This is a genomic window from Streptacidiphilus pinicola, from assembly GCF_003258295.1.
GTDB lineage: Bacteria > Actinomycetota > Actinomycetes > Streptomycetales > Streptomycetaceae > Streptacidiphilus > Streptacidiphilus pinicola.
This window is the reverse complement of the sequence record NZ_QKYN01000020.1, coordinates 704-89098: the sequence shown is the minus strand read 5'-3', so window position 1 is coordinate 89098 and position 88395 is coordinate 704. Positions and strand designations below refer to the sequence as shown.

The 88395-nt window shown below is 73.1% G+C and carries 86 protein-coding genes, 3 pseudogenes and 1 riboswitch; of the genes and pseudogenes, 41 read left to right on the top strand and 48 right to left on the bottom strand.

What is annotated here, in order from left to right; translation table 11 throughout:
• Positions 1 to 51: 51 nt before the first annotated feature.
• The 3 genes from DN069_RS04785 to DN069_RS04775 form a co-directional block, all read right to left on the bottom strand.
• Entirely contained in the window at positions 52 to 846 is a 795-nt protein-coding gene (locus tag DN069_RS04785; protein WP_111499540.1) for a hypothetical protein, read from the bottom strand.
• A gap of 61 nt (positions 847 to 907) precedes the next feature.
• Positions 908 to 1705: a family 1 encapsulin nanocompartment shell protein gene (locus DN069_RS04780; RefSeq protein ID WP_111499555.1), complete on the bottom strand. Its 798-nt coding sequence runs from the start codon at positions 1703 to 1705 to the stop codon at positions 908 to 910.
• A 20-nt stretch (positions 1706 to 1725) separates the two neighbouring features.
• Positions 1726 to 2706 carry a Dyp-type peroxidase gene (locus tag DN069_RS04775; RefSeq protein WP_111499539.1) on the bottom strand — a complete coding sequence of 327 codons (981 nt, stop codon included), beginning with the start codon at positions 2704 to 2706 and terminating at the stop codon, positions 1726 to 1728.
• A 58-nt stretch (positions 2707 to 2764) separates the two neighbouring features.
• Between DN069_RS04775 and DN069_RS04770 the strand changes: the two genes are divergently transcribed.
• The gene (locus DN069_RS04770) at positions 2765 to 2986 is read left to right on the top strand and encodes a DUF1918 domain-containing protein (protein ID WP_111499538.1); all 222 of its coding nucleotides are present in this window, start codon (positions 2765 to 2767) and stop codon (positions 2984 to 2986) included.
• Between the two features lie 328 nt (positions 2987 to 3314).
• On the opposite strand, the gene DN069_RS41305 is transcribed toward DN069_RS04770, so the two are convergent.
• Entirely contained in the window at positions 3315 to 3524 is a 210-nt protein-coding gene (locus DN069_RS41305) for a DUF1918 domain-containing protein (protein ID WP_111499537.1), read from the bottom strand.
• A 102-nt stretch (positions 3525 to 3626) separates the two neighbouring features.
• A complete protein-coding gene (locus tag DN069_RS04760; protein WP_111499536.1) occupies positions 3627 to 3923 on the bottom strand; it encodes a hypothetical protein in 297 nt (98 codons plus the stop codon).
• 96 nt (positions 3924 to 4019) lie between these two features.
• Here DN069_RS04760 and DN069_RS04755 point away from each other — a divergent pair, with 96 nt between their 5' ends.
• Positions 4020 to 4367 carry a thioesterase family protein gene (locus tag DN069_RS04755; RefSeq protein WP_111499535.1) on the top strand — a complete coding sequence of 116 codons (348 nt, stop codon included), beginning with the start codon at positions 4020 to 4022 and terminating at the stop codon, positions 4365 to 4367.
• A gap of 182 nt (positions 4368 to 4549) precedes the next feature.
• A complete protein-coding gene (locus DN069_RS04745) occupies positions 4550 to 6955 on the top strand; it encodes an ATP-binding cassette domain-containing protein (RefSeq protein WP_111499534.1) in 2406 nt (801 codons plus the stop codon).
• Positions 6956 to 6984: 29 nt separating this feature from the next.
• Here DN069_RS04745 and DN069_RS04740 read toward each other — a convergent pair whose 3' ends face one another.
• Both DN069_RS04740 and DN069_RS04735 read right to left on the bottom strand, forming a co-directional pair.
• Entirely contained in the window at positions 6985 to 7839 is an 855-nt protein-coding gene (locus tag DN069_RS04740; RefSeq protein WP_111499533.1) for a methyltransferase domain-containing protein, read from the bottom strand.
• 56 nt (positions 7840 to 7895) lie between these two features.
• Positions 7896 to 7981: riboswitch (ZMP/ZTP riboswitch) on the bottom strand.
• Positions 7981 to 9186 carry an MFS transporter gene (locus tag DN069_RS04735; RefSeq protein WP_243638912.1) on the bottom strand — a complete coding sequence of 402 codons (1206 nt, stop codon included), beginning with the start codon at positions 9184 to 9186 and terminating at the stop codon, positions 7981 to 7983. (Overlaps the previous riboswitch by 1 nt.)
• A gap of 47 nt (positions 9187 to 9233) precedes the next feature.
• Between DN069_RS04735 and pdxR the strand changes: the two genes are divergently transcribed.
• Positions 9234 to 10652, top strand: coding sequence for a MocR-like pyridoxine biosynthesis transcription factor PdxR (gene pdxR, locus DN069_RS04730; RefSeq protein WP_111499532.1), 1419 nt, complete (start codon positions 9234 to 9236; stop codon positions 10650 to 10652).
• Between the two features lie 116 nt (positions 10653 to 10768).
• Entirely contained in the window at positions 10769 to 11668 is a 900-nt protein-coding gene (locus DN069_RS04725) for an SDR family oxidoreductase (RefSeq protein WP_111499531.1), read from the top strand.
• A gap of 45 nt (positions 11669 to 11713) precedes the next feature.
• Here DN069_RS04725 and DN069_RS04720 read toward each other — a convergent pair whose 3' ends face one another.
• Positions 11714 to 12664: an EamA family transporter gene (locus DN069_RS04720; RefSeq protein WP_243638911.1), complete on the bottom strand. Its 951-nt coding sequence runs from the start codon at positions 12662 to 12664 to the stop codon at positions 11714 to 11716.
• An 83-nt stretch (positions 12665 to 12747) separates the two neighbouring features.
• Between DN069_RS04720 and DN069_RS04715 the strand changes: the two genes are divergently transcribed.
• Positions 12748 to 13701, top strand: coding sequence for a LysR family transcriptional regulator (locus DN069_RS04715; RefSeq protein WP_111499530.1), 954 nt, complete (start codon positions 12748 to 12750; stop codon positions 13699 to 13701).
• A 9-nt stretch (positions 13702 to 13710) separates the two neighbouring features.
• On the top strand, positions 13711 to 14703 hold the full coding sequence (locus DN069_RS04710) for a magnesium transporter CorA family protein (protein WP_243638910.1): 993 nt from the start codon (positions 13711 to 13713) through the stop codon (positions 14701 to 14703).
• A gap of 15 nt (positions 14704 to 14718) precedes the next feature.
• Here DN069_RS04710 and DN069_RS04705 read toward each other — a convergent pair whose 3' ends face one another.
• Entirely contained in the window at positions 14719 to 15771 is a 1053-nt protein-coding gene (locus tag DN069_RS04705) for an aldo/keto reductase (RefSeq protein ID WP_111499529.1), read from the bottom strand.
• Complete coding sequence (locus tag DN069_RS04700; RefSeq protein WP_111499528.1) at positions 15771 to 16238, bottom strand: MerR family transcriptional regulator; 468 nt, start codon at positions 16236 to 16238, stop codon at positions 15771 to 15773. The genes DN069_RS04705 and DN069_RS04700 overlap by 1 nt, the downstream gene beginning before the upstream one ends.
• 212 nt (positions 16239 to 16450) lie before the next feature.
• Here DN069_RS04700 and DN069_RS04695 point away from each other — a divergent pair, with 212 nt between their 5' ends.
• Positions 16451 to 17896, top strand: a complete 1446-nt coding sequence (locus tag DN069_RS04695) for an FAD-dependent oxidoreductase (RefSeq protein ID WP_111499527.1) — start codon at positions 16451 to 16453, stop codon at positions 17894 to 17896.
• A 220-nt stretch (positions 17897 to 18116) separates the two neighbouring features.
• Here DN069_RS04695 and DN069_RS04690 read toward each other — a convergent pair whose 3' ends face one another.
• Positions 18117 to 20276 carry an MMPL family transporter gene (locus DN069_RS04690; protein WP_111499526.1) on the bottom strand — a complete coding sequence of 720 codons (2160 nt, stop codon included), beginning with the start codon at positions 20274 to 20276 and terminating at the stop codon, positions 18117 to 18119.
• Positions 20277 to 20621: 345 nt separating this feature from the next.
• On the opposite strand from DN069_RS04690, the gene DN069_RS04685 reads away from it, so the two are divergent.
• The gene (locus DN069_RS04685) at positions 20622 to 20903 is read left to right on the top strand and encodes a hypothetical protein (RefSeq protein WP_111499525.1); all 282 of its coding nucleotides are present in this window, start codon (positions 20622 to 20624) and stop codon (positions 20901 to 20903) included.
• Between the two features lie 46 nt (positions 20904 to 20949).
• Here DN069_RS04685 and DN069_RS42325 read toward each other — a convergent pair whose 3' ends face one another.
• From DN069_RS42325 to DN069_RS04665, 5 genes are read right to left on the bottom strand one after another with little or no spacing between them, the layout of a single operon-like run.
• Entirely contained in the window at positions 20950 to 21084 is a 135-nt protein-coding gene (locus DN069_RS42325; RefSeq protein WP_279387870.1) for a hypothetical protein, read from the bottom strand.
• Positions 21085 to 21141: 57 nt separating this feature from the next.
• Positions 21142 to 22710, bottom strand: coding sequence for an FAD-dependent monooxygenase (locus DN069_RS04680; protein WP_243638909.1), 1569 nt, complete (start codon positions 22708 to 22710; stop codon positions 21142 to 21144).
• A complete protein-coding gene (locus DN069_RS04675; protein WP_111499524.1) occupies positions 22707 to 23291 on the bottom strand; it encodes a hypothetical protein in 585 nt (194 codons plus the stop codon). Before DN069_RS04675 ends, DN069_RS04680 begins: the two co-directional genes overlap by 4 nt.
• Positions 23288 to 23755, bottom strand: a complete 468-nt coding sequence (locus tag DN069_RS04670; protein ID WP_111499523.1) for a CBS domain-containing protein — start codon at positions 23753 to 23755, stop codon at positions 23288 to 23290. Before DN069_RS04670 ends, DN069_RS04675 begins: the two co-directional genes overlap by 4 nt.
• A 7-nt stretch (positions 23756 to 23762) precedes the next feature.
• Positions 23763 to 24428 (bottom strand): CBS domain-containing protein, encoded by a 666-nt coding sequence (locus DN069_RS04665; RefSeq protein WP_111499550.1) that lies wholly within the window; start codon positions 24426 to 24428, stop codon positions 23763 to 23765.
• Positions 24429 to 25073: 645 nt separating this feature from the next.
• Between DN069_RS04665 and DN069_RS04655 the strand changes: the two genes are divergently transcribed.
• The gene (locus DN069_RS04655) at positions 25074 to 25595 is read left to right on the top strand and encodes a hypothetical protein (protein ID WP_207892044.1); all 522 of its coding nucleotides are present in this window, start codon (positions 25074 to 25076) and stop codon (positions 25593 to 25595) included.
• Between the two features lie 88 nt (positions 25596 to 25683).
• On the opposite strand, the gene DN069_RS42785 is transcribed toward DN069_RS04655, so the two are convergent.
• The 3 genes from DN069_RS42785 to DN069_RS04640 form a co-directional block, all read right to left on the bottom strand.
• Positions 25684 to 25893 (bottom strand): universal stress protein, encoded by a 210-nt coding sequence (locus DN069_RS42785; protein WP_424556250.1) that lies wholly within the window; start codon positions 25891 to 25893, stop codon positions 25684 to 25686.
• 10 nt (positions 25894 to 25903) lie between these two features.
• Entirely contained in the window at positions 25904 to 26785 is an 882-nt protein-coding gene (locus tag DN069_RS04645; RefSeq protein WP_111499520.1) for a universal stress protein, read from the bottom strand.
• A 302-nt stretch (positions 26786 to 27087) separates the two neighbouring features.
• Positions 27088 to 28119: a zinc-dependent alcohol dehydrogenase family protein gene (locus DN069_RS04640; RefSeq protein WP_424556249.1), complete on the bottom strand. Its 1032-nt coding sequence runs from the start codon at positions 28117 to 28119 to the stop codon at positions 27088 to 27090.
• Positions 28120 to 28258: 139 nt separating this feature from the next.
• Between DN069_RS04640 and DN069_RS04635 the strand changes: the two genes are divergently transcribed.
• Entirely contained in the window at positions 28259 to 30736 is a 2478-nt protein-coding gene (locus DN069_RS04635) for a glycoside hydrolase family 65 protein (RefSeq protein ID WP_111499518.1), read from the top strand.
• A gap of 7 nt (positions 30737 to 30743) precedes the next feature.
• On the opposite strand, the gene DN069_RS04630 is transcribed toward DN069_RS04635, so the two are convergent.
• From DN069_RS04630 to DN069_RS39325, 9 genes and pseudogenes are all read right to left on the bottom strand, one after another.
• The gene (locus tag DN069_RS04630) at positions 30744 to 31571 is read right to left on the bottom strand and encodes a universal stress protein (protein ID WP_111499517.1); all 828 of its coding nucleotides are present in this window, start codon (positions 31569 to 31571) and stop codon (positions 30744 to 30746) included.
• A 49-nt stretch (positions 31572 to 31620) separates the two neighbouring features.
• The gene (locus tag DN069_RS04625) at positions 31621 to 32655 is read right to left on the bottom strand and encodes an Acg family FMN-binding oxidoreductase (protein WP_111499516.1); all 1035 of its coding nucleotides are present in this window, start codon (positions 32653 to 32655) and stop codon (positions 31621 to 31623) included.
• A 39-nt stretch (positions 32656 to 32694) separates the two neighbouring features.
• Positions 32695 to 33360 (bottom strand): CBS domain-containing protein, encoded by a 666-nt coding sequence (locus DN069_RS04620; RefSeq protein WP_243638908.1) that lies wholly within the window; start codon positions 33358 to 33360, stop codon positions 32695 to 32697.
• Positions 33361 to 33388: 28 nt separating this feature from the next.
• Positions 33389 to 33574, bottom strand: a pseudogene (locus DN069_RS04615) (DUF1918 domain-containing protein); the annotation flags it as partial.
• Between the two features lie 12 nt (positions 33575 to 33586).
• Complete coding sequence (locus tag DN069_RS04610) at positions 33587 to 34291, bottom strand: helix-turn-helix domain-containing protein (protein ID WP_111499515.1); 705 nt, start codon at positions 34289 to 34291, stop codon at positions 33587 to 33589.
• A gap of 22 nt (positions 34292 to 34313) precedes the next feature.
• Positions 34314 to 35168, bottom strand: coding sequence for a universal stress protein (locus DN069_RS04605; RefSeq protein WP_111499514.1), 855 nt, complete (start codon positions 35166 to 35168; stop codon positions 34314 to 34316).
• A 510-nt stretch (positions 35169 to 35678) separates the two neighbouring features.
• Complete coding sequence (locus tag DN069_RS04600; RefSeq protein WP_111499513.1) at positions 35679 to 35969, bottom strand: dsRBD fold-containing protein; 291 nt, start codon at positions 35967 to 35969, stop codon at positions 35679 to 35681.
• A gap of 38 nt (positions 35970 to 36007) precedes the next feature.
• A complete protein-coding gene (locus tag DN069_RS04595) occupies positions 36008 to 36904 on the bottom strand; it encodes a universal stress protein (protein WP_111499512.1) in 897 nt (298 codons plus the stop codon).
• Positions 36905 to 36992: 88 nt separating this feature from the next.
• On the bottom strand, positions 36993 to 37199 hold the full coding sequence (locus DN069_RS39325) for a hypothetical protein (RefSeq protein ID WP_133259827.1): 207 nt from the start codon (positions 37197 to 37199) through the stop codon (positions 36993 to 36995).
• Between the two features lie 282 nt (positions 37200 to 37481).
• Here DN069_RS39325 and DN069_RS04590 point away from each other — a divergent pair, with 282 nt between their 5' ends.
• From DN069_RS04590 to DN069_RS04565, 6 genes are read left to right on the top strand one after another with little or no spacing between them, the layout of a single operon-like run.
• The gene (locus DN069_RS04590) at positions 37482 to 38195 is read left to right on the top strand and encodes a CBS domain-containing protein (RefSeq protein ID WP_111499511.1); all 714 of its coding nucleotides are present in this window, start codon (positions 37482 to 37484) and stop codon (positions 38193 to 38195) included.
• A gap of 26 nt (positions 38196 to 38221) precedes the next feature.
• Positions 38222 to 39421: a 4Fe-4S dicluster domain-containing protein gene (locus tag DN069_RS04585; RefSeq protein ID WP_111499510.1), complete on the top strand. Its 1200-nt coding sequence runs from the start codon at positions 38222 to 38224 to the stop codon at positions 39419 to 39421.
• Positions 39418 to 40308, top strand: a complete 891-nt coding sequence (locus DN069_RS04580) for an FAD/NAD(P)-binding protein (RefSeq protein WP_111499509.1) — start codon at positions 39418 to 39420, stop codon at positions 40306 to 40308. Before DN069_RS04585 ends, DN069_RS04580 begins: the two co-directional genes overlap by 4 nt.
• A gap of 16 nt (positions 40309 to 40324) precedes the next feature.
• Positions 40325 to 41101 carry an NADH-quinone oxidoreductase subunit B family protein gene (locus DN069_RS04575; RefSeq protein ID WP_111499508.1) on the top strand — a complete coding sequence of 259 codons (777 nt, stop codon included), beginning with the start codon at positions 40325 to 40327 and terminating at the stop codon, positions 41099 to 41101.
• Positions 41098 to 42417, top strand: a complete 1320-nt coding sequence (locus DN069_RS04570; RefSeq protein ID WP_111499507.1) for a Ni/Fe hydrogenase subunit alpha — start codon at positions 41098 to 41100, stop codon at positions 42415 to 42417. The genes DN069_RS04575 and DN069_RS04570 overlap by 4 nt, the downstream gene beginning before the upstream one ends.
• A gap of 7 nt (positions 42418 to 42424) precedes the next feature.
• Complete coding sequence (locus DN069_RS04565) at positions 42425 to 43045, top strand: hydrogenase maturation protease (protein WP_111499506.1); 621 nt, start codon at positions 42425 to 42427, stop codon at positions 43043 to 43045.
• A gap of 306 nt (positions 43046 to 43351) precedes the next feature.
• Here the strand turns inward: DN069_RS04565 and DN069_RS04560 are convergent, their stop codons facing one another.
• The gene (locus DN069_RS04560; protein ID WP_279387869.1) at positions 43352 to 44530 is read right to left on the bottom strand and encodes a carboxylesterase/lipase family protein; all 1179 of its coding nucleotides are present in this window, start codon (positions 44528 to 44530) and stop codon (positions 43352 to 43354) included.
• Here DN069_RS04560 and DN069_RS41300 point away from each other — a divergent pair.
• Both DN069_RS41300 and DN069_RS04555 read left to right on the top strand, forming a co-directional pair.
• On the top strand, positions 44411 to 44767 hold the full coding sequence (locus tag DN069_RS41300) for a PHB depolymerase family esterase (RefSeq protein WP_243638905.1): 357 nt from the start codon (positions 44411 to 44413) through the stop codon (positions 44765 to 44767). The two genes, DN069_RS04560 and DN069_RS41300, sit on opposite strands and share 120 nt — an antisense overlap.
• A gap of 483 nt (positions 44768 to 45250) precedes the next feature.
• On the top strand, positions 45251 to 46252 hold the full coding sequence (locus tag DN069_RS04555) for a rod shape-determining protein (RefSeq protein WP_165845367.1): 1002 nt from the start codon (positions 45251 to 45253) through the stop codon (positions 46250 to 46252).
• A 372-nt stretch (positions 46253 to 46624) separates the two neighbouring features.
• Here the strand turns inward: DN069_RS04555 and DN069_RS39820 are convergent, their stop codons facing one another.
• From DN069_RS39820 to DN069_RS04545, 3 genes and pseudogenes are all read right to left on the bottom strand, one after another.
• Positions 46625 to 47620 carry a 6-phosphofructokinase gene (locus DN069_RS39820; RefSeq protein ID WP_243638904.1) on the bottom strand — a complete coding sequence of 332 codons (996 nt, stop codon included), beginning with the start codon at positions 47618 to 47620 and terminating at the stop codon, positions 46625 to 46627.
• Positions 47598 to 47654 (bottom strand): annotated as a pseudogene (locus DN069_RS41290) (PEP-utilizing enzyme); the annotation flags it as partial. The pseudogene DN069_RS41290 and the gene DN069_RS39820, both read right to left, overlap by 23 nt.
• A 323-nt stretch (positions 47655 to 47977) precedes the next feature.
• Complete coding sequence (locus tag DN069_RS04545) at positions 47978 to 48850, bottom strand: universal stress protein (RefSeq protein WP_111499503.1); 873 nt, start codon at positions 48848 to 48850, stop codon at positions 47978 to 47980.
• A 416-nt stretch (positions 48851 to 49266) separates the two neighbouring features.
• Here DN069_RS04545 and DN069_RS04540 point away from each other — a divergent pair, with 416 nt between their 5' ends.
• The 4 genes from DN069_RS04540 to DN069_RS04525 all read left to right on the top strand — a co-directional run bounded on the left by DN069_RS04540 (position 49267) and on the right by DN069_RS04525 (position 52682).
• Entirely contained in the window at positions 49267 to 49626 is a 360-nt protein-coding gene (locus tag DN069_RS04540) for a dsRBD fold-containing protein (RefSeq protein ID WP_111499502.1), read from the top strand.
• Positions 49627 to 49770: 144 nt separating this feature from the next.
• On the top strand, positions 49771 to 50004 hold the full coding sequence (locus DN069_RS04535) for a hypothetical protein (protein WP_111499501.1): 234 nt from the start codon (positions 49771 to 49773) through the stop codon (positions 50002 to 50004).
• A gap of 252 nt (positions 50005 to 50256) precedes the next feature.
• On the top strand, positions 50257 to 51354 hold the full coding sequence (locus tag DN069_RS04530) for a baeRF2 domain-containing protein (protein ID WP_111499500.1): 1098 nt from the start codon (positions 50257 to 50259) through the stop codon (positions 51352 to 51354).
• Positions 51355 to 51809: 455 nt separating this feature from the next.
• Positions 51810 to 52682, top strand: coding sequence for a universal stress protein (locus tag DN069_RS04525; RefSeq protein ID WP_111499499.1), 873 nt, complete (start codon positions 51810 to 51812; stop codon positions 52680 to 52682).
• 210 nt (positions 52683 to 52892) lie between these two features.
• On the opposite strand, the gene DN069_RS04520 is transcribed toward DN069_RS04525, so the two are convergent.
• Positions 52893 to 53507, bottom strand: coding sequence for a CBS domain-containing protein (locus DN069_RS04520; protein WP_207892043.1), 615 nt, complete (start codon positions 53505 to 53507; stop codon positions 52893 to 52895).
• 267 nt (positions 53508 to 53774) lie between these two features.
• Here DN069_RS04520 and DN069_RS04515 point away from each other — a divergent pair, with 267 nt between their 5' ends.
• Together DN069_RS04515 and DN069_RS04510 are read left to right on the top strand one after the other, a co-directional pair.
• Complete coding sequence (locus tag DN069_RS04515) at positions 53775 to 54515, top strand: response regulator (RefSeq protein WP_111499498.1); 741 nt, start codon at positions 53775 to 53777, stop codon at positions 54513 to 54515.
• Positions 54516 to 54603: 88 nt separating this feature from the next.
• A complete protein-coding gene (locus DN069_RS04510) occupies positions 54604 to 54978 on the top strand; it encodes a pyridoxamine 5'-phosphate oxidase family protein (protein ID WP_165845366.1) in 375 nt (124 codons plus the stop codon).
• Between the two features lie 12 nt (positions 54979 to 54990).
• Here DN069_RS04510 and DN069_RS04505 read toward each other — a convergent pair whose 3' ends face one another.
• From DN069_RS04505 to DN069_RS04485, 5 genes are all read right to left on the bottom strand, one after another.
• On the bottom strand, positions 54991 to 56295 hold the full coding sequence (locus tag DN069_RS04505) for a cation:proton antiporter (protein WP_243638903.1): 1305 nt from the start codon (positions 56293 to 56295) through the stop codon (positions 54991 to 54993).
• 198 nt (positions 56296 to 56493) lie between these two features.
• Positions 56494 to 56934 (bottom strand): chromate transporter, encoded by a 441-nt coding sequence (locus DN069_RS04500; RefSeq protein ID WP_165845365.1) that lies wholly within the window; start codon positions 56932 to 56934, stop codon positions 56494 to 56496.
• 50 nt (positions 56935 to 56984) lie between these two features.
• On the bottom strand, positions 56985 to 57554 hold the full coding sequence (locus DN069_RS04495) for a flavodoxin domain-containing protein (protein WP_243638902.1): 570 nt from the start codon (positions 57552 to 57554) through the stop codon (positions 56985 to 56987).
• A gap of 20 nt (positions 57555 to 57574) precedes the next feature.
• Positions 57575 to 58312: a CBS domain-containing protein gene (locus DN069_RS04490; RefSeq protein WP_111499495.1), complete on the bottom strand. Its 738-nt coding sequence runs from the start codon at positions 58310 to 58312 to the stop codon at positions 57575 to 57577.
• Positions 58313 to 58557: 245 nt separating this feature from the next.
• The gene (locus tag DN069_RS04485) at positions 58558 to 59163 is read right to left on the bottom strand and encodes an Rv1733c family protein (RefSeq protein WP_111499494.1); all 606 of its coding nucleotides are present in this window, start codon (positions 59161 to 59163) and stop codon (positions 58558 to 58560) included.
• A gap of 315 nt (positions 59164 to 59478) precedes the next feature.
• Here DN069_RS04485 and DN069_RS04480 point away from each other — a divergent pair, with 315 nt between their 5' ends.
• The 5 genes from DN069_RS04480 (at position 59479) to DN069_RS04455 (ending at position 67978) form a co-directional block, all read left to right on the top strand.
• Positions 59479 to 61857, top strand: a complete 2379-nt coding sequence (locus tag DN069_RS04480; protein ID WP_111499493.1) for a phosphoketolase family protein — start codon at positions 59479 to 59481, stop codon at positions 61855 to 61857.
• Positions 61858 to 62111: 254 nt separating this feature from the next.
• Entirely contained in the window at positions 62112 to 63092 is a 981-nt protein-coding gene (locus DN069_RS04475) for an Acg family FMN-binding oxidoreductase (protein ID WP_111499492.1), read from the top strand.
• A gap of 127 nt (positions 63093 to 63219) precedes the next feature.
• Positions 63220 to 65970, top strand: a complete 2751-nt coding sequence (locus DN069_RS04470; protein WP_111499491.1) for a bifunctional acetate--CoA ligase family protein/GNAT family N-acetyltransferase — start codon at positions 63220 to 63222, stop codon at positions 65968 to 65970.
• A gap of 33 nt (positions 65971 to 66003) precedes the next feature.
• Positions 66004 to 66858, top strand: a complete 855-nt coding sequence (locus tag DN069_RS04465) for a universal stress protein (protein ID WP_111499490.1) — start codon at positions 66004 to 66006, stop codon at positions 66856 to 66858.
• An 829-nt stretch (positions 66859 to 67687) separates the two neighbouring features.
• Positions 67688 to 67978 carry a hypothetical protein gene (locus DN069_RS04455; protein ID WP_111499489.1) on the top strand — a complete coding sequence of 97 codons (291 nt, stop codon included), beginning with the start codon at positions 67688 to 67690 and terminating at the stop codon, positions 67976 to 67978.
• Here DN069_RS04455 and DN069_RS04450 read toward each other — a convergent pair.
• Complete coding sequence (locus tag DN069_RS04450) at positions 67900 to 70335, bottom strand: S53 family peptidase (protein WP_111499488.1); 2436 nt, start codon at positions 70333 to 70335, stop codon at positions 67900 to 67902. The two genes, DN069_RS04455 and DN069_RS04450, sit on opposite strands and share 79 nt — an antisense overlap.
• Positions 70336 to 70552: 217 nt before the next feature.
• Here DN069_RS04450 and DN069_RS04445 point away from each other — a divergent pair, with 217 nt between their 5' ends.
• Together DN069_RS04445 and ykgO are read left to right on the top strand one after the other, a co-directional pair.
• A complete protein-coding gene (locus DN069_RS04445) occupies positions 70553 to 71605 on the top strand; it encodes a lactonase family protein (protein ID WP_165845364.1) in 1053 nt (350 codons plus the stop codon).
• Between the two features lie 89 nt (positions 71606 to 71694).
• The gene (ykgO, locus tag DN069_RS04440; protein ID WP_111499486.1) at positions 71695 to 71817 is read left to right on the top strand and encodes a type B 50S ribosomal protein L36; all 123 of its coding nucleotides are present in this window, start codon (positions 71695 to 71697) and stop codon (positions 71815 to 71817) included.
• A gap of 39 nt (positions 71818 to 71856) precedes the next feature.
• Here the strand turns inward: ykgO and DN069_RS04435 are convergent, their stop codons facing one another.
• A complete protein-coding gene (locus tag DN069_RS04435) occupies positions 71857 to 72957 on the bottom strand; it encodes a serine hydrolase domain-containing protein (RefSeq protein WP_207892045.1) in 1101 nt (366 codons plus the stop codon).
• 156 nt (positions 72958 to 73113) lie between these two features.
• Positions 73114 to 73989, bottom strand: a complete 876-nt coding sequence (locus DN069_RS04430) for an NmrA family NAD(P)-binding protein (protein ID WP_111499484.1) — start codon at positions 73987 to 73989, stop codon at positions 73114 to 73116.
• A gap of 117 nt (positions 73990 to 74106) precedes the next feature.
• On the opposite strand from DN069_RS04430, the gene DN069_RS04425 reads away from it, so the two are divergent.
• Together DN069_RS04425 and DN069_RS04420 are read left to right on the top strand one after the other, a co-directional pair.
• Complete coding sequence (locus DN069_RS04425) at positions 74107 to 74715, top strand: TetR family transcriptional regulator (RefSeq protein ID WP_111499483.1); 609 nt, start codon at positions 74107 to 74109, stop codon at positions 74713 to 74715.
• 1 nt (position 74716) lies between these two features.
• Entirely contained in the window at positions 74717 to 75658 is a 942-nt protein-coding gene (locus tag DN069_RS04420; protein ID WP_111499482.1) for a hypothetical protein, read from the top strand.
• Positions 75659 to 75663: 5 nt separating this feature from the next.
• On the opposite strand, the gene DN069_RS04415 is transcribed toward DN069_RS04420, so the two are convergent.
• Genes DN069_RS04415 through DN069_RS04395 form a run of 5 tightly spaced genes read right to left on the bottom strand, consistent with a single transcriptional unit; the run spans position 75664 to position 80525 of the window.
• Positions 75664 to 76173, bottom strand: a complete 510-nt coding sequence (locus DN069_RS04415) for a hypothetical protein (RefSeq protein ID WP_111499481.1) — start codon at positions 76171 to 76173, stop codon at positions 75664 to 75666.
• 15 nt (positions 76174 to 76188) lie between these two features.
• Positions 76189 to 78390, bottom strand: coding sequence for a hypothetical protein (locus tag DN069_RS04410; RefSeq protein ID WP_111499480.1), 2202 nt, complete (start codon positions 78388 to 78390; stop codon positions 76189 to 76191).
• Complete coding sequence (locus DN069_RS04405) at positions 78383 to 78727, bottom strand: hypothetical protein (protein WP_111499479.1); 345 nt, start codon at positions 78725 to 78727, stop codon at positions 78383 to 78385. The genes DN069_RS04410 and DN069_RS04405 overlap by 8 nt, the downstream gene beginning before the upstream one ends.
• On the bottom strand, positions 78724 to 80157 hold the full coding sequence (locus DN069_RS04400; RefSeq protein ID WP_111499478.1) for a PrsW family glutamic-type intramembrane protease: 1434 nt from the start codon (positions 80155 to 80157) through the stop codon (positions 78724 to 78726). The genes DN069_RS04405 and DN069_RS04400 overlap by 4 nt, the downstream gene beginning before the upstream one ends.
• 41 nt (positions 80158 to 80198) lie before the next feature.
• Positions 80199 to 80525, bottom strand: a complete 327-nt coding sequence (locus DN069_RS04395) for a hypothetical protein (protein WP_243638901.1) — start codon at positions 80523 to 80525, stop codon at positions 80199 to 80201.
• 285 nt (positions 80526 to 80810) lie between these two features.
• Between DN069_RS04395 and DN069_RS04390 the strand changes: the two genes are divergently transcribed.
• The 6 genes from DN069_RS04390 to DN069_RS04365 all read left to right on the top strand — a co-directional run bounded on the left by DN069_RS04390 (position 80811) and on the right by DN069_RS04365 (position 85527).
• Positions 80811 to 81113, top strand: a complete 303-nt coding sequence (locus DN069_RS04390) for an urease subunit gamma (protein WP_111499542.1) — start codon at positions 80811 to 80813, stop codon at positions 81111 to 81113.
• Between the two features lie 13 nt (positions 81114 to 81126).
• Positions 81127 to 81438 carry an urease subunit beta gene (locus DN069_RS04385; RefSeq protein WP_111499477.1) on the top strand — a complete coding sequence of 104 codons (312 nt, stop codon included), beginning with the start codon at positions 81127 to 81129 and terminating at the stop codon, positions 81436 to 81438.
• The gene (locus DN069_RS04380; RefSeq protein WP_111499476.1) at positions 81435 to 83195 is read left to right on the top strand and encodes an urease subunit alpha; all 1761 of its coding nucleotides are present in this window, start codon (positions 81435 to 81437) and stop codon (positions 83193 to 83195) included. The genes DN069_RS04385 and DN069_RS04380 overlap by 4 nt, the downstream gene beginning before the upstream one ends.
• 9 nt (positions 83196 to 83204) lie before the next feature.
• Positions 83205 to 83882, top strand: coding sequence for an urease accessory protein UreF (locus DN069_RS04375; protein ID WP_111499475.1), 678 nt, complete (start codon positions 83205 to 83207; stop codon positions 83880 to 83882).
• Between the two features lie 143 nt (positions 83883 to 84025).
• Positions 84026 to 84712 (top strand): urease accessory protein UreG, encoded by a 687-nt coding sequence (ureG, locus tag DN069_RS04370; RefSeq protein WP_111499474.1) that lies wholly within the window; start codon positions 84026 to 84028, stop codon positions 84710 to 84712.
• A complete protein-coding gene (locus DN069_RS04365) occupies positions 84709 to 85527 on the top strand; it encodes an urease accessory protein UreD (RefSeq protein WP_111499541.1) in 819 nt (272 codons plus the stop codon). The genes ureG and DN069_RS04365 overlap by 4 nt, the downstream gene beginning before the upstream one ends.
• Here the strand turns inward: DN069_RS04365 and DN069_RS04360 are convergent.
• Both DN069_RS04360 and DN069_RS04355 read right to left on the bottom strand, forming a co-directional pair.
• Positions 85436 to 87121: a tetratricopeptide repeat protein gene (locus DN069_RS04360; protein ID WP_111499473.1), complete on the bottom strand. Its 1686-nt coding sequence runs from the start codon at positions 87119 to 87121 to the stop codon at positions 85436 to 85438. The genes DN069_RS04365 and DN069_RS04360 overlap by 92 nt on opposite strands.
• Positions 87122 to 88294, bottom strand: coding sequence for an RNA-guided endonuclease InsQ/TnpB family protein (locus DN069_RS04355; RefSeq protein ID WP_111499472.1), 1173 nt, complete (start codon positions 88292 to 88294; stop codon positions 87122 to 87124).
• An 8-nt stretch (positions 88295 to 88302) separates the two neighbouring features.
• On the opposite strand from DN069_RS04355, the pseudogene DN069_RS42780 reads away from it, so the two are divergent.
• A pseudogene (locus tag DN069_RS42780) lies at positions 88303 to 88395 on the top strand (IS200/IS605 family transposase); the annotation flags it as partial.

Below are 88395 nucleotides of genomic sequence, written 5' to 3'. Positions count from 1 at the left end.
CCCCCGGGCCCGCTCGGGCGACGGGCGGAGTCGCCGCGCGGGGGCCGGTCGTCACCCCTCCAGGGCCGGGTCTGAGCCGTAGAGGTTGCCGGCCGCGAGGGCCTGGGCGGGGGTGCAGGACGTCTGATCGTCCACCGGCGCCGGCCAGAGAGGCACCCAAGAACTGATGGTGGTCGAGGTGCCCAGCCTGACGAAGTCGCAGATGCCGTGGACGCGGACCGCCGCCACCAGGACGGGGGTGCCGGTCGGGGCGGTGGTCGCGGCCGTGGCGAAGGGGACCGTCGCCGCTTGGGAGCCGAGCTCGGCGAGCAGCAGGGTGCGGACACCCGCGACGGTGGGGGGGTAGGCGGCGGGGGCGGCCGACTGCTGGCGGCCGGTCGTCGGTTGGGCGAGGAGGGTGCGGGCGAGCTGGGTGGCCGTGCCGCCCGGGCAGGGCGAGGGCTGTTGCTGCGTCGAGTCGTGGGTGAGGGTGAACGAGTAGGTGGAGCAGGTCGGCGCGGACCCGACGCCCAGCATCACGGTGAGCGAACTCTGCGTCAGACCGCGCATCGAGAGGACCACGCCGCCGTGGGACTCGACCTGGTCGACGACGGTGCCCTGGGTGAAGGGGCCTCCGTACGTCTGGCCCGGGGAGAGAAAGCCGCTGTTGAGGTCGCCGTTCAGGTCGGCGGTGATGGCAGCAGCGGCACCGGACGGTGTCGCGGAAGTGCCCGGTCGCCCGCCCACGGGCGTGCTCGCCCGCGAGTGCAGGCCCCAGGCCATCAGCCCGTAGAACACGAGGATGAGCGCCACGACCGCGACCACGACGTTCCTGATCACGCGCTCGACCCGGCTGTGGTCCGTCATCGCGCCATGATCACTGATGAGCCGCCGCCCTGTCCATGGCCCGCAGGTGCCACCGGGCCGGTCAGGGCCGCAGCGCGACCACTGCTTCGTCGGTGAAGGTGAGGAACGTCAGCGTCTGTTGGAAGTAGAGCTCGACGTTGTCCGCGTCGTGGGCGGTGTAGCCGATCGACAGGTCCTGGCCCAGCCGCAGTTCGAAGTCGCCGCCGCGGGTGGACAGCACGTACCCGCCGCTCAGGGCCGGGGCCCAGATCAGCTCGCTGTCGACCATCCGCTCCAGGTGCTTGGCCACCGGATAGCCGTGGTCGGAGGTCTCGCTCACCGCGCTGTACTGGTCCGCACCGAGCAGCACCGCGTAGGGGCCGTCGACTCCGGCCAGGCGCAGCGCGGTCAGCGCGCTGCTGACGACGTCGGGGTAGTCGCCGGGCTCCGCCGGCAGCGTGAGCGGCGGGTTGGAGCTGCGGGCGCGCAGGCCCTCGATTCCGGCGGCCGGGTAGCCGTCGAAGACGGCGTGGTCCTCGGCGAAGGCCATGACCCGGGCGGCGTCCTTGACGGGCTGCCAGTCGGAGTCCTGCGCACCGCGTTCCACGTCGTCGACGGCGGTCCGGGAGACCGTGAACGGGACCCGCAGTTCCACCAGCCGCCGTGCCTCGCGCAGCCGCGCCGTCACCCGCTCCGCGGGCGGCTCGATGTCGGCGAGGTGTCCGGTGCCGACGGCGGCGAGCTCGGGGCCGCTCGGCCCGGTGACGTCCACGACGCGCCGGCCGGCCACGTGGCGCCGGAAGGACCGGCGGGCCTCCTCCTCGATCTGCGCCCAGGCGGCGGGCGTGATCGGGGCGAGGTCGCGGTGCAGGTTGTTCATGCCGCTGGTGGTGGCCGCCATCAGGACGCTCCTTTGAGACTGCCGATACCGAGGGAACCGCCGCCCGTCGTCCCCGAGTCGGGCGTCGCGTCGTCGAGGAAGTCCTGGCTCGGGACGAAGAACAGGCATCCGGTGACGGGCCTGGAGAAGTCGAGGATCCGGTCGGTGGTGCCCGGCGGGTCGCCGAGGAACATGTTGCGCAGCATCCGCTCGGTCACCGACGGGGTGCGCGCGTAGCCGATGAAGTAGGTGCCGAACTCTGCGCCGCCCACCGCGCCGAACGGCATGTTCTCGCGCAGGATCTGATGCTGCACCCCGTTCGCGTCGACGATGGTGTTCAGTGCGACGTGCGAGTTCGCGGGCTTGACGTCGTCGGGGAACTCCACGTTGGACGCCTTGCTGCGGCCGATCGCCCGCTCCTGGTCCTCGGTGCTCAACTCGCCCCAGGCGGTCAGGTCGTGGAGGTACTTCTGCACGACGACGTAGCTGCCGGCGCGGAACCGGGGGTCCTCGTCGGCGATGTGGACCGCCGCGTCCGCGGCCCCGCCCTCGGGGTTCTCGCTGCCGTCGACGAAGCCGAGCAGGTCGCGTTCGTCGAAGTACTTGAAGCCGTGCACCTCGTCGACGACGGTGACCGCCGGGCCGAGGCGGTCGGTGATCTGACGGGCGAGCTCGAAGCAGAGGTCCATGCGCTGCGCGCGGATGTGGAAGAGCAGGTCCCCCGGCGTCGCCGGGGCGTGGTGGACGGGCCCGTCCAGCGCCGGGAAAGGGTGCAGCTCACGTGGCTTGGGCCCGTCGAAGAGCCGGTCCCAGCCGTCGGAGCCGATCCCCGCGACGCAGGCGAGGCCGTCGGCCGGGGCCCGGAACGCCACCGAACGCACGATGCTCGCCAGGTCCTGCAGCACGTCACGCACCGTCGGTTCGCCGTCCTCGGCGACGGTGCCCACGAGGAAGACGGCGGCGCGCGTCGGCGGCCGGACGATGCTCTGCGGTGTCGCCATGGGGCTCCTAGACTGGTGGGGCTCGATTCGACCTCGGCCCGGAAGGGAGGCGGTCCGGATGCAAGCCGCCCGGGGCGACTGGCTGGTGATGCAGGGCCGTGCGGCCGCGTACGGCAAGGTCGCGAAGGTCACCGAGGTGCTGGGGGACGCGGGCGCGCCGCCCTACCGGGTGCAGTACCCGGACGGCCGAACGGCCGTGGTGGGCCCGGGCCCGGGGTCACAGATCAGGTCCACGAAGCAGCGGGTGGAGACCATCCACCCCGACGCCGCGTACCTCTGATCCGCGGGCTCGCTGGGCGGGCTGCGCTTGCTGGCCATCGCCGCTCCTAGTCGCCGCGCTCCGGTCTCCCCTCCACCCTCGGAACGGACGCGGGGGCGAGCCACCGCGGGTGCTCCATTCGTGCGACGACCCGCCGGGACGGCTACCCGCCGGTCCCGGTGCGCCAACCGCGCGCGCGGTCGCGGCGCCGGTCCTCGTCAGGTCCGCGGCGGGGTTTCCGGATGTCCGGGTGTTCGGTGTCCGGTCGCCGGTCGTGGACGTCGAGCAGCCCGCGCCCGACCAGGGCGATCGGGTGCGGCCACAGCGGACCGCAGCGGACCGCGCGGCGTCAGTGCGCGGCGGCCTGGCCCTGGCCCTTGGCGTGCGCCAGCTCGCAGTCCGAGCCTGGATAGACCTCGGCCTGGTGTCCGTCGTCGAACTCCACGAGGTACGGCGGATCGCCGTCGGGACCGATGACCTTCACGACCCGCCCGTAGTGGTCCGGTGTGCCCACCTGATGTCCGAGGAACCGCAGCCGGTCCCCTGTCTTCGCCTTCATCTGCCCCTCACCGTCTTCCCTTCCGCGCCCCCGACCGCGCTCGCCGCCCGTCGACTCATCCCCTCCAGCTCACCACCCCGGCGGCCCCCCAGCAACCGTGCGCTACCCCCGCGCCTTCTGCTCGGCGCGCTCCAGGATCTTCAGCAGCCGCTTCCGCGTGGGCACCCCACCGCCCTCCAGCTCCGCCCGTACCTTCCGCAGCGCCGCCTCAGCGGCCTTCGCCCGCCGCCCGAGCCGGAACTCGCGGCGCTTGGCCTGGTCGAGCGCGTCCGACACGACGGCGGTGGCCTCCGTGTCCGGCATGGGCACGTGCAGCTCGGGATGCGCGCAGCAGACGTCGAATCCGCCCTCGGTCGTGTGCTCGACCTCCCGCACGGTCGGGCAGTAGTAGAGGCTCACCGGTCGTCCCTTCGTTCCCGTCGCGTCGTTCCCTCGTGGCGATCTTCGCGACTGCGGCCGGGCGTGGCCATCCCAAGATCGGGATAGCGTGCTGCCATGCGACATGACGTGAGCGAGGACGACACCGCGATCGCGCTCGGGAGCGGGGACGTGCCCGTGCTGGGAACGCCGCGTTTGGTGGCGTGGATGGAGGCGGCGACGGTCGCGGTCGCCGGGGCGTTCGTGGAGGAGGGGCAGACCAGCGTGGGGACGGCGGTGCGGGTCGAGCATCTGCGGGCCACGGCCGTGGGCGGGTGGGTGGAGGTGACCGCCACGGTCGCCGCGGTCACCGGGCGGCGGCTGACCTTCGTGGTGCGGGCCGTCGACGGCGCCGGCGAGGTGGTGGGGTCGGGCGAGATCGACCGCGTGGTCGTCGACCGCGCCCGGTTCCTGGGTGGGGCATGAGCCGCGCCGCGGTGCTGTTCGACGTGGACGGCGTCCTGCTGGACTCGACCGCGGCGCACCGGCGCGTCTGGGACGCCTGGGCGGGACTGCTCGACCCGGCTTCCGGGACGCGCTGAGCCGGGGCGCGGGCGCGGTTACGATCGGCTGAGCCTGGGTGGCGAGCGAGAGCCTGAGGGAGACCGATGAGCAAGGCGAAGCAGGGCACGAAGGCGTCCGCGGTCGGGGGCGGCGCGGACACGCATGACGTGATCCGGGTGCACGGGGCGCGGGAGAACAACCTGAAGGACGTCGCCGTCGAGATCCCCAAGCGGCGGCTGACGGTGTTCACCGGGGTGTCCGGGTCGGGCAAGAGCTCGCTGGTGTTCGACACGATCGCCGCCGAGTCGCAGCGGCTGATCAACGAGACGTACAGCGCGTTCGTGCAGGGCTTCATGCCGACGCTGGCGCGGCCCGACGTGGACGTGCTGGAGGGGCTGACCACGGCGATCCTCGTGGACCAGCAGCGGATGGGCGGCGACCCGCGGTCCACCGTGGGGACGGCGACGGACGCGAACGCGATGCTGCGGATCCTGTTCAGTCGGCTCGGGCGGCCGCACATCGGCTCGCCGAAGGCGTTCTCGTTCAACGTGCCGTCGATCAGCGGGGCGGGCGCGGTGACGGTCGAGCGGGCCGGCCAGCAGGTCAAGGAGCGGCGCAGCTTCAGCATCACCGGCGGGATGTGTCCGCGCTGCGAGGGCCGCGGCTCGGTCTCCGACATCGATCTGACGCAGCTGTTCGACGACACCAAGTCGCTCGCCGAGGGCGCGCTGACGATTCCCGGCTACACCGCCGGTGGCTGGAACTACCGCCTGTACGCGAGCTCCGGCTTCGTCGACCCGGACAAGCCGATCCGCAAGTACACCAAGAAGGAGTTCAACGACTTCCTGTACCACGAGCCGGTGCGGATGAAGATCGAGGGCATCAACATGACCTACGAAGGTCTGGTGCTGCGCATCCAGAAGTCGATGCTCTCCAAGGACCAGGAGTCGGTCCAGCCGCACATCCGGGCGTTCGTTGAGCGCGCGGTCACCTTCGCCGTGTGCCCGGAGTGCGGGGGTTCCCGGCTGAGCGAGGCCGCCCGGTCCTCCAAGATCGACGGAAAGAACATCGGCGACGTCTGCGCGATGCAGATCAGCGACCTGGCGGAGTGGGTGCGCGCGCTGGACGAGCCGTCGGTCGCACCGCTGCTGGAGTCGCTGCGGGAGCTGCTGGACTCGTTCGTGGAGATCGGGCTCGGCTACCTCTCGCTGGACCGGCCGTCCGGGACACTCTCGGGCGGGGAGGCGCAGCGGGTCAAGATGATCCGTCATCTGGGCTCCTCGCTGACCGACGTCACCTACGTCTTCGACGAACCGACCATCGGCCTGCACCCGCACGACATCCAGCGGATGAACGAGCTGCTGCTGCGCCTGCGCGACAAGGGCAACACCGTGCTGGTGGTGGAGCACAAGCCGGAGGCGATCGCGATCGCCGACCACGTCGTCGACCTCGGGCCCGGCGCGGGATCGGCCGGCGGCACGGTCTGCTTCGAGGGCACGGTCGACGCGCTGCGCAGGAGCGGGACCACCACCGGGCGTCACCTCGACGACCGCGCGGCCGTCAAGGAGTCGGTGCGCAAACCGACCGGGACGCTGCCGATCCGCGGCGCGTCGGCGAACAACCTGCGCGACGTGGACGTGGACATCCCGCTGGGGGTGCTGGTCGTGGTGACGGGCGTGGCGGGCTCCGGCAAGAGTTCGCTGCTGCACGGCTCGCTGCCGAAGCAGTCCGACGCCCTCGCCTCCGGAGTGGTCTCGATCGACCAGGCGCCGATCCGCGGCTCGCGGCGCAGCAACCCGGCGACGTACTCGGGGCTGCTGGAGCCGATCCGCAAGGCGTTCGCCAAGGCGAACGGCGTCAAGCCGGCGCTGTTCAGCTCCAACTCCGAGGGCGCCTGCCCGAACTGCAACGGCGCGGGCGTCATCTACACCGACCTGGGGATGATGGCGACGGTCTCCAGCGTCTGCGAGGAGTGCGACGGCAAGCGCTTCGACGCCTCGGTGCTGGACTACCACCTCGGCGGCCGGGACATCAGCGAGGTGCTGGCGATGTCGGTCACCGAGGCGGAGGAGTTCCTCGGCTCCGGCGAGGCGAAGACGCCCGCCGCCCACGCGATCCTGGCCCGCCTCGCGGACGTCGGCCTCGGCTACCTGACGCTCGGTCAGCCGCTGACGACGCTCTCCGGCGGCGAGCGCCAGCGGCTGAAGCTGGCGACCCAGATGGCGGAGAAGGGCGGCGTCTACATCCTGGACGAGCCGACCACCGGGCTCCATCTCGCCGATGTGGAGCAGCTGTTGGGTCTGCTGGACCGGATCGTGGACTCCGGCAAGTCGGTCGTCGTGATCGAGCACCACCAGGCGGTGATGGCCCACGCCGACTGGATCGTCGACCTGGGTCCGGGCGCCGGCCACGACGGCGGCCGGGTCGTCTTCGAGGGGACCCCGGCCGATCTCGTCGCCGCGCGCTCGACCTTGACCGGCGAGCACCTGGCCGCCTACGTGGGGGGCTGAGCCCCCGCGCAGGCGGCCGGGCCTCCGGGTCAGGCTCCGGAGCGGCGGGCCCAGGCGAGCACGGAGCGGTTCAGGGAGGCGTGGAACGCGCCCGCGTCGGACAGGAGTTGTTGTTCCGTCAGGAACGCCTCCGCGCGGGCGCGGTCGAGCGTGCCGTCGGCGACCGCGCGGGACGCGGCGCGGCGCAGGTCGACGACGTTGGCCAGCTCCTCGAGCCAGCCGTAGGCGACGAGTTCGACCTCGACCCGGACCTCGGTGAGGCCCGCGTCGACCAGCAGGCGGCGCAGGTGGCGGCCGACGTCGCGGTGGGCGATGTCCGCGCCGACCGCGTCGGCCACGGCGCGTGCGGTGTCGCGGTCCGTGGCGGCGATCGCGAAGGACGCCCAGTCCGGCTCCAGCACCGCGACGGCGCCGCCCGGTCGCAGGACGCGCCGGACCTCGCGCAGCACCGCGGCGGGATCGGGGACGTGCTGCAGGACGCGCTCGATCCGGCAGCCGTCGAACGAGGCGTCGGCGAACGGCAGTCGGCCCCCGTCGGCGACCGCCAGCCGGACCGGGTGCCCGTCGGCGTGCAGCCGTTCGCGGCCGGCGCGCAGCAGCTCGGCGCTGAGGTCCACGCCGACGGCGTGGAAACCGTCGGCCTGGAGCTGCGCCAGTTCGTGGCCGGTGCCGCAGCCGAGGTCCAGGACGCGGCCTCCCGGCCTGACCCCGAGTCCGGCGCGCAGCGTCCCCTTCGGGGCGTGCAGGCCGCGATGGGCGTGGTCGAGGTAGCGGCCGAGTTCGGCGGCGCGGCCGCTGGCGTCGACGTCGGAGAACGCGTTCAGGGTGCCGGTGTTGGCAGGGCGCGGGTGCAGGTCGTGCGGGATCGCGTGGTGCGGGTTCACAGCGGGGTCTCCTCAGCAGGTCGTCTCAGCGAGTCGTCGTCTCAGCGGGTCGCTGATGGACGCGCCCAGGCGGTCGACGCTCGCATCAGTGCCGTGGCCGCTCCCCGGTGGTGGCCCACCTTCGCCAGTCGCGGCAGTCGATCACTGTGGTCCAGCCTCCTTCGGTGTCGTCGCCCGGCGCCGGTCGGCGAGGGCGGGGGCGAGGGCCGCGAGCATCACCGCGGCGGTCAGGGCGAAGGCCGAGGGGTAGCCGGTGGCGGCGGCCACCGCGCCGAAGGCGAGGGCGCCGACGCCCATGCCGGCGTCGTAGGCGAAGTTCCACAGCGCGCTGACGGTGCCGTACCCGGCCTCGGGGACGCGGCCGTACATCAGCATCAGCGTGGAGTTCTGCGCGAAGCCGAAGCCGGTGCCGAACACGGCCATCGCGACCACGACCAGGACGGGGCTGCTCGTGGCCGCCGCCGTCAGCAGCGTGCCCAGCGCGGCCAGCAGCAGGCCGGGCACGACCAGCCCCGCCGGGCCGCGGCGGTCGCCGCGGCGGCCCGCGACCCAGCGGGCGATCGTGGCAGCGCCGGGCTGGACCAGCAGGGCGACGGTGACCGCCCAGCCCGCCGAGCCCGGGACGACCAGCGGCAGGAAGGTGACGACGATGCCGGCCGCGACCGCGGTGGTGCCGAACACCACGGCGGGGCGCAGCAGTTCGCCGCTGCGCAAGGCCTCGCCCAGGCCGACGTGGCGGCCCGAGGCGCGGATCCGGTCGGGAAGGGCGGGCACGGAGAGCACCGCCAGCAGCGCCGCCGCGGCGCCGATGGTGAAGACCGCGCCGTAGCCCTCGTGCGCCGCGAGCCAGACCCCGAGCGGCAGCGCCACCAGCGAGGGCACGCCGCTGACGATGCCCACCAACGCCAGGCCCTCGCCGCGCCGTTCGGCCGGGATCAGGGAGGCGGTGAGCGCGCCGCCGGCGACGACGGTGCAGGCGAAGCCGACGCCGCGCAGCACGCACACCGCGACGATGACCCAGAGCGCGGCGGAGGCCGTGAGCGCCAGCGCCGGTGCGCCCATCAGGGCCAACCCGGCGGCCAGCACCACGCGGTAGCCGAGGCGCCGGACCAGCGCGGGCGTGGCGAGCTCGCCGCCGACGGTGGCGAGCATGAGCACGCCGGTGGCCAGCCCGGCCGTTCCTCCGCCGCCGCCGTGGGCCACGGCGAAGCCGGGGACGACCGAGAGCAGCAGGTAGAAGCTGGTGGAGCCGCCGAGCAGGGACACGAACCGCAGCAGCAACGGCCGTGTCAGCAACGGTGGTCGAGGCCCGGCGGCGCGCGGGGACGAGGCGAGGGTCTTGGTCACACCTGGACGCTAAGCCGCCGACCGGATCGCCGGTAAGCTCCGGTTCCATGCCTCCGGAGTGGTCCAGTTCGTCGCCCGAGCTGCTGCTGGCCGTCGACCGGTCGAGCGGCCGGCCACTGCGCGCCCAGCTGGAGGACGCGCTGCGCGAGGCGATCCGGACCGGGCGGCTCCAGGTGGGCGAGAAGCTGCCGTCCTCGCGCGAGCTGGCCCGGACGGCCGGGGTCTCGCGCGGCCTGGTGCAGGAGTGCTACGCCCAACTGCAGGCCGAGGGTTACCTGGTGCCCCGTCCCGGATCGGCGACCCGGGTGGCGGCGGGCGCGGCCGTCCCCCCGGTCGCCGCGCCGTCCGGCCCCGGCGGCGAGAAGCTGCTGGCCGACTTCCGCTGGGGCGTTCCCGACCTGCGCTCGTTCCCGCTGCAGGACTGGCTGTGGGCGACGCGCGAGGCGGCCCGCGGGATGCCGACGGCCGCGTTCGGCTACGGGGACGCGCGCGGCAATGTGCAGTTGCGCGAGGTGCTGGCCGGATACCTGCGACGGGTGCGGGCCGCGGCGGCGGATCCGGAGCGGATCGTGGTGTGCAACGGGTACGCCCAGGGCCTCGGCCTGGTCCTGCGGGTGCTCGCCCGGGGCGGGGTGCGGGCCCTGGCCTTCGAGGATCCGGGCTCGCCGGTGTCGCTCGGCGCGGCGGCCGCGGCGGCGGGCCTGCGGGCGGTGCCGGTGCCGGTGGACGAGCAGGGCCTCGACGTGGCGGCGCTGGCCCGCACGGACGCGCGGGCGGTCGCGGTCACCCCGGCGCACCAGTGGCCGACCGGGGTCGCGCTGGCGCCGGAGCGGCGCCTGGCGCTGCTCGCCTGGGCCCGTGCCTGCGACGGCTACGTCATCGAGGACGACTACGACGCCGAGCACCGCTACGACCGCGAACCGGTGGGCGCGCTGCAGGGCCTGGCACCGGACCGGGTGGTCTCGCTGGGCACGGTCAGCAAGTCGCTGGCCCCGGCGCTGCGGATCGGCTGGGCGCTGTGCCCGCCGCAGCTGGCCGACGCCGTCGCGGAGCAGAAGCATCTCAGCGACCGCGGCACGCCCACGCTCGACCAGCTCGCCCTGGCGCGTCTGATCGAGTCGGGCCGGTTCGACCGCCATCTGCGCAGGATGCGCGCGACCTACGCCGCGCGTCGCGACACGCTGCTGGCCGCGCTGGCCGAGCACGCGCCCGGGGTGCGGGTGACGGGTCTTGCGGCCGGCTTCCACGCCGTGGCCCATCTGCCGGCGGACGCCGACGAGCACCGCGTGGTCGAGGCGGCGCGCGGGCGCGCCGTCGGCCTGCACGGGATGAGCGCCTGCCGCGCCTCCCACGCCGTGCGGCCGCCGCAGCTGGTCCTCGGCTTCGGCGACGTCGGCGTCCGAGCGATCACGGCGGGCATCGCCGCCGTCGGCGACCTGCTGGCCGATCCGCCGCGCTCCCGCTGAACCTTTGATGGCAGTGACTGACATCGAGTGTTACCGTTGTTGATGTCAGCCACTGACATCCCTTGGGATCGGGCTGGCGCCCAAGTCATTCGCTCAGCAGAGGAAGGACGCCCGTCATGCGCGTCTTCATCACCGGCGCCTCCGGCTGGATCGGCTCCGCCGTCACCGACGAACTGCTCGCCCACGGCCACGAGGTCGTGGGGCTCGCCCGCTCCGACGAGTCCGCCGCCGCCCTGGAGGCCAAGGGCGCCACCGCCCACCGGGGCAGCCTCGACGACCCGGAGGGCCTCGCCAAGGCGGCCGGGGCCGCCGAGGGCGTGATCCACCTGGCGTTCAAGCACGACTTCAGCGACTACGACGGCGCGGGGCGCACCGAGAACGCCGCCGTCCAGCAGATGCTCGACGCCCTGGAGGGCAGCGACCGGCCGTTCCTGCTCGCCTCCGGGCTGGCCTCCGGCGTCACCGGTCGCCCGCTCACCGAGGAGGACGCCTCGCCGTTCCACGGCGTCGCGTCCATGCGCGGGGGCAGCGAGAACCTGGCCCTCTCCTACGCGGAGCGGGGCGTCCGCTCCGTGGCGCTGCGCTTCTCCCCCACCGTGCACGGTTTCCGCGACCACGGCTTCACCGCGCGGCTCGCGGCTCTCGCCAAGGAGCACGGCGCCGCCGGCTACATCGGCGACGGCACCACGCGCTGGTCGGCCGTGCACCGCTCCGACGCCGCGCGGATGACCCGGCTCGCCCTGGAGCAGGCCCCCGCGGGCTCGCGGATGCACGCGGTGGCCGAGACCGGCGTCCCGTCCCGGGACATCGCCGCCGCGCTCGGGGCCTACCTGGGCCTGCCGACCGTCTCCGTCCCGGTGGAGCAGGCCGAAGCGCACTTCGGCTGGCTCGGCCGCTTCTTCGGCATGGACGTCCACGCCACCAGCGACCGCACCCGCGCGCTGCTGGGCTGGACGCCGACCGGCCCGACCCTGCTGCAGGACATCGCCGCGGGAGCGTACGCGCTGCCGGAGTGACGCCCCGTCGCCTCAGCGATGCAAGCGTCCGCATCGGCGCCGAGGTCAGCGGCCCGCGCCCACCAGGGCGGGCCGCTCCTCGGCACCGGCCACCGGCACGGCCATGACGGCGGGCGCAGGCGCGTGCTCCGGCTCCGGGCGCGCGCCGCTGCTGGTTGCCCCGACCCCGGCGACGACCACCAGGGCGACGCCGAGCGCCGGGCCCGTGCCGGGGATCTGGTGCAGCACCACGATGCCGATGCCCAGCGCGATCGCCGGCTCCAGGCTCATCAGCGTGCCGAACGACGAGGCCGTCAGCCGCCGCAGTGCCTGGAACTCGAGCGCGTACGGGACCAGCGGGCTGAGCACCGCCAGGCCGAGCATGATCAGCACGGGCTCCCAGGACAGCCGCCCGCCCAAGGTCGGTCCGGCCACCAGCATCGAGACCACGGCGGCGACGGGCATGGAGACGGCCAGACCGCTCAGGCCGGTGACGCGGTCGCCGACGTGCTGGGTCAGCAGGATGTAGGAAGCCCAGCACGCGGCGGCGGCGAGCGCGAAAGCGAGGCCGAGGGGGTCGACGCCGCCGTGCCAGGGCTCAGTCAGCAGTACCACGCCGAGTCCGGCCGCTCCGGTCCACACGCGGCGGCCGTGGCCCGGCCCGAACAGGGACACCGCGAGCGGGCCGAGGAACTCCAGGGCGCTGGCCGTCCCGAACGGGAGCCGGGCGATCGCCAGGGCGAAGAAGACCATCAGCCCGGCGGTCACCACCCCGAGCCCCGCGCAGGCCGCGAGGTCGCGCCCCGCGAAGTCGCGGCGGCGCGGCCGGACGAGCACCAGCAGCACGATCCCCGCCCAGGCCAGCCGGACGCCGGCCGTGCCGAGCACGCCCAGCTTGGCGAACATCGGGATGGCGAGGGCGGAGCCGAACTGGACGGTGACCATGGAGGCCACGCCCATCATCGTTCCGGTGCGGGCGGCCTGGCGGCCGGTGACGGGGTGCGTGGTGCTGCTCATGAGAGCAGTAGAACGCCGAGCAACCGTTCACGTCCACGTGCGGATCATGGACATACCGTTCAGGATTCGCGAATGATGGACGGATGGAGACGCGTCGCCTGCAGTACCTGGTGGAGTTGGCCCGGCTCGGTTCGATGCGGGCCGTGGCCGACACCCTGCGCACCACCACGTCCACGGTCTCGCAGCAGATCGCGGCGTTGTCCAAGGAGACGGGCGCGGCCCTGGTCGAGCCGCAGGGGCGGCTGGTGCGCCTCACCCCCGCCGGGCGGAGGCTGGTCGAGCACGCCACGGTCATCCTCGCCGCCGTCGAAGCGGCGCAGCGCGACCTCGCGCCCGGCGCGGAGCCCAGCGGCACGGTGCGCGTCGCGGGCTTCGCGACCGCGCTGCGCGCCCACGTGCTGCCGATGGTCGCCGAGCTCGCCGGCGAGCACCCGCTGCTGCACGTGCTCGTGCGCGAGCACGAGCCCGCGGAGGCGCTGGCCCTGCTGGCGGCGGACGAGATCGACCTGGCGCTCACCTACGAGTACAACCTCGCCCCCGCCGCCCTTGACCCCGCCCTGGTCAGCGTTCCGCTGTGGACCGCGTCCTGGGGCCTCGGCGTCCCGGCCGCGGCCGCCGAGGAGCTCGGGACGGTGGACTCCGTCACCTCCACCGAGCTCTTCGCCCTCTTCCGCTCGGCGGACTGGATCGGCAACTCCCGCAACACGGCCGACGAGACGGCGATCCGCACGCTCGCCTCGATGGCCGGGTTCAGCGCCCGCGTCACCCATCGATCGGACAGCCTGGACCTGGTCGAGGACATGATCACCGCCGGGCTGGGCGTCGGCCTGCTCCCGGTCGGCCGCCCCACCGTCCCCGGCGTCCGCCTGCTGCCGCTGAACGGGCCCGAGGTGCTGCTCCGCGCCTCCGCGGTCACCCGCCGGGGCCGCTCCGACTGGCCACCGCTGGCCCTGCTCGCCGATCTGATCCGGCAGCGGGCGCGGCTGAGCTGGCCGGCCGGGGTCACCCCGGGCGGGGCCGGGTTGACGGACCGGTAGGGTGTGCCGATGGCCGAAAACGATCGCATCGCCCGGACGCGTCTCTACCGGGACGGGAAGCTCGAACTGGAGGGCTTCCCGCTCCCCGAGATATCCGACCACCTCGCCGAGCCCGGCACGGTGGTGTGGCTGGACCTGTGCGCGCCCACGGCCGCCGACTTCGCGACGATCACCGAGGAGTTCGGCCTCCATGAGCTCGCGGTGGAGGACGCGCGCCACGAGCACCAGCGCCCCAAGCTGGACCGCTACGGCGACCACTGCTTCCTCAGCATGTACGCGGTCTGCGCGGGCCGCGGAGGCGAGGAGCTGAACGTCAGCGAGCTGTCCGTCTTCGTCACCGCGAACGCGCTGATCACCGTCCGGCCGGACGATCGCTTCGACATGGACGACGTCGTCGTCCGCTGGGACAACGCGCCGACGCTCACCCAGCACGGGGTCGGCTTCCTGCTGCACGGCCTGCTGGACCAGGTCGTCGACGGCCACTTCCGGGCCGTGCAGGAGATGGACGACCGCATCGAGGAGATCGAGGAAGGCCTCTTCGACGCCGACATGGGCGCCTCCCAGGACGTCCAGCGGGCGGCGTTCGCGCTGCGCAAGAACCTCGTCCGGCTGCGCCGGATCGTGCTGCCCATGCGCGAGATGGTCAACACGCTGATGCGCCGTGACCTGCACTTCGTCTCCGAGCAGATGGTCCCGTACTACCAGGACGTCTACGACCACGTGCTGCGCGTCTCGGAGTGGACGGAGTCGCTGCGCGACATGGTGGGCTCGATCATGGAGACCAACCTCACCATCCAGGGCAACCGGATGAACATGATCATGAAGAAGGTCACCAGCTGGGCCTCGATCGTCGCCGTCCCCACCGCCGTCACCGGCTTCTACGGCCAGAACGTCCCCTACCCGGGCTTCGGCACCCAATGGGGCTTCTACGCCTCCACCGGCGTCACGATCGCCATCTCGGTCGCCCTCTACTTCGGCTTCAAGCGCCGCGACTGGATCTGACCCGACCCTTTTCGGTCACCCCCGCCCGGTCGGACGCCGGCGACGGAGGGCCGGATCGGTGAGGGAGGGGCGCTTGTAGTCGTTGTCCGCCGGGTTGAGGTCGGTGCCCGGGGTGACGACGGTGTCGATCAGGTCGAGGGTGGTGTCGTCGAGTTCGAGGTCGGCGGCGGCGAGTTGGTCGCTGAGGTGGTCGAGGGTGCGCGGGCCGAGGATCACCGAGGTGACGGCCGGGTGGGTGGCGGCGAAGGCCAGGGCCAGGTGGGTGAGCGAGACGCCGCGCTCGTCCGCGAGCGCGGCCAGGCGCTCGACCGCGTCGAGCTTCCGCTGGTTGCCCGGCAGCGAGAGGTCGAACTTGTAGGAGACCGCGCGGCGGAACTCCGTCATCTCGATCTGCTCGCCGCGCCGGAACCGCCCCGTCAGCCAGCCGCTGTTCAGCGGGCTCCAGGTGAGCACGCCCAGGCCGTACTTCTGGGCCGTCGGGAAGACGTCGGCCTCCTTGCCGCGCATGAAGAGCGAGTACGGCGGCTGCTCGGTGTGGAAGGGGACGTGGTGGCGGCGCTCGGCCACCCACTGGGCCTCGACGAGCTGCTCGGCCGGGAAGTCGGAGGTGCCGATGGCCATGATCTTGCCCGCGCGGACCAGGTCGGACAGGACCGACAGCGTCTCGTCGATGTCCGTGGTCGGGTCCGGGCGGTGCACCTGGTAGAGGTCGATCCGGTCGGTGCCGAGCCGGCGCAGGCTGTCCTCGACCGCGCGGGTGAGCCAGCGCCGGGAGTTGCCACGGCGGTTGGGGTCGCCGTCACGGCGCAGGTCGATCGGGAAGTGGCCCTTGGTCGCCAGCACCACCTCGTCGCGGCGGTCGCGGATCGCCTTGCCGACGATCTGCTCGGCCTCGCCGCCGGAGTAACTGTCGGCGGTGTCCACGAGGTTGACCCCCGCGTCCAGCGCGGTGCGGATCAACTTGACCGCGTCGTCGTGGTCCTGGTTGCCCCACGCGCCCAGGCGCATCGTGCCCAGCGCGAACTTGCTGACGGATATGCCGGTGCGTCCCAGCGTGCGGTACTCCATCACTGCCCCCTCAGGTCTTCGGTACGGAGCTCGGCGACGGCGTCGGGATCCAGGCGTGCGGGTTGGCCGTCGCAGTCGAGGCCCTGGGCGATCAGGTGCCGGTACTGGGCGACCTTGTCATCCAGGACGGCCAGGTCCTCCCGCAGTTCGGCCATCCTGGCCACGATCCGCTCGCGGTGCGCCGAGAGCAGTGCGAGCCGGTGGCCGTGGGTGACGGCGCCCTCGCCCAGCAGGCGCGTGAACTCGCGCACCTCCGCGGTCGGCATGCCGGTCCGGCGCAGCCGGACCAGCATCTGCAACACCCGGATGTGGCGCGGGCTGTAGCGCCGCCGCCGGCTCGTGTCCCGCTCCACGCGCGGGAAGAGCCCCTCGCGCTCGTACCACCGCAGGGTGTCCTGCGTGAGTCCGGTCGACTCGGCCACCTCGGCGATGCCCAGATAGCGGTCTTCCTCCGCCGTCGCTGTCATGCGGAGCACGTTAGGTCCTGGAGTGCACTCCAGCGCAAACGCCCGTCCCAGGATGGGCGCATCGGCCGACCCGCGTCGCAGCGGGCGGGCGCGCGGCCGGGACGGGGGCGTGCGACCGTGCTCCCCGCGTTCGCCTCCGTGCGCCTGCTGTGCGTGGACATGCCGGGGTACTGACAAGTGTCGGGGGCACAATCGCGGAAGGGTGGGAGCGGATGGCCGCACAGGGAGCCGGGCGTCGGGGCCGAGCAGTGGTCGTGGGGGGCGGCTTCGCCGGGCTGGTGGCGGCCCGGGTGCTCGCGGACCGGTTCGACGAGGTGATGGTGCTGGAGCAGGACCCGGTCACCGCGGAGACCGGGGTGCACCCGCACGCGCCGCAGGGGTGGCACGCCCACGCCGTGCTGGCCAAGGGCGCGGAGGTGCTGGAGGGGCTCTTCCCCGGCCTGCGCGCCGAGCTCGCCGAACAGGGCGCGCCGGTCTACGACTACGGGGAGCGGATCAGCTTCCTGCTGCCGACCGGCTATGCGCCGCGGGCCCGCACCGGTGTGCTGATCCAGTCCTTCACCCGGGACTTGCTGGAACGCAGCATCCGCCGCCGGGTGCTGACCCTGCGCCAGGTGACCTCCGTCGCGCCGGTCCGCTGCGAGGAGCTGACGCTCGGCCCGGGCCGCCGGGTGACCGGGGTGCGCTACCGGCCGATCGGCGGTGAGGGGCTCGTCGAGGTGGAGGCGGATCTGGTGGTGGACGCCTCCGGCCGGTCCGGCCGGCTGGACGAGCGGCTGCGCGCGATCGGTGTGCACGCCCCGGCGCCCCGGGTACTGGACGCACGGATCACCTACACCTCCGTGGACTTCCCGCGCCCGGAGGACCTGGACGTCGACGTCGCCTACCAGATGACCTTCGCTCCCCACATCCCGCGCGGCGGCGTGCTGCTCGGCGTGGAGCGCGGGCGCTGGACGTGTTCGCTGTTCGGGTACGGCGAGGCGGTGCCGCCGACGGACGCCGGGGGCTACCTGGACTTCGCGCAGTCGCTCGACCACCCGCGCCTGTCCGAGCAGCTCGCGGAGCGCACCGGCGCGGAGCCGGTGCACCGGTACACCAACGTCAACAGCCGCTGGTACCAGTACCACCGCAGCCGCGACTGGCCGGAGCGGCTGGTCGCGCTCGGCGACGCGGTCTGCGTCTTCAACCCCGTCTACGGCCAGGGCCTGACGGTCGCCGCCCTGGAGGTCGACCTGCTGCGGCGCCTGCTGACGGAGCGGGGCGACGCGGCACGGGGCGACGCCGCACGCGGACTCGACGGCCTGGCCCGCACCTTCCAGCGCGGCGTCGCCCGGCTGGTGCTGGGGCCCTGGACGCTCTCGGGCAACTCCGACCTGATGTGGGATCAGGGCCACCGCCCCGTGGCGGCCCGGATCGCGCACGCCTACAACCGCCGCCTGTTCGCCGTCGCGATCCACGACCCGGCCGTGTGGGCGCGCTTCGTGCGCGTGGTCAACATGCTCGCCTCCCCCGCGACGCTGTTCCACCCGTCCGTCCTGGCCAAGGTGCTCCGGGCGAGCGCGGGCCGCCGCGCCTCCCTGGCGGAGGCGGCCGCCGTCACCGACACGGCCCGGACCACGTCCGCCGAGGACGTGGTCCGGGCCGCCGAACCCCACTGACCGCCACCGACGGCCACTGACCGCTCGGGGGTCCATGAACCAGCTCAGGAACGGCGGCGCGACCGACTCGCTCAACGTCGGGGCGTTCAGCTTCCCGAACGCGCCTTATGCCGGAACCGACGTCGACCCGAACGGGGTCTTCCTCGACTCCAGCAACGGCCTTCGGCGAGCACGACAGTGCGCCCGAGGGGGCGACCCGCACCACGGGCCGCCCCCTCCGTCAGCCCTGGTTCGGACCGTGCGGCCCGGGCTCCGACGCCGCCTCGCCCTGCGAGACTCCGGTCGGCAGCCCGTTCGACGGCCCCGGCGGCTCGGGTTCGGGCCGGTGCGCCAGCGCGCTGGGCCACCAGATGCGCGGGCCCAGGTCCATGATGAGCGCGGTGACCAGCACCGATCGGACCACCAGGGCGTCAAGGAGCACGCCGAGCGCGACCGCGAAGCCGATCTCGGCGAAGCCCACCACCGGCAGCGTGCCGAGAACACCGAACGTGCTGGCCAGGATCAGGCCGGCCGAGGTGATCACGCCGCCGGTCGCCGCCAGCCCAGCGCGCGCTCCGGCACGGGTGCCCAGCTTGAACGACTCCTCGCGGACGCGGGTCATCAGGAAGATGTTGTAGTCCACCCCGAGCGCGACCAGGAAGACGAACACGAAAAGCGGGAACGCGCTGTCCTCGCCACTGAAATGGAACAAGTGCTGGAAGGCGAAGCTGCTGATGCCGAGCGCGGCGGCGTAGGAGAGCACCACGGTGGCGATCAGGACGAACGGCGCCACCACCGCCCGCAGCAGCAGTGCCAGGATCACCAGGACGACGCCGAGCACCAGCGGGAGCACCACGAAGTTGTCGTGCCGGGACGCACGCTGGATGTCCATCTGCACCGCGGTGTTGCCGCCCGCCTTGGCCTGCGCTCCCGGGACGGCGTGCACGGCGGCGCGCACCCGGTCGACGGTGTTCTGGGCGGCCTTGCTGTCCGCCGCGGCGGACAGCGTGCCGTTCGTGTACGCATAGCCGCCGCTCACCACGGGCGGCGTGGTGGCGACGATCCCCGGCGTGCCGGCCAGGGCCTGCCGCACCGGGACGGCCGACTGGGCTGTCGAGATCACCACGACGGGAGAACCGGCCCCGGCCGGGAAGTGGGCGGCGACCACCTGCTGGCCCACCACCGAGTCGGGGGTGCCGGTGAAGGTCCCGGCCGTGCTGAGTCCGTCGGCGCGCAAGCCGGTCATGCCCAGGGCCAGCACGCCCAGCACGACCGCGGTCGTGACCCACACCTTGCGCGGACGCCCGCTGATCGCCCCGCCGACCCGCGCCCAGAACCCTGTCGCCGTCGGCTCCGGGGACCCGAAGCCGGGCCTGACCGGCCAGAAGACCCAGCGCCCCGCGATCACGAGCAGCGCGGGCAGCAGCGTGAGCATCGACAGCAGGCCGACACCGATCCCGATCGCACAGACCGGCCCCAGGCTGGAGGTCGAGTTCATCTCCGCGACCAGCAGGCAGAGCATGCCCATACCGACGGTGGCGGCGCTGGCGAGGATCGCGGGAGCCGCGCGATGCAGGGCGAAGGCCATCGCCTCGTGCCGGTCCTGGTGACGGCGCAGTTCCTCGCGGTATCGGGCCGTGATCAGCAGGGCGTAGTCGGTCCCGGCGCCGATCACCAGCACGATCAGGATGCCCGCGCTCTGCGCGTTGACGGTCAGTCCGGCGTGCTTGGCGAGCAGGTAGACCGTCGCCTCGGCCGCGAGGAGCGCACTGCCGGCGGAGACGAGCGGCAGCAGCCACAACACCGGACTGCGGTAGGTGATCAGCAGCAGCACGATCACCACGGCCAGGGTCGAGTACAGCAGCGTCGAGTCGATGCCGGAGAACGCTTTCGCCTGGTCCGCGCCGACTCCGGCCGGGCCGGTGATGTGTACCGCGAGCCCCGGATCCCCGGCCGAGGCGGTGGCTCGCAGGCTGTCGACCGCCGGGGTCAGGTTCGTCCAGCCGCCGTGGGAGGTGTCGATCGGGACGAGGGTCTGCAGCGCCCTCCCGTCGGTGGACGGCACGGGCCCCAGAACAGTCCCCTTGACGTGCGGGGCGCCGGTGAAGGTGGTGGCGTCCGCGGCTGCCTTGGCCCGGTCCGGGACGGTGATCCCGCTCGGGCGCACGTAGACGACGACGGCGAGGGCCGAGTCGGCCGTGCCGAAGTGGCTCTGGAGCGTCAGCACCTGCGTGGACTCGGCGCTGCCCGGCAGCCAGCTGGAGGCCTGGTTGTCCTCGGCGCCGGTCAGCTTGGACGCGAGCGGCGCGGCGACGGCGAGAAGCAGAATCCACAGGGCCAGCACAACCCACTTGCTGCGCCGCCCGCAGGGAAGACTTGTCAGTCTGTGTACGCCGATCATGCGCGAATCCCCTCGTGATGCATCGCCCCGCCTTCAACCTTGTGAAGCCCCATCCGCGGGTGTCAAACGCTGAAACGGATCGCGACAGTCGCCTTCGACCGGTCCGGCCGGCCACCGCGCATCATCGATCCCGGCCGCATCCAGCCGATCCCGCACCCACCGAGCGAGGACCACCGAGCCGACCGGACCCGGCAGGAGATCAAGGACGCGCCGGTGCTGGAGCAGCTGAACCGGCATCCTGAGGACGAGAACGTGAACCGGCTCGGCAGCTACCACGGGAAGTTCTACGCCGATGGCAAGGTCTGACCGGGTTCGCCTCGCGGGAAAGCGTTCTATGCTGCGACCGTGCTGTCGATCGAAGAGCTTGAAGCCACGTTCCGTTCGGCTCGGGCCGAGTTGGAAGCCTACGGCGAGCAGGTCGCGGCCAAGTACCGCCAGCTGATCCCCGACCCGCCGCAGTGGACCGGCCCGGGGACCGATCCCGAAGCCGCCCGGGCGCGGTCAGCGGCCGTATCGGATGCGGAGCGCGCGAGGACGGCGCGTCTGCGGCAGGCCGCGATGGAGGCGTCGCTGCTCCTCGCCAGGGCGCGTGTGGCGGCGAAACTCGAAGGCCACCGGGGGGTGTGATCAGGGCCGCCGCTGCTCGGGCCCGGTCCTCCTCCGCTCCGAGGCGCTACGCGGGCAGGTGCCCGGTCAACGCGAATCCGCAGAGCGTGATGCCGCCCGCGGCGAGGATCGCGGCCTTGAGCCCGCCGAGTTGCGCGGCGGCGTAGGCGTCGACCAGGTGGTGGGCCTGGTCGGGCGGCACCCGTGCGTTCTACGGTGACCGTCTTCACCATGGGTTGACCGTCCGGCCGACGGAGTGTCAGGTCGCCGCGAGTGACAGCCAGGCGCGCAAGCCGGTCTGGTCGGCGCCCGTACCGCGGAACCCGACGTACCCGTCGGGGCGGACCACCGTCAGGCCGTGTCCCGGAGCATGCTCCAGTCGATGGACCGTGACGCGGGGCCCGAGGCCGGAAAGGCTCACGCCGACCGCGTCCGGATGCACCAGCAGGTGCATCCCGGGCGCGGCCACCAACGCGTGCAGGCGCGTCGGGCTTCCCCCGACGGTGACGTCGAGGTCGGGCAGGCGGTCACCCGCCCGCCAGGGCCCCTCGGGACCGGGGGTGCTCTCCACGGACAGCGGACTGTCGCGGTAGTGCACGCGCAACTGCGAGACGGTCCGGATCGCCTCGGCGACCAGCCGCCGTCGGTGCAGCAGCAGCGGAACGGCGGGCGCGGCCACGGGAGCCGCGGTGCCGCGCAGCCAGGAGGGCAGCGGAGCGGTCGACGCCTCGCCCCAGAAGGCGGCGTGCGTCAGCAGCAGCCTGCGGAACGCCACCGGGCGGCGCTCTGCGTCGTAGCTGCCCAGCAGCCTCGACAGGTCGTCAGGTGTCGTACCGACGGTGGCCGAGGCGAAGGCGAGCTTCCAGCCGAGGTTGGCCGCGTCCTGGATACCGGCGTTCATGCCCTGACCGGTCGCGGGCGAGTACGCGTGGGCGGCGTCGCCCGCCAGGAAGAGCCGGCCGCGGCGGAAGGCGGGCGCGAGCCGGTGCTGCAACGGCACCTGGGCGGACCACGCCACCGAGGCGATCCGGGCGCCGAACCCGGCCCCGCGCAGCAGCCCCTCCAGGTCGGCCGTCTCGACGGGCGGGCCCGACTGGCCGAACTCGGGACTCGGGCCGAGCGGCGCGCGCCGGGTGGCCAGCATCCGCCAGGTGGCCAGCTCGCCGAGCGGGAAGAGGAAGACGAGGCCGTGGCGGCCTGCGACCACATGCGTGCCGTCGCTCCCCCGGGTCTCTGCGCCGAGGCCGCCCTCGAACTCCACGTCCGCCAGTACGACCTCCTCCGCGTAGGGCCCGCCGCGCCAACCGATGCCGGCGTCCGCGCGGACGGTGCTGTCCTGGCCGTCACAACCGGCGACGAATCCGCAGGCGGTCTTCTCGACGCCATGCGGAGACCGCAGTTCGACGCCGGCCTGCCCGGCGCCGGCCCGCGCCGTCAACAGCTGTGTGCCCCGCTCCACCTGTACGCCGCGCTCGGCCAGGGCCGCGCCGAGCACCTCCTCGACGTCCATCTGCCGCACCAGGGTCAGATGCGGGAACGGCGTGTCGGGCAGTTCCAGATCGGCGAGTCGCTCCTCGACGACGTGCGCTCCCAGGTGCAGCGCACCGACGGGGGCGGTGTCCGCCCGCGCCAGCAGAGCGTCGGTCACCCCGAGGGGCCGCAGCACCTCCAGGGTGCGCGGGTGCACGATGAGGGCACGCGAGGGCCGGAACGCCTCCTCTCGCCGTTCAACCACACGCACCAGGGCGCCGTGGTCGTGCGCGGAGAGCGCGAGCGTCAGCCCGGTGGGACCGGCGCCGACGACCAGCACCTGGCACGGGGACGTCACGGCCCGCCCACCGGACGCCACCAGCCGTCGGGGTCGGCTGCGCCGGCACGCGGGGCGAGGCGGATCAGGTCGTCGCGGTGCACACCCGGCCGCACGGTGTACCGGATCGATCCGGGCACGCTGACCAGGGCCAGCACCCGCCACAGCGAGCGCGCGTAGTGCTCTGCGCGCTCGGCGCCGTCCCACTCGTAGACGCCCCGGTAGCTGCCGTGCTCGTCGGCGGTGAGCCACAACTTGGAGCGGAACCCCGGGAAGCCCACGAACAGCGGGGTGTTCAGCAGGCTCTCCCAGCGGAACAGCATGTGGCCACGCCCGTGGACGCCGCGCAGGCGGAACGCGACGACGAGCGCGCACGGGTCGAAGGCGGTTCCGCCGTCCAGCCGGGTCTCCCGGTAGACAAGCGCCGACGTGCCGTCCGCGAAGCGCAGCCGCCGGCCGAGCCGCCCCTTGGTGAGGCGCACGTGTCCGCCGGTCAGCAGCAGCGCGCTCGCCCGGGCGCACCGCGCCACGGCCGGCCACGCCCGGGTGCGTGCCAGCGGCCCCTGTTCGAGCGTGAGGTACCTCTCCTGACGCGTGGTCATGGCTCTCTCCCCCACGCGGGCTGCCGCAACGGCCCGTCGTCGAGCGGCCGGTCGTGCAGGGCGCTCCACGACACCGGCCCGAGCAGGTCCGCGTAGCGCTGGAAGACGTCGAGGAAGAGGTCGTCGATGGCCAGCAACCCGACCAGGCGCTCCCGGGAGACGACGGGCAGCCGTCGCATCCCGCTGTGGCGGAAGGCCTGGTAGGCCTCGGCGACGTCCGCTTCGGCGTCGATGGTGACCACCGGCTCGGTCATCACCAGGCTCACCGGCGCCTGCGGGTCCAGGCCCGCGGCGAGGGCGCGCACCGCGAGGTCGCGGTCGGTGACGATGCCGAGCGGGATGCCGTCGACGGTGACCAGGACGCAGCCCACGTTGTGGGCGTGCAGACAGCCGGCCGCCTGCCGGATCGTGTCCCCGGGGCCGACGGTCACGGTCGGGGCGTTCATCAGCTCGCTGACGCGCATGACCGGTTCACCCGCCGTCGGACGAGTCGTCCTCGACGAAGGCCAGCCGGGACTCCAGCCCGACCACGCCGTCCACGCCGCGGCACAACCGCTCCACGACGGGGACCAGGCTGCGGCGGGGCACCTTGCCCTCCAAGCTCACCACCCCGTCGACGACGTGGACCTGGACGGTGCCCGGATCGAGCGCGAGCGTCTCGCGGAGCACGTCGTACTCGATCTCCTCGCGGATCGCCCGGTCGCTGCGCAGGAAGACGCGCAGCAGGTCGCGCCGGCTCACCATGCCGATGACGTGGTCGGTGTCGTCGACGACGGGCAGGCGCTTGACGTTGTCCTGCTTCATCGCGCGGGCCGTCTCCACCACGCTCCAGCCGGAGCGGGCGATGAGAACGGGTGCGGACATCACGTCCCGGGCGGTGGCCGCGGCGACGCCGGGCTCGAACTCGGAGGCGGAGCGCGGCACCGGGCCGCGTCCGCCGGGATCGGCCTGGGCGGCCTCCTTGCGGATCAGATCCGCCTCCGAGACCAGGCCGACCAGGCGGCCCGAGCTGTCCAGCACCGGTACGGCGCTGATCTCCTGCTCGGTCAGAATCTCCGCGATCTCCTTGAACGGCGTCTCCTCCTGGACGGTGATCACGTCGCGGGTCATCAGATCGTCGACGATGCGGTGTCTCATCTCGCCCACCCGCCCTCTCTCGCCTTGCCTCCCTCCAGCGTCACCCGCACCGGCCCGAGGCGCATTGGCCGGGCGGACCAAGCACGCAGGGCCGAAGGTCCCGGCCTCCTGCTCGCTCGGAGGGAAGGGCCGATCGGCGACCCGAGAGGGACCGCCGGGACGTGCCGTCACCGTTCGCGCGGCGGCAGGCTGGAGGTCTCGTGGCGGCGGTCGCCGCCGGGACGGAGGGCGGAGCGCGATGAACCGCAAGTACCGAATCGCCGCACAGCGCCGGGCGGCCCATCACCGCGCTCAGCGCCGCGCCGTGCTGCGCGACCCGGAGCTGCTGGGGCTGCTGCGTGCGGCGGCCGCCATCGCGCGGCCCCGACCGGAACCGGACCCTTCCGGACGACGGATGCTGCGCAGCGCCCACCGCGGCGCGCAAGCACCCCTCCGCACGACCGAGCCGACGCCCGGCTCCGGGTGTCGAGCCGCGGAACCGATGGCGGCGCAGCCCCACGCTGTCCGGAGGTGAGACGGAAGGAGGCGAGGGCCGTGAGGAAGAAGCGGGCCCTGGCTGGGAGCGGTGCCGCGTTGGCACTTGGACTCGCGGCTGGATACCCCTGCTTGTGGCGCCACGCCTGTCTGACGTGGGGTGCCACGGCGGTGGAGGTGCACAGGGAGATGCCGGGCGACGCGCTGCTGCCGACCGCGCCGCTGGTGACGACGCGCGCGGTCACCGTGGGCGCCGGGCCGGCGGAGATCTGGCCATGGCTGGTGCAGATGGGCCCCGGCCGTGGCGGGGCCTACACCTATGACTGGATCGAGAACCTGATGGGTCTCGACATGCACAGTGCCGATCGGATCCTCCCGGAGTTCCAGGATCTGGGGCTCGGCGACACCATGCGTCTCGGCCGGAACGGTCCGGTGATGGAGGTGGCCGGGCTCGACTCCGGGCACGCCCTGGTGTTCCGGTCCCAGGACGGAGCCTGGGTGTGGTCCTTCGGCCTCTACCCGAGCCGGCACGGCACGCGTCTGGTCAGCCGCAATCGCATCCAGCCACCCGATCCGTCACCGCTGTACCGGCTCTTCTCCCTGTACGTAATGGAACCGGGGAGTCTGGTGATGGAGCGCCGGATGCTGCTGGGCATCAAGCAACGGGCGGAGGAGCCGATCGCCGGCCGATGACGGGCAGTCCGTCAGGGCGGCCGGGCCCGCAGTGGCGCCGTCACGAGTGCGGGACCACGGCGACGGGGCAGGCCGGGGTGGGTCAGGTTCAGCTCGTCCGCGATGTGCGCCATCGCCGCCCCGGCGCCCCGGCGCCCGGCTCGACGTCCGGTCGGCGCGGGCGCAGCTGCTCGGGACCGCCTCCCCGCGACGGCCGGACGTGCAGCAGCCGGACGGACTCACCGGCGGCGACGGCGTAGGCGGCCGCCCAGCGTGCGGCGGCCCCGGCCGTCTCGGACCCGTCGCAGGCGACGGTCAGCGGCAGGGAATCACGGCCTCCCCTGGTGCTGCGGCGGGACCACGACCAGGGGTCCGTGCGTGTGGTGTACGAGCGACCGGGGCGTGGAGCCGAGCAGTGCCTCGTGCCAGCCGCCGCGCCCGTGGCTGCCGACGACCAGGCAGCGTGCCTCCCGGGCGACCCCGGCGAGCAGGTACGCCGGGTGACCGGTCAGGACCTGCTGCTCGACCTCGATCTCCGGGTACTTCTCGGCCCAGCCCGCGAGCGCCTCCGCCAGCTCCAGCCGCGCCTCCTCGTAGAAGCCCGGACGAGCGGCGCTGTGCGGTCGCCGCACCTCGACGGCCACCAGCGCTGACGCGGTGAGCGCGGCTTCCTCGTAGGCCCAGGCGACGGCGGCCTCCGACGCGGCCGATCCGTCCACGCCGACCACCACGGTGCCGCCCTGCTCCGGTTGCGGTTCCTCGGGGCGGGGCACCAGCGCGACAGGGCAGGGAAGGTCCCCGAACAACCCGGCTCCCCGGCTGCGGGCGAAGGGCGCCTCGGCGTCGCTGAGCCGCCGGGTCCCGAGGACGACCAGGGATGCCTCCCCGCCGATCCGGCGGAGGACCTCGCCCGGCTTGCCCTCCGCGACCGCGACGCTGATGTCCAGTTCGGGATGCAGGTGCAGGGCCTCCGCACGGGCCGTGTCCACCAGCGCCTGGCCGGCGGCCCTGAAGTGGGCTGCCCACAGGTGACCGCCCCTGCCGGGCGTCACCCCGGGCGGGATCGCGGAGGGCCATTCCTGGGCGTGCAGGATCAGCAGGGGCAGACCCCGTGCGGCCGCCTCGTCGGCCGCCCAGCTGACCGCCCATACATCGGCCTGCGAGCGGGAGACGCCGACGAGGACGGGGGCTCGATCGGTCGGTGGGTTCATGGCAGGCTCCTCCGAGGGTGGCGACGCTTCGTCGCGTCGAGCATGGCTCCGGAGACCACGGTCGCCCAGGGCCGTTCAGCCCGCCGATCGGCCCTGCCCCGGGCCGCCTTCGGGCCGCACCGGGAGTTGCGGTGTCCGCCGGTCGACGCTGCGCACAGGCGGTGGCGGCCGCGGGGGCCGGCGGACCGGTCTCACCGCACGAGGACGGGGGCGGCAGCGGTGCCGACGTCCTGGTCGGCGGCCTCACCGGACAGCCACCGCCGCTCGGGCCATGAGCCTGTGCACCCCGGCGCGGCGACGCGTCACTCGCGCAGGTCGAGGACGGCCACGCCGGTGACGCGGTCCGCGGCCAGGTCGGCGAGGGCGCGGTCGGCCTGCGCGAAGGGGTAGCGCACGGTGTGCACGCACAGCGGCAGGCCCGCCGCCTCGGCGAGGTAGGCGCGGCCGTCGGCGCGGGTGTTGGCGGTGACGCTGCGCAGCGTGCGCTCCTGGAAGAGGTGGTCCGCGTAGTTCAGGACCGGGATGTCGGTCAGGTGGATGCCGGCGACCGCCAGGGTGCCTCCGCGGTCGAGCGCGGCGAGGGCGGTCGGCACGAGGTCGCCGACGGGCGCGAAGAGGATCGCCGCGTCCAGCGGCTCGGGCGGGGCGTCGTAGGCGCCGCCCGCGGAGGCCGCGCCAAGTTCCAGGGCGAGTTCCCGGGCCTCCGCGGCGCGGGTGAGCACGTGCACCGTGGCGCCCCGGGCCAGGGCCAGCTGGGCCGTCAGGTGGGCCGAGGCGCCGAAGCCGTAGAGGCCGAGCCGCCCTCCCGCCGGCAGTTCGGCGCGCTCCAGCGCGCGGTACCCGATGATCCCGGCGCACAGCAGCGGCGCGAGCTCGGCCTCGTCCCGTCCGTCCGTCTGCGGCAGGGGGTAGACGTAGCGGGCATCGGCCAGCAGGTGGCGGGCGAAGCCGCCGTCGCGGTCCCATCCGGTGTAGCGCGACAGCGGACAGAGGTTCTCGTGTCCGGACAGGCAGTAGCGGCACTCGCCGCAGGTGCCCGCCAGCCACGCCACGCCGACCCGGTCGCGCAGGCCGAACCCCGGCGTGTCGGGCCCGGTGGCGACCACCCGGCCGATCGCCTCGTGGCCGGGGGTGCGGCCGGGGGTGCGCGGCGCCAGATCGCCCTCGGTGAGGTGGAGGTCAGTGCGGCACACGCCGCACACGTCGACCTCGACCAGCAGCTCGCCGGGTCCCGGATCAGGGACGGACCTACGGACCAGGCGCAACGGCCTGGAGGCCATCGGCCCCGGCCGCTCCACGACCCAGGCTTCCGTCTCACGTCCCGTTGCGACCACCGGCCCACCTGCTTCCGTTCACCCCTCGCCCTTCGACGGTCCCTCCGGGGACGGGCCGCCGCAAGCCCGCGCCCGGAGGTGCGCCGGGCCCGGTCGCCGGGGACGATGGGCGCAGTCCCCGGCAGCACTTGGAGCCACCGTGAACGGCGACGCCTGGACTCTCCGGTACGAGGGTCTCGACCCGGCCCGGGAAGGTCTGCGGGAGGCGCTGTGCGCCGTGGGCAACGGCTGGTTCGTCACGCGGGCCGCCGCGCCCGAGGCGGTCGCCGACGGTGTCCACTACCCCGGCACCTACCTGGCCGGGGTCTACCACCGCACCCTCTCGAGCGTGCAGGGGCGGACGGTCGCCAACGAGGACCTGGTCAACTGCCCGAACTGGCTCCCGCTCACCTTCCGCACGGTCGACGACGGGAGCGGCGACACCGGAAGTGGCGACGGCAGCAGTCGCGACGGCCCGGACGGCGACGCGGGTCCGGCGCGTGCACCGTGGTTCGGCGAGCCGGGCTTCCCCGCCCTCGACCAGCGTCTGGAGTTCGATCTGCGGCACGCGGTGCTGACCCGGCGTCGCCGCTGCCGCGACGCCCGCGGGCGCACCACCGATGTCGTGCAACGGGTCTTCGCCCACATGGACCGGCCGCATCTCGGCGTGCTGGTGACCCACCTGACGCCGGTGGACTGGTCGGGCACGGTCGAGATCCGCTCCGGTCTGGATGGCCGTGTCGTCAACGACGGCGTGGCCCGCTACCGGGGGCTGGAGAGCCGACACCTGGTGCCGGCGGGACAGGGCACGGTGGGCGAGCTCGTCTGGCTGCAGGTGGCGACGCCCGACTCCGGTCTGCGGATCGGCCTGGCCGCGCGCACGCGGCTGCGCGTGGGCGACAGCGAGGTCTCCGCCTGCCTGGTCGCGCGGACCGACGAGCCGGGCCGCGTCAACCAGTTACTCACCGTGGCGGTGCGTCAGGGCCACTCACTCACCGTGGAGAAGACCGTCGCGCTGTTCACCTCCCGCGACCGGCTGACCACCGAGCCGGCGACGGCGGCACGCGAGCTCCTCGCGGCGGTGGGCGACGCCGCCGCGCTGGAGCGGGAGCACCGGCTGCGGTGGGGGGAGCTGTGGCGCCGCTGCCGGGTGGGGGCGGACTTCGAGGGCGCCGGCACGATCCACCTCTACCTGCTGCACCTGCTGCAGACCTTCTCGCAGCACTCCGTCGACCTGGACGTCGGCATCCCGGCACGCGGCCTGCACGGCGAGGCGTACCGCGGCCACGTCTTCTGGGACGAGCTGTTCATCCTGCCCTACTTCAACCGGCACCTGCCCGAGCTCAGCCGGGCGGTGTTGGGCTACCGCCACCGCCGTCTGGACCGCGCCCGGCACGACGCCGCCCTGGCGGGCAGACGCGGCGCCATGTTCCCCTGGCAGAGCGGCAGCGACGGCGGGGAGGAGACCCAGGAACTGCACCTGAACCCACGCTCGGGCCGCTGGCTGCCCGACCTCAGCCGGCTCCAGCACCATGTCGGCTCCGCGATCGCCTACAACGTGTGGCAGTACCACCAGGCCACCGGCGACACGGAGTTCCTGGCCCAGGCGGGCGCGGAACTGGTGCTGGAGATCGCCCGCTTCTGGGCGGACTCGGCCGAGTTCGACGACGGGCTCGGGCGCTACCGCCTGCGGGGTGTGGTGGGACCGGACGAGTACCACGACGGCTATCCGTGGGACTCGCGCCCCGGCATCGACGACAACGCCTACACCAACGTCATGGCCTCCTGGACGCTGCACACCGCCCGGCAGTTGCTCCCCCACCTCCCCGGCGGCCGCCGTGCGGAGCTGCTGGAACGGCTCGGGATCGACGCGGCCGAGCTGGCCCGCTGGACCGATGTCGCCCACCGGCTCCACGTGCCGCTCCACGACGGCGTGCTCAGCCAGTTCGAGGGCTACGAGCGCCTGGCTGAGCTGGACTGGGCGGGCCTGCGCCGGCGCCACGCGGACATCCGCCGGCTGGACCGGATCCTGGAGGCCGAGGGCGACTCGGTCAACCGCTACCGGGCGTCGAAGCAGGCCGACGTGCTGATGCTGTGGTACCTGTTCCCCTCGGCGGAAGTGCGGCGGCTGCTCACCCGGCTCGGCGTGCACGCGGACGCGGAGCTGATGGAGCGCACGGTCGACTATTACCTGGCCCGCACCTCCCACGGCTCGACGCTCAGCGCCGTCGTCCACGCCTGGGTGCTGGCGCGGCGCGACCGCCCGGCCTCCTGGCGCTTCTTCCAGGAGGCCGTCGCCAGCGACGTCCACGACATCCAGGGCGGGACGACCGCCGAGGGGGTCCACCTCGGCGCGATGGCGGGGGCGGTGGACCTGCTGGAGCGCTGCTACTCCGGCCTGTCCCTGCACGGGGAGACGCTGGAGCTCGATCCGGCGCTGCCGTCCCGGCTGGGCCAGCTGAACCTGACCCTGCGGTACCGCGGGCACAGCGACGTCCTGGTGCGGCTCGGGCACCACCACACCTCCGTCACGCTGCCGCCCGGATCCGCCGCGCCGATCCGCCTCCTCGTCCACGGGACGGCCGCGACGCTGCGGGCCGGTGAGACCTTCCGGATCGACACCGCACCGCCTCCCTGACGGATGGTCAGCCCATCGGTACCACGGCCACCGGGGACAGCGCGTTCTGGACCACGGCGAGGCTGACGGAGCCCAGGCGCGCCAGCGGCCCGGCATGGGTGCCGTGGCGCCCGACCACCACCAGGGCGGCGTCGGACGAGAGCGTCACGAGTTCCCTGGCCGCGCCGGAGCGCACGCTGTCCTGCCGGACCTCGACGCCCGGGAAGCGCGGGCGCCAGCCGGAGAGCACCTCGGCGAGCAGGCGTTCCTGCTCGGCCTCCACGTGGCCCTTCTCGTAGACGGGCGGCATCGCACGCCCCTGCGTCAGCAGGGGATAGCGCCAGGCGTGCACGGCGCGCAGGGCGAGTTCTCGGCGCTCGGCGGCCTCGAACGCGAAGTCCAGGACCGCCTCGTCGGGGTCCTTGGCGTCGACGCCGACGACCACCGCTCCGGTCGCGCTCGCGCCCTCACGCAGACCGTCCGGCACGACGACCACCGGACAGCCGGCGGTTCCGGCCACGTGCAGGCTGGTCGAGCCGACGAGCAGGCCCGGGAATCCGCCCGAGCCGCGGGCGCCGACGACCAGCAGGCCGGCAGCGGCCGATGCCGAGGTCAGCACCTCGCGTGCCTCGCCGGGGGCCGCCTCGACGTTGACGGCGAGCAGCTCGGGGTTGCGCTTGCGCAGCCCGTCGGCCAGCGCGTCGAGCAGCTGACGGGCGTAGTCGGGAGCGGCGTCGCCGCAGGCGTTCAGGAGTCGCAGCTCGCTGCCGCGCAAGGCGGCCTCGGACTCGGCCCAGGCGAGGGCGGGTCCGTCGTCGGCCGCGTCGTCCACGCCGAGAACGATGGGTCTGGGCATGCTTTCCTCCTGACAGGTCCGGCCCGGGAGGGGTGGCCCGGCCCGCGCTTCAGTCCAGGTGCAGGATCTCCGCGACCGGACGGCGCGGGGACGCCGCTCCGGGCGGGCCGAAGCCGAGACGGAGCACGATCTGAACGTAACCGGGCCCGGTCTCCGGGTCGCGCAACTGCCAGCGCGTGTCGGGCCACTCGACGGCCTGGTGCAGTACGGAGGCGCGCAGTCCGTGCACCGTGCCGAGCAGCCACACCCGCTCCAGCGCCATGCCGGTGCGGACCCAGGCGCTGCGGTCGTCGTGCGCGGTGGTGAAGGTGGCGAGCTGCGGCAGCGCCTCGAAGCGGGCCGAGGACGGGACGTTCGTACGGGGGTCCCCCCGGCCGAAGGCTTGGGGAGCGTGGCCGGTGAAACTGCGCACGGGGACGCGCGCGTCGCGGTCCAGCGGACCGAGGGCCGCCGCCGGGATCCCGTCGGTCGCGGGAGCCTCCAGCCGTACCCAGCTGCGCGTTTCGGCCTCGCGGGCGAGGTCGGCGGCGGTGCGCCGCTCGGCGTCGGTGGTCAGCGCCAGAACCCGGCGCGTCTCGGCCTCCTCCAGCATGGCGAGCACGACGCCCTCGTGGTCGGCTGCGGCCATCAGGTCGCCGACGAGCCGCTCCGGCACGTCACGGTTGGTGAACGGCTGGCGACTGCTGTGCCGTTGCTCGATCGCGGGGTACAGCTCGGCGTCCGCGGTCAGGTGCTCGCCCGGAGTGGGCGGGGCGAACCGGAGCTCGGCGACCAGGTCCGGCCGGGCTCCGTCCGGGAGCAGGCGCAGGCACGTGGCCAGACCGAGCGCGGCCGCGGCGACCCGGAGGTTGAGGACGGCGGCGCCGACCGAGACGTGCAGGGCGCGTCCGGTCGGATCGGTGGCCGACACGGCGCGGGAGGGGTCGGCGAAGACCAGCATGCCCTTGCGGTCGTCGGCGGCGAGGAAGCGCCAGGGCTGGCTGTTGTGCAGCGAGGGCGCTGCGGCGCCGGCGGCCGCCAGGCGGGCGAACTGGTCAGGTGTCAGGGTGCCCGGGGCGTCGGTGGTGCGAGAGTCGTCGGTCATGGCGGCCGCCTCCTCGTTGCTGGTGCGGTTACCGGGGATTCAGCGGTTGACGAGCGTCTGGCCGCTGACGTCCCACTGGACGTCAACCACACCCTCGACGGCGCGGGCCAGGCGGGCGGCGACGGGGACGAGCGTGGTGTCCGCGAGCCTCCCGGTCAGGGTGACGACCCCGCCCGCGACCTCGACCCGCAGGCCGGGGGCGTCGTCGCCGAAGAGGTAGGCCACGACCTCCCGGCAGACCTCCTCGGCGATCTCCGCATCCGGCCGCAGGAAGACCTTGAGCAGGTCGGCCCGGCTGACGATGCCGGCCAGCCTGCCCCACGGGTCCACGACGGGAAGTCGCTTGACGTGGTGCTGCGCCATCTCCCGCGCGGCCTGGGCGAGGGTCGCGTCGGCCTGGACGGTGACGGCGGGCGAGGTCATCAGCTCGGCGGCCGTCAGCGCAGCGGCCTTGGCCATGTCACCGAGACGCCGCAGTTGCTCGGGGCGGCTGGGTTCGACGTCGCGGAACTCCTCCTTGGGCAGCAGGTCCGCCTCGGAGACGACGCCGACCACCCGGCCCTCGCCCTCGGTGACGGGCAGGGCACTGACCTGCCACTGGGCCATCAGCGCGACGATGTCCTTGAACGGGGCCTCCTGGCCGACCGAGACGACCGTCTCCGTCATCACGTCGCTGACGACGTGCGGGCTACCGCTTCCGTACATGGCTGCCGCCTCCGTTCTCGGCTGCGTGGCTGAAGTGGACGACGTGGGCGTCGGGGCCGGGGAAGAACAGCGTCGTCCGGCCGTTGTCCGACCAGCGGATGTCGAAGGGCGGGGTGCCGTCGCGGTGGTGCAGGCCGACGACCTCGCCGTCCCGGCGCACGACGCCGGGCATGGTGCCCTCCACCACGATCTGGTCTCCGAGTACGGCGTGCATCATGGCTCTCCTTCACGTCCCGCGCGGCGGCGCGGACCGGAGGCCCGGCCGGAGTTCGCGTCCGGTGATCCTCGTCGGGTGGATCCGGACCAGCAGTTCGCGCGGCCCGCTCGCCCAGGGGTGCGGCTGCTCGGCCGCTGTTCCAGGCCGGTCGACGTCGTGCCGGTCCTCCTCGGCGACGCCCGACACGAGGAGGCTCCAGCCCTGGGCCAGCACTTCGTCGAGGCGGTCGACCTCGAGCACGACCCGCCGCCCCACCACCTTGGCCAGCGCTCCGTCCGGCTCGGTGCGGAAGAGTACGGCACCGTCCACCACGAGGTAGTTGACCGGCCTGACGATCAGCTCGTCTCCTACTGTGAAGACCACGCGGCCCACCCCGCGGCTGCTGAGTCGGCAGCGGCACTCCTCGTCCGTCAGTTCGGTCAGGACCACGCGCCTGTCGGGCCCGCTACGGCCCGGCGGGGCGCCCTGGTCGCCGCCCAGCAGCTCCTGGGGTGAGGTGCCGAGGGCGGCCGCGATCCGGGCGAGGCCGCCCCGGCCGAGCTCGGCCGGGCGCGTCTCGGCCCATTCGACGAAGGCGGGCGCCATGCCGGCACGTTCGGCCAACTCGTCTACGGAGAGACCGAGTTCCCGCCGCCGATGGGTGATGCGGCGGCCGAGGTCGCCGGGGCGGCCACGGCGGGGGGAATACTGCGTTTGCGAGGATGCGGCGAACATGGTCAGACCTCCCTCTCGGTCGTCACCAGTGCGGGACGACGGCGACGGGACAGCAGGCGTGGTGCACGACGGCGTGGGCGACGGGCCCGAGCGCCGATACGGGGCGGTGCCGTCGTCGGCCGACGACCAGCAGCGAAGCCTTCTCGGCCTCCTCGACCAGCACCCGCGCCGGCGAACCGGACATCTCGGCGGTGGTCGTCTCGACCGTGGGGAAGCGCGTGTGGGCGAAGGCCACGGCCTCGCGCAGGGCGACGGCGTGCTGGTGCTCGATGGCGTGCCGCTCGACCTCCCCTGGCTGCACCGGGCCGGCGCCCCAGGGCACGGGTGGCTGCCAGGCGTGGACCGCGCGCAGCACGACGCCGTGGTCCTGGGCGCTCCGCAGAGCGAACTCCAGGACCGGACGGCAGTCCCCACCGGGATCCACTCCCACGACGACGCGATAGCCGGGCTCGGCCGCGGCGGCGCGAGGTGGCACCAGGACCACCGGGCTCTGGGCCCGGGCGGCCACCGACTGGGCGACCGAGCCGAGCGTGAGGGCGGCGAAGCCACCGTTCCCCCGGGTGCCGAGCACGAGCGTCCCGGACTCGTCGGCGGTGCGCAGCAGGGTGAGATCCACGGGGCCGGTCACCGTCTCGACGTCGACGCGCAGTCCCGGGTGCGCCTGGCGCAGGTCACCGGCCAGGCGGGTCATGGCTTGGAGGACGTACTCGCCGGTCTCCGCCTTCCGGTCGTCCTGCGGGCGCGTCCAGAAGTCGGTGGGGCGGACGTGGAGCAGGCGCACGTCGCGGCCGGTCATGGCCGCCTCGTGGCCCGCCCAGTCGGCCGCCGCGAGACTCGCGTCGGAGCCGTCGACCCCGACGATCAGCGGAAGAGTCATCGTCCCTGGTCCTTTCCTGCGGCCGGTTGGTCCGCCTGGTTCCCCGTCTCCCAGCGTTCGCGGCCGTGCCCGCGCTGCACAGGGCCGACCGGCCCTCACTCGGCGCCCGGAATCGTCACCCCTGAACGCCCTGGTTGGGCCTGTCGGTCCTGGCGCGCGGCCCGAACGGCCCTCGGGCTCCAGTGGCCGCCCACCCGTGCGGCCACCGGAGCGGCGTCGTTCCCGGCTACCGCGCGGAACGGAAACCTCCGGGGGTACCGAAGGGCCCCTCCGCAGTGTCGCCACGGATGGGCCCTCCTGCGGCCGGAAGGGGCACCGCCCGGCCCTGGGACCGCCCCGCCGCACCGACGGCCACGAGGCACCTGGCGGCACGGCGTGATCGAGCTCGCCACCGTCTCGCGCACCCCCCGCTACGTCGCCTGACTGCCGGGCACCACCGAGGAGTTGGGAACGATGAAACGGATCGCCGTCGCCAAGCGCCCCGCCCGGATCACGCCGGGCGGGATCTGCTCACTTCGGAACGTCGACGGCGTTGCCCCGGGAGTCGGTGTTGCCCGCGCGCAGCAGCTGGTAGCCGAGGTCGACCAAGGCGCGTCCGGCGGCGAACTCGTCGCCGATCTCCGGAACGGGCCGGTCGACCGGGTCGCGGGTCGAGGCGGAGGTGGCCTGGAGACGGTTGTCGCCGGTGTCGAGCACGGCGTGCACGCGGGTGACGTCACGCTCCTCGACGATGTCGATACGGACGTTCCAGGTCTTGGTGTGGAGGACGCCCGTCTCGGGGCGCGGGCTCTTCATCGTCATTCCCTCTTCTCGCTTCTGATGGACCTTCCGGTGCCCGATCAGTCCGGCACGACGCAGACGGGGCAGGTGGCGTGGTGGAGGACACCCAGCGCGACCGAGCCGAGGGCGAGCCCGGGGTAGCCGCCGGTGCCCCGGGCGCCGACGACGATCAAGGACGCCCTGCGGCCCGCGTCCAGCAGGGCGCGGACCGGGTGGTCCTGGACCACGCGCGCGGTGACCGCGACCTCGGGGAAACGCTGTCCCTCACCCGCGAGCGTCTCGGAGACGAGGAGTTGGTGCGAGACCTCGTCGGCACGGAAGCGTCGCTGCTGTGCGGCGGCGGACGCCGACAGGCCGCCCGGCACCGGATGCCACGCGTGCACGACGACCACGGTGCGGCCGTGCAGCGACGCCGCCTCCATGGCCTGGTGCAGCGCGGCCTGGCCGTGCGCGGAGCCGTCGACGCCGACGACCACCGGTCCTCGCTCGGTCCCGGTGCCGGCCTCATTCGGGGAGGGGACGATCACCACGGGACACGCTGCCTGGCCGGCCAGGGCGGTGCCGGTCGAGCCGACCACCAACTCGCCCAGGGCCCCGATCCCGCGCGTCGCCACGACCAGCAGCCGAGCGCCGCGCGCGGCGTCCAACAACACCTCGATGGGCGCGCCCGCGCGGACCTGACCGGTCACCGGCACACCCGGCTCGCGCGCGGCGGCGTCAGCCGCCTCGCGGGCCATCGCGTCACGGGCCACCTCGCGCAGGTGGTCCTCTCCGAGTTCCGTCGCCGCGTCGTAGAAGGGCAGCAGCGGCGGTGGGTACTCGTAGGCGTGCACGAGCTCCACGGCCTCTTTGCGGCGAGCCGCCTCGTCCAGCGCCCACGCCACGGCGTGCCGGCTCTCGGGTGTCCCGTCCACGCCGACCACGATGCGGCTCAGGTCGCCGTCTGCGAACGACATGGCAGTCTCCTTCGTCAGGGCGGCTCGGGTGCGCTCACCCAAGTCCAGTGCGCCACGGCGCTCCTGCCCCGGGAAGGGCCGCCCGGCCTCACCCCGGAGGCCGGGCGGCCCCAGCGGCGCCGCCTCGGCGGCGCGAGCGCCATCGGTTCGCGTGTGCAGGCGCGCAGGGCCGCCCGTGCCGGCGCGCCGCCACCCGCTCCAGGGCCAGCGTGAGCCCGATCGCGACCGCGGCGCCCGCCACGCTCAGCGTGCCGAGCACCACCCAGAACTTCAGGTCGAGAAGAGTCGTCGTCACAGCCGTCCCGCCCTTCGCCTCGCGTCCCGCGCTCTCGCAGAACCTGTCCCGAGCGTGCTCGGGCGCCCACCGGCCGGGCGTGGGGCCGGAGGTCCCCGCGACGTCGCCGATCGTCCTCGGGCCGGCAACGGACCCCGCGTATGTGCCTGGTCGGCCTTGCAGCAGGGTCCGTTCGGCCCATCGCGCCTGATCGCCTGCGGGCGGACCGTGGAGTCAGGACCCCACAGGGCCCGCCCGACGCGCGTCCGCAGCGGACGCGACCCGCAGCGAGGGAGCACCGCGATGCAGCACCGCACCGTCAGTGACGTGATGACCCACCAGGTCGCCACGGTCCGCCGCGACGCCCCGTTCAAGGCCGTCGCCGAGCTCCTGGCCGAGCGCGACGTGAGCGCCGTGCCGGTTGTCGACGACGCCCACCGGGTGGTCGGTGTCGTGTCCGAGGGTGACCTGCTCCGCAAGGAGTCCGGACAGCCGGACCCCGAGGGGCACACGCCCTCGCTGTGGATGAGTCCGAGCAACCGCAAGCGGGCGCGCGCCGAGAACGCCGAGGGGCTCATGTCCCACACCGTGTTCAGCGCCCGCCCGGAGTGGTCGGTGGTCGAGGCCGCCCGCATGATGGACCGTCACCACGTGAAGCGCCTTCCTGTGGTCGACGAGACCGACCGCCTCGTCGGCATCGTCAGCCGCAGCGACCTGCTGCGGGTCTTCCTGCGCGACGACCGGGCGATCCGCGGCGAGATCATCTCCGAGGTGCTGCAGCGCGTCATGCTCATCGAACCGGCGACCGTCTCCGTCGAGGTGAAGGACGGCGTGGTGTCCCTGCAGGGGCAGCTGGAGCGCAAGAGCCTGATCCCGATCACCGAGCGCCTGTGCCGGTCCGTCGACGGCGTCGTCGGGCTGCGTTCCCGGCTCACCTTCGCCTTCGACGACACGCACACGGACCTCGAACCGCCGGTCGTGCGCGGCGTCATGCAGCCGCAGCGGTTCCACGGCTGAGCAGGCACCCCAGGGAGGTGGACGCCATGGCACCGGACACCGGAGCACCGCAGAGCGCGCCCGCCGCCGACGCGCGGCCGCGCGAGCTGGCCCAGGAGGACCTCCAGGCCCTGTTCGACGTCCTCACCACGCGCGGCTGGACGGTGGTAGGTCCGACCGAGCGGGACGGTGCCGTGGTCCTGGCCCAGCTGGACTCGGCCGCCGAACTCCCCTACGGCGTGGGCGTGGCTCTCGCCCCTGGCGGCTACCGGCTGCGCCGTCGCCAGGACCGGGCGGCGTTCGCCCACTCGGCCGGCCCGCAGTCGTGGAAGACCTTCCTGCACCCCGAGCGAGCCCGGATGTGGCAGGCGGACCGGGACGAGGAGGGCGCGGTCACCTTCACCCCGGAGACGGAGGAGACCGCGCCCACCCCCCGCTACGCGCTGTTCGGCGTGCACCCGTGCGACCTGGCCGCCATCGCCCGGCAGGACCGGGTCCTGGTCGGCGGCGCCTTCCGCGACCCGGTCTACGCCCCGCGCCGCGAGGCGGCGTTCGTCGTCGCCGTCGCCTGCGGTGAGCCTGGCGAGCTGTGCTTCTGCGCCTCCGTCGGCACCGGTCCCGGTCTGCGCGAGGACGCACCCTGCGATCTGGCGGTCCACGAGATCGCCGACCGTGACGGCGTCCGGCTGCTCATCTCCGCGCACAGTCCGCGCGGCGCGGAGGTGCTGGCCGACCCGGCGCTGCCGCTGCACGAGCCGCACCCGGAGCTGGGCGAGCGGGCCCGGTGTCAGACGGAAGCGGCCGAGCAGCGGATGGGCCGGGAGCTGGAGGCCGAGGGCCTGCGCGACGTGCTCGCCGAGACGCTCGACTCGCCGGTCTGGGACGAGGTCGCCTCCCGCTGTCTGACCTGCGGGAACTGTACGCTCGTATGCCCGACCTGCTTCTGCACCACCACCGAGGACACCACCGATCTGACCGGTGACCATGCGGAGCGCTGGCGCCGCTGGGACTCCTGCTTCGACCTCGATTTCTCCTACGTCCACGGAGGCTCCGTCCGGACCTCCGGCAAGAGCCGCTACCGCCAGTGGCTCACCCACAAGCTCGGCACCTGGCACGACCAGTTCGGCAGCAGCGGATGCGTCGGCTGCGGCCGCTGCATCGTCTGGTGCCCCGTCGGCATCGACCTCACCGTCGAGGCCGCCCGCCTGCGCGGGGAGGCCGGCGCATCCGAGGAGGGCCCGTCATGACCAGTACCGCCGTCGTCCCCGACGGCACCGTGGACGCCGCGATCCCGCTCCCCTACCTGGTGCGCCACCGGCTGCGGGAGACTGCCGACACCGTGACCCTCGATCTGGTCCCGCTGGGCGAGGCGCTGCCCCGCTACCGGCCCGGCCAGTTCTCCATGCTGTACGCCTTCGGCATCGGAGAGATCCCCGTCTCCGTCAGCGCCATCGCGCCCGGCGGCGACGCACTGGCCCACACCGTCCGCGCCGTCGGCAAGGTCAGCGAAGCGATCTGCCGGCTGCGGCCGGGCGAGGTGATCGGGGTGCGCGGTCCGTTCGGCAACGACTGGGCCCTCGGAATCCGCCCGCTCGAGGACGACGATCCCGTGACCCCACTGGGCACGGCCCCGGGCGAGGACCTGGTCGTCATGGCGGGCGGCCTCGGGCTCTCGCCACTGCGCCCGGTCGTGCTGCAGGCACTGTCCCAGCCCGGCGCCTACGGCTGGCTGACCGTTCTGGTCGGCGCCCGCAGCCCGCAGGAGCTGGTCCACCGCACCGATCTGACGCAGTGGCACGCGCTCGGCGAGGCGAAGATCACCGTCGACCGCGCCGAGCCCGGCTGGACCGGCGCCGTCGGGCTGGTCACCGATCAGCTGCGCCACGCCGTGTTCCGTCCCGAGCGCACCACCGCCTTCGTCTGTGGCCCCGAGCCCATGATGCGGGCGAGCGCCGAGGCGCTGCTGCTGCGCGGCGTCGCCCCCGGGCGGATCCGGCTCTCGCTGGAGCGCAACATGCGCTGCGCCACGGCCTGGTGCGGCCACTGCCAGCTCGGTCAGGTCCTGGTCTGCCGCGACGGGCCGGTCTTCACCTGGGAGCAGGCGGCCGGCCTGCTCGCCGTCCACGAACTGTGAGAGGAGGTCGCGCCCGATGTCAGCGTCCCGCCCCCGCCTCGCCGTGTGGAAGTTCTCCTCCTGCGACGGCTGCCAGCTGACCCTGCTCGACTGCGAGGAGGACCTGCTCCCGCTGGCCGACCAGGTTGAGATCGCCTACTTCCTGGAGGCCTCGCGGGACACCGGTCCCGGCCCGTACGACCTCTCGCTGGTCGAGGGCTCGATCGCCACGCGGACCGACATCGAACGGATCCGCGAGATCCGGGCGCAGTCCCGTGTCCTGGTGACCATCGGCGCCTGCGCGACGGCGGGCGGCGTCCAGGCGCTGCGCAACGCGCGCGACTTCGACAAGCTGCGTTCGGTCGTCTACGCCCGCCCGGAGTACATCGACGCGCTGGCGACCTCGACGCCGATCGCGCAGCACGTCCCGGTCGACTTCGAACTGCGCGGATGCCCCGTCGACAAGCGGCAGCTGCTGGAGGTCGTCACGGCCTTCCTGGCCGGACGCAAGCCGGACGTCCCGGACCACAGCGTCTGCTTCGAGTGCAAGCGACGCGGCGTCACCTGCGTCACCGTCGCCCACGGCACGCCCTGCCTGGGACCGGTCACCCAGGCCGGCTGCGGCGCACTGTGCCCGGCCTTCGGCCGTGGCTGCTTCGGGTGCTTCGGCCCCAAGGCGGACCCCAACACCCGTGCGCTGCTGCCGCTGCTGCGCGCGGACGGTGTGGCCGACGAGGACGTGGCCCGGCTCTACCGCACCTTCAACGCGGAGGCTCCGGCCTTCGCGGAAGCAGCCGAGGAGGCCGGCCGATGACCCACCGCAGCACCCGTCTGCTGAGCGTCGGCTCCCTCGCCCGGGTCGAGGGTGAGGGCGCGATGCACGTCCAGGTGCGCGACGGCGAGGTGGAGAGCGTCAGGCTCAGCATCTACGAGCCGCCGCGGTTCTTCGAGGCACTGCTGCGCGGTCGCCGCTACGACGAGCCGGTGGACATCACCGCCCGGATCTGCGGCATCTGCCCGGTCGCCTACCAGATGACGGCCTGCCAGGCGATCGAGGACGCCTGCGGCGTCACCGTCGACGGCCAGTTGGCCGCGTTGCGGCGGCTGCTGTACTGCGGCGAGTGGATCGAGAGCCACTCCCTGCACATCTACCTGCTGCACGCCCCGGACTTCCTCGGCCTGCCCGACGCACTGGCGCTGGCCCGGACGGATCGCGAGCTGGTGGAGCGCGGGCTGCGGCTCAAGCAGGCGGGCAACCAGATCATGGAGGTACTGGGCGGGCGCGCCGTGCACCCGGTCAACGTGCGTCTCGGTGGCTTCCACCGGCTGCCGGACCGCTCGGAACTGGACCGGCTCGCCGCGCTGCTGCGGACCGCCCGCCGCGACGCGGAGGAGACGGTGGCCTGGACGGCCGAGCTGGACTACCCGGACCTGCACGTCCAGCACGCCCTGCTGGCGCTGCGACCGCCCGACTCCTACCCGCTGGACTCCGGCACCCCCACCCTGCACAGCGGCTACCCCTCCGCGGTCGCGCCCCTGACCGCCTTCTTGGTCGCGGAGTTCGAACGGCACGTCGTGGAGGCGCAGGCACCGCACTCGACCGCCCTCCAGGCGACGGTCGACGGTCGCCACTACCTCACCGGCCCGCTGGCCCGCTGGCGGATCGCCGCGGAACTGCTCCCGGCCGAACTGCGCCAGATGGCGGCCCTCGCGGGTGTGGGCGGCACCTGCGACAACCCCTTCCGCAGTATCGCGGTCCGCGCGATCGAGGTGCTGTGGGCGGTACGCGAGGCGCAGCGCCTGCTCGAGGAGTACGAGTCGCCGCCCCGTCCGGCCGTCCCGGTCCCACCGCGCGCGGGCATCGGCCACGCCGCCACGGAGGCACCGCGCGGGCTGCTCTACCACCGCTACGAACTCGGCTCCGACGGCACGATCGTCTCCGCGGACATCGTCCCGCCCACCTCCCAGAACCAGGCCGCGATCGAAGCGGACCTGCGTGACTTCGTCCAGCAGCGCCTGCACCTGGAGGACACGGAACTCACCCGCCAGTGCGAGCAGGCGATCCGCAACTACGACCCGTGCATCTCCTGCGCCACGCACTTCCTGGACCTGACCGTGGAGGGGAGGTGACCGCCGGATGAGCGGCACCGTCGTGATCGCCATCGGCAACGAGTACCGCCAGGACGACGGCGCGGCGCCCGCCGCGCTGCGGCTGCTGTGCGCCGAGGGCGCGACCGCCGACCGCTTCGACCACACCGACGGCGAGGCCACCCGGCTGCTGGGGCTGTGGCAGGGGCGGGACCTGGCGGTGGTCATCGACGCCGTCCACGCCCACCCGGGCGAACCGGGCCGGATCCACCGACTCGACCTGGCGCGTGCCGCGCTCCTGCGCGGCGGCGCGAACACCCACGGGCTGGGCCTCGGCGAGGCAGTGGAGCTCGGCCGGGTGCTGGGCCTGCTGCCCGGGCGCCTGGTCGTCGTCGGGATCGAGGGCGAGCGCTTCGACTGGGGCGACGAGCTCTCCCCGACCGTGGCCGAGGCCGTGCCGAGGGCGGCCGCCTTGGTCCGCGCGCTCCTGGCGGAGGCGGCGGGATCACCGGCGGGCGCCACCCCGGCCGATACCGCCGCCGACAGCACCGCGCACCCCAACGCCGCGACGGAACCTCGGGCCCGGTGGCGCGAGCCGGACCCGTCCTCACCCTCCCGCAGGCCCGAGCCCGGCGCCGGACAGCCGGAGCCGCTGCGGAGGTGGCCGTGATGGACGGCCGGGCCGCGCTCGGCGATGTCGCCACCTGCCGCCGGACCGCAGTTCCGTGTCGTACACGGCCAGGCAGTTGGGGGTCCCCCGGAAGACGCTGTCGCCCACTTCCGTGACAGTGGCGTCCTGGACGCCTGGTACCCCGCACGGCCCCGATCCTGCATCGTTGTCGCGTCCAATCGCCGCCCGGCCGGCCGACGGCGCGGCGTCGGCCCAGGGCCTTGGGGCCCTCAATCCATCGTGCACGCGGGCGGGAGACGTCGCCCGCGCAGGAGCGTCGGTGGCCTGCGGCTCGTGGCGCCGACGTCAGCGAACACCGTCCCACAGGGCGCGCAAGGCGCCGCGTGGATCGGACTCCACGGCCGAGGCGGCTCCGCGGCCCGCGCCGAAGCGCATCACGAGGCGGTCGGCTCCGTAGTCGGGCCAGCCGGGGTCGCCGGTGGCGGCGAAGGCGACCCAGGCCTCATGCATCGCACTCGCGAGCAGCTGGGGCGGTTCCGCGCCGAGCAGCGGCGTGAAGGAGGGGTCGGTCAGGTTGTCGAAGACGAAGGGAAGTTCGGAAGCGTGGCAGGCGCCGAGCTGCCCGTCGAAGGTGGGTGGCTGCCAGGCGAACTCGTAGACGTGGGTGCGTGCTCCGTGGCGGTTCCGGGCCTCGGCCAGGCGCAGCGCCGGAACGCGGTAGAACCAGTCGGTGGCGATCTCGGCGAGCAGCCGCCCGGGTGTGGCGTCGGGGAACGCGGTGCGGTAGCCGCGCACGCCGTCCCCGGGAGGCAGCCCGTAGCCGGTCGCGGCGAGCTCCACCATCTCCTCGGTGACCAGTCCGAACACACCGGTGGGGACCAGGAACAGTCGGAACTCATCGCGGTTGGCTCCCACCAGCACGTCCACACCCGCCGCCGCGCCCGTGTCGATGGCGTCGATCGGCGCCTGCGGCAGTGTGATCCCGTCCACCACGGGTTCGAACGGCATCAGGTTGCGTGCGGCCTGGCCCCACAGCGCGGGGTCGGGGCGGGCGGAGATCTCGGCGCGCAACTGCTGCTGCGCCGGCAGCAGACGTCCGGCCGGGACTGCCGCCAGCGCGGCGCGGGTCGGCTTGACCCCGAGGATGTCGGCCAGTCGGCCGCCGACCAGAGCCGCCGACTCGCGGTCGAGGGTGTGGTGGGCGGCGCCGCTCTGCAGGACGGCACGGTGGAACAGCCCGCGTGCGGCGGGCATGGCGAGCAGGGTGCCGATGCTCATCGCACCGGCGGACTCGCCGAACACGGTCACCCGGTCGGGATCGCCGCCGAAGGCGGTGATGTTGGCGCGCACCCACTCCAGCGCGGCGATCTGGTCCAGCAGACCGAGGTTGGCGGTGCCGGGATCGTGGTCGCTCTCGTCCCCGGCGGCTGGGGCCCCGCTCTGTCCATGGACGACACCGCCCAGGCCTACATCCCGCCGACCTGCGCCGCCGGCGCCGCCTGCAAGCTCGTCGTCGCCCTGCACGGCTGCCTCTCGGGCCAGTACCTGCTCGGTGACGAGTTCGCCGAGCAGGGCAACCTCGACACCTACGCCGACACCAACGACCTCGTCGTCCTCTACCCACAGGCGATCTCCAGCGCCCTGCCGTACAACCCCCAGGGTTGCTGGGACTGGTGGGGCTACGACGGCTCCAACTTCGCCGTCAAGAGCGCCCCGCAGATGAAGTCCATCATGAACATGATCCACGCCCTCGGCGGCTGACGAACCATCACCAGCGCCACCACTCTTCCTCCCTCGAATCACTGCCGGACGGCGGCCCTCAGCTTGCCCCTACCGTCCAGCAGTGGGTTCGGCACCCGGATGCGCCACTCCGGCGCCTCCCTCGGCGCCCAACTCGCCTCCCTCGTCGCCGGCTCGCCCGCCCCGCTGACGCTGCCTGCGTCGTCACGACGGTCACCCTCCTGCTGGCCAAGGAGACCAAGGGCCGCGACCTCGCCACCGTGCCCCCCAGCTCGGGTGCCGCGCCCGCACCGCTGCGCACGCCGGAACCCGCCCCTGAGGCCTGAGGCCGCTCGATCGCGCGCGTGAGTGTTGCTCCGATCGGAGTCCTCGCCTGGCGCTGTGGCCCACCACGGGGCAAGGGTGGTGCTCAGGGTGGTGATGTCTGATCGGCGGCACCGCCACGGGAGCCGAGGCGTCAGGGACGTGTCGCAGTGGAGAGGAACGCTCGTGCGGCGTGGCTGGATGACATCGGTGGCCGCGGTCGACCTGGGCACGTCCCGGATCCGCGTGTGGCATCCGACGCGCGGACCTGTCCTGGACGAGCCCTCCCTCGTCGCGCTCGACGAGGACCGAGGACACGCCTGCGCGATCGGGACGACGGCGAAGAACATGATTGGGCGGGTCCCGGACGGTGTGAGCGTCCGTCGTGCCGTGGAAGGCGGACGAGTCACCGATTTCGAAGCCGCGCGGATGCTGGCGCAGCACGCCATGGACCGCCTGGGCCTCTCGCGACGGGCACGGCACCCCACCGTGGTGACCGCCGTGCCGGTCGACTGCTCCAGGATGCAGATTCGGGCGCTGGAACAGGCGCTGTTGCAGGTGGGGGCGGCTCAGGTCGTCGTCGTCCCCACACCCGTGGCCGCGGTGGCCGGCGGCGCGCTGCCCGCCGGGGACGGGGCCGGAGGCCTGCTGGTGGACATCGGGGCCGGAACGGCCGACCTCGCCGTCTTCGCGCGCGGACGGATGGTCGACGCCCTGTCCGCGCCGATCGGCGGTGACGTGCTCGATCAGGCCGTGGCGGCCTGGATCCGCAGGGAACACCAGGTGGCGGTCGGCCCACGTGCGGCCGAGCAGTTGCGGATCGACGCCGGGACAGGCCTCGCGGCGGCCACGGCTTCACCGCTCCAGGCCAGGGGCCAGCACGTCGGCAGTGGCGCGAACCGGACCGTCTACGTGCCCGCGGAGGACCTGCGGCAAGCATGCCGACCCGTCCTGACGCAACTGACCGACGCGATCCGCAGGCTCCTCTCCCGCTGTCCGGGAGAACTCAGGTCGGCCATCGCGCTGCACGGCGTGATGCTCACCGGCGGGCTCGCCCACAGCACTTGGGTGCGCGAGCAGCTGCAGGCCGGGGTCGACGTGCTCGTACGCGTCGCGGACGCGCCGGACACCCGGACCGCCGAGGGTCTCGCGGTGCTGAGCCGTGCCCCCGATCGGGCCCTCGACGTCGCGATCCGGGCCTGAGCGCGGCCCGGCAGACGTCACAGGGTGCGTCTCACAGACCGCCCGGCCCGAAAACGCCGCCGCGCGCAGCGCCGCCGCACCCGGGCACGCACGACGCGACCGGCATCCGGCACAGCGAGACCGCGCACCCGCGTGGCCCAGGCACTGTCCGGACGCCGGCCCAGGGGGCCGGACGATCCCGGCGCCCCGACAGGGACGGGGGAACCCTGCACCGTCCATTCTCCCCACCGAACCCTCGGCGCCCATGGGCCTCACGGCCCTGGCCGCGCCGCCGGACGGCCCTGCGGGCCCGTCGGGACCGGCGTGCTCTCCGGAACCGGGAGACGTCGAGCACGCTCGCCGTCAGAACTGCGGTGACCCGGCCCGCGCCGGTCACAGCACGGCGCGGGCCTCCACCCATTGGGCGGGCGGCACGGTGCGCAGCCGGCCGACGGTCTCGGCGAGCGGCACCAGCTGGATCCGGGTGCGGCGCAGCGCCGTCAGATGCCCGAACGTACCCTCGTGGAGGGCCTCCACGGCATGCCAGCCGAACCGGGTCGCCAGGACCCGGTCCAGTGCCGTAGGGGTGCCGCCGCGCTGGACATGTCCGAGCACCACGGGCCTGGCCTCCTTGCCCAGCCAGTGCTCGATCTCGGCGGCCAGGCGAGGGCCGATCCCGCCGAAGCGCTGATGCCCGAAAGCGTCCTGGCCGCCGTGGTGGAACTCCATGGTGCCGGGAGCAGGCACCGCGCCCTGGCACTCCAGGGCGAACGCCTCGCGGTAGCCGGGGCCGTAGTAGCGGCTGGCTCCGCGCCAGCCGATCATCGGGTTGGCCTCCTCCGGTTCGAACGGGCGCCCGCCGAGCAGGCGCGCGTACTCGTTGGTCTTGAAGTCGCTGGCCCGCACCACGACCGGGTCCGGCCAGCGGGATGCGGCGATGCGCGCGACGCCGTGAGCGACATTGTCGGTGAAGTAGGCGCGGCGGTCGGTGTAACCGTCCGTCAGTTCGTCGACGACACGCCGGTCCTCCGCGTCGAGCCGCTCGGGGTGGAGCAGCGCCATGGGGTGGATCCGCACGTAGTGGGTGACCATGAACTCCATCCGTGCCAGCCCCACGCCGTCGGCCGGCAACCGCCACCACCGGAACGACCCGGCTGGCGCCGCCAGGTTGAGCATCACCTTGGTGCGGGTGCGCGGCAGCCCCTCGACGTCCACGTCGTTCTCCTCGAAGGCGAGCCTGCCGTCGTAGACGTGCCCGGTCTCGCCCTCGGCGCAGGAGACGGTGACCTCCTGATCGGCTTTCAGCCCGGGCCGTGGCGTCGCCCGCGCCGACGACGGCGGGAACGCCGAGTTCGCGGCTGACGATGGCCGCGTGGGAGGTGCGTCCACCGTGGTCGGTCACGATGGCGGCGGCCCGCTTCATGATCGGCTCCCAGTCCGGGTCGGTGATCCGGGTGACCAGCACTCCGCCCTGCGGGAAGCGCTCCAGATGCCGCGTCCCGGGCCTCCTCCACCAGAAGCGCCGCAGGATGGCCGGCCCCCACCAGGCTGACGATCCCGGTACCCGCCCCCGCTCGCACGTGCGCGAGCGCGCCGTCGGGGGAGCACCACTCCCGGTGGTCGGGCGCCACCGCCGCCACGCCCGGTACGGACTCCCGCCGGGACGGGTTCCTCATCGTGTCCTGCATCTGTCGGACCTGCCGGTGGCCGTCGTGCCCAACTGAGACTCAGGTGACCCGGGCCCGCTCAGTCGTGCGGCACGAGGGCGACGGGGCACAGCGCCTCGTGCAGGACCCGTTGAATCACCCGACCCAACGGAGGCGCGAGGCGTCCACGAGTGCGCTGCGCGCCGAGCACCACCAACCCGGCGTTCTCGGAGTCCCGGATGAAAGGGGACTCGGGAGCGTCCTCGTTGACTTGCGCCTGCACCGTCACCTCGGGGTGCTTCTCCCGTGCCGCCGCAAGCAGCGTGGCAAGGTCTGCGACCTCGGTGCGGTCACGCGTGGTCCGGTCCTCGACGGAGGCCGTGGCGAGGCCGGGATAAGCCTCGACCAGGCTCCAGGCCCGCACCGCGAGCAACGGCACACCACGGCGGCCGGCCTCGGCGAAGGCGAATTCCACCACCGCTGAAGGCTCGGCCGGTGCAGCGCCCAGCACGACCGGCGCCGTCGGGAGACCGGCGCCTCGATCGGGCACGACGACCACCGGGCAGGGCGCGTGGGCGGCCAGGCCCTGGCTGACGGACCCGATCATCAGTGAGGAGAGGCGGCCGTGTCCGCGGCTGCCGACCACCAGCAAGTCGTCCGGCGTGACCAGCTCGATCAGCCCCGGCAGGGGCGCGTCGTCGACGAGAGCGGTGCGGACCTCCAACCTGCCTTGCCGGTCCAGGGCACGCCGTTCCGTGTCGGCGGCCAAGTGCTTCGCGGCACGGTCGAGTTCCTCCCACGCATGCCGCGAGCCGAACTCCACCAGCCGGGAGGCCCCAGCGCCACGCGCATGCACGATCTCCAACGGCCATCCGCGCACCGCGGCCTCGTCCGCGGCCCAGTCGACTGCGACGGCGGCGTGCTCGGAGGGGTCCACGCCCACCACCACACGGGGGCTTGCTTGTGGGGTCATCCCTCAGCCTCCTTCGCCGCGCCCTGCACCGCAGGTCGTCACCCGCAGTTCGATGCTAGATCCGCCGGGGTCGCGCCGCCGTGAACGGCACGTGCAGCACCCACCTGCCCGGTGTGCGGGCACCCGGCGTCGCACAGCCGGGAACCTGTCCGCGAGTTGGAACCACCGACCGCACCGTCACCGGCACCCGGGCCTGGGCGTCAACCGCGAGGAGTGCGTGGTCGTGGCCTTGGCGGTGACGCCGGTACCGCACCAGATGCCCGACGCGGGCCGTACCGAGCGGCCCTGCGCCCTGGGCCGGTCGGCGGTCGATCCCCGACGCGCCCGTGGGGAGCGTGGAAGAGTCCGGGGACGCCGTGCACACCCGTGCAGCGGAGGCGGCGTGCGGGCAACGAACCCGAGATCAGGACCACGCCATGACTTCTGCTTCCACGCCCGCATCGATCAAGGCCGAGCGCTGGAACCTCAGCATCGACGTGTTCGAGGAGGGCGATGAGACCAAGGCCCACGCCGTGATGGAAACCCCCGGGCGCACCCTGGAGGGACGGGGCTCCGCCCACCGCAACCCCCATGACACCTCCGTCCCGGAGATCGGCGACGAATTTGCGGCGGGCCTCCGTCGTGGCAGACGCGGTGGCCCGCGCGGTGACCGACCGGTGCCCCCGCACTCGCTACGTCGTCGGCACGGGCGCGCGGCCCCTGATCCTGTTGCGGACGGCGCTGCCGGCCGCGCGTTCGACACGCTCATGCGCGTCGCCAACCGCCTGCCACGCTGAGGCTCATGGGGACTGGGCCTTCTCGTCGGGGGCCTGCCTGGTCGTCACGCCGATTGACAGTCGGGCGTCTCCCGCTGCACCCGATCCCGTGTCTGTCGCAGGTCTTGCCGTGCGCCAGTAGAGCCCGAGGCGGAAGCTGAAGGCATGACCCACGAAGCGCTGGACCATGCCTACCCGGTCGAGATCGCCGCGCTCACGCCGGGGGAACACGGCCGCCAAGTCCGCATCGAACGCCCCGGCACCACCCCGGTCGTGGTCGTCTGCTCCAGCCGACGACAGTTCGAGGAAGTCCTGGGCCGGGAGCGACCCGACATCGGCCCCGACGACGAACAACTGGTCCACTGGGCCGACCACCCGGGCCAGTGGACGGCCACCTGAATCACGCCCGTGGGCTCGCAACGGTCCACACGTGGCTGACCTGCGGTTCGAGGCCTGGTCGCCCCGCGTGACTTGCCCCGGGGCGCCGGGCCACCCTGCACCTGTTACGGGTGTGCTGGGACCGGCCGCCCCCGGTATCGGCGTCGGTTCGTCCACCACTGCGGACCGCGCTGGAGGGCCGTACCGGGAGACCGCAGGGCGCGTAGCGTGGGAACTGGTCGCGGTGCCCGGGCTGGATCGAGGAGGCGCGTGGTGGATCTCTCTTTCCTTCGGCCGCTCTACGCACGGCCTGGCCCGTTCGCGTGCGCCTACCTGGACGTCAGCGAGGACGGTGGGCGAAGCCGGTCGGGTCCGGCCGGATGGGAACAGGTCCGTGAGCGGCTGGTCGCGGAGGGCGCCGATGTGGCGACGGTCGGGGCGCTCGCGCATGCCGTGAGCCCGGGCGACGGGCCCATCGCGACCAGTCCGGGGCTGGCCGTGTTCGCCGCCCACGGGAGGCTGGCCCTGGCCGAGTCGTTGCACGAACGGCCCGAGCACGACCGGGCCACCGTCACGTTCGTGCCGGACGCCATGCCGCTCGCGCTCCAGCACGCGCCCGACATCGCGTTCGCGGCTGTCCAGGTGCGCCGCGTCCAGGAACCGGGTGGTGCGTCGCAACTGGTGGCCGAGGTCCAGATCGGTCGCTGGCCGGCCGCCCGTGTCACGCCGCCGGAGCCGCACATGCGGCAGGCCGCGGCAGGAGAGTGGCGGCAGGAGGCCGTCGCGCTGGCCGCGGAGCTGACAGCTGCGGAGGACCGCCACGGCATCGAGCTTGTGGTCCTCTCGGGCGACCGCTGGGGCTGCTCCGTTCTGCGTGCGGCGCTGCCCGGGCGGCTCGACGAGCGCGTCGTGGGCCTGGACATCGAACCCCGGGCCGTCGGGGCGGGAGGGCTCTTGTTCGAAGAGGAGCTCGGCTATCTGTTCGACGGTCGTCTGAGCGCGCGCGACAAGCACCACGTCGAGCGCTTCCTGACCGAGCGCGCCCGACAGGGTGAGGCCGTCGAGGGCCTCACGGCAACCGCCGGGGCCCTGCGTGAGGGTGCGGTGGCGGTGTTGCTCGTCGACACCCCGCAGGACCTGGACCGTGAACGGCTCTGGGTCGGCGCGGCCACGCGTCAGCTCGGTGTCTCCCAGGAGGTGCTCGCGCCACTGCAGGCCGAGGCGTCGTGGCAGGTCCCAGCGGGCGCGGCCGTCCTGCGTGCGCTGGTCGGAGAGGGCGGTGAGCTGGTCGCGGTGCCGCGCGAGGAGCTCCCACTCGCGGACGGCGTCGGGGCGCTGCTGCGCGAGCGTCCACGGGAACGGGCGGCATGACCGGACAGGACCGCGTGTCGGAACCCCGACGCTCCACCGCCCACCTCGACCTCTGACGCCGACGCCGTGGCACGGGGTCAACACACGCTCTACGACCGGCTCCTGACGGGAGAGCAGCCGCTCGACACCGCGGACGCGTCCGACGCGATGCTGCTGGCGTGCCGCCTGGTCCGGGCCGGGCAACTGCGGCCGATCACAACCGGCGGGTACGCGGTGCGCCCGGCGTGCTGCGGGCTCACCGACGCGAGGACCAGGTTCCCGACGCCGCCTCGCCTGAGTCTCGGCGCGACGCCTTCAGCCGTACCGGCTGCGGGGACCCACCACGTGGTTCAGGCCGACCGGCCCTGCGGAGCGGCCCGGTCAGCCCTGCGCGTGATGGGCGGTCGGTGCCAGTCTGGAGGTGACACCGTCGGCGAGGCCGCAGCGCCTCCCCGACACCCAGGCTGGAGGCACTGATGAACAGCTCTCCGACCGAGGCCGTGGTGGTGGGCCTCGACACTTCCGAGAACGCCCGGGTGGCCCTGGAATGGGCCGCCGACGAGGCGCTCCTGCGCGGCGTGGTGCTCCGCATCGGCCACGCGTGGAGCATGCAGGCCTACCGTCTGCCCGAGGCGTACAAGCCGGACATGGTCGACAGCGCCCGCAAGGCGGCATGGGACTTCATGGAGGGCGCCGCCGAGGACATGCGCAAGCGTCACCCCGGGCTCCAGGTGGAGCCGGAGCTGATCGAGGAGGGCGCGGTCGAGGGGCTGCTGCGGATGGCGTCGAACGGCACCAGCCTGCTGGTGACCGGCCGCCGGGGACTCAACCCCTTCATGACCTTCCTGCTGGGATCGGTCAGCGAGGGTGTCGCCGGGCACACCCCCGTCCCCGCCGTCCTGGTGCCCGTCGAGGGCGCCCCGGACCCGAACGGCCCAGTGGTCGTCGGCGTCGCCCCGGGCGAGGCCGAGCCGATCGAGTTCGCCTTCGCCGAGGCCGAACGTCGCGGCGTCCCGCTCAAGGTCGTCCGGACGTGGATGTACCCCCAGGCCTTCCCGGGCTTCATCTCGGTCCCGCCGCAGGACCAGGCCCAGCGCACGGCCGACGAGACGGCCGAACTGGAGGAGCTCCTGGCTGCCTCCCGCAGTGCGCACCCGGGCGTCCAGGTGAACGTCCAGGTCGAGCTCGGACTGGCCGAGGAGGCCATCGTGAACGCGTCGAAGGACGCCGCGCTGGTGGTCGTCGGCGCGCACCGCAAGCACGCCCAGCGCTTCAGCCTGCCGATCGGGCGCGTCCCGCACCGTGTCCTGCACCTCGCCCACGCACCGGTCGCGGTGGTGCCCCACTGAGTGGCAACCGGCCGCCGTCCCCGCCCCGTGGCGCGGACGGCGGCCGACTTGCGACTTGGTCCGCCAGGCTGTGATGCCGGCCTGGATCGACCTCGACGACGCGGACCGGCTTCGCCTCGCCGCCGACCGGGCGGGGGCGAGGCGAAGATCCGTTCCCCAAAAATCCGTTCCCCGGAGCCTGACCCCGGCGACGACGTCGCGGCGGGCCGCTCAGGCCGCGGGCACCGGGTCGACCATGACGTCCACGACGCCCGGGACTCCCTCGACCAGCCGGGTCAGCACGGCCGGCCCCGGCTCCGGCGGGATCCGGCCGGAAAGGTGCACGTGCCCGTCGGCCACGGACACGTCGATCCCGGCCTCCGTCCGCGCGTCGAGCGCGGTCAGCAGTTCGAAGCGGATGTGGCGTGCCACGTCGTCGTCGCCGCGGAGGAAGATCTTCAGCACGTCGGCGCGGCTCACGATGCCGCTCAGACGGTCTTCGGCGTCGACCACCGGGAGCCGCTTGACCTTGCGCTTCAGCATCGTGCTCGCGGCTTCGGCCAGCGAGGCCTCGGGATGCACGGTGACCGCCGGCGTGCTCATCAGCCGCCCTGCGGTCACTGCGGACGCCGTGGCGGGATCGGCGAGTTCGGCCGCGATGACGTCGGACTCGGACACCACTCCCACCACCCGGCCGTCGCCGGCCAGGACGGGCAGCGCACTGACGCGGCGGGCGTTCAGCGTCTCCACGATCTCGTCGATCCCCGCGTCGCGGCCGACGGCCGCGACGGCGTGGGTCATCACGTCGGCGACGGTGTCGCCGCTCCAGGGAATCTGCCTGGTCATGACGGCTCCCTCCGGGTTGAGGTCGCGCGACGTGGTCTCCCGGTCGCGTGGAACCAGTGTTCCGCGAGCATGGCCGGACGGCCTGAGTCGGACGGGCAGGACACACGGCCGGTCGGCCTGTGCCGTGTCTCGCGGTTAGCGCGATGAGGGGACCGTTCGGCCCTATCGAAGGTCCCGGGCCCGGCGGGAGGATCGTGTGGATCACCCGCGCAGCGAGCAGTCGGACCGGGACCGAGGCACCGCAGATCCGAGGACATGGGGTAGAGGATGACGGGCGACACCTCCGGGGCGCAGGCCGCCACCGGCGCGGGCGCAGGCACGATCAGGGTCTTCCTGCTGGACGACCACGAGGTGGTCCGCCGCGGGGTGCACGACATGCTGGACGCGGAGCCCGGTCTTGAGGTCGTCGGCGACGCGTCCACCTGCGCGCAGGCGCTGGCCCGGGTGCCGGCGCTCCGCCCCGACGTGGCCGTGCTGGACGTGCGCCTACCCGACGACGACGGCATCACCGTCTGCCGTGAACTACGCTCGCAGCTGCCCGACCTGGCCTGTCTGATGCTCACCTCGTTCGACGACGAGGACGCGCTGCTGGACGCCATCATGGCCGGGGCCTCGGGGTACGTGCTCAAGCAGATCAGCGGCACGGACCTGATCTCCGCCGTGCGCACGGTCGGCGCCGGCCAGTCGATGCTGGACCCGGGCGCCGCCACCCGCCTGATGGCCCGACTGCGCGGTGAGGCCACCCAGGCTCGGCAGCAGCCCGACGCCCTGGCGGAGCTGACGGACCGTGAGCGCGACATCCTGGTCCTCATCGGCGAGGGGCTGACCAACCGCGAGATCGGCCGGCGTCTCTACCTCGCGGAGAAAACCGTCAAGAACCACATCTCCCGCATGCTCGCCAAGCTCGGCGTGGAGCGCCGCGTCCAGGCCGCGGTGATCGCCTCCCAGGCGGCCGACCACGCCGCGGGGGGTACCGGTGGCATGCATGGAGGCGCCACGCGGCGATGACCGTTCCGTCCAATGGGGCCGGTCGGCGGGGGCGCTCGGGCCCTTGGCCCCTCCCCCGGCCCGCCTCCCGGCGGCGACGATCGAAGGCATGACGACGTTGCGAGCAGAGCACCTGGACCGCGGCAGCGCGCTGGACCTCCTGGCAGACGCGCGGACCGGCCGCGTCATCTACACGGTCGCCGCGATGCCCGCCGTCTGGCCCGCTCCGTTCCGCGTCGCCCCGGACGGCGGCGTGCTGCTGCGCACGGCCTCCGACTCGGGCCTGGCACAGGCCATCGGCGGCACATTGGTCGCCTTCGAGGCCGACGACCTCCACGACCACGACGGCACCGGCTGGTGCGTCACCCTCTTGGGCCGCGCGGTGGTCGGCGCCGAGGACCCGGCCAACGGCGCCGTGGAGATCCACATCCTCCCCGAGGCCGTCCACGGCCGCCGCTTCCACGAGCCGACCCAGCACTCCTGACGACGCCGTCGATCAGCTGTCGGGCTGTTCGAGCGGCCCCGGACCGCGTCGGCGCGGGGTGACGGGCGTGGCGGCGCTCTCGCGCAGGTCGGACCTGGTGGCGGCTCGTGCGTACCAGTGCCCGTAGCGAGTGGCCAGTGCCACCGACGACGCGCCGTGAAGCAGCACGCTGAGCCCCACGGTGACCGCGACCACTCCGCTGATCAGTTCGGCGCCACGGATGTGTTCCTCCGCGACCAGGAGCCCGAACACGACGGAGGCGAGTCCCCGAGGGCCGAACCAGCCGACGTACGCCACGGTCGGCCGCTTGAGCCCGCTGCCGAGCAGGGCCAGTGCGACCGGCAGCATTCTGATCACGGTGAGACTCAGCACCGCGTAGCCGACGATCCGCCAGCTCAGGTGCTGCAGGGCGGGACCAAGCAGCACGGCGCCGAAGAACAGCAGACTCAGCATCGCCAGCAGGCTGCCGAGGTATTCGGCCAGCTCGGTCGTGCGGGCCACGTCATGCGGAGGACGCTCGCTGCCGCGCTGGGCGAAGGCGAAAGCGAATCCCCCGACCCACGCCCCGATGAAGCCGCTGCCGTGGGTGATCACGGCCAGTCCGTACGCGCCGGCGGCCACGGCGAGCACATAGATCTGACGCCAGTCCCTGGTGACCCAGCGGCGGTCGCGGGACCAGGCGAGGAGCCGGCCTCCGATCCCTCCGACCGCGAGGCCGAGAACGGGACTGAGCAGCAGCGCGCGCCAGAACGTCCCGCCCTCCCCCTCCTGTGCGTAGGACGTGCCCGGGACGGCTGCCAGGATCAGCACGAAGAAGGGCAGTACGAGGCCGTCGTTCAGGCCGCTCTCGACGTTCAGCGTCTGCCGTACCAGGCTCGGCACGCGAGGGTCGGAGATGGCGCTCTTGCCCAGCGCCGCGTCGGTGGGTGCGAGGATCGCGGCCACCAGTGCCAACTCCCACACGGTCAGGCCCGGCAGGAGCGGCCAGGCCAGCAGCCACCCGGCCCCGAGCGTGAGGAGCAGCCCGACCGAGAGCAGCCGTCCGGACAGCGCGCCTTCGGTGCGCAGCTCGGCCGGGCGCACAGTGGTCGCGTCCGTGAACAGCACGAGGGTCAGCGCGCCCTCCACCAGGGTGCGCAGTTGCGCACTGTCCTGCTGCAGACTCACCAGGTCCAGTCCCACGGGGCCGATCAGGATCCCGAAGCCGACGAAGACGATCGGAGCGGTCACCGGTGTGACGGCAAGTCGCCGTGACGCGAGCGCATAGGCGGCCGCGATCCCCGCCACGGCCACTCCCGTCCAGGCGGTGTCGCTCACGAGGTGGCTCCCCTCACACGGCCGGGACGTCGTCGTCAGCCAACTCTGGGGCAGCGGGTGACGGGGAGCTGGAAGCGACGCGTGCACCGTTCGGGTGGTCTCCGCTCAGGCATCAGGACGTGGTCCTTGGCGCGCTCGGCGACACCCACCGCCCCGAAGCCATGGCGGGTTCGGCCGAACGTCCCTGAGCGCTGGGCCTCAGCCGACCGTAAGGCCCGCGAGGGCGCCGACGACGCCGATCGCTCCGGCGGCGAGCAGCGCGCTGACGACCCCGCGCCGAAGGGCGAGCAGCCAGAGCGCGGCTGCGGCGAGCACGGCGTACTGCCAGGCGTGGGTGAGCGCGAGGGCGAGCGGGATCGCCGAGCCGGCGATGGCGCCGTTGACGGCGGGGCCGGCGCCGGTGAGGAACGCCTGGACGTGCGTGCTGGCCCGGAGCCGGTCGAAGTGGCGGCCGCCGAACAGCACGAACAGGAACGACGGCGTGAAGGCGACGGCGGCGGCGAGCAGTCCGCCGCCGACCCCGGCGGCGGCGTAGCCGTCCACCGCGACGGTCCGGACGACGGGGCCCGCGGTGATCTGGCACCTTCGCGCGCTCGCGCGACGCCGCGCGGCCGCGGTCTCCACCGAACCCGCGCCCACCCCGGCACGGGCACCGGCACCGGCAGGCCCACGGCCCCGCGGGCACACGGTCACAGGACGGGGTGGCGGAGCCGGGGAAGCATCGACAGCTCGCCGGCGATCTGGTCGGCGTAGGCGTCGATCTGCGCGCGGTCGCGGAAGTCGCCGCCGTGGCCGCCCTCGACCATCGCGTGGGCGAGCCAGCCGCGCGAGTCCGGGGCCAGGCGGCCGCCGAAGGTGACGTGGTCACGGGCGAGGACGCGACGGGTGGCGCGGTCGGCGCTGTGCGTGATGAGCACCTCGTCCGTGGTCGCCGAGTCGTCCAACGGACCACTGCTGAAAGCCCAGACCCAGACGTGCTCCAGCTCGTGGCGGTGGCGTCGGGCGAAGCGGGAGGCGGATCGCATCCAGCGCCCCTCGTAGAGGGCGGAGCCGAGGATGACGGCGTCGTAGCCGCTGGGGTCGAGGTCGTCGGAGATCTCGGCGACGGTGACCTCGGGGGCGTCCTCCTCTCCGCGCAGCCGCTCGGCCAGCCACCGCGCGATCTCAGCGGTGGCGCCGCCGCGACTGGCGTAGGCGACCAGGACGTTTCTGGCGTGGTGAGGGGCGTCGGGGGTGCTGGGCATGCCGGGGGTGGTCATGGTGGGCTCACTTTCACGGATCAGGCCTTGGGGGCTCCGGGGCGCAGCGAGTCGTCGATCTCCCAGCGCACGGTCTCCGCGAGGTCGACGACGCCCTCGACGGTGCGGACCCGGGCGATCAGGCGCTCGGCCTGGGTGCGCAGCGAGGTCCGGGCGTCGAGCAGCACCCGGCCGCGCTCGCAGGTGACGTGGAGCGTCGCGGCCTTGACGCCGAACTCGTACCCGAGCGCGACGATCCGCACCTCGGCCTCGATCTCCGCGTCGGTGCGGCGCAGGGCTTCGAGCAGATCGGTCAGGGTCACCAGGCCGACCAGGCGGCGGTGTTCGTCGACGACGGGCAGGTGGTGGACCCGGTGGCGCAGCGCCAGCAGGGCGGCCTCCGCGGCCGTGTCCTGCGCCGTGATGGTGCAGACCGGGGTGGTCATCAGCTCGGAGACGGCGACCGCGCCGGCGCGGCGGCGGATCTCGCGGGTGCGGCGGGTCTCGAAGAGGGAGGCCTCGGGCAGCGCGGTCGCGGCAAGCTTGGCGAGCAGGTCGGGCGCGCAGACGATGCCCATCGGGCGGCCCTGCTTGTCGACGACCGGCAGGTCCTCGTGACCGGTCTCGCGCAGCGCCGCGAGCGCGGCCGTGAAGTCGGCGTCGGGTTCGATCGCGAACACCTGCTGGGTCATCAGCTCCCCGACCCGGCGGTGCCTCGGCACGGATGTCTGGGGCAGCGGCGCACCGTCGCCGGAGGGCCGGTTCACGGTCCTGGTCATGGCCTCGCTCCTCGTTCCTCGTTCCTCGTTCCGGGAGAGTTCCTGTCTTCACGGTGCACCGGGGCTGGCCGGTGCGTCGTGGGCCGCGAGGGTCCGTGCCCGTGGGCCGACCGGCCCCGAATGCTCCGCTGGGCGGTCCGAACCGGCCCAGGGGCCGCGTCGGGGATCGGTGCTCCCACCCTGGTCACGCGAGGACGCCCCGGCTTGGGCCGGGGCGTCCCTCCCGCGGGGCCGAACGGCCCTGCTCACGCGCGTCGCGACCACTGTGGCTCGTAGACCTGCCACTCGGCCCCCCACGCACGCTCGTCCTCGCGTTGCAAGCGGGAGCGGGCGTAGGCGCCGACGCTGACCACGACGCTCCAGGCGCCGATCACCGTCAGCAGGCCGGTGAGGACGGCGGTGCCGGCGACGTCCTGTGCCGAGGCGGGCGCGCTCGCCGGGCTGCCGCTGGCGTCCAGCCAGATCTGCGTCCGGTCGCCCACCTGGTCGGCCATCGGCACACCCGCGATGCCCTGGTGCGTCCTACCGTCGGTGGTGGTCCAGCTGACCTGGGCCATCTCGCCGCCCGCGCCCGTTCCGTAGGGTTGGGCGACGATGCGGGCCTGGACCGGGTGCAACTGCCGGGCCTGCTGGAGGGCGTGGGCGTGGCCCTGCTGGTAGACCGACATCCCGAGCAGCGCGCACAGCGCCGCAGCCGCGAGGGCGGCGAGCACCTGGAGCTGCACCACGACCGAGCGCCACCGGTCGGTCCGCCGCCGCAGCAGGCTGTGGTGACGGGCCCGGGCCAGCGCGAGACGGGAGCGTCTCGGGGCGGGGACGGACGGACGCGGCGCGGCTGCGGGGGTTGCCATGGGTCTCGCCTCCTCGTTGGTGCCTCGGTGGTTGTTCGACGGTCCTGTGCCTCGGAGCGCCCGGCCTCCTGGGTGGTGGCTGTGCCTTGTCGAGAGGCCGGGCCCGCTCGGGCTTGACGGTGGCCGCCGTGGTTCCAGACTTCCGCTCCCGCCCCGCGCCGGGCAGGACCGGCCGGGCCCCACCGACACGCCGAACGGCCCCTGCGCCGGGGACTGTGGGCCGGTCGGCCCTGTCCGACCGGCGCCGTGGCCCGCCACGGTGGACCGTGAAGAGGGAAGACGCCGTCGCCCGCACTCCCGGAGGGGGAGCCGACCATGAGCGCACCGCTGACCGACGCCCAACTGACCGAGGCCGAGCTGGCCGAGCTGGACGCCCACTGGCGTGCCGCCAACTACCTGGCCGTCGGACAGATCTACCTGATGGACAACCCGCTGCTGCGCGAGCCGCTGCGCCCGGAGCACATCAAGCCGCGGCTGCTGGGCCACTGGGGTACCTCCCCCGGCCTCAACCTGGTGCACACGCACCTCAACCGCGTGATCCGCGACCGGGACCTGGACGCGCTGTGCGTCTGGGGCCCAGGCCACGGGGGGCCGGCCGTGCTGGCCTGCTCCTGGCTGGACGGCAGCTACACCGACCACTACCCCAGCATCACCCGCGACGAGGCCGGGATGGCCCGGCTCTTCCGCCAGTTCTCCTTCCCCGGCGGGGTCCCGTCCCACGTAGCACCGGAGACTCCCGGCTCGATCCACGAGGGCGGCGAGCTCGGCTACGCCCTCGCCCACGCCTACGGCGCCGCCTTCGACAACCCGGACCTGGTGGTCGCCTGCGTCGTCGGCGACGGCGAGGCGGAGACCGGGCCCCTGGCCGCCTCCTGGCACAGCAACAAGTTCCTTGATCCCGTGCACGACGGCGCGGTGCTGCCGATCCTGCACCTGAACGGCTACAAGATCGCCAACCCGACCGTCCTGTCCCGCCTGCCCGAGCGTGAGCTGGACGAACTGCTGCGCGGCTACGGCTACACGCCGATCCACGTCACCGGCGACGAACCCGCCGCCGTGCACCGCGCGCTCGCCGCCGCCTTCGACACGGCTCTGGACGCGATCGCCGGCGCCCGGCACGCGGCCAGGGTCGACGGCTCGACGGAGCGGCCCCGCTGGCCCATGGTCGTGCTGCGCACGCCCAAGGGCTGGACCGGCCCCGCGGAGGTGGACGGCCTGCCGGTCGAGGGCACCTGGCGCGCCCACCAGGTCCCGCTGGACCAGGTCCGCGAGAACCCGGAGCACCTGCGGCAGTTGGAGGCGTGGCTGCGCTCCTACCGTCCGGAGGAGCTGTTCGACGCCGAGGGCCGTCCGGTCGCGGCGGTCCTCGCACGGATCCCGTCCGGCGCACGGCGTCTGGGCGCCAACCCGCACGCCAACGGCGGCCTGCTCCGACGTGACCTCCCGCTGCGCGAGCTGGAGCGGTTCGCCGTGCCGGTCGACAAGCCCGGCGCGACGCTGCACGAACCGACGCGGGTGCTGGGCGACTACCTCGCCCAGGTCATGGCCGACACGGCGCAGCGCCGCGACTTCCGCCTGGTCGGCCCGGACGAGACCGCTTCCAACCGGCTCCAGGCGGTCTACGCCGCCACCGGAAAGGCCTGGCAGGCCGAGGTCCTGCCGGTGGACGAGCACCTCGCCCGCGACGGCCGGGTCATGGAGGTGCTGTCCGAGCACCTGTGCCAGGGCTGGCTGGAGGGCTATCTGCTGACGGGCCGTCACGGCCTGTTCTCCTGCTACGAGGCGTTCGTCCACATCGTCGACTCCATGGTCAACCAGCACATCAAGTGGCTGCGCACCACCCGCACCATCCCTTGGCGGGCACCGATCGCCTCGCTCAACTACCTGCTCACCTCACACGTGTGGCGCCAGGACCACAACGGCTTCTCGCACCAGGACCCCGGCTTCGTCGACCACGTGCTCAACAAGAGCCCCGAGGCCGTCCGGGTCTACTTCCCGCCGGACGCCAACACGCTGTTGTCCGTGGCCGAGCATGTGCTGAGCAGCCGCGACTACGTCAACGTCGTGGTCGCGGGCAAGCAGCCCTGCTTCGACTGGCTGGGCCTGGAGGAGGCCCGCGCCCACTGCGCGCGGGGCCTCGGTATCTGGGAGTGGGCGGGCACCGAGCGCGGCGAGCGCGAGCCGGACGTGGTGCTCGCGTGCGCGGGCGACGTGCCGACCCAGGAGGTGCTGGCTGCCGCGCAGTTGCTGCGGCGGGAACTGCCGGAACTGGCCGTCCGGGTGGTCAACGTGGTCGACCTGGCACGGCTGCTGCCGGCCGAGGAGCATCCACACGGGCTGAAGGACGCCGAGTTCGACGCGGTCTTCACCCGCGACAAGCCGGTGATCTTCGGGTACCACGGCTACCCCTGGTTGATCCACCGCCTCGCCTACCGCCGCGCGGTCCACCCGCAGCTGCACGTGCGTGGCTACAAGGAGTCCGGGACGACGACCACGCCGTTCGACATGGTGGTCCGCAACGACCTGGACCGGTACCGCCTGGTCATGGACGTCATCGACCGCGTCCCGGGCCTGGCCGCCCGCGCGGCGACGGTCCGCCAGCGGATGGCGGACGTCCGCACCCGCCACGCCGCGTGGATCCGCGAGCACGGCACGGACCTCCCGGAGGTCGCGGACTGGTCCTGGACCGGCTGAGCCCGTTGCCCGACGGCCACTTGCACGACCGCAGGGGCGCGGGAGGGCTCTGCCGATGGACAGCTCCGCCGCGTGGGGGGCGGTTGTTCGCGCACGCGCCTTGACGGCTCCGCCACCGGAGATGGTGCAACGACAGGTAGGGCCGTTCGGCAGCCCCTGACGCCCCGAGCGGCCCTCCTGCGCTCCGAGCGTCCGCGCGCAGGCTCGGAGAAGGCGGCGTCCCCGCCGCCGCCCCGCTTTCGCAGGAGCGCGCCATGACCACCACCGCAGTCCTGGACGCCGCCGTCCTGGAGGAGCTCGTCTCCGCCGCCGTCGCCGCACCGTCCATGCACAACACCCAGCCGTGGCGCTTCCGGCTGGAGCCGCGCACGCGCACCGTCGAGATCCGCGCGGCCCTCGACCGCGAGCTGCGGGCCGAGGACCCCGAGGGGCGCGGACTGCACGTCTCCGTCGGCGCCGCCGCGTTCAATCTGCGGCTGGCCGTCGCGCACCGGGGCTGGGAGCCCGTGCTGCGGCTGCTGCCGGATCCGCACGAGCCGCAGCTGCTCGCCTCCGTCCGGCTGGCCGGGCGCTCGCGGAGCGCCGGGGACACCCGCGCGCCGGAGCTGTACGAGCAGATCTGGCGCCGGCACTCCAGCCGTCAGCCGTTCTCGCCCCAGCCGATACCCGCCACGCTCCGCGCCGAGCTGGTCGAGGCCGCCCTGGCCGAGGGCGCCGTCGTGCACCTCCCCGACGTCGACGAGGCCCGTCGTCTGCTCGCGCTCACCCGCGAGGCCGAGGTCCGCACCATGACGGACCAGGCTCGGCGCGACGAGAGCCGTGCCTGGATCCGGCCGCGCGCCGAGAACGATTTCGGCATCCCGCCCGAGGCCCTGGGGCCGCAGGACGCAGCGGGGCACCTCCCGATGCGGGACTTCACCAGCCTCCGACCCCCGATGCGCCTGCCGTCGCGCCCGTTCGAGCCGCACCCGCAGCTGGCCGTCCTCGCCACCCCGCACGACCTCCGCGCGGACTGGCTGCGGACCGGCCTCGCCCTGCAGCACCTGCTGCTGCTGGCCACCCGGGACCAGGTCCGGACCTCCTTGCTGCACCAGGCGATCGAGTGGCCCGATCTGCGCTGGATGCTGCGCGACCCGCGCAGCGGACCCGAGCACGTCCAGATGATCATCCGGCTGGGCTATGGGCCCGACGGCCCGCCCACCCCGAGAGCGGCCGCCACCAAGTCCCTCGACTGAGCCTGATCGGCCCCTCCCCCGGGGCCGAACGGCCCTCCAAGGCGGCGCTCGCCAGGAGCAGAGTGCTGTCGTGCCCGGGCCCGGCCCGGGTCTCCCGGCTGTCCCCCTCCCCAGAAGGCGGCGCACGATGGTCACTCAGTCCGAAGTCCCCCGCACCGCCGAGGCGTTGCTCGCCGACGGCACCGTGGTCACGATTCGCCCGCTCACGCCGGGCGACCACGACGCGATCGCCGACCTGCACGCACGCCGGATGTCGCCGGAGAACCAGCGGCTGCGCTTCTTCGGCATCAGCCGCCGCGCGCCGGAGCTCACCGCCGACCGGCTGTGCACCCCGCCGCGTCCGGGCTTCGTCGCCCTCGGCGCGTTCGAGCCGGACAGCGGGCAACTCGTGGGCGTCGTCGAGTGCGAGACGGAGGCCGACGACCCGAGCCGGGCCGAGCTGGCCGTCGCCGTCGCCGACGACTGGCACCACCGCGGGGTGGCCACCCTCCTCATCGAGCACCTGGTCCACGCCGCGCGCGCCCAGGACATCCATGTCCTGCTCGCCGACGCACTCGCCGACAACCATGCGATGCACAAGGTCTTCACCGACCTGGGTCTGGCCACGAACCGTCACTGGGCCGACGCGCAGGTCCGGATCGAGGCCGTCCTCGACGAGACCTCGACCCCGTATCTCGACGCGGTCGAGGCGCGCGGCAGCCGGGCCGACATCGCCAGCCTGCGGCCGCTGCTGCGGCCGCGGTCCGTCGCCGTCGTCGGCGTCTCCCGCCGGCCCGGAACGGTCGGGCACAGCCTGCTGCTGAAGATCCGTCACGGCGGCTTCACCGGTTCCCTCTGGCCGGTCAACCCGCATGCCGGGCAGATCGACGGGCTGCTCTGCTTCCCGTCGCTCGACGCCCTCCCCGGCACTCCCCAACTCGCGGTCCTGGCCGTCCCCGCGAACCAGGTGGCCGCGGTGGCCGAGGAGTGCGGGCAGCGCGGCGTGCGGGCTCTCGTGGTGCTCACCTCCGGCTTGTCCCGGACCCAGTCCACTCGTCTGCTCCGCGCCTGCCGCCGCCACAGCATGCGCCTGGTCGGCCCCAACTGCCTGGGCCTGGCCGTCACCGACCCCGAGGTGGGGCTGGACGCCGAGTTCGGCCGGACAGCGCCCAAGCCCGGCGCCGCCGGCGTCGCTGTCCAGTCCGGCGGCGTGGGGATCGCGCTGATGGAGCAGTTGGACGCGCTCGGCATCGGCGTCTCCGACTTCGTCTCGCTCGGCGACAAGTACGACGTCAGCGGGAACGACCTGCTGCAGTGGTGGGAGCAGGACGGCCGCACCAGGCTCGCTCTGCTGCACCTGGAGTCCTTCGGCAATCCGCGTGCCTTCTCCCGTACCGCACGTCGGGTGGCCCGCAGCATGCCGATCCTCACGGTGGACGCGGGCCGTTCCGTGGCCGGGCGTCGCGGCGCCGCCTCGCACACCGCGGCGGCCGCCACCCCGACCGTCACCCGGCAGGCGCTGTTCACCCAGGCCGGCATCACCGCGACCCACTCGATCGCGGAACTGGTCGAGACGGCCGCGCTCCTCGACTCCCAGCCGTTGCCCGGCATCACCGGCACCGTCGCCGTCGTCTCCAATGCGGGCGGCATCGGCGTGCTGGCGGCCGACGCGTGCACCGATCACGGCCTGACGGTGCCGGAACTGCCCGCGCCGCTGGCCCTGCGCCTGGCCGAGTTGCTGCCGGAGGGAGCCGCCACGGCCAACCCCGTCGACGCGACCGCCGCCGCGCCGGCCGAGACACTGGTGGCGGCCGTGGACGCGCTCGCGGAGAGCGGCGCCGTCGAGGCGGTGCTGCTCTGCCTGGCGCCGACCGCGCTCGGCGCGGCGAGGACCGCCGAGGAGGCCCTGGCTCCGCTGCTCGCCGGCCCCGGCCGCCGGACCCGACCGGTTGCCGCCGTCCTGCTGGACCAACGCGAACCGGTCCGGTTCCTCGACTGCGCCGACGGGTCGCGCATCCCCGCCTACGCCGACGCGCAGTCCGCCGCCCGCGCCCTCGCACAAGCGCTGCGCCGCTCCCGCTGGCTGGCCCAGCCGATGTCGTCGGAGCGCGAAACCCCCGGTTCCCGCCCGACCGAGGCCGCCGCACTCGTGGAGCGGTACCTCGGCCAGCACCCCGACGGCGGCTGGCTCGAACCCCCTTTGGTGGCCCGCCTGCTGGACTGCTACGGCCTGCCCCTGGTGGACGCGATCTGGTGCCAGGGCGAGGACTCCGTGGTCGAGGCGGCCCGCGTTCTCGCGCGCACGGGCGAGGGCGGTGAGGTGGTGCTCAAGGCCCACTGGCCCGGACAGATCCACAAGAGCGGCCTCGGCGCGCTGCGGGTCACCAGCGCCGAGGACGAGCAGGTGCGCGCCGCGTACCGGGCTTTCGCCGCACGCTTCGGCGAGCGGCTGGACGGCGTGCTGGTGCAGCCGCGCCAGGCGACCGGGACGGAACTGCTCGCAGGGGTGGCCCAGGATCCGGTCTTCGGCCCCCTCGTCGTCTTCGGCGCGGGCGGAACCACCGCCGACCTGCTCGACGACCGCACCGCCCGGCTGGCTCCGCTCACCGGCACCGACATCTCGGCGATGCTCACCTCACTGCGCACCACGCCGCTGCTGTTCGGCTACCGCGACCGCCCACCCGTCGATCTGGAACGCCTGGAGGACGTCCTGGCCCGGCTGGGCCGGATGGCCGCCGACCTCCCGCAGCTCGCCGAGGCCGACCTCAATCCGCTGATCTGCGGCCCCCACAGCATCGTCTGCGTGGACGCCCGCGTCCGCGTGGAGCCGCGTCGCATCCCCGACCCCTACCTGCGCCGTCTGCGTCGCCTTCCCGACGCACCCGGCGAGCCCGCCTGACCATCTCTTCCCCACGGAAAGGAAGCAACCGCCATGGCACTCCCCCTGATCGTCGGCTTCGACGGCTCCAAGCCGAGTCTGGCCGCCGCCGAATGGGCCGCCGGCGAGGCAATGCTCACCGGCTCCCCGGTGCGGCTGGTCCTCGCCCACTGGCCGCACCGCGAGGGCACGCCCGTACCGGACGCCTACGTCAGGCTTCAGTCCGAGGCCGTGGACCTGCTGGGCCGGACCGTCGAGGACCTGCGCGCCCGACACTTGGGTCTGCAGGTCGACTACGAGCTCCTGGCGGGTGAGGCCCCGACCCAGCTGCTGCACGCGGCCGAGCACGGCAGCACCCTCGTCCTCGGCTCACGCGGCACCGGCGGCTTCGCCGGGCTGCTCCTCGGATCGACGGCCCTGGAGACGGCCGGCCGTGCCGAGTACCCCGTCGTCCTGGTCCGCGACCACGCCGACCCGCGCCTGCCGCGCCACGACGTCGTCCTCGGCCTGGAGCTCGGCGAGGGCCGGGCCCCGGTGATCGAGTTCGCGCTCGCCGAGGCCGAACGGCGCAACAGCGCGCTGCGCGTGGTACACGCCTGGCTGCCGTCCATCTGGTGGGCCATCGGCACGCTCCCGCCCGGAGACGCCGAGCGCACCGCGATCCAGGAGGACGTGACCGAGAAGCTGCAAGCTCTCCTGCAGCCGCTGGCGGAGAAATACCCGCGCGTCCGGCTGCACATCGACGTGCGGACCGGAAGCGCCGCGCACATCCTCGTGGACGAGGCGAACCACGCCGGGCTGCTCGTCCTCGGCCGTCGCCGGCAGCGCGCGGTCTCGGCGCTCGGCCCCGCGGCCCACGCGGCCGTCCACTACGGCCACAGCGCCGTCGCGATCGTTCCGCACGCCTGACGCACGCCCTGGTTCCCGGAAAAGGTGACCCATGCTCCCCGTCCCGTCCCTTCCGGCACGGCTGCTCGCCGCGCCCATCGACCTGAACGGCCCCGGGCACTACCTGCACTGGGGCGTGATCCAGATCTCCGTCTGCCGTAGAGGGAGATCGCGTCGCGACCCTTGTTGGCGTCGTTCACGGCCGCTTTCACGGCGGTCGGGGTCTGGGCGTGGCTGAAGTCGGCGACGGGCAAAAGCAGCGCGAACGCGGCGCCGGGGATCCCAGTGATGGCCGGGGGCCAACCGCTTCCGGCGCGTACCCAAGGAGGACCTCGATCGGGTCTTCGGCCTGTTCCCCGTGCTCGCCGAACGCCGCCAACAGGAACAGGAACGCTCTCCGGCGGCGAGCAGCAGATGCTGGCCATCGGCCGCGAGTGACAAGCGAGGACGCGCGGTACCACGCCGGCGCCTGTGCCCTCAGCCGATCGAGGCGAACCCCGGTACCACGTCCTGCCCCACCCGCTCCACGAACTCGACCGGGTCCCGGTCCGGCATCACCTGCAGCTCCGTGACGCCGAGTCGCGCGCAGCGGCGCCAGCACCGTGCAGATCCCGCAAGCCCACGAACGGCTGACGCGGAGCGCCTGATCACGGATGCCAGGAAGGCACGAAGCCCCCGGTCATCTGGACCAGGGGCTTCTCGTGTGCCCGGAGCCTGTCCGCCCGGACTGTGCTCGCCGCGTGCGAATTCGACGAGCGTGCGGCACGTACCGCACAGCAAACGTCGCACACGGTCGATCACGGTGCACTTCGAGAGATCCGCATCACCCAAGCAGCCGTTGAGCTGATCGGTGTTCACCGGCACCGCCCGAAATCCCGGCACGCAGATGGCCGCCGGAACGGCGACGTTCACCGCCACGCCGCCCGCCGGCCAGGACATCTCCCGACAGATCGCGCTGCCGCAGGGCATGTACGTGGCCTTCGAGGACGACTGGGCGGGCCGCAAGACCAAGGGAGTTCAGTGGGGTCCGGGCCGCCGAACCCCACTGACCGCCGCCGACGGCTACTGCCCGCTGGGGTGGTCCTTGAACCAGGTCAGGAACGGCGGCGCGACCGTGCCCACGCCGGTCACGTCGTCGTAGCCCTGAGCCACCTTCAGCGAGGTGTCGGAGTCCATGGCGACCATGAACGGGTTGTGGTTCTGGTCCCAGGACTCCTCGCCCGGCTCGTGCCCGAGGCCGGTCGGCGGGCCCACGATGTCGTGCAGCTCGGGGCTGCCCACCAGCTTGTAGAGCACGGGGTTGACGAAGCCGACTGGGGTGCCGCCGGCCGCCTGCTGGGCCAGCGCCTCCATCCCGGAGAACAGCGGGGTGGCGAGGCTGGTGCCGCCGTCCTCGTAGTAGCCCCACTTGCCGCCGGTCTCACTGAACGTGACGCCGTTGCCCGAGCCGGGGTTGACGCTGACCGTGCCGTTCATGGTCTCGCCCTCGAGGATGCCGGTGGCGCCGTCGCCGTCGAGGGCGAGGTCGGGCACCTCGCGCTGCGCGGTCCCCGTCGTGCCGGTCGCCAGGGAGTCGGGGACGACGCCCTTCTGGTAGTCGGGCTGCGGGAACACCTTGCTGTTGCCGCCGCCGGCGCCGCCGCCGAAGTCCGTGGGGCTGCCCCAGCCGTTGCCGGACACCGGGCGGTCCACGTCGCCCCAGCCGCTCTCCCAGCCGTAGCTGCCGTCGGCGTTGACGCCGAGGCTGGTGCCGCCCACGCCGGTCGCGAACGGGTCGGAGGCGGGGAAGGCGACCGCGGGGGTCGGCGAGGTGTTGTGCGGGTCGGAGCTGCCGAGCGCGGGGGTGGTGTAGTCGCCGTTGTCCATGCTGGCGAAGTTGAACCCGATGCCCTCGACGGCGCCCTGCTGGAAGATCTGGGTGTCCGCCTGGTACTCCTCCTCCGGGTTCTGGGACTCCTGACCGCCCCAGGAGCAGCTGACGATGTCCGCGGAGTGCTTGGTGACGATGTCTTCCATCGCGTTGTCGAAGTCCGACTGGCTCGTCGAGCGAGCGCCGTAGTAGACGATCTTCGCGGCGGGGGCCATCATGTGGACGGCCTCGATGTCCATCGTCTCCTCGCCCGCCCAGCCCGAGACGTCGTCCGGGGTGGTGCTGGGGTCGTAGCCGCCGACCGGGTCCTTCTGCGTGAACTGGCCCGGGGCGAACTGGGGCAGGCCCATGTCCGCGTTGTAGCGCTGCATGTCCTGGACGATGGTCGGCGAGCTGTACGCGTCGACGACGGCGATGGTGACGCCCTTGCCGGTCAGGCCGCTGGCGGAGACCCCGTAGGCGTGCCGCATCTGGTTCGCCGTGTACCCGCACTCGGGCATCGGCAGCGGGGCGCCCCAGGGCGCGTCCGGCGCGTCGTTGTAGTGCTTCTGGCCCCAGTAGGTGCTGCACCACTGGGTGTCGATCCCGGTGACCTCTCCGGGTGCGAACTTGCCGGCGCCCGCCGAGACGGCCCTGCCCTTCTTCTTCGGGCTCACCGCGGCGGCCTTGGCGGCGAAGCTGGCGACCGGCGAGGAAGTCGTCAGGCCGGTGACGCTGGAGACGTAGTCGCCGACGTTCGAGGGGTACTGCGGCTGGCTGGTGGGCGCGATGTCGACCCGGCCGTCGTGCTTGAACCGGTCGATCTGCACCTTCAGCGTCGACTCGACCTTGGCCAGGGTCGTCTTGACGATGATGGACTGCGGGTCCGAGTTGACGATCGTCATGCCGTCCTGCTGCAGCCACTGGGTGACGGCGCTGCTGGCGTCCTGGACGTTGACGAAGGTGGAGTTGAACTGATCCGGGGTCAGATACTTGTGGTAGTCCGGGGTGCCCGGCATGCCGACCTGGGCGGCGTAGCTGGCCAGGTTCTGCGGGTGCTGCTTGGCGATCCAGACGGTGCCCTGGACGACGGTGCTGGGGCTGGCGGGGCCGACGTCGTTCGCCTTCGTCGCCCAGCTGGGCGGGGACCAACTGGTGCCGCCGTTCGACGAGGTGGTGCCGCCGTTGCCCCCGGCGGTGGTGTGGTGGCCGCCGCCGGCGGCGGCCACGGCGACGCCGCCGACCACGAGGACGAGGACGACACCGAGGGCGATCAGCAGGCCCTTCTTGGAGCCGCGCGGTCCGCCCGGTCCCCCCGGTCCGCCGGGACCGCCCGGCATGCCGGGGCCACCGGGTCCGCCCGGACCCCCGCCGAACGGCGGCCGGCCGCCACCGTAGGGCGGCATGCCCCCACCCTGTGGCGGCTGCGCGCCGTACGGAGGACGGCCCGCGCCGTAGGGCGGCTGCGGCTGACCGCCGCCGTACGGGGGCTGCCCGCCGTAGGGCGGCCGCGGCGCGGCCGGGCCGCCGCCGTACGGGCCGGGCTGCTGGGGCTGCGGCGGCTGCTGCGGGAACGGGCCGTTCTGGTACGGGTTGTTCGGCTGTGGCGGGTTGCCGCGGGGCCCGTTGTTGTAGGGCGGGTAGCTCACGGTGGGGCCGTCTCCTCGAAATCGTCCGGGAGCCATGACCGACCATCAGGCGCACGCAATCCCCCGGTTGCCATGCACATTCATCGCACGCCCGTGCGCATATTAGCGACACTTGACACCCCGCAGACACACGGGTCTCCTCCTGCGTACACGCACCGCGAACAGGTCTGGACCAGACATGCGAAGATCGGGGCATCGACCCGAGGAGAGCGTCAGCATGAACGATTCCCAGCTGCTCGTGACCGGCTGCTACACCCCGGAGATGGACGGCCGCGGTGCCGGGCTGGTCAGCTACCGCCGTGATCCGCGCGACGGATCCCTGACGCGCCTGGGCGAGCTCGCGCTGCCGTGCCCCTCCTATGTGGTTCAGCACCCGACGCTGCCCGTCCTCTACACCGCGAACGAGGCGAACGACGCGGACGGGTCCGGCTCGGTCAGCGTCGTCGCCGTCGCGGCCGACGGCACGCTGCGCGAGCTCGCGCGGGTGTCGAGCCGGGGCGGCTGGCCCTGCCACCTCGCCCTGGACGCGGAGGGGCGACGGCTGGCGGTCGCCAACTACGGCACCGGGTCGGCGCTGCTGCTCGACCTCGACGCGGACGGGCTCCCCGACGGCGGCGAGCGGCTGTGGCCCGGCGACCCGGCGGCGATCGGCCCGCGTGAGGACCGCCAGGACGGCCCGCACGCGCACATGGCCGTCCCCGGCCCGGACGGGCGCTGGGACGTCGTCGACCTCGGCACCGACCAGCTGCGCCGCTACCGCGCCGACGCGGCGGAGCGCAGCAAGCCCGAGTCGGTGACGGAGCTCCCGGCCGGCACCGGCCCGCGGCAACTGGTGCGTGGCGCCGACGGGCTGGCCTACGTGGCAGGTGAGCTGGACGCCCGGCTGCACGCGCTGCGCGAGACGGAGCCGGGCGGCTTCGACCACGTCGGCTCCGTGCCCGCGAGTACGGCGGCGGTCGCCGACAACTACCCGGCCCACCTGAGCGCGAGCGAGGACGGCACCCGCCTCTACCTCTCCAACCGCGGCGCGGACACGGTCGCGCTCTTCCGCACGACCCCGGACGGCGTCCCGGTGCTCGTCGGCGAGTACCCCTGCGGCGGCTCCTGGCCGCGGCACCTCGAACTGGTCGGCGCGCACCTCTACGTCTCCAACGAGCGCGCCGACACCCTCACCGTCCACGCGGTCGACCCGGCGACGGGCGTGCTCACGCTCACCCACCAGTACCCGACCGGCTCCCCGACCTGCGCTGTGGCCGTGCGCCTCCCGTGAGCGCGGGAATGCCCGGCCCGCCGACGACGTTGACGGGTGCATGAGGCTCGGGCACGTCGCCGGGCCCTCGGCACGAAAGGGGACACCCCATGAAGGTGCGCAACTCACTGCGTTCATTGAAGAAGCAGCCCGGCTCGCAGATCGTGCGGCGCCGCGGCCGCGTGTTCGTGATCAACCGCCGCGACCCGCGGGTCAAGGCCCGCCAGGGCTGAGTCCTGGCCCGCACTGCTGCGCTCCGGGACTCCTGGTTCTCAGGAGTCCCCGTGCAGCAGGGCGCAGGTGAAGTCCTCCTCGATCGCCCGCATCCTGTCGAACAGCGCCGCGTTGCCGCCCGGCGTGATCTGGGCGTTCACCGAGAACGTCATCGACCGGCGACCGTCCGCGGTCGCGAGGGCGAGCTGGGTGTAGCCGGCCGTGTTCCCGGTGTGCCCGTACACCACGCCGCAGCGGGTGGTGTACCGGAAGATCCCCAGCCCGGCCTCGTTCCGTCCCGGCCCGGGCGGCTGGGACCCGCCGTCCACGAAGCTCAGCTGCTGCCGCCGCACCGCCGGCGAGACCAGGCGTCCGCCCGCGTACGCGCCGATGAAGACGGACAGGTCCCGCGGCGTCGACACGACGCCGCCGGAGGCCCAGACGCCGGAGTTGCCGAACTGGGTGCTGACGTCCTGCGGACCGCTCGGCGTCACCAGGTAGCCGTGGAGGTACGGCGCGGGCAGGGTGAAGCCGCCCGGCAGGCTCGTGGCGTCGAGCTCCAGCGGGTCGTAGACGAGCTCGTCGAGGAGCTTCTCGTACCGCTGGTGCGTCACTGCCTCGGCCATCAGCGCGACGGCGATGTTGTCGGAGTTCGAGTAGGCGTAGCGCGTGCCGGGCGCGAAGGCGAGGGGCTGGTCGGCGACGAAGTGCAGCAGCCGCCGCGAGGCGAAGCGGTGGTGCGGGTCCTGCCTCAGGATCTGCCCGAAGGCGGGCGCCCGGCTGAAGTCGGGCAGTCCGCTGGTGTGCTGCAGCAGCTGGCGCAGCGTCACCCGGCCCCACTGGGCCGGGAGGTCCGGCAGCCGCTTCGCGAGGGTGTCGTCGAGGCCCAGCCGGCCGCGGCTGACCAGGCGGAGCGCCACCGCGCCGCTGAACGCCTTCGCCACGCTGGCGATCCGCATGTGGTCGTCGATGCGGGGCGGCCGCTCCTCCTCCAGGGCCCCGTGCCCGGCCCGCAGCACGACGGTCCGACCGTCGCCGCGCAGCACCACGATCACCCCGGGCGGCCCGCCCTTCGCGTGCACCAGGCCGTCCAACAGGCGCTGCAGTCCCCGTCCCCCGCCCGGACTCCCGGCCGGCGCGGGGGCGGCGGCGGCCGTCATGGCCACGGACAGCGCCGTCAGTGCGGCGATCGCGACGGAGCGCCTCCGAAGGATGGGCACAGTGGTCCTGCCTCCCACGAGCGTGATCGGGCTCTCAGCGTCACCCCGCCCGTCCGCGCCGAAACCTCCGCCGGGCCGCGTCACCCGCCTGCGGAGCTACTTCGGCAGCAGACGGCGCAGGCTCTCCAGGTGCGCGGCCAGGAAGTCCGCGAAGGCCTGCGGGGCGCGACCGGTCAGCGCTCGGACGGCGTCCGAGACCACGTCCATCTCCCCCGAGGCCACTGCCTCGTAGGAGCTGACCCAGCCCTCGACCTCCCAGGCGGGCGCGCCGTAGACGGCGCGGGAGGCGTAGGCCTCGGCACGCGTCTCCGGCTGGTAGGCGACGGGTCGCCCCGTGGCCTCGGCGATCGTCGCGGCGATCTCGTCGAAGCTGAGCGCCTCCGGTCCGGTCAGGTCGTAGGTCAGTCCGTCGTGGATCCCTTGTCCGGCGGTGAGCAGGACCGCTGACGTGGAGTCGGCGACGTCGTCGTGCGTGACCGCCGCGACCCGGCCGTCGCCCGCCGGGCCGCGCAGGATGCCGTCGTCGCCGGTCATGGCGACGAGGTCGGACTGGTAGCTGCTGTCACGCAGGAAGGTGAACGGCACGCCTGCGGCGCGGATGTGCTGCTCGGTGTACCAGTGGTCACGCGCGTAGGTGAAGGTGGCGTGGGGCGCCGCGCCGAGGTAGGACAGGTAGACGACCCGGCGCACACCGGCGGCGAGCGCGGCGTCCACGGCGGTCGTGTGCGTCCCCACCCGCCCCGGGCCCTCGTGTGCGGAGACCAGGAACAGCGTCGACGCCCCGGCGAGCGCGGCACGCATGGCGGCTGCGTCGTCGTAGGACGCCACGGCGTGCTCGGCGGCCGGCAGCTGAGCCAGCTTCCCTGCATCCCGCCCCATCGCGCGCACCGTCGCGCCCTCCGCCACGAGTCGGCGCACCACCCGCCCCCCGACCCGCCCGGTCGCGCCGGTGACCGCGATGACCTCGTCCATGTCCGTCCCTCCTGCGTGTCCCACGTGCTCGTCACTCTGCCCCGCCCGCCGGGCTCGCGCACGTCGATTTATTCATACCGAGTTTGTTTTTGAACTGAGTATGGATATCGTGGCCGTATGACCGGGCTTCGCGAACGCAAGAAGGACCAGACCAGGCAGCGGATCGCCGCGGTGGCGTTGCGACTGTTCACCGAGCGCGGCTTCGACGCGGTGACGGTCAACGAGATCGCGGAGGCCGCCGAGGTGGCCAAGGCGACGCTCTTCGCCTACTTCCCCAGCAAGGAGGCGCTCGCGCTGCACGGCGTGGCCGGCGACGATCTTGCTGGGATCGTCACCCAGCGCCCGGCCGAACAGACGTTCCTGGAGGCGCTGCGCGCGCACCATCACGCCTTGGCCACCGGGGAGATGCCGGCGGCCGGGCTTGACGCGCTGATCGCCCGGGTGCGGGTGATCCAGGACAGCCCGGCGCTGCAGCAGGCCGCCACCGGTCTGCTCTACCGACAACGCGAGGCCCTGGCGCACGTCCTGACCGAGGAGTACGGCCCCACCGCGGCCGCGCTGATGGCCGCCCAGATCGCCGCCTCCCTGCTCACCGTCCAGGAGACGTACTTCCATCGCCTTATTGGCGGCGCCTCCGCCAAGGCCGCCGGTCGCGCGCTCGCCAAGGACGTCGACCTGGCCTTCGACCTGCTGGAACACGGACTCCTCCACGCGGAAGGCAAGTAACGTGCGCGCACGGGGCATCACCTACGACACCGGGACGTTCCCCGGCCGGCTCCTCACCCGGAAGACGTTCGACCCCGAACAGGTCCGGCGAGACATGGCCGTGATTGCCGGTGACCTGCACTGCGACGCGGTGCGCGTCTCCGGCCGCGACGCCGAGCGGCTGGAGCTCGCCGCCCGGTGCGCCGCCGAGGCCGGTCTCGAGGTGTGGTTCTCGCCGTTCCCCGCCGATCTGCCGCCGAGCCAGATGCTGACGCTCTTCGCCGACTGCGCTCAGCGCGCCGAGGCCCTGCGGCGCGGCGGCGCCGAAGTGGTGTTCGTCGCCGGTTGCGAGCTCAGCGCGTTCGGTCACGGCTTCCTGCCCGGCGGCACCTACCTCGACCGCCTCCACGCGATGGCCACCGCCGACCTGCAGTGGTGGACCTCCCTCGGGCCGGTCCCCGAACGCCTCAACGCCTTCCTCGCCCAGACCGCGTCGACGGTCCGGGCCCGCTTCGGCGGCAGGGTCAGCTACGCCTCCGGCCCTTGGGAGCCGGTGGACTGGGCCCCGTTCGACCTGGTGGGCATCGACGCCTACCGCTCGGCGCAGAACGCCGCGACCTTCCGCGCCGACCTGCGCGAGGCCCTGTCCCACGGCAAGCCGGTCGCCGTCACCGAGTTCGGCACCTGCGCCTACCGCGGCGCGGGCGACCTCGGGGGCATGGCCTGGCGGCCGCCCCAGGGAGCGATCCCGGACGAGGCCGAGCAGGTGCGCTACCTCGGCGAGCTCCTCGACGTCTTCGAGGAGGAGGGCGTGGACACCGCCCTGTGGTTCTCCTTCGCCAACTACGACAAGCCCCGCGACCGCGACGTCGCCTCCTACGGAGTCGTGCGCGTGCTCGACGAGAACGTCTGGGAACCGAAGCAGGTCTTCCACACGATGGCCGCCAGGTACCAACGACCCTGACGGGCCTACTGGCCCTCCGCAGCCAACGACTCGCTCACTCCGATGCAGCACACGCACAGGCACATCGCGGCGAGCTCGAGGAGCCGGGACCTGTCCTTGATCTGACTCCCCCACGAGTTCGGGTTCGCGAAGTTCAGCGCATGGTCGAGCGACTCCTCCGCAATCAGTCGCTGTGCCCACAGGGTCGCCTGGTGCAGCTCCCTCTCCCGCTCCTCCCCGGCGTCGAACTCCAGGACACTCAGGAACGCGTTCGTGTGGAGAGGGCCGACGCAGCTCATGATCGGCAAGCTCGGCACCCCATCGCCGCCGCGCAGTTGCGGAGGGCAGTTGAGCCGGATGTAGTGGACGAAGATGACCGAGAGTGTGGCGTGGACGACACGTCCGTACCTGTCCTCCAGTCGACGGATGATCCGGCGGTCGGATCCGTCACCTGCCTGATGACCCATGATGATCTCGGGAGCGGCGGCAAAGAGCTCTTCCGTATAGGCGTCCTGGTCGATCTTCTTCTCACCCATGGAACACTCCAATCATCAACTGGACGGAATCCGCGTGCTCCTGCGTCGCAGCTTCGACCCGTCGCGGACGAAGAACAGCAGGGCCAGCAACGCCACCCCCAGGAGGACCGCGAGGCCGGTGCGGCCGAGGAAGTAGGTGCTGGCGCGGTCCCAGGCGCTGACGCTCGGCGCCTTGGCCGTGTCGCCCAGCCAGATCGAGCCGTCGGCGGCCGTCGCGGGGCTGGTCGTGGAGCCCGCGATCGTCTGTTGCAGGCCCGGCACCTCCCGGTTCATGTCTGCGCCGCTCAGCTGGGTCGAGTTGAGCTTGCTGAAGTCGACTCCGCCGGTGCGCATCACATAGGTGACCGTCGCGTTGCCGACGTGCTCGGTCTGGTGGTAGGTGAAGGTCCCGTTCTTGATGGAGGTCAGGTAGGCGTCGTACACCTGCTGCGGCCGCCAACTGCCGTGCAGCGCCGCCGGGCCGAGGTCTCCGGAGCCGATCAGCTTGTCGAAGGAGGTGGCGTGGCCGGCGGCGTGCCGGTCCAGGAGCCACTGCGCCACCACCCGCGCCAGGAACGCCTGGCGCAGCGCTGCGTACTCGGGCGCCGTGTTGACCTGCTTCTGGATCTCCGGCACCACCATCTGCTGCTCGACCTTCGCATCGCGCGCGGTCTGCTGGGGATCCTGGTTGCAGGAGGTCTGCCCGAGCCCGGAGACGACCTCCGGCTTGGCCTTCACGTCGAGGGTGGCCTTCAGGACGTAGAGCGAGTCCCCGTCCTGGCGCACTTCCACGTCACCCGGGACGATCCACATCCGCGAGGAGTAGCAGCTCTGGCCCCCCGAGACGCCGAGCGCGCGCCAGTACGCGGCGCCGAAGGAGGTGTTGGGGTCGAGGAGCTTCCCCTCCGTCTGCTTCATGTGCCAGTCCGCCTCCAGGAGCGCACGGCCGGCGGCCGTCTGTCCCAGGTCCTTGTCGATGATCCGGTCCGGCTCGCTCGGATTGAGGTTGACCCAGAACTTGTCCGGGCTCAGCGCCAGCCAGGTCCGCAGGTCCTCCATACTGCCCGCCAGGGCCGCGCCCGCGGCGTCGGGATCCTGGGTCAGTCCCTTCTCAGCGGCCTGGGAGGAGAAGGCGTACTTCACCCCGCCCCCGTCGTCGGAGAGGTAGCGCAGCTGGAGGTTGGTGAGGTCGACGCCGCCGTAGTTGGGCGTGCTGAGCGCCTTGGCCAGGGGGCTGCTGCTCGGGTCGCAGGGCTCGGACACGGACGCGGGGGCGGCGGCGAAGTCCATGCCGCCGGGGTTGTTCGCGTTCGCGTCCGGGCAGGGGGCGGTCAAGTCCAGACTCTGCATCCCCGCGTCGGCGATGCTGTCGACCCTCTGAATGTACGCGTTCTTCAGGGGGGTGATCAGACTCTTGAGGTTCGCCCTCGTGATGCTCTTGGTGTCTGGCTTGTCAGGATTTTCGTACACGCCCAAGAAGTACCCTTGCCTGAATTTGAAGCCGTTCGCAGGAACCGACTTCTGGCATTTCAGGCAGAGCGTCCGCGGGCCCGCAATGGCGCTTCCGGCCTCGCTCTTGATGGTGGAGATGACCTTCCCGATCTCCGCCGACTGCTCCGGATTCCTGGCCACCTGCGAGAGTACCTCGGTCAGGGTGCGGTTCACCCACTCGTTCATGCCGTCTTCGGAGTGTTCGTGGTTGGCGAGTCCGGTGGTCAGCGACAGCACCTGGTCGTTGCCGTAACCGTCCGTCGCCGGCTCCCCCAGAGTTTTGAAGAGGGGGTCCAGCCAGTAGTTCTCGCCGTCGAGCATGAAGGCGTTCCGTGGATACCACCAGGCAGGCCTGGTAGTGGGAGAGCGTACTTCCTGCTTCAATTCGTACATGAAGCGTTGGTAGTTGTCCCGCACCCAGACAGGAAGATCGGGGCTGGTCGCCATCCATCCGAAGGAGAACCACGCCACCTGAATGTTGCGCCACGAGCCGACGTCATACCCCAGGGCATTCGTCAGGGCCACGAGCTCTTCCCCCCGTGGGTCCTTGACGAACTTCTGGGCATAGTCGTTCCGCTCCTTTTGGTTCGTCAGCTCGATCCCTTCGGGAATCACGACGGTCGAGTTGTTGATCGTGGGATCCGGCGTGTCCGCGACCGACCGCGTCGCCGGCAGCCCCACCAGGGCGGCGAGCATCAGCAGCACCGCGATCAGCGCGAGCGGCCGCGAGCCGGCGCTGCTACGCATCGTCGCGCCTCGCCTCCGCGCGGACGACCCCGCTCGCTTCCAGGTAGCTACCCAGGTCCGGATGCGGGCCGGGCCGCTCGCCCCTGCGGTACGCGCCCCAGCCCGCCGCGACCAGCGCGCCCAGTGCCAGGACGGCGACCGTGCCCGCCCCGGCCAGCGAGGTACTGGTGGAGCACGTCTGATTCTGGTTCTGCATCAGGCTGTTGATGTTCACCGTGGGCTTGTAGCCGAGGCCCACCGGGCAGGCCGAGGCCGGCTGCGCCAGCAGCAGCACGCTCGTGCAGACCAGGACGGCCGCGGCCAGCGCCAGACGTCCGACAATCCTCAACCCCGTCATGCGGTCACCGCCCGAATCCCCTTCAACGTCATGACGTTCGCGCGCAGCACGGCCTGTTCCGCCTGCGCCGTGTCCGGCGGGTCCTCCTGCGCGCGGGACCCCGCCAGCTCCAACTGCGCGGACTGCAGGCGGTACAGCGCCAGTGCCGTCGCCCGGCCGTGTCGGCGCCAGGCGCCCACGAGCGTCCACAGCCGCAGTGCGGGCGCACCCAGGACGGACGTCTCCCCGGCGGTGACGGCCGGGCCCGCCTCGGCCTCCTGGGCCAGCGCCGCGCGCAGCACGCTCCCGCGCTCCCGCATTCCGCGCACCAGGAGCGCGACCGCCAGCGCGACGAACGGGAGTTGCGGCAACAGCCACAACAGCGGGGAGACCACCAGGGTGTCGACGGCGCCGCCGCTGCTGTGCTGCAACTGCCCGGCCAGCCAACCGGAGAGGACCTCGGCCGCCGTGCCGCCGCCGAACGCCGTCACCAGCGCTGCCACCGCGAGCAGCCTGCGCCGCTGCTGCGCCCGGGCGGCGAGGCAGAGGCCGGCCCCGAGCAGGGCGCCGAAGGTCACCTGTCCGCCGAGCAGGCCGACGGACTGTCGGATCCAGTACTCGAAGCCCCCGGTCGACCCCAGGATTCCGCCGAGCGACCCGTAGATCTTGATGTACATCAGGCTGTCCACGAAGGCGTAGCCGAGTCCCATGGAGGCGCCCAGGATCAGACCGGTGAGTGCGTCGGTGATCCGGTAGCGGAACAGCGCCAGCAGCAGGGCGACGCCGCCCGCCAGGCCGATCGTGTTCACCAGGGACAGGTGGACGGTGATCGCCATCAGCATCCGGTCCATGTTGTCCAGGAGGTGGGTGGGGTCGCTGCTCGCCGTCGGGCTGAAGTAGTCGAACATCGTGGCGGAGGCGAGGTTGGAGAAGACCCGGCCGAGGCTGAACACGATCAGCGCTCCCCAACCGAACGCCGCCAGCAGCGCCCCCAGCGGAACCCGGGCGAAGCGCACCGAGCCGCGCAGCAGGAGCAGCACGAATGCCGTTCCGGGCACGCAGGCGAGCGCGGCGGGGAAGAACTCGAAGACCACCACGACGGAGAGCAGCCCGAACGGCAGCAGCAGGCACCCGACGGTCAACCAGGTCAGCGCGACGGCCCGCCGGTCGTTGGGCTTGGTGATCGCGGCGAAGACCTGGACCAGCACGGCTGCCGCGATGCCTGCCAGCACGAGCCAGAAGACAACCGTGGGAACGGCCATGATCTTGCTGATCGAGTCCCCGAAGGAGAAATTCTTCATCAGCTTCGCGACGTCCGGCGGCGGCTTGTAGAAGATCGACAGAGCTCCCTCGCCGGGCTGGCGGTTCGGCCGGGTCAGGTTCACCAGCAGCTCGACGAAGTACAGGACGATCACGATGCGGGCGATCAGCAGGGCCCGTGCTCGGGCCACGGGCTCGTCCCGCAGTGCGAGTGAGAGTGAAGCGAGGCTCCTCACGAGCCACCTCCCGGCAGACTCGGCAGATCGGTGGGGAACGACGGCAGATCCGTGGGCAAGCCGGACGGCAGCTCCGTCGGCAGCCCGGACGGCAGGTCTGTCGGGAAGCCCGAGGGCAGCTCCGTCGGGAAGCCTGAGGGCATGGGGGGCAGCGAGGGCTGCGGCATGGTCATCGTGTTGCCACCGCTGAGGTCGACGACCAGCGAGGCCACCAGCAGCACCGCTCCGATCATCCCGCCGGCCAGGACGAGCCGGACTCCCCCACGCTCCCCCGCCTTCGCGTCGGCCGACTGCGCCGACACCTGGGCTCTGGTCACGTTCATTCCCCCGATCCGAGTTGGCTGTGCATAGTCACGGAGCCTGGCTTCGGCCGGCCCCGGGTCGCCAGGCCAGCGACCGGTCATCTGTGACCGGCCGCCTCACCAGCCACGACGCTTGCGGAATGGCCGATGATCGGGCTTTCCTACCGGGCGACCGCTCCGATTGGGTCGGTCAGGTTACTTCCGTGTGACGCGCGTAGCTGACGGCCCGTCCGTCAGGTACGGTGACCGCACCCGCGGCACGAGGGCGTGCTCGCGTCCTTCCTCCCACCCGAGGAGTTCGCCGCCATGAGACTGACCCCCCACGAGCAGGAACGACTGATGATCCACGTCGCCGCCGACGTCGCCCTGGCCCGCCGGGCGCGCGGGCTGCGCCTGAACCACCCCGAGGCGGTGGCGATCCTCACCGTCCACGTGCTGGAGGGCGCCCGCGACGGACGCACCGTCAGCGAGCTGATGGACTCGGGACGCGCGGTGCTCGGCCGTGAGGACGTCATGACGGGCGTGCCGGAGATGATCCGCGACGTCCAGGTCGAGGCGACGTTCCCGGACGGGACCAAGCTGGTCACCCTGCACGACCCCATCCACTGATCGGCGGCGAGACGTGATCCCAGGCGAACTGCTGCTCGACGACGGCGTGGTCGAGCTCAACGCGGGCCGACCGGTGACGGAGCTGACGGTGGTGAACACCGGCGACCGCCCCGTCCAGGTCGGCTCGCACTACCACTTCGCGGAGGCCAACCCCGGCCTGCGCTTCGACCGGGCCGCGGCGCGCGGCCTGCGGCTGAACATTCCCGCGGGGACGGCGGTGCGCTTCGAACCGGGCCTGCCCATGACGGTCGAGCTGGTGCCGCTGGGCGGGCGTCGCGAGGTCTGGGGGCTGCGCGGCGAGACGGCGGGGCGGGTGGACGCATGACCGGCCCCTCCCGCGACGCCGCTCGCCCGGCCGCCGCGCTGACGGTGACCCGGCGCCGCTACGCCGACCTCTACGGCCCCACCGCCGGCGACCGGATCCGGCTCGCCGACACCGACCTGCTGATCGAGGTCGAGCAGGACCTCTGCGGCGGCGGGGACGAGGCCGTCTTCGGCGGCGGCAAGGTGATCCGCGAGTCGATGGGCCAGAGCCGCGTCCCGCGCGCCGAGGGCGCACCGGACACCGTCATCACCGGCGCGGTGGTGCTGGACCACTGGGGCGTCGTCAAGGCGGACGTCGGCATCCGCGACGGGCGGATCACCGCGCTCGGCAAGGCCGGGAACCCCGAGACCATGGACGGCGTGCACCCCGATCTGGTGATCGGCCCGGAGACGGAGGTGATCGCGGGCAACGGCCGGATCCTGACCGCCGGGGCCGTCGACGCCCATGTGCACTTCATCTGCCCGCAGTTGTTCGAGGAGGCGCTGGCGAGCGGCGTCACGACGCTCGTCGGCGGGGGCACCGGTCCGGCCGAGGGCTCGAAGGCGACCACGATCACGCCCGGCTCCTGGCATCTGGCGCGGATGTTCGCGGCGGCCGAGCAGTACCCGGTCAACCTGGGCCTGCTCGGCAAGGGCAACACGGTCTCGGCCGAGGCGCTGCGCGCCCAACTGCGCGGCGGCGCCGCCGGATTCAAGATCCACGAGGACTGGGGCGCCACCCCGGCCGTGCTCGACGCCTGCCTGCGCGTCTGCGACGAGAGCGGCGCGCAGCTCGCCATCCACACGGACACCCTGAACGAGGCCGGCTTCGTGCAGGACACCCTGGCGGCGATCGCCGGTCGTGGCGTGCACGCCTACCACGCGGAGGGCGCGGGCGGCGGGCACGCGCCGGACATCATCACCGTCGTCTCCGAGCCCAACATCCTGCCCAGCTCCACGAACCCGACCCGCCCGCACACCCGCAACACGGTGGCCGAGCACCTGGACATGCTGATGGTCTGTCACCATCTGAGCGCCGACGTGCCGGAGGACCTGGCCTTCGCCGAGTCGCGCATCCGCCCGACCACGATCGCGGCCGAGGACGTGCTGCACGACCTCGGGGCCATCTCGATCATCAGCTCGGACTCCCAGGCGATGGGCCGGATCGGCGAGGTGGTGCTGCGCACCTGGCAGACCGCGCACGTGATGAAGCGCCGCCGCGGCGCGCTGCCCGGCGACGGACGCGCGGACAACCTGCGGGCGCGCCGCTACGTGGCCAAGTACACGATCAACCCGGCGATCGCGCAGGGCATGGACGCGGAGATCGGCTCCGTCGAGACCGGCAAGCTGGCGGACCTGGTGCTGTGGACGCCGGCGTTCTTCGGTGTGAAGCCGGACCTGGTGGTCAAGGGCGGACAGATCGCCTGGGCGCAGATGGGCGACGCGAACGCCTCGATCCCGACGCCGCAGCCGGTACTGCCGCGGCCGATGTTCGGCGCGACGGGACGGGCTCCGGCAGCGAACTCGCTGAACTTCGTGACGGAGTGGGCGCTGGAGGACGGCCTGCCGCAGCGCCTCGGCGAGCAGCTGGGCGTGGCCAAGGCCTTCGTGCCGATCCGCAACACGCGCGGCGTGCGGAAGGAGCACCTGCGCGAGAACGCGGCGCTCCCGCACGTCACCGTCGAGCCGGACACCTTCACCGTGCGGATCGACGGCGAGCTGGTGGAGCCGCACCCGGCGGAGGAACTGCCCATGACGCAGCGGTACTTCCTGTTCTGAGGCGGGGCGGTGGCAGTCTCCTTCGTTTCTCCCGCGCTGCTCGTCCTGGCCGACGGGCGCTTCCCGGCGGGCGGTCACGCCCATTCGGGAGGCGTGGAGGCGGCGGTGCGAGAAGGCCGGGTCGGCGACGCGGCGAGTCTGGAGGCGTTCTGCGCCGGACGCCTGCACACCGTCGGCCTGACCTCCGCCGCGCTGGCCGCGAGCGCGGCCTCGGGCGGCGACCCGCTCGCGCTCGACGAGGCGGCCGAGGCCCGCACGCCCTCGCCCGCGCTGCGGGCGGCGTCCCGGCGGCTCGGCCGCCAACTGCTGCGCGCCGCCCGCGCGGCGTGGCCGGACCCGGCGCTGGAGCAGCTGGCCCGCACCTTTCCGCGCGGAGCGCACCAGCCCGTCGTGCTCGGGGTGGTCGCCGCGGCGGCGGGTCTCGGCGCGGCGGACGCGGCGACGGCGGTGGCCTACGAGACGGTCTCCGGTCCGGTGACGGCGTGCGTACGGCTGCTGGGGCTCGACCCGTTCCAGGCGACGGCGGTGCTGGCCCGGCTCGCCGAACCGGTCGGCGAGATCGCCCGCGCCGCCGTCGCGGCGGCCGCGCTCGACGACGTCGACCTGTTGCCGACGCTCGGCGCACCCCTGCTCGACGTGGCCGCCGAGTCCCATGCGGCGTGGCCGGTCCGGCTGTTCGCGACGTGAGCCGGCGTCGCGCGCCGGCAACCCCGCGCGGAGGGGTCGCCACCTGCTCGCGCACCGCCACCCCCTGACCAAGCCCCCTGCTCAAGCCCGCAGCTCAAACCCCCTGCGGGCCCTTCGTCCCATCCCCCAGAGCGGAGCCCAAGATGCACCGTGACCCCGACCTCCCCGCCCACGACCACCACGCCGCCCCAGCCGCGACCCTGCCCGGCAGCGCCTCCCGGCGCGCCCTGCGGATCGGCCTCGGCGGGCCCGTCGGCTCCGGCAAGACCGCGACCGTCGCGGCGCTGTGCCGGGTCCTGCGCGACGAGCTCTCCCTCGCGGTCGTGACCAACGACATCTACACCACCGAGGACGCCGAGTTCCTGCTGCGCAACGCGGTGCTGCCGCCCGAGCGGATCACCGCCGTGGAGACCGGCTGCTGCCCGCACACCGCGATCCGCGACGACATCAGCGCCAACCTGGAGGCGGTGGAAGAGCTGGAAGCCGCCGTCGGGCCGCTCGACCTGGTCCTGGTCGAGAGCGGCGGCGACAACCTGACGGCGACGTTCAGCCGGGGGTTGGTCGACCACCAGATCTTCGTCATCGACGTCTCCGGCGGAGACAAGATCCCCCGCAAGGGCGGCCCCGGGGTGACCGGCTCCGACCTGCTCGTCGTCAACAAGACCGACCTCGCGCCGCTCGTCGGTGCGGACCTGACGGTGATGGCGCGCGACGCGGCCGCCCAGCGCGGCGAACTGCCGGTGGTGTTCTGCTCGCTGGTCGCGCCAAACGGCGTGGCGCCGGTCGCCGCCTGGGTGCGCGAGCGCCTGGCCCAGTGGCGGGACGCATGAGCGGAGTCAGCGCCACCGCCCGCATCCGGGCCGAGCCCGACGGGCGCGGCCGCACCGTCCTGCGCGAGCTGGCGGGTGACGGCCCGCTGGCCCTGCGCCGCAGCCGCCACCCGGACGACGACGGCGCGGCCCACGTCGTCCTCGTCGGGGCGATGGCCGCGCCGCTGGGCGGCGACCGCCTGCGGATCGACGTCCACGTCGCCCCGGGCGCGCGGCTGCTGGTGACCAGCGCCGCCGCGACCGTCAGCCTGCCGGGCCGGCAACCGGCTCCCGCGCACTACGAACTGCACCTGACGGTCGGCGCGGCGGCCGAGCTGCACTGGCGTCCGGAACCGGTGATCGCGGCGGCGGGCAGCGACCTGCGGCTGTGGACCCGGCTGCACCTCGCCCCCACCGCCCACGTGCTCCTGCGGGAGGAACAGATCCTGGGCCGCCACGCCGAACCCCCGGGCCGCCTCGCCTCCCGCCTGACGGTCCGCCAGAACGCCCGGCTGGTCCTCGACCAGTCCACGGACATCGGCACGGGCGCCCCACCGGGCTGGGACGGCCCGGCGGTCCTCGCCGGCCACCTCGCCCTCGGCCAGTTGCTGACGACCCGGCCCTGCGCCCCTGATGCGACGTCACGGACGGCGGCCTTCCCGGTCGGCGACGGCCTGACGCTGCTCACCGCCCTCGCCCCGGACGGCCGCGCCCTGCGCGCCGCGCTGGACGGTTGGGGCTCGCTCAGCCCAGCAGGCGTGCGGCCTCCGTCGCCCGCGGACCGACCGGCGCGGGCAGCGCTGCCAGCTCCGCCAGGTAGGGCCGCAGGTCCGTGATCACGGTGGCGGAGCGGGGAGCGGCCAACAAACCGGCCACCAGAGCGCCCGGGTCCGACTCCCCGGTCACCAGCCCGTGAACGAGCTTTCCAGCCACGGCCTCGGGAGCGTTCGCGGGATAGCCTTCACATGCCTCGAAGAACGCCTCCCAGACGGCCGTTGAGACGTCGCCGCCGTCCTCGACGAGGCAGAGCATCGCCCGGTCCAACAGCACGTCGGCATCCGCGGGATCCAGGCGGGACGCCTCGTCCAAGGCCGCCCGTGCCTCGGCGAACCGACCGTCCTGCCGGTAGGCGGCCGCGAGGACGCTACGTGTCCAGGCGCTCGCCGGCTCCAAGGCCGCGGCGGCGCTGAGGTCCATGATGGCCTCGTCCAGGCGACCCGCCTGCTGGTTCGCCTGACCACGGCAGGCGAGCGGCCAGGCGTCCGTGGGGTCGGCGTCGAGCGCGGCGCTGAGGTCGGCGATGGCTTCGTCGAACCGACCCGCCAGGCGGTGGGTCTCCCCGCGCTGCCCACGTACCCAGGGCTGGGTGGGGAGGACGTCGAGCGCGGCGTTGAAGTCCGCAACAGCCTCGTCGAACCGACCCACCTCCCGGAAGGCTCGGCCCCGACACGTCAACGCCCAGCCGAACGTGGGACCGTCCTCCACCTCCACCGCGGCCGTGAAGTCCTCGATGGCCTCGTCCAACCTGCGCGCCGCCCGAAGCGCCTGCCCCCGGCACGTCAACGCCCAGGCGTAAGCAGGGTCGATGTCCAGTGCGGCGGTGAAGTCGGCGATGGCTTCGTCCGACCGCCCCGCCTCCTCGTGAACCCGGCCCCGGGTGACGAGCGCCCAGGCGTAGTCGGGCTTGATGGCAAGCGCGGCCGAGAGGTCGGAGATGGCCTGGTCCAAGCGCCCCGCCCCCTGATGGGCCGTGGCCCGAGAACCCAGCGCCCAGGCGTAGCCGGGATCGATCGCGAGCGCGGCCGTGAAGTCGACGACCGCTTCGTCGAACCGGCCTGCAAGGCGGTGGTTCTCGCCCCGTTCGGCGAGGGCCCAGTCGTAACGGGGGTTGATGTCGAGGGCGGCGGTGAGGTCCGCGATGGCCTCGTCGAACCGGTCGGCCTGCCGGTGGGCCTGGGCCCGGGAGCCGAAGGCCCAGGCGTAGCTGGGGTCGATCGCGAGGGCGGCCGTCAGGTCGGTGACGGCCTCGTCCAACCGGCCCGCCTGACGGTGCGCTTGGCCGCGGGACCCGAGGGCCCAGGAGTCCGTGGGATCGATGGCGAGCGAGGCGGTGAAGTCGGCGACGGCCTCCTCGAACCGGCCCGCCAGCCGGTGGGTCTCCCCGCGGCGGGAGAGGGCCCAGGCATCGGCCGGGTCGATGGCGAGAGCGGCGGTGAGATCGGCCAGTCCCTCAGCGTGGCGCCCCTGCCAGCCGAGCAGCCATCCGCGGCGGGCCAGGGCCCTGGACAGCCGGGCGTCCAGGGCGACGGCCGCGTTGAGATCGGCGAGGGCCTCGGCGTCCTGGTCCTTGTCAACTTGACCCGGCCGTGAATGACCGGGTTTGTGGGTAGGGCGCGACTGGCTGTCGCGTGGCCTCCCACGTCTGAGCACCTATACGGGTGCTGGGACGCGTGACTGACGCCCCGTTGTCCACACGGTCTCGCCCTTGCGGGCGATGTTGTGGGACGCGTTGTCGTCCGCGTGCAGGGTCACGCCGCAGGCGCGGCACACGAACGTTGCTTGATCGACGCGGTTGCCCCGCTCGAGGTGACCGCACTGTGAGCATCGCTGGCTGGTGTACGCCGGGTCGACGTACACCAGCGGCACCCCAGCTCGGCGCGCCTTGTATTCGATGAAGGCGGCGAGTTGGTGGAAGCCCCACGAGTGCAGTTGTTGCCGCTGGTCCTTGCGGAGCCGTACCCGGTCGCGGAGCCCTGTGAGTTCTTCCAGGGCGATTCCTTGGCCGGTGCGTTCAGCGGTCGAAACGATGGTCTTGGAGACGATGTGGTTGATGTTGGCGGCGTGCCGGGCTTCGCGTCGGTTGCGCTTCTTCAACAGTCGCTTCGCCGCTTTGGTGCCCTTGCTCTGCAACTTCTTCCGGAGGTCGAGTTGCCGTTTGCGGTGCCGGTCAAGGCCGCGCCCGGCAGCCCGGTAGCCGGTGCTGGTGGTGGCGATGTTGACGATGCCGAGATCCACGCCGACGAAGGAGGCCGGGTTCTCGTTGCGCGGCTTCTCGGGAATCTCGCAGACCGCGATCAGATAGAACACGCCATCACGCTCGATCAGATCCGTCTCGCCCCGCCGGTGCTCACGGAGCATTATCAGAGCGTCGGCGGATCCCACGAAGCGGACATCCTTGAGTCGCCCGGCGATGGTCCAGATACTGACGGTCTGCTGGTCCAACTGCCAGGACAGGCAGCGATCGTCGTACGGCTGCGCGGCCTGGGGACGGAACACGATCGGCTTGGACTCCGCCTTGACGCGCCGTTTCGACCCCGGCTTGCCCAGGTTCCCCGCCCGGATATTCGCCGCGAGGGTGGTGTAGGCGTCGCGGGTCTTCTTGATGACGTGCTGCGCGGCCTGCGCCCCCAAACCGCGTGCCTTCAACTCGGCATAGGTGTGCTTGCGCAGTTCGTACTCACGCGGGACACCGCGCTCGAACGCCACCGCCGACACCCAGCACGCCGCCTCGTTGACCGTCCGCAGCGTGGAGCGCAGCACGGCGACCTGGCCGGCCTCCGGCAGCAACTTCACCTGCACAACGATCTTCACACAAGCGACCATATCTATCCATGTCACCACGATGGGAGCCAAACCCAAGCATTCGCAGGGGCCGCACAGTCATCCACACCCTCCACGCGCACTTGGTCTTCACACCCAAGTAC

What these genes read in the sequence shown, in the direction of transcription:
- DN069_RS04665 (WP_111499550.1), bottom strand. Translation starts at nt 24,428, where the DNA reads ATGAGACACCGCATCGTCGACGATCTGATGACCCGCGACGTGATCACC.
- DN069_RS04515 (WP_111499498.1), top strand. Translation starts at nt 53,775, where the DNA reads ATGACGGGCGACACCTCCGGGGCGCAGGCCGCCACCGGCGCGGGCGCA.
- DN069_RS04780 (WP_111499555.1), bottom strand. Translation starts at nt 1,705, where the DNA reads ATGAACAACCTGCACCGCGACCTCGCCCCGATCACGCCCGCCGCCTGG.
- DN069_RS04535 (WP_111499501.1), top strand. Translation starts at nt 49,771, where the DNA reads ATGACCCACGAAGCGCTGGACCATGCCTACCCGGTCGAGATCGCCGCG.
- DN069_RS04495 (WP_243638902.1), bottom strand. Translation starts at nt 57,554, where the DNA reads ATGACCACCCCCGGCATGCCCAGCACCCCCGACGCCCCTCACCACGCC.
- DN069_RS04715 (WP_111499530.1), top strand. Translation starts at nt 12,748, where the DNA reads ATGGAGACGCGTCGCCTGCAGTACCTGGTGGAGTTGGCCCGGCTCGGT.
- DN069_RS04480 (WP_111499493.1), top strand. Translation starts at nt 59,479, where the DNA reads ATGAGCGCACCGCTGACCGACGCCCAACTGACCGAGGCCGAGCTGGCC.
- DN069_RS04425 (WP_111499483.1), top strand. Translation starts at nt 74,107, where the DNA reads ATGACCGGGCTTCGCGAACGCAAGAAGGACCAGACCAGGCAGCGGATC.
- DN069_RS04570 (WP_111499507.1), top strand. Translation starts at nt 41,098, where the DNA reads ATGACCCACCGCAGCACCCGTCTGCTGAGCGTCGGCTCCCTCGCCCGG.
- DN069_RS04585 (WP_111499510.1), top strand. Translation starts at nt 38,222, where the DNA reads ATGGCACCGGACACCGGAGCACCGCAGAGCGCGCCCGCCGCCGACGCG.
- DN069_RS04380 (WP_111499476.1), top strand. Translation starts at nt 81,435, where the DNA reads ATGACCGGCCCCTCCCGCGACGCCGCTCGCCCGGCCGCCGCGCTGACG.
- DN069_RS04645 (WP_111499520.1), bottom strand. Translation starts at nt 26,785, where the DNA reads ATGAACCCACCGACCGATCGAGCCCCCGTCCTCGTCGGCGTCTCCCGC.
- DN069_RS04620 (WP_243638908.1), bottom strand. Translation starts at nt 33,360, where the DNA reads ATGTACGGAAGCGGTAGCCCGCACGTCGTCAGCGACGTGATGACGGAG.
- ykgO (WP_111499486.1), top strand. Translation starts at nt 71,695, where the DNA reads ATGAAGGTGCGCAACTCACTGCGTTCATTGAAGAAGCAGCCCGGCTCG.
- DN069_RS04725 (WP_111499531.1), top strand. Translation starts at nt 10,769, where the DNA reads ATGCGCGTCTTCATCACCGGCGCCTCCGGCTGGATCGGCTCCGCCGTC.
- DN069_RS04555 (WP_165845367.1), top strand. Translation starts at nt 45,251, where the DNA reads ATGACATCGGTGGCCGCGGTCGACCTGGGCACGTCCCGGATCCGCGTG.
- DN069_RS04605 (WP_111499514.1), bottom strand. Translation starts at nt 35,168, where the DNA reads ATGACTCTTCCGCTGATCGTCGGGGTCGACGGCTCCGACGCGAGTCTC.
- DN069_RS04510 (WP_165845366.1), top strand. Translation starts at nt 54,604, where the DNA reads ATGACGACGTTGCGAGCAGAGCACCTGGACCGCGGCAGCGCGCTGGAC.
- DN069_RS04485 (WP_111499494.1), bottom strand. Translation starts at nt 59,163, where the DNA reads ATGGCAACCCCCGCAGCCGCGCCGCGTCCGTCCGTCCCCGCCCCGAGA.
- DN069_RS04705 (WP_111499529.1), bottom strand. Translation starts at nt 15,771, where the DNA reads ATGGAGTACCGCACGCTGGGACGCACCGGCATATCCGTCAGCAAGTTC.
- DN069_RS41305 (WP_111499537.1), bottom strand. Translation starts at nt 3,524, where the DNA reads ATGAAGGCGAAGACAGGGGACCGGCTGCGGTTCCTCGGACATCAGGTG.
- pdxR (WP_111499532.1), top strand. Translation starts at nt 9,234, where the DNA reads ATGCCTCCGGAGTGGTCCAGTTCGTCGCCCGAGCTGCTGCTGGCCGTC.
- DN069_RS04365 (WP_111499541.1), top strand. Translation starts at nt 84,709, where the DNA reads ATGAGCGGAGTCAGCGCCACCGCCCGCATCCGGGCCGAGCCCGACGGG.
- DN069_RS04580 (WP_111499509.1), top strand. Translation starts at nt 39,418, where the DNA reads ATGACCAGTACCGCCGTCGTCCCCGACGGCACCGTGGACGCCGCGATC.
- DN069_RS04770 (WP_111499538.1), top strand. Translation starts at nt 2,765, where the DNA reads ATGCAAGCCGCCCGGGGCGACTGGCTGGTGATGCAGGGCCGTGCGGCC.
- DN069_RS04445 (WP_165845364.1), top strand. Translation starts at nt 70,553, where the DNA reads ATGAACGATTCCCAGCTGCTCGTGACCGGCTGCTACACCCCGGAGATG.
- DN069_RS04540 (WP_111499502.1), top strand. Translation starts at nt 49,267, where the DNA reads ATGACTTCTGCTTCCACGCCCGCATCGATCAAGGCCGAGCGCTGGAAC.
- DN069_RS04630 (WP_111499517.1), bottom strand. Translation starts at nt 31,571, where the DNA reads ATGCCCAGACCCATCGTTCTCGGCGTGGACGACGCGGCCGACGACGGA.
- DN069_RS04490 (WP_111499495.1), bottom strand. Translation starts at nt 58,312, where the DNA reads ATGACCAGGACCGTGAACCGGCCCTCCGGCGACGGTGCGCCGCTGCCC.
- DN069_RS04755 (WP_111499535.1), top strand. Translation starts at nt 4,020, where the DNA reads ATGCGACATGACGTGAGCGAGGACGACACCGCGATCGCGCTCGGGAGC.
- DN069_RS04395 (WP_243638901.1), bottom strand. Translation starts at nt 80,525, where the DNA reads ATGAACGTGACCAGAGCCCAGGTGTCGGCGCAGTCGGCCGACGCGAAG.
- DN069_RS04610 (WP_111499515.1), bottom strand. Translation starts at nt 34,291, where the DNA reads ATGTTCGCCGCATCCTCGCAAACGCAGTATTCCCCCCGCCGTGGCCGC.
- DN069_RS04410 (WP_111499480.1), bottom strand. Translation starts at nt 78,390, where the DNA reads ATGCGTAGCAGCGCCGGCTCGCGGCCGCTCGCGCTGATCGCGGTGCTG.
- DN069_RS04435 (WP_207892045.1), bottom strand. Translation starts at nt 72,957, where the DNA reads ATGACGGCCGCCGCCGCCCCCGCGCCGGCCGGGAGTCCGGGCGGGGGA.
- DN069_RS04470 (WP_111499491.1), top strand. Translation starts at nt 63,220, where the DNA reads ATGGTCACTCAGTCCGAAGTCCCCCGCACCGCCGAGGCGTTGCTCGCC.
- DN069_RS04710 (WP_243638910.1), top strand. Translation starts at nt 13,711, where the DNA reads ATGGCCGAAAACGATCGCATCGCCCGGACGCGTCTCTACCGGGACGGG.
- DN069_RS04355 (WP_111499472.1), bottom strand. Translation starts at nt 88,294, where the DNA reads ATGGTCGCTTGTGTGAAGATCGTTGTGCAGGTGAAGTTGCTGCCGGAG.
- DN069_RS04465 (WP_111499490.1), top strand. Translation starts at nt 66,004, where the DNA reads ATGGCACTCCCCCTGATCGTCGGCTTCGACGGCTCCAAGCCGAGTCTG.
- DN069_RS04670 (WP_111499523.1), bottom strand. Translation starts at nt 23,755, where the DNA reads ATGCGCGTCAGCGAGCTGATGAACGCCCCGACCGTGACCGTCGGCCCC.
- DN069_RS04430 (WP_111499484.1), bottom strand. Translation starts at nt 73,989, where the DNA reads ATGGACGAGGTCATCGCGGTCACCGGCGCGACCGGGCGGGTCGGGGGG.
- DN069_RS04775 (WP_111499539.1), bottom strand. Translation starts at nt 2,706, where the DNA reads ATGGCGACACCGCAGAGCATCGTCCGGCCGCCGACGCGCGCCGCCGTC.
- DN069_RS04785 (WP_111499540.1), bottom strand. Translation starts at nt 846, where the DNA reads ATGACGGACCACAGCCGGGTCGAGCGCGTGATCAGGAACGTCGTGGTC.
- DN069_RS04575 (WP_111499508.1), top strand. Translation starts at nt 40,325, where the DNA reads ATGTCAGCGTCCCGCCCCCGCCTCGCCGTGTGGAAGTTCTCCTCCTGC.
- DN069_RS04390 (WP_111499542.1), top strand. Translation starts at nt 80,811, where the DNA reads ATGAGACTGACCCCCCACGAGCAGGAACGACTGATGATCCACGTCGCC.
- DN069_RS04475 (WP_111499492.1), top strand. Translation starts at nt 62,112, where the DNA reads ATGACCACCACCGCAGTCCTGGACGCCGCCGTCCTGGAGGAGCTCGTC.
- DN069_RS04405 (WP_111499479.1), bottom strand. Translation starts at nt 78,727, where the DNA reads ATGACGGGGTTGAGGATTGTCGGACGTCTGGCGCTGGCCGCGGCCGTC.
- DN069_RS04600 (WP_111499513.1), bottom strand. Translation starts at nt 35,969, where the DNA reads ATGACGATGAAGAGCCCGCGCCCCGAGACGGGCGTCCTCCACACCAAG.
- DN069_RS04520 (WP_207892043.1), bottom strand. Translation starts at nt 53,507, where the DNA reads ATGACCAGGCAGATTCCCTGGAGCGGCGACACCGTCGCCGACGTGATG.
- DN069_RS04695 (WP_111499527.1), top strand. Translation starts at nt 16,451, where the DNA reads ATGGCCGCACAGGGAGCCGGGCGTCGGGGCCGAGCAGTGGTCGTGGGG.
- DN069_RS04625 (WP_111499516.1), bottom strand. Translation starts at nt 32,655, where the DNA reads ATGACCGACGACTCTCGCACCACCGACGCCCCGGGCACCCTGACACCT.
- DN069_RS04595 (WP_111499512.1), bottom strand. Translation starts at nt 36,904, where the DNA reads ATGTCGTTCGCAGACGGCGACCTGAGCCGCATCGTGGTCGGCGTGGAC.
- DN069_RS04720 (WP_243638911.1), bottom strand. Translation starts at nt 12,664, where the DNA reads ATGAGCAGCACCACGCACCCCGTCACCGGCCGCCAGGCCGCCCGCACC.
- DN069_RS04590 (WP_111499511.1), top strand. Translation starts at nt 37,482, where the DNA reads ATGCAGCACCGCACCGTCAGTGACGTGATGACCCACCAGGTCGCCACG.
- DN069_RS04675 (WP_111499524.1), bottom strand. Translation starts at nt 23,291, where the DNA reads ATGACCACGCGTCAGGAGAGGTACCTCACGCTCGAACAGGGGCCGCTG.
- DN069_RS04745 (WP_111499534.1), top strand. Translation starts at nt 4,550, where the DNA reads ATGAGCAAGGCGAAGCAGGGCACGAAGGCGTCCGCGGTCGGGGGCGGC.
- DN069_RS04525 (WP_111499499.1), top strand. Translation starts at nt 51,810, where the DNA reads ATGAACAGCTCTCCGACCGAGGCCGTGGTGGTGGGCCTCGACACTTCC.
- DN069_RS04415 (WP_111499481.1), bottom strand. Translation starts at nt 76,173, where the DNA reads ATGGGTGAGAAGAAGATCGACCAGGACGCCTATACGGAAGAGCTCTTT.
- ureG (WP_111499474.1), top strand. Translation starts at nt 84,026, where the DNA reads ATGCACCGTGACCCCGACCTCCCCGCCCACGACCACCACGCCGCCCCA.
- DN069_RS04545 (WP_111499503.1), bottom strand. Translation starts at nt 48,850, where the DNA reads ATGACCCCACAAGCAAGCCCCCGTGTGGTGGTGGGCGTGGACCCCTCC.
- DN069_RS04700 (WP_111499528.1), bottom strand. Translation starts at nt 16,238, where the DNA reads ATGACAGCGACGGCGGAGGAAGACCGCTATCTGGGCATCGCCGAGGTG.
- DN069_RS04690 (WP_111499526.1), bottom strand. Translation starts at nt 20,276, where the DNA reads ATGATCGGCGTACACAGACTGACAAGTCTTCCCTGCGGGCGGCGCAGC.
- DN069_RS04565 (WP_111499506.1), top strand. Translation starts at nt 42,425, where the DNA reads ATGAGCGGCACCGTCGTGATCGCCATCGGCAACGAGTACCGCCAGGAC.